A 113,589-nucleotide genomic window follows, 5' to 3' on the forward strand; every position below is an offset into this window, starting at 1 on the left:
CGACATGCCTGCCGCGTGGGCCTGTTGGACGAACGCGGTGGCGCTCTCAAGCGTCCCGTACTCGTAGTCGCTGGTACGCACGGAGAAGTTGGTTCCGCCCAGCCCGGCCGAGGACAGCAACTTGCGGGCCTGCTCGGCATCGTGGGCGCGGGGCGGCAACGATGTGTCGTACCAGGTCTGGTGGCGGCCGAGCGCGTCATCGGCGACCTCGCCGTAGCCGAGGGTGACGCTACGCACCATCGCGTCCCGGTCGATAGCGAGGCGCAACGCCTGTACGGCCTCGGGCTTGCTGAACGGCGCCATGCCGAGGTTCATGGTGAAGGACAGGTCGCTCCACAGTTCCTTGGGTGCGGTCAGGATCCGCAGGGCCGGGTTCTTCTCCTCGGCGCGGGCGGTGGCGAGGGTGAGCCCGCCCGCGTAGTCGAACTGGCCTGCCTTCACTCCGTTGAGGCGGGCACCGGCGTCGGAGACCGAGTACAACTCGATCTCGTCCAGGTAGGGACCGCCCTTCGCCGATCCCCAGTAGTCCTTGCGGGCGACGAGCAGGCTGCTGCTGCCACCGGTCCAGCTCTTGAGGACGAACGGGCCGGAGCCCGGGGCATGCGCGAAGTCCTTGGTGCCGTCGGGGAAGACGAACATCGACTGGGCGAGCACGAGGTCGAAGAAGCCGTCAGGTCCCTTGAGTTGCAGCTCCAGGGTGTGCGCGTCACGCACCGTCGACTTCGCCGGGTCGAGGCCGCCCAGCACCCCGCTCTGGGTGGTGGGGTTGGAGGCGAGCGCACGAAGGCTGAACAGCACGTCCTGGGCGGTGAGTTGACGGCCGTTGCTGAAGGTCACGCCGTCGCGCACCCGGACGGTCCAGCGGGTGGCATCCGCGTTGGGCTCGACGGACTCGGCGAGCCGCCACGTGGTGGAGCTGCCGTCGATCTCGCCGATGGTGTCCCAGATCAGCCTCGCCCTGACGTAGTCGATGGCGCTCCCGGTCGCCTGGAGCACGTTGGTCGACTCGCCGCTGGAACCGGCGAAGGCTGCACGGAGTCTGCCCCCGCGACTCGGCGGGACCGATGCCGATGCCGTATTGGCGCCGAGCGGCGAACGGGCCGTCGCGCCGCTGCACGCCGCCAGCAGACCACCGCCGATCACCACTCCGGCTGCCGTGCCGATGGTGCGCAGCATGGACCTGCGGGATATCTGATGTGCGCTCACAGTGTCCTCACTCGAAGCGGGCAGGTGGCAGGGGCCGACAGCGCTGACGCACCTCATGACTTCAGCCGGGTGCGCCGGACGCTGGCGCCGACATCCTAGAGTAAAACGATAACGCTTTTCAATAAGCAGAATGGCGGAGACTACGCCTTGCGCTTGGAGCGGCCATGACGTTTGCCCGTCCACGCGCGGAGGCCAGCGGAGGGTGAAGGAGGAAGGCGGCGGGGTCATCTCGCCGCTACTGGCGGCGAGCCGAGCACCCCGGTGAGGGGCCACCGCCAAGCCGAAGGGCGCGGGCAAGGCTGGCCAGCGAGCGAGCGCCGCCCGCGCGCCGGACACAACGATGAGCCACGACCGGTAGAGCCAATGCAGCCAAGGCAAATGCCTGGCCTCCGACGGCGGGCCGGTTCCGGACTTGCCCGAGTGCGCCGCGGGCTTTCCCTGACTGCGACAACGGCGACGGCCAGGGCGGCGATCGGTCGGCCCGCACGCAGCCCAACACGGCGTTGGCCAGGGGTCCGGCGAACAGGGCACCGGACAGGTACGGGTACAGCAGAGGCGAAGTCCGCGACGGCCAACGGGGCCGAGTTCGCATCCGGCACACCGCTGGGCGGTGGACAGCGCCGGTATGACAGCCAGGGAGACGGCGGCGCGTGCGATGCCGGGGATCTCAACCGCCCCGGATCAAGCGGTACTTGACATCACCCTGGGTCGCATCCGAGGCTGCTTCGGAAACGGTTTTCATAATCGATTAAGGTTTCAGGCACATGAAGATTGCCTTCGTGGGCAAGGGCGGCAGCGGCAAGACCACCCTGTCAGCGCTCTTCGCCCGCCATCTGGCGGCCTCCAGCAGCACCGTGGTCGCCATCGACGCCGACATCAACCAGCACCTGGGGGTGGCGCTGGGACTGAGCGAGGACGAGGCGGCGCGGCTGCCTGCCATGGGTGGCCGACTGGCCGAGACAAAGGAGTACCTGCGCGGGAGCAACCCACTGATCGGCTCGGCCGCCTCCATGGTCAAGACGACGCCGCCCGGACGGGGCTCCCGGCTGCTGCGGGTCGCCGGGGACGATCCGATCCACGGCGACTTGGCGCACGAGGTCGCCGGGGTGAAGCTGCTGGCAGCAGGTGCGTTCACGGAAGAGGACCTCGGGGTGGCCTGCTACCACTCCAAGGTCGGGGCGGTGGAGCTGTATCTGAACCACCTGGTCGACCTGGACGGCGAGTACGTCGTGGTCGACATGACCGCGGGTGCGGACTCGTTCGCCTCCGGGTTGTTCACCCGGTTCGACCTGACGTTCATTGTGGCCGAGCCCACCCGAAAGGGTGTCTCCGTCTACCGCCAGTACCGTGACTACGCCGCCGAGTACGGCATCGCGCTCGCCGTCGTAGGCAACAAGGTCACCGGCCCCGACGACGTTGCCTTCCTCCAGGACCACGTCGGCGACGACCTGCTGGCGTGCCTGGAGCACTCCCCGTACGTACGCGCCCAGGAACAGGGCCGCCACGGCACGCTGTCCGAGCTGGAATCGGCCAACCGAGCCGCGTTGGAGCGACTGCACGCGGCCGTCGACGCCCGACCGAAGGACTGGGCCACCTTCCAGGCGCACGCCGTCGCCTTCCACCGCAAGAACGCCGCGGCCTGGGCGAACAACGCCACCGGCGAGGACCTGGCCGCCCAGATCGACCCCGACTTCGTCCACGGCCCGGACGCCCTGCGGACTCAGACCGCAGCCCACTGAACCACCCACAACAAGCAACCGAACACGATAGGAATCGCATGTCGCTCGACGTATCCCCCGCACTGCTCGCCCAGGCGGAACGGGGTGAGGTCGACGAAGCCGCCTTCGTCGACACCGTCCGCACCTCCCTGCCGTACGCGTACCAGATGATCTCCGGCCTGGCAGGTGAACTGGGGCGCGGGTCTGCCCCGTTCGCGGACAACCCCACGCCGCCGCCCTCGGAAGCCGAACGCGGCCAGCTGCTGCGCGCCCTGGCCAGCGATGCCATCCGCGGCAGTCTGGAGCGGCACTTCGGGGTGCGGTTGGCCTTCCAGAACTGCCACCGCGTCGCCGTCTTCCGCCCAGGCGCTGAGCAGGAGGCGTACGAAGCGTTCACCTCCCCGCGCGCCCAGTTGCTCAACCAGTCGCCGCAGCTGCGCGACTGCTGAGACCTATGCATCAGCCTCCGTCGGCCCGGTGGGGTCGCCGGAGGCTGAACGGTCTCTGGAGCGTATAGCTATCGACCGGCGTAGGGAGCAGGGCCATCTCTCGGGCGTTCTTTATGGCTTGGGCGAGTCGGCGCTGCGGGGGCGAAAGCTGCACCTGGCGTATGCCGGATTCGAGAGAGCGGCGGCCATTGGCGTGATGAGACCGAAGAGACCGAAATGCGGGAGTAATCCCGTTGTGTTTTGCTGCGCTGGGGCGGGCGTTCCGGCCCGCCGCCGTCGGCATGCCCAGAACTCAAGGAGGAGTTCATGTCCGTGTATACCCAGCCGTTGGGGCAGCAGTCGTTCGGTCAGCCCGGGTACGGTCAGCCGCAGTTCGCACAGCAGGGGTACACCCAGCCCTTCGGGCAGCAGTTCGGGCAGCAGTTCGGACAGCCAGGGATCGGGCCCCAGATGGGGCAGCAGCCGGGCCAGATGCCGCTGCAGTTGATCACCGAGGTGGCGCTGCGCTGCGCCGCCTCAGCGGTGGCGACCGTGGTCGAGCAGATGCGTATGGACCCCCAGGCGCTGACGAGCATCCAGATGCAGGGTCAGCTGACCCCGCAGGCCTGGTCCAACGTGCTGGTCGAATCCGCGCGTCGGATCGCGCCGATCGTCCACACTGCCTGTGCCCAAGTCCAGCAGGTCCAGCAGCTTCAGCAGATTCCGCAAATGCAGGGCATCCAGCCGTTCCAGACCCCGCAGCCCTACCAGCAGCCGCAGTTCCAACAGGGCATCACGCAGCAGCCGACCCTGGCAGGCATTGGCCTGTGACCTGCTGACCGCAGCCACCGGGGCGCCACTCGCTCCCCCGGTATGGGGGCCGGTCGGGCCGAGTGCCGGCCAGCCGGCCCTCCGCCCGCGTCCGGCTACCGCGTACGGGTGGAGTCGCGGCGTGGGCAAGAACCGATCACTGATGAGCAGATTCCTGATGAGCTATTCGACCGGGTGAAGGCTGGTGGAGTGATGACTGAGACGGGCGGAGCGGAGCAGCAGGGGTTCGGGGCGAGGATGTCCGCCCCGGACTCGTATCGGGAGGAGACGCCGGGAGCGACAGTGGGGCGGTACCTGGTGGCCCCCCGCTCGCCGAGCCCGCTGGTGGGCGTGCCGCCGATCGATGCGAGCGCGCTGTTCACCCTGCTGGACGAAGATCCCAACGTTGAGGTGATCGATCACGTCCGGGCCAGCCGCAGCCGCGGGCTTGGCGCGATCGCCGAACCGCACCCGGCCTGCCCGCCGATCGCGATCGTGCAGATGCCCCGCGAACGCGCGGCGGCGTTGGCCGCGAACCCCCAGGTCGCGGTCGAGCCCGACCAGCCCCTGACGTTCAACGCCCCCAGTCCGGTCGCACCCGCGGTGGCCGCGGTCGATCCCCCGCTGGCGGTGCCGCTGGTCGAGCCCGCCCGGTTCACCGTACGGGTAACCGGCCGCAACGGGGACTCGGTCGCGGGTGCGCATGTGTGGGCGGTTGGGGCAGGCTGGCCCGTCCATGGCGTCACCGATCCGGAAGGGCGCGCCACGCTGGTGCTGCCCACGGGTACGCCCTCGGACATCTGCACCCTCCACGTGCGGCCGCCGAACGGGTACTGGCCCGCCCGGATCGACGATCCGGGCCCGCTGGAGGGTGGGCAGGAGACGCTGGTGGAGCTGAGACCGCTCAGCGAGACCTTCGAGGGGTTCCCGGAGCGGGCCATCCACGGCTGGGGTCATCAGGCCATGCGGCTACACCAGCTTCCGCCGACCTACCGCGGCCACGGCATCACCATCGCCCTGCTGGACTCCGGCGTCAGCGCTGCCCACCCCGACCTGAAGGACGCCGTCGGGACGGGGTACGACTTCGCCGCGGGCACCACGCACGGGTGGGACGCCGACGCCACCGGGCACGGCACGGCCTGTGCCGGGATCATCGCGGCCGCCGACAACCGGACCGGAATCACCGGGATCGCCGCCGAGGCGGCGCTACACGCCCTCAAAATCCACCCGGGCGGCCGGGTGAGCCACCTTCTCCAGGCCCTGGACTGGTGCATCACCCACGACGTCGACATCGCCCAGATCAACCTGATCTGCCCCCGGCCCTCCAACCTGGTGGCGTTGAAGATCCAGGACGTCCGGGCCGCGGGGATCGTCTGCATCGCCCCTGCCGGGGACGACGGCACCGTTGTGGCCTTCCCCGCGAGCCTGCCAGGCGTCCTCGCCGTCGGGGCTCTCGGCCACACCGGCACCTACCCTCCAGGCACCCCGTACTCCGCGTACACGGCCGGGCAGCCCTCCCCGGCGGATCTGTACGCCCCCTTGTTCAGCCCGCTGGGCCCCGGGATCGACCTGACCGCCCCGGGCGTCGCCGTGCTCACCACCGCCCCGGGCGGCACCTACACCCCGTACGACGGTACGGCCATCGCCGCCGCTCACATCACCGGGCTGGCCGCCCTGACCCTCGCGCATCACGACACGCTGCGCATCCAGCCGCAGCCCCGCAGCGTCGCCCGCGTCGACCACGTGCACGCGATGCTGCGCGGCAGCTGCCGACCCGTCCCCGGCACGGACCCCAAGCGCGTCGGCGCCGGACTGCCCGACGCTCCGGCCGCCCTGGGCCTGCAACCCACCGCCCCCATGCCGCAACCGGGTGCCCCCGTGGAGACGCTGCTGGCCACGCTGCAGGCGGAGATGGAACGGCGCGGGCTCGTCCAACGGTACGCAGGCCGCACCGGCTGATCTCCCGTCAGCCACGATGAGTCAGCACGCGGCCACCGCCCCGGTGCCGGTGAGTTGTGTGGACTCGTCCTTTGTAGAGCCATTAACACTCACGCCACAGCCCCTGAGCTGGTCCCTGACGATCCTTGGTACAAGTCGTCGTACAGCGGCGGCACAAGCAATAGCTGCATCGAGATCGCCGATCTAACCGCATCTTGCGGGCAGGTCGCGACTCCAAGGACAAGGGCGGCCCGGCCTGGCTCGTAAGCGCAGCCGGATGGGCTGCCATCGTGAAGCTGGTTCAGTCCGGAGAGGTCGGCTCCGACGTGGCTTGACCCTCCTCTGCGCGCCATGGCGATGGTGGCTCGCCCCAAGTGTGTTGGGTCGAGCCACCATCGCGTTGTGACGGTACACGCGGCCGTAGGCGAGGAGCAGAGCGAGCCCTTCAGGGCAAGAAAGGAGACGTGCTCGGCCGAAGGCGGGCGATGCCGATGTCCTGGACAACCGCCATGCCTTGACCGAGCACGCCGCCCCTCCCCGTGGCTCCAGGAACCCGGGTCGGTCACTTCACGGTGTTCGGCTTCAGGTTCATCCCGAGTGGTGCTCGACGAGCGCGAAGCGCCCGCTGTCGGTGCGTCCGTAGCCGACGGTCCAGAGCTGGCCGTCCTTGGCGGCGGCGATCCCGCCGAGGACGCTGTCGTTGGTGTCCCGGTAGGGCACGTCGGAGGCCTCCCAGCGGCCGCCCTGGAGCGACGCGACCAGCGGCTTCTGGAATTGCGTGGTCGTGTCGAGGTAGCTGCCGACCAGCCACGGCACGCCGTGGGAGACAGCGATACCGGTCACGTTGCTGAAGTCGGAGCCGATGTTGGTGAGCAGCGTTGCCGTCCAGTGCCCGTTCGCGTCGCGGTGGAGCGCGAGCGGGCGGGCCTGGTGCTGGGCGTCGTCGCTCTGCCCGGCCGCCCAGACCTGGCCGTCGGCGGTCACGGTGACGGCCTGGAGGAAGGCGGTGGTCGTGCTGGCTGCGGGGACGTTCACTGCGGTCCAGCGGTGGCCGTCGAAGTGCTCGACCAGCGGCGCGTCGTTCGTGGCGTCGTTGCGCTGGCCGACGGCCCAGATGTCGTGCGGGCTGCGGGCCGTGATACCGAACAGGTGGTTGCCGGTCGCTCCCGGGTTCGGGGTGGGGACGACGGACCAGCGGTGGCCGTCGAAGTGCTCGACCAGGGTGGTGAAAACGCCGTTCGCGCTCTCGCGGTCGCCGACTGCCCACACGTCGTTCGCGGAGGTCGCTGTCGCGGCGTAGAGGGTGTCGTGGATGGAGTTGATCTTCGGCAGCGCGACGGGGTGCCAGGTGTGTCCGTCCCATTCCTGCATCAGGCTGTGGGACTGGTAGTGGCTGTCGATCGCAACACCCACGGCCCAGGCGCGGCCCGGAACGGCCGCGACGCCGTAGAGGGCGTTGAAGTTGGTCCCCACGTGGCCGATCGGCGTCGAGGTCCACTTGGTGCCGTCGTAGTGCGCGGCCAGGGACAGCATCGCGTCCTGGTTGCTGTTCGCCGTGTCCGGCAGCATGGAGCCGACCGCCCACACGTCCTTCGGCGAGACGACCGCCACGGCGCCGTAGTCGTTGTCCGAGGTCCCGAGCTGGGGCTGGGTCTGGACGGTCCAGCCAGCTTGGCTGCCGGTGAACGTCGACGTCGTCAGCGGCTCGCTCGGCACCGGCGTCGGGGTCGCGTACTGCGGGACCGGCAGGGGACGGAAGGCTTGTGCGGCCGAGCCCTCGCCGCTCACCGCGTACATCGGCGACATCGGGTGGGTAGCCGTGTCGCAGGAGTGCTGCAGGCAGGCGACGCCGAAGTTGTCCTGGAGGGTACGCAGCATCGAGTAGTGGCTGTACGCGGTCGGGTCCTGGAGGTGGCGCGGGCCGTGGCTGGTGACGACCACGTTCACGGTGTGACCACCGCCCGCACCGCTGGTGTCGCTGTCGTCGCCCTCGTCGACTACGACGTTGATCGCGTTGTTGCCGTGCGCCCAGAACGAGGCGCCCGTGATCTGGGCGACGAGCTGGCCCAGCTGCGCGTCGCCCTGGGCGACCAGGCGCTGGTCCTGCGGGTCCTTGCCGCCGGTGGTGCCGGAGTCGACGCAGTACGGCGGGTCGCCGTGCATGTCGAGGCACTCGCTGGGGACCACGTATCCGAACTGCGGGACGTGGCCGCTGCGCAGATCCTGCGTCAGCTGGTCCATCGGCACCTGGCGGGCCCAGTCGGCCTTGTTCCAGGAGGTGGTGAAGTTGGCGATGCCGTTGTGCTTGGCGGCGTACAGCGGGTCCTTGTCGGGGGTGCCGTTGCAGTTCGCCGGGTAACAGATGCCCTGGTAGCCCGCGTGCGGGAGGTTCTGGAAGTAGGCCTTCCAGCCGACGTGGGCCTGGTCGAGCTGGGAGATCAGGCTCGGGGCGTTGACCTTGTTGACGTAGTAGGGGTTGTCGAAGCCCTTCACGTTGAAGGTGCTGCCGCCGAGCATCGCGATGTAGTTGGGCTCGCTCGGGTGCGTGATGGCGGTGTAGTTCGTCGCCGAGCCGTAGGTCTGAGCCAGGGCGTTGAGGTTGGGCGCGGCGGGGTTGCCTATCAGGTCGCCGTAGCCGTGGTTCTCCTCGACCACCGTGAAGACGTGGTCGTAGTGCGGAGCTCCGGGGGTATGCGGCGCGGCGGCCTGGCTCTGCGCAAGCGCCTGCGGCGCGAGCAGCAGCCCTGCCACCGCGACTCCCACGACACCCAAGGCGCGCAGTCTCTTCGCTGACATGAGGTTCCAATCAGGCTGACAAGTGCCTTGTCAATGGCACCGTCTCGGTCGTGTGGGAGAGGATCATGCCGGGATGAAAGCGGCGTTTTGCGCACTCCAAACAGGCCGGGTTGCCAACCCTTGGTGAACAAAAACGAGTCTGACGTGCCATCAGGACGTCCTGATGTCCCACGGGACAGCGGAGGAGGCCGTCTCCGTCGCCCGGTGCAAACCAGGCACCCGTCGGCCTTGATTCGGCCCGCGTACCCGGCGGCGACCGACTGGATCACAGTGAACTCCCGGTGGCCGAACACCGGCGTTCGAAGCCATGCTGGACGCCGAAGACAACCAGGCCATCGGCAGCGAAGGCATGACCCGCGACGAGTTGGTGGACGCCTGCCGCGAGATCTACCCACCCGAGAAGGAAGCCCTCGGCGTCCTTGCCATCCACCTCCAACTCTCGGCCCGCGCTGGGGTATCCGTTAAGGCCACCCCGACAGTAGAGGCAGGTGAAAGGGGCCTTCGGGGCCGTCCGGACCCTCCTTCGCATTCGTGGCACCGGGAGGTCCCGGCGGGAAGTCGTCGGGGCATCGATCGAGAATTTCGACAGCTAACTGTTCAGTTGGCTGGATAGATGTTAGGGTCGAGGTATGAGTGAGGAGCGGATGGATGTGGCGGGGTTGGCGGGGGAGCTTCGGGTCGCGCTTGGGCAACTGATGCGTCGGTTGCGTGAGCAGGCCGAGGGGAGCGACCTCACCAAGTCGCAGACGTCTGTGCTACTCCGGCTTGAGCGGGACGGAGCGGCTACGGCCACTGCCCTGGCGCGAGCCGAGGGGATGCGGCCGCAGTCGATGGCGAAGATCATCTATGCACTGGAGGAGGAGGGGCTTGTCAGCGGCTCCCCTGACCCAAAGGACGGACGCAAGACGCTGCTGAGCCTGACCGAGGCTGCCCGTGAACAGTTTCGCACCGGACGGCGGGCCAGGGAGGACTGGCTGGCCAAGGTCATCGAGGCCGGTCTGTCGGACGAGGAGATCAGGCATCTGGCCGCCACCACGGAGCTGTTGAGGCGGCTGGCTCAGTCTCCCTGACCACTCGGCGTCACCTTACTGTCTGCCTCCGCGACACCGGGGGCAGCGAGCCGCCGTGCTCGCATCTCGCTCGAAACCTTTCACCGCAAAGGAGATTTGGCATGCCCATCACCACCTTTGACGACAGGACCGCCCTCGTCGTGGTCGACCTCCAGCACGGCATCGTCGGAATCCCCCTCGCGCATCCAGTCGACGACATCGTGGAGCGTTCGGCGGCGCTGCTGAAGACGTTCCGAAGCCGCGGTCTGCCGGTCGTACTCGTCAATGTGGCCGGCGCCCCCATCGGCCGCACCGACGCCGGCCGGGTCGCCCTCAACTTCCCCGACGGCTGGACCGAGTTGATTCCGGCGCTGGAGCGGCAGCCTGACGACCTCGTAGTCACCAAGTACTCGCGCAGCGCCTTCACCCAGACCGGTCTAGCGGAGCGGCTGCGCGACCACCAAGTGACCCAGGTGGTCATCACCGGCATCGCCACCAGCAGCGGGGTCGAGTCGACAGCGAGGGACGCCCACGAACAGGGCTTCCACGTGACCCTGCCCATCGACGCCATGACCGACACCGACCTCGCCAGGCACGAGCACAGCATCCGGGAGATCTTCCCGCGTATCGCCGAAACAGGCACCACACAGAATGTCCTGGACGCCCTGAGCGACCGGTCATGAGGACGGCCACCGACACCACTCCAGCCGTCGCGCAAGACCGCAACCCGTTCGGCTTGCGGTTCGCCGGGCCCCTGCTGTTCGGTTCGACCCTCAACCCCATCAACAGCTCGATGATCGCGACCGGGCTGGTCGGGATCGGGCTCGACTTCCACAAGGGGCCAGGCACCACGGCGTCTCTGATCTCCGTGCTCTACCTGTGCAGCGCGGTGATGCAGCCCACGATGGGCAAGCTCGCCATGGTCTTCGGCGCACGCCGGGTCTTAGTCGCCGGGCTGGCCATCCTGCTGGTCGCGGGTGTCGTCGGAGCGGCCGCCCCGGCCTTCGGCTTCCTGTTGCTGTCGCGGGCGCTGATCGGGGTCGGCACCTCCGCTGCGTACCCGACCGCCATGGCCCTGGTCCGCAAGCGGGCGGACGAGGCGGGGACCGGCGTGCCGAGCAGGATGCTGGGCAACTTCTCCATCGCCTCCCAGGTCACCACCGTCATCGGCCTTCCGCTCGGCGGTCTGCTCGCCGGAACCTTCGGCTGGCGGGCGATCTTCTTCGTCAACGTGCCGCTGGCGGCCTTCACCCTCGTCCTCACGTTCGTCGGCGTCGCCAGGGACCGGCCGACGGCAGGCCGCCGCGCCTCGCTCTTCACCACGGTGGACGTGCCGGGCGTCGCGCTCTTCGCGGGTACGGCCGTCAGCCTGCTGGTGTTCCTGTCCCATCTGAGGTCGCCCAGCTGGTGGCTGCTGGCGGTGTCGGTCGCGCTCGGCGCCGCGCTGGTGGGGTGGGAGCGCCGCGCGCCGCAGCCGCTGGTGGACGTACGGATGCTCTCGCGCAACGGGCAACTGATGCGGACCTATCTACGTCAGGCGATCGCCTCCCTGGGCATCTACACCTCCCTTTACGGAACGAGCCAGTGGATGGAGCAGTCCGCCCACTACACCGCCTCCCAGGTCGGCCTGATCATGCTGCCGCTGTCGGCCGCCAGCATCGTCGTCGCCCGGGTCGTCTCCTCGCGCGGCCGCATACGGCTGCCGCTGGTCCTGACGGGAGTGACGATGCTGCTCACCGGCCTCGTCATGCTCGTCATCACACACACCTCGCCGGTGCTCCTGCTGATCGGCATGTCGCTGCTCTTCGGGCTGGCCAACGGGTTCAGCGGCTTCGCCAACCAGGCAGCCCTCTACACCCAGGCCCCCGCCTCCGACGTCGCCGTCGCGTCGGGCCTCTACCGCACGTTCGCCTACTTCGGCGCGATCTTCTCCTCCAGCCTCATCGGCATCGCCTTCGGTTCCGCGGCGACCGACGCGGGATTCCATGTGGTCGCGTTGGTGACCGTGGGGATCGGGCTCGCCGTCCTGCTGATGACTGTCCTCGACCACGCGATCCCCGCCCAGGCCAGCAAGTAGGTCGGACGTCGGAGGCCACCCCGTGCCCCGCGACGATCGTTCGGGACTCCGGCACGAGCACGCGCTCCCGGTTGCGGTGCAGCTCACTGAGGTCCTTGGCCAGCGGGTCATCCTCGGGACCCTCCTCACTCCACCACAGGTGAGTCACGACGACCAGTTTGCCGCCGTCGAGGTCGCCGCCGCCGACGGCCCGGGAGCTGGTCGTTGCGGCGTATGTCCGGTCGGATGAGCCGGTCCGGATCGGCGATCGGCGTGGGACACGCTCCCCAGGGGGAAACCTGGTCGAGGAGGCGGTGCGGGCGGTGGGTCTTCTAGTGATTCTCGAACTCGCTTGGTTCGTTGACGAGATGGCCTTGACTCCAGATCAGCGTACGGTCGAGGAGCTCACGGCTGCAGGTTGTGACCCAGCGTTCGATCACCGCGTTCGTCCGAGGGTTTCTGACGCCGGTGAGCACGGCCTCGATCCCGGCGTTGGCGAGGATCGCGTCGCAGGTCTCTGGCTACTTCCCGTCCTGACCGTGGATCAGGAACCGCGCCCGGCATCCGGCGTCTTCTGACCGCGGGCGCCGGTTTGGTGCAACCGTTGTGCCACAAATTTCGTGTTACATGTAACAGGACGGTGACGAGAGGCTCGACGCGTTGAGAGCACGCCACCCGAGTGCTTGACTGAGCTTCAGGTCGGGCAAGCCGCGATTACTCATTGGCTGCCGACTTGGCCACTGCGAGAAGGTGGGCACGCCAGGCCGGAATCCACGTAATGTGCGCCAATCCAGAGGCTCGCGCAATTCCAGCCCGCAGTTTCTGTTTACAAGGGAGAGAGATGCGTAACAAACTCACAAAGGTGGCAGTTGTTCTGGCGAGTGTCGCCTCGCTATCCGGGCTCGCTGCGACGGCGGCGCAGGCGGCGCCGGCAGACCGTGTTGTGGGGTACTACCCGACTGACACTGCATGCATCGCGGCGGGGCATGCACAGTTCGGGGACCAGTTCCACTGTGACAACATGACCCTCGATGGGTCGTGGGAGCTCACCGTCAATTCGTGAGTCTCCTGCGTCGGCCAGGTAGGTTGATCCGAGGAAGGGGAACTCGGCGAAACCGCCCACAGGGAGTGCTTTCGGTTTTGCTGCATTCCTCAAGTCCTCCCGCCGCAACCCGGCCTCAACGGCTGAATGCCACGCGGGAGGGTCGGACTTATCGAAGCCTTTGGTCGGCGTGGAAGCCGCTCACAGCTACTCATTCGCCGTGCCCCGAGAGGTTGACACGCAGTGTCTGTGCTGTGTCATCCGGGGCTGCGGCGGCGTGGGTGTCGCCCCACCGGACCGAGGTCCGGTGGGGCGCCGCAGTCTCGTATCGGCACTCGACCACCTGCAGACATCGACCATCACGAGCGCACGGGCTGACCGAAACGATCCGGTCAGGCCGCGGACGCGAAGCTGACCGCCAAGATACGCGCCGTCCACACCGCCTCGGACGGCACCTACGGCGACCCCAGAGTCACCGCCGAGCTCCGCGACGATGGCGAGCGCGTCAACCACAAGAAAGTCGCCCGACTGATGAAGGCGGCGGGCATCGCCGGCCTGCGGCTCCGCCGCAAGCACCGCACCACCATCGCGGACCCGACGGCCGCGAAGGCCCCGGACCTGATCGGACGCGACTTCACCGCCGAGGCGGTGAATACGAAGTACGTCGGCGACATCACCTATCTGCCCGTCGACGGCAGGAAGTTCTGCTACCTCGCCACAGTCATCGACCCGTGCTCACGCCGCCTGGCGGGCTGGGCGGTCGCCGACCAGATGCGCGCCGACCTGGTCATCGACGCCCCGCACGCGGCCGAGCGGACCCGCGGCAGCCTGGACGGGGCGATCATGCACACGGACCACGGCTCGCAATACACCTCCGGAGCGTTCGCCGACGCCTGCCGACAAGCCGGCATCCGGCAGTCCATGAGCGCGGTCGGCAGCAGCGCGGACAACGCCGCGGCCGAAAGCTTCAACGCCACCATGAAGCGCGAGCCGCTCCAGGGACGAAAAGGCTGGTCCAGCGAGTGGGAGGCACGACTCGACCTCTTCCGCCGGCTGCACCGCTACAACACCGTCCGCCGCCATTCCCGCCTCGGACAACGCAGCCCCACCGCCTACGAGACCGCACTCAACACACCATCAACTACACTCGCCCAAGCCGCATAACCCGTGTCCAACATCCGGGGCAAAGGCCCCGCAAGGGCTGGCCCCTCTCGCAGCCATGGAGGACGTCAGTACCTCGGAACGACCGCTTATCTTCTGGGACTTGAGCCGGGTGATGACTATCGAGGAGGCGCCAATGGCGCCGCCGTCAGTCACCGGCCCGGCCCGGCTGGTCCTCATTATGGGGGTCTGCGGCCCTCTGAGTGTGCATCCAGAGCGTGATCGAACACTGGCCCACCACTGGAAGTCCCCCGGCAGCGGTGCCACCGGAACCGCTGACGGCGCCAAGGGGCGCTACGCGTCGCTTCTGTCGTTCATGAGCGTGGCAGCATGGTCGGGTACGTACTTTTGCTGGTCACGCGGTGGCCGCTGATAGCCGGTTGCTGGTGGTCGGGCTGGCAGGCGCAGGGGCTCTGGCTCGACTTCCCGGTAGGGCACCGATGCCAGCAGATGGGCGATCATGTTGATCCGGGCACTGCGTTTGTCGTCGCTTTCCACGACGTACCAGGGTGCCTCGGGGATGTCCGTGTGCGCGAACATCTCGTCCTTGGCGCGGGAATACGCTTCCCACTGCGTGATGGATTCCAGGTCCACCGCGGAGAGCTTCCACCGGCGGACAGGATCCTCAAGCCTGTTACGCAGCCGCTGCTCCTGTACGGCGTCGCTGACGGAGAACCAGTACTTGCGCAGCAAGATGCCATCCTGTACCAGCATCCGTTCGAAGATTGGGCACTGGCACAGAAAGCGCTCGTACTCCTCAGCGGTACAGAAACCCATGACGTGCTCGACACCTGCGCGGTTGTACCAGCTACGGTCGAACAGCACGATCTCGCCCGCCGTCGGGAGCTGTTGGACGTAGCGCTGGAAGTACCACTGACCGTGTTCGCGCTCCGTCGGTGCGGGCAGCGCCACGATGCGAGTGACGCGCGGGTTCAGCCGCTCGGTGACCCGCTTGATCACACCGCCCTTTCCGGCCGCGTCACGCCCTTCGAAGACAACGACGAGCCGGACCCCGTTGACCCGTACCCATTCCTGCAACTTGACGAGCTCCGTCTGCAGGCGAGACAGCTCCCGCTCGTACACCGGCCGGGCCAGCCGCTCTCCTGGCTCACCGGCTGGCGTCCCGCTCCTTGTGAGGTGCTTCTTGCCAGGCACAGACGCGCCTCCTCAACGCCTTGATGGGTTCCACGCTACGGGCGGAAAGACGCGCAAGAAGCATGGCGCGCTCGTGCTCTCGCCGAGTAACGGGCGATGTCCACATCATCAACCCACACATCCGATTGCCGTCAAAGGCACAACCACCGTCGCAAACCAGAAGTTGTCATCGTGACCCCTCGGTGGAACAGCCACGGCGCCACCGCCCGGCTGCCCTGCGCAGCCGCGCACCATGTGGCTGTCTCCGACAACATCCCGCGCCTTTGGGCTACATAGCCGAAAAGATCGGCACCTGCCCGACTCATGGTCAGGTCGGAACCACCGCGACCGGGCAATCGGCGTGGTGCAGCACGCGTTGGACCACTTTGCCCAGTGGCATGGAGAACGGAGGACGGTGGCGTCGTGCGCCCACGACCACCAGGCGGGCCGTGTGGGAGGCGTTGATCAGTGCTTCCTCCGGCTCGGTCGGCCGGATCTCCTCCGTCACGTCCACATCGGGGAAGGCGTAGCGACCGCTGGCCAGCATGTCTGCCAGCTCGGCGCGTTCCTTGGCGACGTATTCCTCGGCGTCTGACAGTGGCACAGCGAGGTAGCCCGGAAGTACCTGCGGGTACATCCAAGCCCGGACCACGTGCAGTGGTGCGTGCCATCGGGCCGCCTCGGCAAAGGCGAACTCCACCGCATCGGGCGACTCGCCGGGGGCGGCCCCGAGTACGACCGCACCCGGTACGGCCACGTTGGCCTTGTCCTGCGTGCCGCGTACCACGACGACAGGTCCGGCCGAGTGCGCGGCCACTCGTTGACTCACCGAGCCGAGCAGCACCGCGGAGAACCGGTTCAGCCCCCGAGCGCCCACCACGGCCAGCGCGACCTGCCTGGTCATACGGATCAGTGCGGCCACCGGCTCGTCCCAGACCGCCTCCCAGGTCACCACCAGACCGTCGCGACCCTCCTGGGCACGACGTGCAGCCTGCTCCAAATCCTCCTCGGCCTCCAGCAGGTCCTTGTCGGGAACGCCCTGATGAGTGGTTTCCGGGAGATAGACGCCCAGGGCGTGCAGGATGTGCAGCTCCGTCTCACGCCGGGCAGCCTCGTCAGCAGCCCAGGCCAGCGCTCGTGACGCGGCCTGTGACCGGTCGAATCCCACCACGACGATGTCCGCGGACGGTGTGTTCATCGCTGCCTCGGTATCGCGGGGCGGGCCTAGGCTCCCCCCTCGTCGAGCTGGTACTCCAGCCGTGCCTCGACGCTGACGACGCCGTCCACCCCCCGGCACAGCCGCGCCACCAGCGGGATGAGGCTCCGGCGCTCGACGGCGCCGGTCAAGGTCACCTGTCCGTCGACGACGTTGACAGTGACGTCGGTCGGCGCCAGCCGCAAGGTCCCGACGAGGACGTCGTCCATGATCTCTTCCCGGATGGCTCGGTCACGGCGTAGGAAGACACGCAGCAGGTCACCTCGGCTGACCAGGCCGACCAGCTGCCCTGCCTCGTTGACCACCGGCAGCCGCTTGACCTTGTGCTGCTCCATCACCCGGGCTGCCTCCACCACCGTCCACCCGGGACGCGCGGTCACCGCGGGGCTGGTCATCAGCCACTCCGCCGAGGTGGCAGCAGTCTTCGCCAGGTCCGCATGCCACGCATCCGTCCCGGGCTCGGAGCGCTCGAACGCCTCCGACAGCAGCCCCGCCGGGTCGGGCTGCCCGGCCTGTTTGCGCAGCAGATCGGCCTCGGAGACCATGCCCACCGGGCGGTCGTTGTCGTCCACCACGGGCACGGCCGTGATGTCGTGCTCCGCGAGCAGTCCGGCGATCTCCTTGAACGTCGTGTCCCGCCGTACGGTGATGACCGAGGTCGTCATGAGATCGCTGACGTTTCGATGCCGCATGATCCCCGTCTCCTCTCATGGACGCCGGACAGGGGCCCGAGCGCTCACCGGGGCAGATGTCCTCACTCCAAGTGTCCGATCCATCGTCCCGCCTCGCATGGGGACGAAGGGCCTTGCCCGTGGGCCGCCTGACCCGGGCGGGTGGGTGGGTGGCGGCTGGGTGGGTGGCGGCTGATCCACGATGGACGTGACGACGGCTGCGCATGGCGGAGGAACCGCTGGGCCCAACAGCGGAAGGAGGTGGTTGGCTGTGTCCAAGAGGCTGCCCCCGACGAGTCCAACACGAGAACCGTTGGCAGACCGAGGTGACATCGGACGGCGGGTCGAACAACGGCGCGCGGAGCTCGGCCTCACCCGGGAGGAGCTGGACACCCGAGCGCGGGTGGCACCCGGATACACCCAGTACGTGGAGGAACACTCGGTGACTCCGGACGTCAGCGGACTGCTCACTTTGGCCGCGGCCTTGAACACCAGCATGGGCGTGCTGCTGGGCAGTCATGCCGACCTGCCGCCCGGCCTGGGCAAGGCGGCCTACCATCCCGATCTGGTGGAGATGGACCAGCAGGAGTGCCGCGACCGGCTCTCCACGCACGGTGTGGGCAGGGTGGCGTTGAACACCGCCGACGGGCTGGTCATCATGCCGGTCAGCTACACGATGGCCGACGACACGGTCGCCTTCCGCACCACGTACGACCACAGCCTGGCGACCGCTGACGGCACCGACGTGGCGTTCGAGGTGGACCGGATTGACGAAGCACTCAGCCAGGGCTGGAGCGTGCTCGTCGTCGGGCGGATCTACCGGGTCGCGGACCGGGACACCGCGCAGCAACTGACGGAGCGGGCGCACACCGCTCCCTGGCCGGGAGGCGAAGACGAACTGTGGATGCGCATAGTCCCGGGGCGCCGAACTGGCCGTCGGATACAAGTGCGTTGACTCTCCGGGCGCCCGCACGGCTTCTCATCCGCGCTCGCCGCTGCCGTACGGTGCGAACAGGTCCAAAAGCCGGGTGCGGGCCGCCACCAGGCGGTGGCCGATGACAGCCGCCACGGCCATCGCGACCGCCTGCCCCAGCTCCGAGTCCCCCGCGCACAGGGCACGCACCGCCTCCGCATCGAACTCATCGGCGTGTACCTCGGTGAGCGCTCTCGCGCCCAAATGCCACACGTACGGCGCGAACAACCAGGACCAGCCCAGTAGGTCCTCCGACTCCAACAGCTCCACATCGGCTGCCCGACGCCCGGGCACGTGCAGGTCGAGCGCGACCCTGCCGGAGCGCAACACCCAGAAACGGTCGGCCTTGCCGCCCTCGTGGAAGATGCGATGGCCAGAGGCGAAGGTCACCTCATGGCTCAACTCCATCAGGGTCTTCTGCTTGGCAGCCGGGATCCCGCGAAGGAACGCGGGGCCCAGGCTGGGGCTTCGGCCGGTCATACAGCTGCGCCTCCTTACGGCCGCTACTCGTGCGGAACGACGGCGACCGGACAGGGCGCGTGATGCAGCACCGCGTGGTTCACCAGACCGAGTTGCAGACCGAAGGCACCCGAGCGTCGCCTGGCGCCCACCACGAGCAGTTCTGCGGATCGGGCTGCGTCCAGCAGCGACTTGCGGGCGTGTCCCTCAACGACTTCTCGACGTACCCGGACCTCGGGGTACTTGGCCGTGGCATCGCGCAGCGCGTCATCCAGCCACTCTTCGGCCTCTCGTTGCGCGGACTGTCTGGCATCGTCCAACTGCCCCGTATCGGCTGTCGCCGGGCTTCGCCACGCATGGACGACGGCTAATCCGGCGCCTCGCAGCGCCGCCTCCGTGAAGGCGAAGTCCACGGTCGCCGCCGCGGTGCCCGGATCGCCAACACCGAGCGCGACCCAGCGATCGCCGTTGTCAGGCTTGGCTTCGTCACCCCGTACGACGATCACTGGGCACTGGGCGCCAGCGGCGACGGACAGGCCGACAGAGCCCAGCAGCAGTGCCGCGAGTTCACCGCGGCCGCGGCTGCCCACGACGATTCCGAGGGCGTTACGGCCCTCGTCGAGCAGTCCCTCCGCCGGATCCTCGGCGAGGATTTCGGTGGATACGGCCACGTCGGAGTGGCGCCGCTCGCAGCGTTCGCTGGCGGACGCCACGATGTGCTCGGCAAACACCGCTCCCGAAGGGCGGGCAGTACGCACAGACGGCACGACCTGTTCGTAGTGCGCCAACAGGGACGCGTACACGATGCGAAGCGGTGCCCGGCGGAGGGCGGCTTCGTCGGCCGCCCAGTCCACCGCGCGGAGTGCGGCGTCCGAACCATCGGTGCCCACGACCAGGGGAAGGGACATTCCTCTTCACCACCTCTCGGTGAACCACGGTGGGACTCTCTCCGCAGGCTGTCAGCTGGCAAGCCGGGTGGCATGGGCGCAACGGCCTTTGACCGGGGAGGTTCGGCCCAATGGTCCAAGCCGGGCCTCCAGACACACGCCTCGCCGGTGCTCGCGAACCTCCAAGGGCGGACGGACAGTGAGGTCCATGCAGATGCAGCCGGGGCCAGATCCACAGACGCCGCACCAGGAGACACCGCAGGAACGGGCCGATCGCAACCTGGTGGAACTTCTTCAGGAACTCCGCGTTGTCCAGACAGGCGTACAGATCGTCTTCGCCTTCCTGCTGGGCCTGGCCTTCACCAGCCGCTTTCCGCAGCTCAACGACTTCCAGGTCGGCACCTACGTCGTCACGCTGCTGCTTACCGTCGTCGCCTCTGCCGTCCTCGCCACCCCGGTGGCCCTGCACCGCGCACTGTTCCACCGAGGTGCGAAGCCTCGCATCGTGGCCCTTTCCGCTCGGCTCACAGAAGTCGGCCTAGTCGCCCTGGCGCTGGCGCTCAACGGCGCCGTCCTCCTCTTGATGGACGTCGTCCTCGGCCTGGCCGATGCCATCGCCATCACCTGCATCACCACTGCGCTGTTCGCCGGTCTGTGGTTCTTCCTGCCTTGGACGATGCGCCGTCAGCGATAGGGAACCTTGGGCAGCGCGGGACCGGACAGCCCGTGGCAGCAGTGAGGGTGCGGGCACATATGCGTGGATGCAGGGGGAGGCGGTGGGCCCGGAGCCACCGGTGGAGATCCGTACCACTGTGGAGCACGGCAACCCGGCAAACGTACTGCTCCGTGCCGCCGAGGGCGCGTCGCTCCTGGTCGTGGGGAACCGCGGCCACGGTGGGCTCACCGAGGCGCTCCTGGGCTCCGTCGGCCAACACCGCACCCAGCACGCGCCCTGCTCTGTCGTCATCGTCCGCGATCAGGTTCGCTGAAACGTACACACCGCCGCCCAACTCATATGTCATCGGTTCCCCCGGCTGACCGAACTACTCGCGGCAGCGGACCTTGCCTTGGAGCAGGCTGAACGCGAGGACTTCGTCCGTCGCCGATGGGCCGCCGAAGCTCGGCGGACCGCACGCTGGCAGCGCGATGAGCGCAGGAGGCAGCCATGACCACCAGCACCTGGGCAGGAGACGTCGTGGTCGGCGTCGACGGCTCCGAGGACTCCGACCGCGCCCTGGACTGGGCCGCGGCCGAGGCCCACCACCGTGGCAGCGCGCTGCACATCGTGCACGGGGTCGGCACCGCCCCGGATCCGGACAAGGGGACCGGCTTGACCAACGGAGACCTGGTGACCGTGCAATCGGCGCGCTCGATGCTGGACGAGGCGGGAGAACGGGCTACGCACGAGCATCCAGGCCTGAAGGTGACCACCACCCTCGCCTACGAGGAGGGGCCACAGGCGGTCCTGGCGACCGCCGCCGGAGCCGCGCTCATCGTGCTCGGCACCCGGGGACGAGGCGGCTTCGCCGCCCTGCTGTTGGGATCCGTCACACTTCGCGTCGCGGCGCACACCACCTGCCCGCTGGTCGTCGTACGCGGTGAGCGGGCCCAGCCCACAATTGGGACGGTTATGGTCGGGGTGCAGGACGAGAAGGACGCACAGACCGTGCGGTTCGCCCTCATCACCGCCGCGCGTTGGCACGCCTCGGTGCGTGCACTGCACGCGTGGCAACCACTCGGTGAAGTCGGGCTGATGGCCACGCAGGTCGACACGGTGCACGAGCTGCGGGCCGCACACACCGCACTGCTGTCCCGCACCGTCGAGGCCGCGCATCTGACCGCTCCGGAAGCACCGCTGTCCCAGGAGGTCGTGGTGAGCAGGGCCGCCACCGCCCTCGTGGAGGCGTCGTCCGAGGCCGACCTGCTGGTGGTGGCCGCCCACCGGCCGCACGGGCCGCTGGGGCTGCGCCTCGGGCCGGTCGTCCACGCCGTCCTGCACCATTCGCACTGTCCCGTCGCCATGGTGCCGGACCGATGAGGCCAGGCACCCTGAGTGCCTATGTGCCTTGGAGGACTGGTCCGTTCGACCCTGCCGCGAGCTGGTCGAAGGGCCTAGCGTGCGTGGTGGACGCCCCTGGGAGGTAACGATGGTCGGGTCGACCGTGCACGATGTGATGACGAAGGATGTCGCGGCCGTTCGCCTGCACACCCCGTACAAGGAGATCGTGCGGATCCTTCAGGAGCGCCGCATCAGCGCACTTCCGGTCCTGGATGACGACGGCAAACTGGCGGGCGTGGTCTCCGAGGCCGACCTGCTGGACAAGACATCGGGCGAGGAAGGTCACACCGGACCGCTGAGCGGACTGCGTCGGCGATCCCACCACGGGCCGAAGGCGACCGGTCTCACCGCTGGTGCCGTCATGACTGCTCCAGCGATCATCGTGAACGCCACGGCGAGCGTGGCCGCGGCGGCGCGGATCATGGCTCGTCGCGGGGTGAAACGCCTGCCCGTGGTGGACGACCAAGGGCGACTGGTGGGCATCGTCAGCCGCCGCGACCTGTTGCGGCTCTATCTCCGGTCGGACGAAGAGATCCGCGAGGAGATCCAGCGGGATGTGTTCATGCGGGTGTTGTGGGCGGATCCTGAGAACATCGACATCGAGGTGCACGACGGAGTCGTCACCTTGACCGGCATGCTGGAGCAGCGCAGCGCGATTCCGGTGGCAGAACGGCTGAGCCATTCCGTGGGCGGTGTGGTCGAGGTCGTCAACCGTCTCACTTACCGCTTTGACGACACCGAGGGCAGGCCGACGTTCCGATCCGTCGAATGACGCGAGACACGCCCGTGCTCAGGACGGTTCGAACCGCTTGTGTCGCGTGGACGCCAGATCGCATTCGACATCCACCACGCCTTCGACCGCACGCGTCAGGCGGACCGCGATGGGCACGAGCGAGGCGTCCGGCACCTGGCCGCGAAGGACGGCGACGCCCTGGTCAACGGTGACGTCGACCGGGGGCGAGCCGCTGGGGAAGAGCAGCCCGATGATGTCGCGACGGATCTCCTCCTCGATGTCCTGGTCACCGCGCATGAAGACCTTCAGCAGGTCACCACGGCTGACCACGCCCGCCAGATGCCCCTCGGCGTCGATCACCGGCAGGCGTTTGACGTGTGCGTGCGCCATGGCCCGTGCCGCCTGGGCGAGCGTGGCGTCTGCGTGGACGGTCACCGCGGGGGTGCTCATCAACTGCTCAGCCGTGGTCGCGCCCGCCTTCGCGAGATCGCTCAGGCGCTGGAGTTGCTCGATGCGGGCCGGGTCGCTGTCGCGGAACTCCTCCTTGGGCAGCAGATCGGCCTCCGAGACGACGCCGATCACGCGCCCCTCGCCTTCGAGGACGGGCAGTGCGCTGACCTTCCACTGCTGCATGGTCTGGACGATCTCCTTGAAGGATGCGTCGCGCCCCACTGCGACGACGGTGTGTGTCATCACGTCACTGACGATGTGCGGGCTGTGCGGCATGGCGGCCTCTTCTCCGCAGGACGGTGCGTCTTCCTACTACCAGCGTCCGCCCACGCCGCCCGAACCGGGATGGGCCGGAGGTCCTCGGATGCTTCTTGGTGGTCGCGGCGGCACTGACGGCCGTACGAAGGAAGGACAGGGCCACTCGGGCCATCTCGCGGAAGTCGGCCCCCGCCCGCCGACCATGGTCCACACATACTGGCCGAACGGGACAATCAGGAGGTCGTTGATGGCTGACGGCGGCGCCGCGGTGATCGACAAGGCGGGGCTGGACGCGCTGATCACCGCCCTGGCCGGGCGCGGTCGCACGGTCATCGGACCGACCGTACGCGACGGGGCGATCGTCCTGGCCGAGCTGTCCGGTGGCGATGAACTCCCCTACGGCTGGGGCGTGGAGCTGGAAGCGGGTCACTACCGGTTGCGGGAACGGGCGGACAGCGCCGCGTTCGCGCACAGCGCGGGCCCGCAGTCCTGGAAGACGTTCCTGCACCCACCCCGGGAACGGCAGTGGACCGCCGATCGCGCCGCCGACGGCGAGTTGGCGTTCAGCGAGGACCGGACACCGCCGCCCGCGTACGCCTTCCTCGGGGTGCGCCCGTGCGATCTACGGGCCATCGCGGTGCAGGACCGGGTGTTGACCGCCGGGCCACACGCCGACTCCCGGTATCGGGGGCGCCGCAGGCGGGCCTTCCTGGTCGCCGTGGAGTGCACGGAACCGGGCGCCACCTGCTTCTGCGTGTCCATGGGCACCGGCCCCGCCGTGGGCCCCGGCTACGACCTGGCGCTGACCGAGGTGCTCGACGACGAAGGACACCGCTTCCTGATCCGGGCCGGTACCGAAGAAGGCAAGTCCGTACTGGCCGAGCTGCCCCAGCGCCCCGCCGACCCCGCCACCCGGACCGCGGCCCGTGAGCGGGTCGCGGAGGCGGCCGACCACATGGGCCGTACGATGCCGCCGGTCGACCTGCGAACGCTGATGCGCGACACACTGGACGCCGAGCGCTGGAACGACGTCACCGCACGCTGCCTCACCTGCGGCAACTGCACGATGGTGTGCCCCACCTGCTTCTGCACCAGCACCGAGGACATCACCGACCTCACCGGCGACCACGCCGAGCGGTGGCGCCGCTGGGAGTCCTGCTACGACCTTGACTTCACCCACCTGGCGGGCGCCGGCTCGGTCCGTAGCTCGCCGCGCAGCCGCTACCGGCAGTGGCTCACCCACAAGATCGGCACCTGGCACGACCAGTTCGGCAGCTCCGGATGCGTCGGCTGCGGCCGGTGCATCGTGTGGTGTCCGACCGGCATCGACATCACCGAGGAAGCGCATGCGCTCAACGCGGAGCGGGCGGCAGGGCAGGCCCGATGACGGACGGCTTCCTCGGATCCCTGTCGCCTACCCTCCGTGGTTGGTTGCTCGGCTTCGCGCACGAAACCTCTTTCCCCAGTGACATCCGCATCTTCGACGAAGGCGGCGAGGCCGACCGCTTCTGGATCGTCCGCACCGGGCTGATCGCCCTCGACGTGCACGTCCCGGCCCGAGGCCCGGTCGTCGTCGAGACGGTCGGCGACGGCGAACTGCTCGGCTGGTCCTGGCTGTTCGAGCCGTACCAATGGCACCTGGGCGCGTTGACCCGCACCGCCGTGCAGGCGTACGAGTTCGACGCTCCGCAGGTGCGCGCAGCGATGGACGAGGACCCGGCGGCCGGGCTGGCGTTGTTCCGTGCCATCGGCGACCAGGTGATCGGACGGCGGCTGAAGTCTGCCCGCACCCGGCTGCTCGACCTGTACGGGCCACGAGCCTACGAGAGCGGTCCGGTCCGATGACGGTTATCGCTCCGCGGGTCTGCGTGGCGACGGTGCCCGTTCCGTACCAGGTGGTGGAGTGCTCGGCGGAGTCGGCGGACACCGCCACGATTGCCGTGGAACCGGTGGCCGCGCCGCTTCCGGCCTTCGCGCCGGGCCAGTTCGCGATGGTGTACGCCTTCGGCGTCGGCGATGTCCCGCTGTCGGTGTGCGGAATCGACGGGCACCGCCTCACCCATACCGTCCGCTCCGTCGGCGCGACCTCCGGGGCGCTGCGGTCGTTGCGGCCGGGTACCAGGGTGGGGGTGCGCGGCCCGTTCGGTACCGCGTGGGACCTGTCCTCCGCGTCCGGGCGGGACCTGGTGGTGGTGGCCGGTGGCATCGGGCTGGCGCCGCTGCGTCCCCTGGTGCACGGCGCGCTCGCCGCACCGGAGCGCTACGGGAGGGTGAACGTCCTGATTGGAGCACGCACGCCCGGCGACCTGCTCTACACCGAGGAGTTGCCGCGCTGGCGGGCCGACACGCGGACCTTGGTGACCGTCGACCGGCCCGATGCCACCTGGACCGGGGATGTGGGTGTGGTGACCGCCCTGCTCGACCGGGCCGCCTTCGATCCGTCCAGCTCGGTGGCGTTCGTCTGCGGGCCCGAGGTGATGATCCGGGCCACCGCCCGCGAGTTGGTCCACCGCGGCGTGGATCCGGACCGTATCCGGGTCTCCCTGGAGCGCACGATGCACTGTGGAACCGGCCACTGTGGGCACTGCCAGCTCGGCCCGCTGCTGCTGTGCCGGGACGGTCCCGTCGTCACCTGGACGCACGCCCAACCACTGCTTTCGGTAAGGGAGTTGTGACATGCCGACGGAAGGCGGTCGGCGACCGAAGCTCGCCGTGTGGAAGTTCGCCTCCTGCGACGGCTGCCAACTCACCCTGCTCGACTGCGAGGACGAACTACTGGGCATCGCCGAGGAGGTGGAGATCTCCTACTTCCTTGAGGCATCCAGCGCCACCGATCCAGGCCCCTATGACCTGTCGCTGGTCGATGGGTCGATCACCACCCGGCAGGACGCCGAGCGGATCCAGCACATCCGCTCGGTCTCCCGGCGGCTGGTGACCATCGGCGCCTGCGCCACCGCCGGAGGCATCCAGGCGCTGCGCAACTACGCCGACGTGGCCGAGTTCCGTGCCGCCGTCTACGCCAAGCCCGAGTACATCGCCACGCTCGCCACGTCCACGCCGATCAGCGCGCACGTCCCCGTGGACCTGGAGCTGCGCGGCTGCCCCATCGACCGGGGCCGGCTGGTGGAGGTCATCACCGCCTTCCTCGCCGGGCGCAAGCCGGATGTTCCGGACCACAGCGTGTGCTTCGAGTGCAAACTGCGCGGCACCCCCTGTGTGATCGTGGCGCACGGCACGCCCTGCCTCGGCCCTGTCACACACGCCGGATGCGGCGCGCTCTGCCCCGCCTACGGACGGGGCTGCTACGGCTGCTTCGGCCCGTCCAACTCCATCAACTTCTCCGCGTTCATCCCTCTGTTGCGGCGCGATGGCATGGACACCCTTGATGTGGTGAGGGTGTTGCGCACCTTCAACACCGCCGCGCCGGAGTTCGACGCTGCCTCCCGAGAGGAAGCGCGACGGTGAACGGCGGCAAGTCGAGGGAGTTGAAGCTCGGGGCCCTGGGCCGGGTGGAGGGAGAGGGCGCACTGCACCTGTGCGTGCACAATGGTGAGGTCACCGAGGCCCGGCTGAAGATCTACGAACCGCCGCGCTTCTTCGAGGCCTTCCTTCGCGGGCGCGCCCACACCGAGCCCCCGGACATCACCTCCCGGGTGTGCGGGATCTGCCCGGTGGCCTACCAGCTGAGCGCCTGCCGCGCCGTGGAGGACGCCTGCGGGACCGTGATCGACGGCCGGTTGGCGGCGCTGCGGCGGCTGCTGTACTGCGGCGAGTGGATCGAGAGCCAGACCCTGCACATCCACCTGCTGCACGCGCCCGACTTCTTCGGTTGCGACAGTGTCATCGAGCTGGCCAGGATCCAGCGCGCCGAGGTGGAACGCGGCCTGCGGCTCAAGCAGTCTGGAAACGCCATCGTGGAGTTGCTGGGCGGCCGGTCGATCCATCCCATCAACATTCGCGTCGGCGGCTTCCACCGTGTCCCCACCAGGGCTGAACTCCGGTCGCTCGCCGAGCGGTTGCGCCGGGAGCGGGACGCCGCGGTGGACATGGTGCGCTGGGTGTCGGGTTTCGACTTCCCTGACGCGGGGTGCGATCACGAACTGCTCGCCCTGGCCGAACCCGGCAGCTACGCCATCGAGTCCGGCACCCCGACCGCCATGGACGCTCCGAGCACTGCCGGGCTGCCGGCCGACGCCGACCGCGCACTGCCGACCAGGGCCTTCGACGTCCACACCTTCGGCGACCACGTCGTCGAGCGCCAGGTGCCGTACTCCACCGCACTCCACTCCGTACTGGACGGACGCCGCCACCTGACCGGCTCACTGGCCCGTTACGCCATCAGCGGCCGGTGGCTCTCCCCCATCGCCCTGGAAGCCGCCAGGGACGCCGGACTCGGTGACCCACGGCAGGGCACGGTGTGCCGCAACCCGTTCCGCAGCATCATCGTCCGAGCAGTCGAGGTGCTGTACGCCATCGACGAGGCGCTGCGCATCATCGACACCTACGAACCCCCGGCGCACCCGGCGGTGAAGGTTCCGCCGCGCGCCGGTACCGGCCACGGGGCGACGGAAGCGCCACGCGGTCTGCTCTACCACCGCTACACCCTCGACGCGAAGGGCACCGTCACCGGCGCCAACCTGGTTCCGCCGACCGCCCAGAACCAGGGCGCGATCGAGGAGGACCTGCGCCGCACGGTGCGGGAACGGCTGCGCGACGGTGAGCCCACCGACGCCGAACTGACCGCCCTGTGCGAACGAGTCATCCGCAACCACGACCCGTGCATCTCCTGTTCGGCCCACTTCCTCGATCTGAGGGTGCACCGGCCACATTCGGCGGCACGTGAGGGCAACCCGCCCACGGGAGCCTGATGAGGAGTCAGCACGAGACGTGGGTGCGGCCCCCTGGAGTGAACCCCGAAGAGGCGGCGGACCTGCTCCTGCGGGACCTGCGCAGTTCGTCCGCCGGGCTGTCGAGCGCCGAGGCCCGGCGACGCCTGTCGCAGTACGGGCCGAACGAGTTGCGGCGACGTGGCGGGGTGCGTTGGCCGAGCGAGTTGGCGCGGCAGTTCACCCACCCCCTGGCGCTGTTGCTGTGGCTCGCCGCCGCGTTGCTCATCATCGTCGGTTCTCTGGTCGTCGCGGCAGCGGTCGTGCTGATCATCGTGTTGAACGCGGCCTTCGCGTTTATCCAGGAAGTCCACGCGGAGCGTGCGGTGGAGGCGCTCGCCGAGTACATCCCGCAACGCGCCAAAGCCCTGCGCGACGGTTCGCCACGGGAGATCGACGCGGCCGAACTGGTGCCAGGTGACATCGCGGTCATCGAGGAGGGCGACCGCATCGCGGCGGACATCCGCCTGCTCGCCGGTGCCATTGAAGCCGATATGTCGGCGTTGACTTTCGCCACGGGGATGAGCACCGAGCTCGGACGGATCGCGGCACTGTCGGAGCGGGTCAAGCAGGAGCCGAGTCCGCTGGAACGCCAGGTCCGCCGGGTGGCCTGGCTGATCGCCGCAGTCTCGGTGGCGCTGGCGCTGGCGTTCATCCCGGTGGCCACCTTCGGTGTGCATCTGTCTCTGATCAACTCGCTGGTGTTCGCAGCCGGTCTGCTCGCCGGAATGGTGCCCGAGGGCCTGCTGCCGGTGATCACCTTGGCGCTGGCGGTGTCCGTGCGGGCGCTCGCCTCCCGGGGCGCACTGGTGAAGCGGCTGAGTGCCGTGGAGACGCTCGGGTCAACCGACGTCATCTGTACGGACAAGACGGGCACGCTCACCGAGAACCGGATGCGGCCGATCGCAGTGTGGACGGCATCCGGACTCCACGACCTGGACGGCGGCCCGGACACCACCGCGCTCGGTGAACTCCTGCCCACCATGGCCCGCATCGCGTCGGCCTGCAACAACGCGAGGCTGGAACCCGGCGCGGAGCCGAGTGGCGATCCGACCGAAGTGGCCGTCCTCCTCGCGGCCCGTGCTCTGGGAGCCGAAACGGACGCGGCCCACCGAGAGGCCAAGCGCCGTTGGCAGTTCCATTTCGACCCCGAACTGAAGCTGATGTCCACCATTGACCAGGACGGCGACCGACTCGTGGTCCACACCAAAGGAGCGCCGGAGGCACTGCTTCCGCACTGCACGACGCTCCTTGACCCCCAGGGCGGCCAGGTGCCGCTGGACACCGCCCACCACGACCTGATCACCACTCAGGTGAACGCTTTCGCCACCAACGGCCTACGAGTCCTCGCCCTGGCCGAGCGCCCACTGCCCGCTGGAATCAGGCCGCCGCACCGGCGTGGCGACGCCGAGCACGAACTGTGCTTCGTCGGACTGATCGCCATGCTCGACCCACCGCGCCCCCAGGTCGCCGAGGCCGTGGCGCGCTGCCGCACGGCGGGTATCCGCATCATCGTCATCACCGGCGACCACCCGCTCACCGCCGCCGCGATCGCCCGCCGGGTCGGCATCACCGGTGACAGCCCCACCGTCATCAGCGGCGAACAACTCGACCGGCTGAGCGAGCCGGAACTGGCCCAACTACTGTCCAGCGCGCCGGACATCATCTTCGCCCGCGCGTCCCCCGAGGCGAAACTGCGCATCGCCGACGCACTGCGTAGCCAAGGACACGTGGTGGCGATGACCGGCGACGGAGTCAACGACGCCCCGGCGCTACGCCGCGCGGACATCGGCGTCGCGATGGGACGTACCGGCACCGACGTGGCCCGGGAAGCGTCCACCATGGTGCTCACCGACGACAACTTCGCCTCGATCGTCGCGGCAGTGCGGGCCGGGCGGCGCATCTACGACAATGTTCGTAAGTTCATCATCTACATCTTCGCCCACGCGACACCCGAGGTCACCCCCTTCCTGGTCTTCGCGCTCGGCGGCGGACGTGTCCCCCTGCCGTTGACGATCCTTCAGCTGCTCGCCTTCGACGTGGGCAGCGAAACCGCCCCCGCGCTCGCCCTGAGCCGTGACCCCGCCGAGCCCGGCCTCATGCACCGCCCGCCACGGCCCCGCTCCGAAGGGGTGATCCGCGGCCCGATGCTGGTGCGCGCCTGGCTCTTCCTGGGGGTCTTGGTCAGCGCGCTGCAGATGGCAGGGTACTTCTACGTGCTGACCTCGGCCGGCTGGCACCCGGGAGCCCCGGTCGGCGAAGGCGCACCCCTGCACCACGCCTATCGGCAGGCGACGACAATGACCTTCCTGGGCATGATCGCCGGTCAGATCGGTACGGCGTTCGCAGTGCGCACCCAGCGCGCCTCGCTCCGCTCGGTCGGCGTGTTGTCCAACCGCTACCTGCTGTGGGGCATCGCGGCCGAGCTGCTGTTGGCAGCCGTGTTCGTCTACAGCCCGCCGTTCCAGGCCCTGCTGGGCACCGCCGCCCTCCCGGTGGGCGACCTGCTCCTGCTGCTGCCCTACCCTTTCGTCGTCTGGGGCGCCGACGAGTTGCGCCGCTACGTGATCCGTCGGCGGAGCACGACGCCCGCCCGCGACTGAGGAGTGCGTCATGTCGGAGCGGTCGGTCCCGGCGGGCTCGCCCGAGCTCGGGCGGCGGCTGGGCGTGTTCGACGCCGTGGTGATCGGCCTGGGGTCGATGATCGGTGCCGGAATCTTCGCCGCGCTCGCGCCCGCGGCCGGTGCGGCCGGTTCCGGGCTGTTGCTCGGCCTGTTGGTGGCCGCGGTGGTGGCGTACTGCAACGCGACCTCCTCGGCTCGGCTCGCCGCCCGCTACCCGGCGTCCGGTGGCACGTACGTGTACGGACGCGAACGTCTGGGCGATCTGTGGGGGTATCTCGCCGGGTGGGGCTTCGTCGTCGGGAAGACGGCGTCCTGCGCGGCGATGGCCCTGACGGTGGGCGGATACATGTGGCCTGCCCAGGCGCACGCGGTGGCGGTGGCCGCGGTGGTGGCGCTGGCCGCGGTGAACTACGCCGGGGTGCAGAAGGCGGCGTGGCTGACCCGGGCGATCGTCGCTGTCGTCGTGTTGGTGCTGGCGGCCGTGGTCGTCGGCTGCCTCTCCTCGGGCGCGGCGGACACAGCGCGGCTCGACGTCAGGGCGGATGCCACCTTCGGCGGGGTGCTACAGGCGGCGGGCCTGCTGTTCTTCGCGTTCGCGGGTTACGCGCGGATCGCGACGCTCGGTGAGGAGGTGCGGGACCCGCGGCGCACCATCCCCCGTGCGATTCCCACCGCGTTGGGCATCACCCTGGTCGTCTACGCGGCCGTCTCGGTCGCGGCCCTGGCCGTACTGGGGCCGACGGGACTGGCCGGCGCGGCGGCACCGTTGGCCGACGCGGTGCGTGCCGCCGGTCTGCCGGGGCTGGCTCCCGTGGTGCGGGTGGGTGCGGCGGTCGCCGCGCTGGGTTCGCTGCTGGCGCTCATCCTGGGTGTCTCGCGCACCACCCTGGCGATGGCGCGCGACCGTCACCTCCCGCACGCGCTGGCCGCCGTGCATCCGCGCTTCCACGTGCCGCACCGCGCCGAGTTGGCCGTCGGCGGCGTGGTCGCGGTCATCGCTGCCTTCGCAGACATCCGGGGGGTCATCGGGTTCTCATCGTTCGGTGTGCTCGTCTACTACGCCATCGCCAACGCCGCCGCGTGGACCCTCGCGCCTGGCGAAGGCCGCCCGCCGCGGATCGTGCCGCTCGTCGGACTGGTGGGTTGCACCGCGCTGGCGTTCGCGCTGCCTGTCGTCTCGGTGCTTTCCGGCGCCGCGGTCCTGGCGGCTGGAGCGCTCCTGTACGCGGTGCGTCGGGCCATGCGACGCGGCTGAGGCTCAGCGCAGCCTACGCAGATACGGGTCCTGCATGTGGCGGGGCAGCAACCGGATGCGGGCGTCGAGCGTCAGGACGCCGTCGGGGCGGGCAACCACGGGGTTGAGGTCGGCCTCGGCGAGTTCGGGCAGGTCGCACGCCATCCGCGACAACCGCACCAAGAGCTGCTCCAGACCCTCCAGGTCCACCGGCTCGCCACCCCGGTGACCGAACAGCAGTGGTGCGCAGCGTGGGGCACGGATCAGCGCGTGGACGTCACGATCCGTCAGCGGCGCGAGTCGCGCGGCGTGGTCGGCGAGCACATCGGTAGCGGTACCGCCGAGACCGAACAGCACCAGCGGGCCGAACACCGAGTCCTGCACGATCCCCGCCACCAGTTCCACGCCCCGTGGTGCCATCGGCTGCACCACCACGCCGGTCATCAAGTCCCCGAAGCGCGCCGCGAGTTCGCTGTAAGCCCGGCGTACCGCAGCCTCGCCGCCCAGGTCTAGGGCGATCGCGCCATGATCGCTCTTGTGCTGCAGGCCGGGCCAATGGGCCTTGAGCGCCACAAGTCCGTTGGGACCGGCCAGGAGCGCGGCAGCCCTGGCCGTCTCCCCCTCGCTCTCCGCCCAACTCCAAGGCGACTGCCGAATGCAGTAGTACGAAAGGAGCTCAGCGCACTGGCGCGGATGCAGCCAGCCACCGTCCGGGCGCTCCGCGAGGTAGCCGTCCACCAGCGACGTCGCGCCATCGGAATCGATGCCGGACAGTTCCGGAACCGTGCCCGGTGGCTCGGCGAGCCACTCGGCACGGGTCACCGCATGCGCCAACGCGCAGGCCGCGGATGTGGCATCGGCGTAGGCGGGCACGGACCCATCGTCCTCGGCACGCAGCAGGCGTACGGTTTCCGCCTGGTCGAGCAGGACCGCCGCCACCGGCCGGGAGCGGCGCCCGGTGAGCGCCAAGCGGGGGTCATCACCCGTCACTCTGACCAGCGCCGTGGGAACCAGCACCACCAGCACCGCGTCAACGCCATCGTGGGTGGTAAGCCGGTCCACACAGGACCGCAGTGCGGCGGCCCCCACAACCGCCGTGGCGTCGACCGGGTTCCCGGCACAGGCTCCGTCGGGCAGATCGGCCAGGAGGCCGGCGGCCAACCTGGCGGGGAGTTCGGGGACCTTCAGCCCCGCCTCGACACAGGCGTCGGCGGCGAGCACCCCCGCACCGGCCGCGTTGGCCACCACGGCCACCGACCCGCCGGTGGGCAGCGGTTGGGAGTGCAACAGAGCCGCCGCGTCGAGGAGTTCGGCGATGGTGCGGGTGGCGGTGATACCTGCCTGCGAGAACAGGGCACCCCGCGTCATGGTGGGCGTGGCCGCCGCGGCCGTGTGCGCGGCGGCTGCACGGCGGCCAGCGGCGGAGCGCCCCGCGTCGACCGTAAGCACCGGCATGCGCCGGGCCACCCGCCGGGCCGTACGGGAGAAGGCCCGCGGATTGCCGAAGGACTCCAGGTGCAGCAGGGCCAGTTCGCTGCGGCCGTCGCCCTCCCACCAACACAGCAGGTCGTTGCTGGAGACGTCCAGCTTGTCGCCGAGCGAGACGAAGGACGAGACTCCGATACCGAGCCGCGACAGCCCGTCGAGCAGCGCCATGCCGACCCCGCCCGACTGCACCCCGACCCCGGCACCGCCCGGCAGCGGTCGGTGGGCGGCGAACGTCGCGTCCAACGCCACCGCCGCTTCGGTGTTGGCCAGGCCCAGGCAGTTCGGACCCACCAACCGCATGCCATGGCGGCGGCAGACATCCAGCAGCGTCGACGCTCCCTCGGCATCGAACCCCGAGGCCAACACCACCAGCGCGCGGACGCCCCTAAGACCGCACTGCTCGGCCACCTCCGGCACGGCCCCCACTGGCACCGCGATCACCGCCAGGTCCGGTGGATACGGTAGGTCGCTCACCGACGGGTAGACGGGCGTGTGCGCGATGGCATGTGCGTGCGGATTCACCGCGCATACGCGCCCGTTGAAGTGTCCGTCGCGGATGTTACGCAGCACCGCCCGGCCGACCGAAGTGGGTTTGGTGCCCGCACCGACGACAACCACGGAGCCTGGTCGCAGCAGCGGCAGCAGGCTCGCACGGTCCGCGCTCGCAGCACGAACGTCAACCGCGGAAAGATACGTCTCGTCCTCGTCCAACCGTATGCTGCACCGTACTTCGGGCCCCTCGAAGTGACGGGAAACGCGCAGACCCAGGTCCGCGAAGACCTTCAGCACCGCCGCGTTTTGGGCGAGCGCGTCAGCGATGAACGTCGTGATCCCGGCCTCGCGGGCAGCGTGCACCAAGTGCTCCAGCAGCAGTGTGCCCACACCTCGGTGGTGCCAGGCGTCCGCGACCGCCACGGAGATCTCGGCGCTCGTCGATCCGGCGCGCGCATCGTCCACCTCGTACTCCGCGATGCCCACCACCACGTCATCGACGACGGCAAGCAGCCCCTGGTAACCGGGTTTGTCGCAGTGAGCGACGCGCTCGGCTGCCCGCTCCGCTGAGCGGCGGCTCACGCCGAAGAACCGAAACCGCAGGTTCTCTTCGGACATTCCCTCGTACAGCGACCGCACACCGTCACGATCGTCGGTGCGTGCCGACCGGATCCGCACGGTCGTGCCATCGGCCAGCAGCGCGTGTACCCCCTCGACGCCCAACGCCGTATTCACCATCCTGACCTCTTTTCCTGGCCTGGCTCTTACACGATCCAGCAGCAGCCAGCAGCAGCCAGAAGAGTCGCTGGTCCGAACGGGGGCGGACGCGGGCCACCCAGCTCAGCCCTGCGGAATGTGAGGTGGTCGCGGAGTGGCCGGTTGGTCGCCCCCCGCACCCGCTCGGCCTGCGTCAGGTGTCCGCCTTTCCGGGCTGGGAGATCTCGATGTGCCGTGGCTTTGCGGCCTGCGCCTTGGGGATGGTCACCGTCAGCAACCCGTCGGCCAGGGTCGCCTCGACCCCCTCGGCCTTCACGTCGGTGGGCAGGAGCACCCGGTACTCGAAGCGACCGGTACGGCGAGTGCCCCGCCGCAGTACGCCTTCACGCTCGCGCTCCTTGTACTCACCAGTAATGCGCAGCTCCCGCTCGTTGATCTCGACGTCGATGTCCTCCCGCTTGATGCCGGGCAGCTCCGCCTCGATCACATAGGCGGTGTCGGTCTCGTGCATGTCGGCCAACGGAGCCCAGACCCCGGCAGCAGGCGCGGCCGACTCCAACAGGTGCGTCATACGCTCAAACAGGTCGTCGAACTCGGCGGCTATCGGTTCACTCAAGCCCATGGACGGGAACGCCCTCTCCATCAGGCCTCCGTGCCGGTGCCGTACAGGCATGGTCATCGCGGTTCACCTCCGCGAAACTATGGCATTAGGGCGATTCCCATGCTGCTCGCCTCACCCCCGCCGGGCCACTCGTGCGCCGCCCGCCGCGAGGCGCGGGTTCCCGTCGCGGGGCCACCGCCACGCCGCCCTAGACGAGGTCCAACCATCGCGCGTGACCAGGCGCGATGCTGACTTCCCGATGCGGGAGGACGACGCGGATCGGTTGCTCCTCAGAGGATGGCACGCTGATGCGCAGTCGTCCGGGCCGCATGTGCAGGGCCACGCCCCAGTGCCCTCGGTATCGGATGGAGAAGCTGAACTCCGACAGTTCGGGAACCGGCGCAGGGTCCAGCCACAGCGCCTCCTCACGGGTTTCCAGACCGGTCAGACCACGCTGTACGAGATCCAGCGTCCCTGCCATGGCTCCCAGGTGGATGCCTTCGGCCGTGGTCCCGCCCTGTAGATCGGTCACGTCTTCGGCGAGCGCGTCCTGGAGGTACTTCCACGCCCCGGCGCGCCGGGTCCGGGTGAGCACCCAGCCGTGCACGAGCTCGCTCAGGGTGGAGCCGTGGCTGGTGCGGCGAAGGTAGTAGTCGACGGTTCTGTGCCAGGTGTCCTCGTCCAAGTCGTAGCCCAGCAGGCGGAACAGATGCGAGAGCTCGCTGGGCGCGAACAAGTACCCAAGCATCAGGACGTCGGCCTGCTTCGAGGCCTTGTACCGGTTGGTCGTGTCGCCCTCGCTCTCCAGGATCCGGTCCAGGCGCTGGATGTCCCCGTAGCGGTCGCGGTACTTCTGCCAGTCCAGTTCCGCGAGGTCCGCGTAACCTTCGAACTGGCTGACCACGCCCTGGTGGAAGGGCACGCGCAGTTTCCGGGACACCTCCTCCCAGCGGTCCAGCTCCTCCGTGCCCAGAGCGATGCGCTCGAAGAGTTCCTGGCGGCGGGGCACCGGCAGGATGCGGGCCAGGTCCAGGGCGCGGTGGAGCACCCAGGCGGCGGTGACGTTGGTGTACGCGTTGTCGTCGAGCCCCGGCTCGGCGGCGTCCGGGTAGGCATCGTGGTACTCGTCGGGCCCGACCACTCCGCGGATCCGATACCGCCCGCTCACGGCGTCAAGCTCGGCGGCGCTGGCCCAGAAGCGGGCGATCTGGAGCAGCATCTCGGCGCCCTTGGTGTGCAGGAACTCGGTGTCACCGCTGGCCTGGCAGTACTGCCACACGTTGTAGGCCACGGCCGAACCGACATGGTGCTGGAGCCGGGAGTGATCGGGCAGCCAGCGGCCGGAACGCGGGTTGAGGTGCAGCGTCTGCGCCTCCTCCCTGCCATCGCTGCCGCACTGCCAGGGAAACATCGCACCACGCCGCCCCGCCTCGCGGGCCGCACGACAAGCCCGGGGCAGCCTTCGGTGGCGGTAGGTGAGGAGGCCTCGGGAGACTTCGGGGAAGTGCAGGTTCAGGAAGGGCAGTACGAACAACTCGTCCCAGAAGACGTGGCCGCGGTACGCCTCGCCGTGCAGTCCCCGGGCGGGTACACCGACGTCGAGTTCGGCGGTGTGCGGCGAGAGCGTCTGGAGCACATGGAACAGGTGCAGGCGCAGGATCCGCCCGGCCTCCCCCGGTACCCGCAGTCCGGCCCGCTGCCATAGGTGCTCCCACGCCGCGTGATGTGCCGCGAGCAGCTCCGGGAACGCCGGAGCGGTGCCGACGCGGTCCAGCGCGGCGTGCAGCGGATCGCTGATCGCCGCGTCCCGTGAGGTGTGCAGGGCGACGGTCTTCTCGACGTACACGGCCTTCCCGCGCTTGACCGGCACGGTCAGGGACTGGGCCACGTTCCGGGACCGCAGCTCGGCTCGTGGTCGGGCGACAGGACGCATTGAGTTCGTGCCCGTCCTGGCACGGATTCGTGCGGCCATGGCGATCGCGATGTCCGAAGCGGACGTACAGCAGTGCAGCCACACCACGTCGGGATCGACTGCGCCGGTCCGCCAATCGGTCAGATGGCGGCCTTCGAAATCGCGGTAGCGGGCGACGCCCGCGTTGGTGACGTCGCCATCGATCGCGGACTCGACATCGAGTTCGCCCGACCAGTTCTGCGCGGTGAAGCGGGTGCGCACGGCGGCCAGATGGGGATCTGCCATGTGGACCAGACGGTGCTGGTCGACGGCCAGGCGGCGGCCCTGGTCGTCCTCGAACAGCATGCGCCGGGTGAGCACACCCCGGCGCAGGTCGAGGCTCTGCCGGTACTCCCGCAGGCAACCGTCGTCGACGTGGAACCACCCGCCGTCTCCGGCATCCATGGGGTGGATCCGGAACCGTAGGGGCAGCCAGTTGGGGAGGTTCACCAGGTCCTCGTTCTCGACCTGGCGTCCGGCGACGGTCGAGGCCACCCTGTTGTAGCAACCCGCGGCATACGTCCCGGGGTAGTGCGCCGGTCCCGCCAGGCTCTCGCTGGCGGCGCCACGGGTGGCGAAGTAGCCGTTGCCCAGGGTGCACAGCGCTTCCCGCAGCCGTTCCTGGGCCGGGTCGTACCCCTCGTACTCCCAGGCCCAGTCAGTCATGCTCGGCCTTCCGACTCGGCGCGTCAGGCGCACCCGCCGATGCCATCAGCGCACCTGGATCAGGCGTCCGGTGATGTGTTCCGGTTCGATGCGGATCCACACCTCGCGATCGCCGCCCGCCCATGGCTTGCTGTGTGCTTCGGCAACCAGTCGCCCGATGGTCTCAGGGTTGGTGACCTGCTGGGCCATTCCGACGACCAGCACGCTCCAACCCTGGCTCATCGCCTCGTCGATGTGGTCCACCTCGAACGCGACTTTGGTTCCGGATGCCGTCGCGGGCGCGGCATCCGGCGCGGTTCTGAACACCACCGCGTCATCGATGACGGAGTAGTTCACGGGGATGATGGCCGGCCCCGCCTCGGTCGTCACCGAGACCCGCCCCACTCCATGGGTGGAGAGCCGGGCACGGCATTGCGCCTCGTCCAACGCCACCAGCTCGGGATGGTATGCGGCCTCGCCGAGCCCCGGCGGCAGGTCCGCGTTGCCGCCGCACAGGTCGGTCACCGTGGTTTCCAACGCCCCGGCGACCCGCAGCAACAGCCCGACATCGGGCAGCGCGGGATGCTCCTCGACGTACCTGATGTACCCCGCCGCCGCACCGGCCCGAGCGGCCACCTCGTCCCGCGTCAACCCGAGCTCCTGCCGGCGCGCGGCCACCCGGCGTCCGAAGTCACTGCGCTCCGGCCTGCCGGTTCGGGGTTCCTTGCCGGATGCTCGCTGCTCTGACATGGCGGTTCACTTTCTCCGCTCGGGTCTCCACACACCGAGTGGACCGTGAACGTCAAGCGGTGCCTCTGTCGGGACCACCTGTGACTGTGCTGTTGACGTTGCCTGACCTCAGCATGGAATCGGCTGCCTGGTTCCGCCACTGCAAGCGCGGCGGGGGCGCTTGGCGGCGGCAGTCCGTACGGTCGCGCTACCTCGCGCGCCGCGTGAGCATGGAAGCGGCGGTTACATGCCACGGATCGCACCCAGGCAGGAGGCGGCGATGACCACGGCCAAGGACATCATGCACACCGGTGCTCAGTGGATATACCGCGAGGAAACGCTCGACCGGGCAGCCCAGTTGATGCGGGAACTCAACGTAGGCGCCCTACCGGTCAGCGATCAGAACGAGCGGCTGTGCGGCATCATCACCGACCGCGACATCGTGGTGAAGTGCGTAGCCATGGGCCATGACCCGGCCAGCACCAGGTGCGCCGAGCTGTGCGAGGGAACCCCACGCTGGATCGACGCGAATGCTGACGTCAGCGAGGTGCTGCACGAGATGGAGAGCCACCAGGTCAAGCGGCTCCCGGTGATCGAGAACAAGAAACTGGTCGGCATGATCAGCGAGGTGGACGTGGCCCAGAACCTCCCCGACGAGCAGGTCGCGGAGTTCGTCGAACACGTCTACGCCAGGTAGCGCCGCTGGCCACTTCGGTTGCCCCGGCATTGGCGAAAGCAACAGGTAAGGACGCCCGGGGTGTCCGCACTCAGCGGAGGGCAACGCATGCCGAAGGTCGCCACGCGGGCGACGGCACGCTCGATGGTCCCCACCTCCCCGACGCCGTGATGTCCTCCTCGGCTTCCAGCAGATCATGGATGCCTCACCGGACGACTTCGTGATCGTCCGGGAGGGACACCCGGATCGGCCACTTTTTCGGGACGCTCCGCATCCGCGAGCCTCGCGGATAGGTCGAGTTCCCCCCGGGCGGGTGCGGTCGGCTCAATGCGCGTGCTCCGCGCCAGGCCGGGACACCGGAGCCGCGGGCCCGCGTTCTGCCACCTGTCAGGCAGTCGTTCAGCGCTGGCGGGATGCCGCTGGCTCTGATCCCCTGGAAGGTGAGCAGCAGTGGCGTCAGCAATGCGCACCGGTGCGGACGCCAACGGGCGGACATTCGGAGGAACGAGCGTGCACGGCGAAGGAATGCCGCCAGAGGACTCGGCCAGCGCCTCGTCCCGTGGCGACACCATGGCAACCCGCGCCTCCGTGCGACGCCAGCAGCTTGGGATGACGCAGGAAGAGCTGGCTGGCCGGGCCGGCATGTCCGTCGCCTACCTGCGTCAGCTGGAGAAGGCCAGCGGCGACTTCGACACTGCCGCCCTCATGCGGTTGGCCGCTGCCCTGGAGATGCCCTACGAGGAGCTGATGGCAGGCCGCCGCGACGCACCGCCTGGTCAGCGAACCGCGGCGGTCCATCCCGTGCTCATGCGGCTATCCGAACACGAGTGCTGGGAGCGACTCGGCACGCACGGCATCGGCCGCCTGGGACTCTCGTCCGGTACCGGTCCTATGGTGCTCCCGGTCAATTTCCTGGTCGACGCCCGCACCATCGTCTACCGCACCGACCCGGAGGGAGCGGCGGCGGTGGCCGCCGGAGACCAACTCGCTTTCGAGACCGACCACATTGACGAGCAGTTGAGGAACGGCTGGAGCGTCCTGATAACCGGCACAGCGGACCACATCATCGACCCCGACATCGTGCACGCCCTAGCCGACCGGCCTGGGGCCCGGCCCTGGGCAGGGGGCCGACGCGACCTGTGGATCCGCATCGTGCCCAGCGAGGTGAGCGGTCGGCTCATTCGGTCGGTGTGACCCGAAGGCTGGGCCGCGCACCCTCCGCATCCGGGCTGACCGGTGAGGTCGGCACGCCGCGAAGAGGGGACGGCCGTGCCCCGGTTCATATGCGGCGCCCCGCCTCTTGCACACTGAGCAGGCCGTGACGGTCACCAAACCCGCCTATGGGCGCATCGCGGCCCCGTCCACGCCCGACCGACTCTCGCGGCTCTCCCCCACACGCGCAGAAGACCGGCTGACCTGCGCGGACCTACCTATCGGCACCCACAACGTCGGCTAGAGGGCTTGTATCGCCCCATTCGGAGTGGTGCTCGGCCCCCTATGGCACGCGAATGGCACGCGCCCTCATACTGGTCTAGACAACAAACCAGGCCCAGGTCACTGACCTGGGCCTCCGCCGTGGAGCGGGTGACGGGAATCGAACCCACGCTCTGAGCTTGGGAATCGCAGGGCAAGGAAGCGCTCGACGCCCTCGCATTCGAGATCGAGCTGGTGTCCGCGTAAGCCGGGTAGCCCGGCCATCGTTCCCCCGTGGGAGCGGGGCGACCCACCGCCGCCCGCTCTCCGCACATCTTCCAAGGCGCAGGCAGCGGGCGGACTCATCTCGCCGCCGTCGTCTTGGCCGACACCGGACGTCGGTGCCTCACTGGTCGGGGTTGCTGCTCTTGTTGACCACCACGGTCATTTTCTGGTCCGGATGCTGCTTGGAAGCGAAGACGTAGGTGCCGGCATCAGGGAACAGGAGGGTTTGCTGTTCGCCTGGGTGGTACAACTGGTCGCCCATGCCCATGCCGAGGGAGGGCTTGCTGACGACCTCCAGGGATTGGCCGGAGTTGTTGGCGACGAGGATGCTCTGGCCTTGCGGGACGGCGACGTTCTGCAGCGAGAAGGCGCCGGTGGATGCCACGTTGACGGTGGCGACGGGTTTCTCACCACAGGTGTAGCTCGGCTTGGAGGAGACGTTCAAAAGGGAGCTCCTGTGTGTCGGGACGCACATAGGCGTCTGGGGCGGTGTCAGGCGGGCTCACTGCGACCGCCCTTGAGCAGGCAGGCGAGGCGTGTGTCGTAGCGGGCAGCGCGCACGGCCAGGCCGAGGCTTGCTGGACCGGCACCTCACCCTGTTCGGCGGGCACGCCTACCGCGCCCCGGTGACCGCAGGGCGACGGGCTGTGCAATCCGACCCGGGCCCGCCGCCGACCGGCCACAAGCCAGCGGCAGACCCAAGGTGTCTCCACCACGTATGGCAGCCGTTGTTGGTTCACCACCCCTGTCAGCCCGACACCGGGGCAGCCGTTCGGTACCGAAGGCCCGGCGCGCCGAACGCCCGCCAGGTGCCTGCCGTTCGCGATTCGCCGACCGGTCCTGCTACGGCACACGGCCGTTGCAGTCACCCGGTCGCACACTGAGCGCCGTAGTTGGCCATAGGTGACACTTGATCGCGATGGTTGCCACCAGTGGTCGCGGTGGTCCCGCGCCGTTGAACTACCGGTAGCAGGCCGCGCGCAGGGCGTCCAGGTTCTCGGCGTCGTCGGTTCCGGCCACGGCCGTGTAGACGACGATACGGAGATCCGAGCCGGGGACCATGAGGACGTCGAGGTCGAGGGTCAGGTCGCCGACCACGGGATGTTCGATGGTCTTGCGGTCGCCGGCGTGGAGGCCCGCGGAGCCGTTGGACCACAGGCGGGCGAAGCGGGGGCTGGTGTGCAGCAGCCGGTCGACGAGCAAGGTGAGGCGGGCATCGTCGGGGTAGGCCGCGGCCGTGACCCGCAGGTCGGCGACGAGGGACTCCTCCTCGGCCTCGTCGCCCGCCCAGGACCGTACCGGCCAGGCGGCGATGGAATCGACCCGGTGACCGCCGCTGGAGCGGAACATCCCGGCGACGAGATTGCCCCGGTCCCAGTCGTACGTCCGGGGGTCGCCGATGGCGGCGGTCCACATCCGGTTCCAGCTGACCAGCGTCCAGTCGGCGGCGTAGACCCCGACCGGCGCGTCGCCGAGTTGCTGGACGAGCCGGTGGACCCCCGGCGGTACGTGCATTGGTATGGCGCCGCCGGAGGGCGGCGCCAGGTTGGCACAGCGGAACAGGTGGTCGCGCTCGGAGGTGTCCAGGCGCAGGGCCCTGGCCAGGGCGGTGACGACCTGGGCGGAGGGGTTGCGGGCGCGGCCCTGTTCGAGCCGCACCACGTAGTCGACCGACACACCGGCCAGGCGGGCCAGTTCCTCGCGGCGCAGACCGGGGATGCGCCGGTCGGCGGCGGATTCCAGCCCACCCGCCAAGGGCGAAAGGCGCTCCCGCCAGCCTCGCAGGGCGATGCCGAAGTTGTTCGTCGGTGCCATGCGGTCATCATCGTTCGGATGCCCTGCCCGCAGAAGATCTCCTTTCCCACATCTGGGTAAAACCGCTAGGGGCGCGGGCGCTCGTGCAGGTGCAGCGCCGAGGGGTGCAACCGGTCGTGGTGGTAGGTGTCGGTCCCGGCCTTCTGGCCGTAGAAGTGGGTCATGGGCGCGTCGGTGATCAGCGAGTCCTGGTTGGTGATCTCCAGGCGGATGCGGTCGCCCTCGCGGGCCAGGAACGACAGGGGCAGCAGTTCGATGTGGAGTTCGTAGACCTTCCCGGGCTCCAGCGGCTCCTCGGCGTTGTGCAGGTGGAACGGGCGCATGTCGCTGGTGAGCTCCGGGTCCTCGGCGCGGTGGGAGGCGCGCAGCCAGCCCTGGCTGACCTTGATCGGCAGTCCGGCGCCGGGGTCGCCGGAGACGAGGGAGAGCTTGACCATGACGTCCATGTCGGTCTGGTCCGAGGACGCGTGCAGCGCCAGCGTCGCGTGGCCGGTGAACTCGCGGTCCTCGGTCATGGGCGCGGTGGTGAAGGTGTTGACCCGCGCGACGTGGTCGGGGACGCCGTGCTTGTCGAAGACCGTGACGCCGGCCATCCAGCCGGGGTCCGGGTAGGACCAGGAGGTGGACTGCTCGTCCGCGACCGGCTTGGTCTCGGTGAGCGTGCCGTCGTTGAGGGAGGTGACCGCGCCGCTGTGCTCCCCGGCGAGGTAGAAGGTGCTGGTCCGTACGTCCGGGGGCGGCCAGGAGGTCGCCGAGTGGTAGGCACCCTCGCCGTTGACGTAGAAGCGGACGTCGGGCTTGTCCATCACGCCGTTGTCGGTGCCCTTGAGGTGGTGGTCGTACCAGGGCAGCAACTCGGTGCGGTGGAAGTCCTCGTCGAAGTAGTACATCTGCGCGGCGGCGAAGCTGCCGGGGTGCGCGACCAGCAGCTTCTTGGGGCCCCGCACGCGCTCGAAGCCGTAGAAGTTGCCACGCAGGTGCAGCGCCGCCTTCCCCCACACGCCGATGGAGAAGACAGGGATGTCGATCTCCGGCAGCTCCCAGAAGGGCGAGCGACGGCGCTGCCACTCGTCGTCCAGGGGGTGGGAGAGGATGTCATAGACGAAGTCCTGCTTGTCGCCGACATGGAAGTCGATGCCGTCGATCTCGTGCTGGATCAGCACCGAGCCGAAGAGCCAGGTGCTCAGGAAGCCCTGGATCGGGATGCCGCCGTGGTACATCCAGTCGCGGTACATGTCGGTGGCGCCGTCGTACGCGACGATCGTCCTGAGGTGCGGCGGGCGGGTGCGGGCGGCGTTCCACTGGCTCCAGCAGTAGTGCGACATGCCGATCATGCCGATCGCGCCGGTGGACCACGGCTCGGCCGCAACGTGCTCGATCATGTCGTGGATGGCCTCGCCCTCGCCGCGCGAGACCGGGTCCCAGGTGCCCTCGGAGCGGCCGGTGCCGGGGACGTCCATCGCGACGTAGGCGTAGCCGTTGTCGAGGTAGAGCTGGATGGGCCCGTACTCGATGAACGGGAACACCGGGTGCGGGGGCAGGTGGCGGAGCGCCTTCTGGTACGGGGAGGCGCCGAGGACGACGGGGAACGGCCCGTCGCTGCCGGCGGGGAGGTAGACGTCGGCGCGGACGAGATCTCCGGCGCGGGTACGGACCTCGGTCTCGAAGGGCGCGACATTCACATCGACCATAGCGGTTCCTTTCCGGTCCCTTCCGGAGCGCGCGGGGCGGTCCTGGTCACGACGCGAGCGAGGCGTCCGACGCGGCCTCGGCGGCGGCCCAGTGCGCCCGGGTGAAGGCAGCGGCGGACTGCAGCGCCTCGTCGGCCTCGTCGAGCATCACGGCGAACGACTGGAATACGTGCGGGACTTGGGGCCAGACCTGGAGCTCGACATGGACGTCGTCGGCGGCGGCGCGGGAGGCTAGCCGTACGGCGTCGTCCAGCAGGATCTCGTGCGAGCCCACCTGGACGAGCAGCGGCGGCAGGCCCGTCAGGTCGGCGAAGACCGGGCTGGCCAGCGGCTCGGTGCCGGGCGTCGCCCCGAGGTAGTCGCGGGCCCGGGTACGCAGGGCCTCCGGGGTCAGCGCGGGGTCGACGGCTGCCTTGCTCGTCGCGCTGGCGCCGGAAACCGTGAGGTCGGCCCAGGGCGAGAACACCGCGGCCGACGAGGGCTGGGACATGCCCGCGTCCCGGATGGCGACCAGCGTCGCGACGGTCAGACCACCGCCCGCGGACTCGCCGACGAAGGCGATCCGGGCGCTGGGGACGCCCTGGTCGAGCAGCGCGCTGTACGCGGCCACGGCGTCGTCGACCGCCGCGGGGAACGGGTACTCGGGGGCCAGCCGGTAGTCGACGCAGACGGCACGGGCGCCGGAGCGCCGGGACACGTCGGCGGCCAGGCTCGCCGCGTCGGCCGCGGAGCCGATGGCGTACGCGCCACCGTGGAAGTACAGCAGCACGCGGGACAGATCGCTGCCCGGCGTGTCGACGGTGACGACGGGGACGCCGCCGAGCTGCCCGGAGGCGGTCGTGACATCGGGGAGCAGCGGCATCGAAGTCATCATCTCGTGGAAGACGGCGCGCGCTTCGGCCACGTCGCCTCCGACATCGAGCGGGGCTTGCCGGAGCATCTCGTCGAGGTCGCGGCGTTGCTGCTCGGACACGGTGTGCCTTTCGTACGGGGTGGATGCGCAGGTGGAGCCGTGGGGGTGCGGGTGTGCGGGTGTTCAGCGCGGCGGGCCGAGGATGATCTGGCCGTACATGTCGGCAGCCTCGGCCATCCGGTCCTTGGAGATCTCGAACCCCTCGGGCCGGGCGGTCGACAGGTCGCGCCCGGCGTGCCGGAACATGCCCTCGATGCCGCCGGGGGTGCAGATCATCAACAGGTCCGCGGTGTCGGAGGTGATCCGGTAGCCGTGCGGGACGTTTTTGGGCAGGTAGACGATGCCACCCTCCGACAGCTCCATCTCCTTGTCGTCCGACCAGAGCAGCGCGGTGCCCTTGATCAGCATGAAGATCTCGTCCTCGCGGGTGTGCATGTGGTAAGGCGGCGCCTCGCCCTTGGCGACGCTGAACCGTCCGACGGTCAGCTGCTCGTCGGTGGCCGCGCTGTCCAGGAGCACGGCGAACTGCCCGCCGTCCAGCCATTCGAGCTTCTGCTGCTGATCGGGCTGTGCGAGGTAGGTCATGCTCACGACGATGTCCGTTCTGTACGGTCGGCGGGTGCCGTGCCCTCACCCGTGGGGATGAGCGCGACGACGGGGATCACCCGTTGCGTCTTGCGCTGGTAACCGGCGAAGCCGGGATAGCGGCGGGCCTGCTCCGCGAAGGCGGTGTCGCGCTCGGCGCCGCGCAGCTCCACGGCCCGTACGGCGACGACGTTGTCGCCCACCTCGATGCTGACCTCGGGGCGCGCGAGCAGGTTGTAGTACCAGTCCGGATTGCGGTCGGAGCCCGCCTTCGAGGCGAAGACCAGATAGCGGTCCTGGTCGGCCAGGTACATCATCGGATTGACGCGTGCTGCGCCCGAGCGCGCGCCGACGGTGTGCAGCAGCAGCACCGGGGCCCCGGCGAAACCCCCGCCCAGCTGCCCGTGGTTCGCGCGGAACTCCTCGATATTGCGTGCGTTGAAATCGGCGGTCTCAACCATTACTTCTCCAGCGCGAGACGGGGGGTGGGTAGCCTGCCGGCCGGGCGGTGTGCCGTGCCCATGCCGGACTCCGAACCCGGGCGGCCATGATCGGCGACCGTCGGCGGATCGCCTCCCATGAGCAATCGTCCTCTTCCGGAGCCGCCCGCCGCCAGACGCGAGGATAGGACCAGCAGTACCACCGGCAACTCCCGTGATCCCGGGCGGGCTTCGCTCTGGCACTCCAGCAGCGTTTTGCTGTCCGGCCTGGTCCCGTTAGAGGCGTCGCCTGTAGTGGCCGTGGCGGGCGACGGACGGGCATCCACGCCGCCACTGAGCTCGTTCTCCATCCCGTTCGGCGGGGGCACCGTGAGCTGGCCGCGGCAGGCGTCCGCCCGCAGGACGTGGACACGGTGATCTGCCCCCATGTCCACGGCGACCACGTCGGCTGGAACACCCGCCTGACGGACGACGGAGAGTGGCGACCGACCTTCCCCAACGCCCAGTACGTCATCTCGCGCGCCGACTTCGACTACTGGAACCCGGCCAACGGACACCGAACCCGCTCCGGCTCCCAGATGGCAGGCGTCTTCGAGGACAGCGTCGCTCCCGTGCACCAAGCCGGACAGACCGTGCTGTGGGAGGGCGACCACTTCGACATCGACGCCCAGCTCCGTATCGAGCCCGCCCCCGGCCATACCCCAGGCTCCTCCGTCGTATGGCTGCGATCGGGCACGGACCGGGCGGTGTTCGCCGGGGATCTGCTGCGCAGCCCACTGCAGATCGTGAAGCCGGACGACTGCCCCGGCTTCGACGAGGACGAGCCCCGCGCACGAAACAGCCGGCGCCGGGTGCTGGGGGAGGCCGCAGACCGGAGCGCCCTACTGTTCCCCGCCCATTTCCCCGGGCCGGGCGCAGCCGAAGTGCGGCGCGTCGGCGACCGGTTCGCGGTGAAGAAGTGGGCGGCATGGCGCTGAGGTGTGATGCTCGGAATGGCCGACTACGGCGCTCAGCCAGAATGTCAGAGGACACGCGTGCTCAGAACGGATTGGGGTTCAGCGCGGCTGCCTGAAGATGCGGCAGATGTCCGTGTCGATGCAGGATGCCGGGTCGGTGTCGGCGGCGCGCTGGGCGAGGTCGCGCAGCGCGATGCGGGTCTTGCGGAGTTCGGCCATGCGTTGGTTGATCTCTTCGAGGTGCTGGTCGATCAGGTCGCTGACGTGGCTGCAGGGGGACTCGCCACTGTCGCGGAGGGCAAGGATGCTGCGGATCTCGGCGAGGGTGAGGCCGGCGTGCTGGGCGTCGCGGATGAACGCGAGGCGGCTGGCAGCTTCGGTCGGGTAGTCGCGGTATCCGCCCGAGGTCCTCGGTGGTGCGGGCATCAGGCCGACCTGCTCGTAGTAGCGGATGGTCTTGGTGGTCAGTCCGCTTTCCCCGGCGAGGTCCCCGATGCGCATGTCTCCAAGGCTAGCTCTTGACCTTCCAGTGAAGTGGAAGGTCTAGCGTCGGTGCCAGAAGCGATGAGCTTGGAGGACAACGCTATGCGGATCACGGTGCTGACGGTTCCGGACTGCCCGAACGGCCCGGTCGTGGAGGAACGGATCGCCGCCGCACTGGCCGGCCGGGCGGCCGAAGTGGAGCTCGTCGAGGTGCGCGAGGAAGCCGACGCCGCCCGCTGGGGCATGACCGGATCCCCGACAGTTCTGCTCGACGGCATCGACCCGTTCGCGGCGGAGGGGGCGGTGCCGAGCGTGTCGTGCCGCATCTATTGGGGCGCCGACGGCAAGGCGGACGGGGCGCCCAGCGTGGACGCACTGCGCAAGGCCCTGACCAGCGCGGGCCTCGCAGACTCAGCCAGTGAGGACTGCTCCCAGACAGATCCACTCGACCCGATCGGACGGGGCAGCCGGGGACGGCTCGCTCCGGCCGAGCGGGGACTGCGGGCGGTGCAGCAGGCGATGCTGCGGCACTTCGCGAGTACCGGCCGGGCTCCGGATGCGGCCGTGCTGGAACCGGCCGCGGCCACTGCCGGACGCACTGCGCCCGACGTGCTGGCGGAGCTGGCCCGGGAAGACTTCCTGACCCTGGACGAGGATGGGCAGGTACGGGCAGCGTATCCGTTCTCCGCCGTGCCGACCCCGCACCGGGTGACGATCGCGGGCAGGACGGAGGTGTGGTCGATGTGTGCGGTCGACGCGCTCGGCATCCCCGCAATGCTCGACACCGACGTGGTGATCACCTCGTCCGACCCGGTGACCGGCGAGAAGATCACCGTCACCTCGACGGGCGGGACAACGGTGTGGGAACCATCCTCGGCGGTGGTGTTCCTCGGCCGCCTCTCCTGCTCCGGCCCGGCCTCCGCGGTGTGCTGCGACGCCCTGAACTTCTTCACCAACCGTGCCTCCGCCCAGTCCTGGCTCACGAAGCATCCGGAGATGACCGGACAGATCACAGACAAGGACCGGGCCGAGGAGATCGGGCGCCAGACCTTCGGCCCGCTGCTGACCGGCAACCAGCCCTGCTGCTGACCGTGTCCCCGCGCAGGTCGCTTACAAATAGGTGGCCAACTGTGATGCTCAGACTGGCCGACCGGGCCCGTTCCGCACCATGGCCACCAGCATCCGAGACCGCGCAGCCCCAATGCGGAGTCGTTTGCGCAATGTCTCGGCCGAGACAGGCCGTTGATACGTCCTCCAAGCTTCCGTCCAAGGCCGCTGATCACCGCACTTCCCTTCCGGTTCAGTGAACTGGCCACTCACGCGGCCGGGGCTTGAGAAGCCCCTCAGCGCAGGGGTTACGCGAGTGATTTTTGGGTGGCAGCAGCGTCGAATCTTTGGGGCTGGCCTTCATGTTCGCCGAGCCAGCCTTCCCACGTGGCCTTCGGTGCGGGCGAAGATATTGATCTCCCGATGATGTGTGCGGGATGGTATGGCCCTAGAGGAGTTGTTCTTGGCGGAAATCGATTGGTGGACATTGTTACCGATCGCCCGCTTGGGTGAATCCTGTAGACTCCCGAGCGATTGTCATGTTCTCCTGTTGGGAGTGCAGTGAAATTTCGGTTCGACGCGCTCGCCCTCTATTTTCTACTAGGCGACGATCCCTTAGAAAGGTAACCGGGTGGTCAGGGAAGTAGAAAGCCCGTACGCTTGGATGAGTCCGCGCGATGGAGACTTGATCAAGACGATCCTGCTCAACGCAGCCGAACGCTCAGCGCAGCAGCTGCGCGTTCTGGAATGGGGTTCTGGTCAAAGTACGTTGTCTTATACCCAAATTCTGGCCGCGCACGAACTGTCCTTTCGGTGGCTCGCCCTCGAATACGATCGCGAGTTCTTCGACACCTTTGTGGCGCCCGCACTGCTCTATCAGGCTGACGCTGTCCTGCGATATGTGGAGGACGGCAGGAGCCTGCACGGACCAGCCAGAGACGGACGCGCTCATATCGAAGCGGTGTGCTGGAACCGCACCGCACTGCGCCCATCAGAGCGATCGACGGACCGTGAGGCAGATCTCGATCACTACGTGAACTATCCCGCCGCAACCGGCCACGGTTTCGACGTGATCATCGTGGACGGGCGCAAGCGACGCCGCTGCCTACTAGCGGCTGCAGACCTCATGGAAGCTGACACCGTTGTACTGCTGCACGATGCCCGGCACCCGTACTATCACTGTGCGCTGGACCGATACCCGGCCTCTCGATTCATCGGCGACGACCTGTGGGTTGGAGCACGCAGCACGGCTCGACTCAATGATGTGCTTGCCGAGAGAGCGGCGATGACTACCTCTCTCGGGTATCGGTGGCATTTGCGCAGGGTGATGGCCGAGCGGGAGATGTACGCGACCACCGAGTTGGCGCCGCTGTTGGCCGAGCGGGGCGTCATGTTGTCCCGTGAGCAGGTCCATCGGCTGTTCACCGGCGTCCCGGAACGGCTCAACCCCAACCTCTTGGTGGCGCTGTGCGACATCTTGGATTGCCAGGTCGGCGACCTGATCGAGCCGGCGCGGCAGGCGCATTCGCGCTCACCGGGGTACGCCGTGGACCCCGCCGACCCAACTGCGTCCCGGCCAGGCCCAGATGTTGCCGGTTCCCGCTAACCTCGCGCTTTCACGTGGACTGGCGTCCGAGCCGTGATCGAAAACGAGAAAGGGCTTGCCTCCTGGGCCGGGGTCACCCCCACGGTCCGCGAGCGCAGGATCTGCCGGTGTACGGCCACCCCGTCCTCAGGTGCGCACTCGCCGACCCGGTGCGCGTCCTCGGCCAGATTCTTCAGGTCAGCAACGCGTCGATGGCCTGCTGCGCCATCGCCTTGGCGCCCTGGGGCCCGTCGGGCGCTCTCGGTGGCCGCGACCAGTTCCCGCAACACGTGGGCGCCGTACAACGCATGGTCGGCACCGGTGTAGGTGTCGTAGGGGGCCCAGGCGTCGTGCACCGCGGCCCCGGCGAATCACGGCAGGATCCCCATCGCGTCCATGGCCGGGGTCCCGCGCCGCGAGTGCACCGTCAGCAGGCTGAACCGGCCGGTCTGCGCCGCATGCACCCACTGCAGCGTGCCCTCGACCCTGATAGATCCGGTCTCGTCGAACCCGGCGACCGACGCGGCAGCGATCCGCGCGCGCACCTGCTCGGTGAACTCGCCCAGGTTCCGCGCCGCCCGGGTGGCCGGGGAGGCGACCGTGCCTGGAGTCATCGGCGCGCCGAAGACCTCGCCCATGATCCGGCGACGCCGGCCCTGGCCAGGAACTGCCCGTGCCACAGGGGCACCGTTGACGTGGATCGCAAAAAAGGCTTCGCTGCTTATACCAGTTGCCCACGTTAACTGGTCTCGCTACGACATTGGTTCGGCCGACGGCAGAGGGAGAGGACGTGTCGCTGGAGTTCGCAGCCCTCCACGAAAATTTTGTTGTGGAAGTTACCGGGCGGACCGGTTCATTGCTGGCCGGTCGCGACGGATACGCCATCAAGCAGACACTCACCACCTACTCAGTCGTCGTGATCAGAGGTCTGGAGCTGGTCCCGGCAGAGCAGGTGGCGCTGACCCGGTTGCTTGGGAAACCCGAGGTTGTGACGGATATGCGCAACCACCACCCCGAAAGCCGGGACATCTTGGTGGTCAGCAATTCGGGCGCCACCCCCGTGGTCGGCAACCGATGTTGGCACTCGGATCGATCCTTCCTGACCGAACCGACGCGCTACACGATGTTGCGAGCGGACGTTGTTCCGCCGCAAGGCGGGGACACCTTGTTCGCCGACATGGTGGAGGCTTATGCGCAGTCCCCGACTTCCTGGAAGGAAGCGCTCTCTGGCGCAGTTGGCGTGCACTCCTACGACAAGATTGCCCACCTGCGCGCCGAGATCCATCGCAAGCCCATCGAGGAGGGTTATGAGAAGGTGTATCCCCCGGTACGCCATCCCGTGGTACGCGCCCATCCAGAAACCGGTACTCCTGCGCTATATCTGAGTGACTTGTGCCTTACCCGCATCGAATCCGGGCACGGCACCACCATCCAAATTCCGCTGGACAAGCTCCACGCGCACGCCACCGAGGACAGGTTCGTCTACCGTCATCGCTGGCATGTAGGGGACGTCGTGATTTGGGACAACGCCAGGGTGATGCATAAGGCGGACCTGCGGCTATGGAAGCTGCCGCGCGTCCTGCACCGCACCACCACAGCAAGCCCCCCGCCTCGCCCGGCCGCCACGTACGTGCCAGACGGAACCCGTTGATCACCTTTCCGCACGCACGGATACGCCGTGGCGAGCCCGGTCTACCACTGCCGAGGAGAGCCGGCCGGACGCCTCGCCCTGAGGCATGACAGCGGTGTCAGCGTGCATGCTCAAGAGCAACGCCGCGTCGCTTTCGTGATCTGTACATGTGCACACTCACCAACAACTAGGTCGGCCGCACGCAGACCGGCGTTTGATCGAGAGAGGATGTCAAATGACGGTCCTGCCAGATGCCCCGGTCTTTGTGGCAGAGCTTTCGGCTGATGATGACAGACGATACGATCCCAAGGCGCTGCTGACGTTGTTGCGGACGTTCGCGGTAGTTGTTTTGCGGGGGATGGAGCTGACTCCGGTTCAGCAGGTCGAATTAACGCGCGGCCTTGGTGAACCACAGTTGGACCCAGATACACACAACAGGCACCCCGACAATCCCGAACTCTTTGTCGTAGATAACACCGGTGACACACCGGTGGTCGGAAATAATATCTGGCACACCGATGGCTCGTTTTTACGCCAGCCCATAAGGTACACAATGCTAAGGGCGGTTACGCTGCCGCCGTCAGGCGGCGACACCTTATACGCCGACTTGCGGGCCGCATACGAGAATATGCCCCCACAGTGGCGAGATGTGCTCGCTGGCGCTATTGGCTTGCACGCCTACGACCGAATTGCGGCCACCCGAGCCGACGCTCATAACAACCCCGCAGCGCTAGCAGGTAGTTCAACATACACACCGGTCCGTCACCCGATCATCAGAGCGCATCCCGATACCGGAGCCCCAGTTCTCTTCGTAAACGACCTCTGCCTTGCTCGAATTGAGTCTGGCGACGGAGTCCCGATTGAACTGACTGTGGCGGACCTGATCGCTCACGCCACCCAACACCAGTTCGTGTACCGCCATCAGTGGGCGGCCGGTGACGTGGTGGTCTGGGACAATGCCAGAGCTCTACATCGGTCAGATTTCACTGCTGCGCTGACCCGGGTAATGCATCGTACGACCACTGCAGGCGACATTCCGCAGTCCTTTACCTCTATCGGTGAGCCCGCTTGACGGCCGAGGCAGCCCACGCGCATCCCGACCGAAGCTGTTTCCACCCATTTAGCAAGTTGCCGCTCCAGCCACCGAAAGCTTGAGGCTTAAGCCCTTCCTCCGGTAAGCGGGCAGTCGTTCACACGGAATATAAGGCAGGTGCCAAGTGATTGTTCTGGGAAGCAAGCCCGGCCAGCATGACGCGTGTTTCGCTCTGATACGGGACGGAGAGCCCCTCTTTGTCTATGAGGTAGAGCGCTTCAATCGGGTCAAACGCGCGACATCCACAGATCTCTCGGTATTATTCGAAGGGCTCGCGGAATACTCGATATCACCTACCGATATAGACCTTGTAACAAACTGCATGCACCCCGGTGAACTAGAGAAACGCAAGTCACAAATGTCGGAATACGTCACTCCCGACAAAGTCGGCAATATACATCGCTTTCTCGACTGGCATCTTCCATCATGGTACTTGCTTCTGCGCAAGGGAGGCTTTCCGGAGAACCGGATCGTAAACATTCGCCACCATCTGTGTCATGTGTCTGGCGTCTATTATTCGGGACCAAGCAATGACGCGGCAATCCTCAGTGTCGACGGTAGCGGTGAGGCAGAGACCGCTATGCTCGCGCACGGTCGAAATGGCCGCATCTCCATCCTCAGGACCACTCCACACCCGCACTCGCTCGGGCACCTCTATCAAGGTGTCACGATCTGGCTTGGGTGGGGATACGGCGAGGAAGGGAAAACGATGGCACTTGCAGCCTACGGTGACCCTCAACGTTTTAGGCGACAATTGGACACGTTCATTCATATTGACGACGAGGGCCAGTTTCGCTACCTCCCGGCCCTTCGCCGTGGAACGCTTCGGTACGCGTCGACGGAAATAGGGCGCATCGTCCTGCCGCAACTGGCCGGGCCCCGCAGGCAGGATGGAGAGGAAATATCTCAGACGCACCGAGACGTTGCGGCGGCCGTCCAAGCGATATGCGAAGAGATCATGCTGAAGCAGGCAAGATTTCTGAAACGGGAAACCAGCGCAAAGACTCTCCTTCTCGCGGGCGGCGTAGGTCTCAACTCGGTTACAAACGGTATCCTTTCGGCTGAAAGTGGATTCGACGATGTTGTCGCTTATCCACAGGCAAGCGATGCGGGGACCGCGCTCGGCGGGGCACTCTACGCATATCACAATATTGGCGCACCCGATCAGCCCCGCCGGTGGCACATGACGCATGCGTACTGGGGGAAGAGCGTCGATCTGGGAAACCTGGACGCAGCAAGCAAGAGCTACCAGGTGCGCGGCAGGCCATCGGGTGACATTACCGCGGATGCGGCTGAAACGCTGGCCGCTGGCCGGGTCATCGGGTGGGTTCAAGGCAGGTCTGAAATTGGACCGAGAGCGCTAGGAAATCGATCGATTCTGGCAAACCCAATCGCACCCGGCATCAAAGATAAGGTCAACGGCGTCAAGCACCGAGAACGGTGGCGACCCTTCGCGCCGTCGGTCCTTCGAGAGGACGTGAACACCTACTTCGAGATCGACGGCGATCTACCGTACATGACCACAGTTGCCCGCATCAGGGATGAGTGGCGCGAGCCTCTTAGCTCGATCGGTCACGTCGATGGCACGGCGCGTGTTCAAACAGTAACAGAGGAGAGCAATCCCCTCTTCTATCGATTAATACAGGAGTTTAAGATTCGGACTGGACTCGGAGTACTGTTGAACACATCGCTAAATGGTCGGGGCGAACCGCTCGTCCAGACATGCGAGCAGGCACTTCGACTTTACGTGAATTCTGACCTTGATGCGATCGTCATCGGAGATCGGCTGTTCACCGACAAGACGAACGCAGTCGTGGGGCAGACTCTCGTTCCATATGTGTGGAACGTTCGAAAGTTGCCACGGACTCGACTCTTGGTTGTGCCGGGCGAGCTACCGGTAGGTAAGTGTGAGCTATTACTACATATTGTGCAGGGCAATCCGCAAGCGCGCGTTGCTTTATCTGACAACTCGGCAGTAGCGGAAGCTGTTTCGGCCACCAGTCAGGAATGGATCGTACCGGTCCCAGCGCTTGAGCCTGGCGATATTGCGGCCGCGTACGATGCGGTGGCTTTCTACGTGCCGTTTCCTGGCGACAAGTGCGTCTTCGAGGAGGAAATATATTATTCGCCGCTTGCTGTGCTATCGCGACGAATCATGGAGGAAGCCGGCATCCCTGTGTACTGGATTGACTCGAGCGGCGATGTCAATTTTATGCGGGATTCCCTATACGTACACCACGATGAAACTCCGGCACTGGCGATACCATCCGCGTACCAACGGTTCTGGATGCCCGAGGCATGAGGCTGGTCGTCATAGTGCGGTTGCCGAGGCTCGTCCTCGTCCTTCGTCGAGCAACCTTGAGCGTACTTGCCCGCACAGAGGGGGCACCGCGTACCTCGGACTACCGGTCAACACCTGGCGATGTGGGCGTCCTGCGGCACCGGCTCGGCAGACCACAAAGGTCGGCCGGCACGCCCGGTACCGGCAGGTCAATGTCGAGCGCTGGCTCGACCTTGCCCAGGCCGGCTCGGTGCTGCTGGTCAAGACGGTCCGCAAGTCCGGCCTGGACGCCGCGATATCGGCGGCACTCACGCCGTGGCGCAAGCCGCGGGCCGTGCACGATCCGGGCAAGATACTGGATGTGGCCTTGGCCGTCGCGCTGGGCGGGGACTGTCTGGCCGATGTCGGCATGCTGCGGGCCGAGCCGTCCGTGTTCGGCCCGGTGGCCTCCGATCCGACGGTTTCCCGTCTTGTCGACGCTCTCGCCACGTCCGGCCCGAAGGCTCTCACTGCGTTGCGGGCCGCACGTTCCGAAGTACGCACGCGGGTCTGGGAAACTGGCCGGGGCCCACGCTCCGGCCGCCGACGGGCAGGTGATCGTGGACGTCGACGGCGTGCTGGTGCTCGCGCACTCCGAGAAGCAGGACGCCACACCAACCTGGAAGACCTTCGGCCACCATCCCCTTGTCGCGTTCGTCGACCACGGCCTGGCCGGGTCCGGGGGCCGGTGGCTGCCCTGCTGCGGCCCGGAAACGCGGTCTCCAACACCGCCGCCGACCACATCGAAACCGCTCAACCCGCCCTGGCTCAACTGCCCAAGTGCGTGCGGCGGGGACGCCAGACACTGATCCGCACCGACTCCGTCGGCGGCACCCACGCCTTCCTCGGCTGGCTCTGCATGCGCGGCCGATGGCTGTCGTACTCCGTCGGAATGACCATCACTGATGCCGTCCACCAGGCCGCCGCCGCGCAGCTCGTGCACACCGGCCGCCGCAGCTGGCTCCGCCAGCCCTCCCGATGGCCCTGGACCGCCGTCATCACCCGCGCGGTCAACAGGCTGCACGCCTTGCCGATGCCCGGCTGGCCAGCCACTTCGACCGTCCCAACAACCTGCACCACCGCACCGGTGAAGTGGAACCCGGCGCTCACCCGACGCGAGAGCCCGGGCCCTCAGCCTGCCTCGGCCCCGAAGAGACCGCACCACACGAACACAGAGCCTCCGCCGGCAAACCGACAGAGACTCATGAACGATCGAGGCTAAATGACCGAGAAATCGTCTCGGAGAATTTCGAGCAAGTGTGGTGAGATCAGGATAACGCGGCACACCCCACACGCACGCTTAGAGGAACGGACGCGCACTTGACCATCCATGAAATGACGAATTCTGTTCCCGAACCGATTCAAGATCCGGTTCTACCGATTGTGGACCCGCACCATCACCTGTGGCCGGATAGCCCGACGAGCGTCTCGATCGCGAGGCCGGGACAACAGGGCGTCCCCGGAGAGCGGTACGCCGACGCCACACCTTACTCTGTGCAGGATCTGCGTGCCGATACTCGGTCCGGGCACAACGTCGTTGCCACCATTTTCGTGGAGTGCTCCAGTGCTTACTACACCGAGGGGCCGCAACATCTACGGCCCGTGGGAGAGACGGACTGGGTTGCGAGCCAGTCCGTCTCCGATGGATTGCTCAGCGGTATCGTCGGTTACGCAAACCTGATGTGGGAACCGTCTGAACTTGCCGAAGCCCTGGATGCGCATATCGAAGCAGGGAACGGGACATTCAAAGGGGTCCGTCACACGGTGGCCTGGGATGCGAATCCGGGTGTGTTTGCTAGTACCCGCAGGCCACCCTCGGGGCTTCTTCTCGAGAGTGCCTTCGGGAGAGGGGCATCCGAACTGGCGCGCCGCGGGCTCGTTTATGAGACCTGGACGTACTTTCACCAACTCCCGGAGCTGTGCGACTTCGCACGATCGCAACCGAACCTCGTGGTGGTTCTGAACCATCTCGGCGGCCCCGCAGCGACCGGGCCGTACTCCCAGCGGAGGAACGAAGTGCTCGAAGAATGGCGCGCCTGCATTACGGCGCTGGCGCGCGTTCCCAATGTGGTGATGAAGCTCGGCGCGATCGGCATGCCCGCGTTCACCCCCGTCGAATTCATCGAATCAGCCCCGATGACATCCGCCAGGATCGCCGAATACTGGGGCCTGGAAATTCGCTACTGCATCGACACTCTAGGCCCCGAACGATGCATGTTCGAAAGCAACTTCCCGGTGGACAGAAGACTGTGCGACTACGTCACCCTATGGAACTCATTCAAATTGATCGCTGCACCCTACTCGAGCGCCGAGCGCGAATCCCTCTTCGCCGGTACTGCTCGTCGAACCTACGGTATTGGACGATGAACAGCGGCGACGCGGCCGTACCCGGCTGTGTCGGGAACCCCGGCCATGTGGTCATTACAGTCGGATGTGACCGACAGTCCGTGCCCACGGCGATCACGGGCACAGGCCACGGCTCGGGCGCGAGGCGACTCCTCCACGATGTTGTCCGCCTGCCGGCGCACCCCACGATCAGTCGTCGCCCTGACCATGGCGAACAGGGACACCGGGAACTGCGCACCGCGGGTCATCACGCCCGGGTAGACGAGGACGCCCGGGTATCGCCGGGGGAAGGCCACCCGGCTGCGTTCCCGGGTGATGGTGAGAGTTCCGGCACGCCGGTGGCGAGTCGCCGTGATGGGGCTGTGGAGGTCCTCCGGGGTTATCGGGTTCTGAAGCGGCGGAAGAGGTTTCGGGCCACGTACACGCCCGGGCCGCCGAAGCCGACGATGTCGACGCGTCCGTCACCGGTGACGTCGGCGAGGAAGCGGGGGTGGCGGTCGACCCGCCAGCCGCCTGCGTCCTCGTTGTACCCGAACCCGCGGCACACCAGCTGGGCCTGCTCGAACTGGCCGTCGCCGCGGCTGTGCGACACCCAGACCCCCTCGTCGCCGAAGCCGACGATGTCCGGGTTGCCGTCGCCGGTGACGTCGGCGAGGAACCGAAGGTGCTTCCCACTCGTCCACCCCTGGGCGAGCCCGAAGTCGTTCAGGACGAGTTTCGAGGGCTCGAACGTGCCGTCGCCGCGCCCGCGTGAGACGACGACGCCCTGCGAGCCGAACCCGACGATGTCCACTGCTCCGTCACTGGTGGTCCTGACCAGGACCCGGGGGTGCTCCTCGACCGAGCTCCACCCCTGGTCGGCCCCGAAGTCGTCGAGGACGTACAGCGGGTCGGCGAACGTGCCGTCCTCGTCCTGGAGTGACACCCAGACGCCGTCGTCGTGGCAGCCGACGATGTCGAGCCTGCCGTCACCGGTGGTGTCGCCGAGGAAGCGGGGATGCTTGTCGGCAAGCCAGCCACCCGCCTCCTCGTCGTGGCCGAACGCCCGGAGAACGGGTTCGTCGGCGAGCGGTGAGAACTTTCCCTCCTCGTCCTGGAGTGACACCCAGACGCCGTCGTCGTGGCAGCCGACGATGTCGAGCCTGCCGTCGCCGGTGGTGTCGGCGAGGAAGCGGGGATGCTTGTCGGCAAGCCACCCGCCTGCCTGCTTGCCGTGTCCGAACGCCTTGAGGACAAGCTTGCCGCCCGCGGGCACGAACGTCCCGTCCTCGTCTTGGCGGGACACCCGGACACCGGCAGTGGAAAGCACGACGACGTCGGGCTTGTCGTCGCCCGTCGTGTCCACGAGGGTCCAGAGGTCCGCGGGGCTCGGGGAGGGCGGGGGTTGGTGCAGGACGCGTTCATCGTCGTCGAATGTCCCGTCGCCTCTGCTGGGCGACGTCACAGCCCCCTTCGTGGGTTTGAGCCCTACGATGTCCGCGCGCCCTGCTCCCGTGGTGTCGGCGAGGAACCGCGCACCGCGCCCGGCCCACCAGCCCGGTTGTCCGCTGGGAGAGCGGTTGGCCCCGTCGCTCTCCCACCCGCCGGCGTCCTGGTCGCTCCCGAACTGCTGGAGGACCAGCAGCATGTCGCTGAAGGAGGGCGTCGCACCGGGTGCCGGCCGCAGCGCGGTCGAGAGGGCCAGCCGCCAGGACCGGCGGCTGTTCCAGTGGCTCAGTGGTGCCCAGCGCAGCACGGGGTCGCTGGTGCGCTCGGGCTCGGCCGTAACGAACCGCCACTGCTGGCTCTCCGCGCTGTCGTCGTACTCGCGCAGGACGACCCGGGTGCCGTCCTCGCCGGGGTCGCCGAGGTCGAGAACGGCGCCATCGGTCGCGCCCTCGATGAAGTAGAGGCCCGCCTCGCCCTCGATGGGGACGACGTGCCACTGCTGGCCCGTCTTGCCTGCGGCGGCGTCCCACTGGCGGACGCCGCGGTCCGCGGCGGCGGGATTGTCGAGCACCTTGCCGCTGACCGCGTTGCGGATCACATATGCCTGGCCGTCTTGCGCGGCCTGCACGGGGGTGAGCTGCCACTGCTCCGGGCTCGGGCCGCCATCGGGGAAGTCGCGGACGACGAGCGTCCCGTCCGCGTTCGGCGCGGCCTTGACGCAGAGGGTCTTCCCCGTGGCGGCGCTGACGATCTCCAGCTTCAGTTCTTTCGTGGGCACGGGCATCGTGGTGCCTCTTCCAGGCGGCGGTGCGGGCGTTGGCTCGGGACGGGTGTGGCGCGGCGGTGGCCGCGGATCACGTGAAGACGTGGTGGTACGGGACGTTCCACTCGCTGGGCAGCCGCGGGTAGAACGTGTTGATGACCGTGCCGGTGAAGTCTCCGCCCCAGTTGTAGGTGAGGCGCACCTCGCTGTCGGCCGTCACCGCGTGGTCCTTGAACCCGAGGATGGCGTCGGGGTGGGTGATCGGCACGAACGTGATCCCGCCCCACGGCGTCACCGTGACGACCCAGAGCTGGGTGTCCTCGGGTGCGCCGTTCTTCCCGCGCCACTTGTCGCCGACCTTGTCGGGGAGGCCGACCTGGACGGTGTCGGCCGTGCTCTTGGGGGCCTCCTGGTGGACGGTGATGCGCCTGCGCTGCGGCTTGGGCGCGCCGTCGTCGCCGCGTCCGGCGTCGGCGTCGCCCGCGCCCGCGGGTTTGGGCGACACCTGGCCCGCGGCGCTCTCGATGAAGTACAGCGGTCGCTGCCCGAAGAAGCCGGCGGGGGTGATGTACCAGAGGTGGCCCTGCGCCTCCTTGGTGGCCGGGGCGAGCGCGGTGGCCAGTTTGACCCCCTTGTCGTGGCTCTCCTCCTTCAGCTCGGCCGGCTGCAGGTAGCCGCCGTTGAAGGCGTGAACGAGCATGACCGGCCGATTCTCGACCAGCGCTGCCACGATTGCGTTGTCATAGCTGTTCACCGCCACCGGGCCGCCGACCACCAAATTCGCCATCGTCGTGCGTTCTTGGGTGTACATCGCGGATACCTCACCTGTTCTGAATGTGGAGCACAACGCGTCGGACGCTCAATGCAGTGGTCTATCACGCAGCATTACCGAAAGCCCACACCCTCGATCGAAACGGCCTCGAAAACGCATGGAGTGGCCGAAACGAATACCCTTGCTCACGGCAACATCCAAGGCCACAGCGCTCACAGGCAGGACTATCGGAAAGTTATCGACGGATTGATCGACAGTGTCTCAAGGTAGCACCATGTCCCGGGAGTTCGGGGCAGTCGCCGAACCTTTATCACTCGATTGAGCGTGATGTACGAAGGCACCTTCCCGGGCAATGCGGCCCGTGATAACTTCGCTTGTCGGAACGTGTGCACATTTATTTTTCCACTTCACCGAGCACGGTTCGACCGCAATCAGTTGAGGACGGGGAATGCCTTCCAACGCGTACAACCTGGAACGGGCCAAGCGCCAGCCGCTGACGAAGAAGAACCTGCAGGAACTCAACATCGACGACGAGCAGACCTGGCGGTCCATCCTGGACCATCCCAACCTGGTCTACGTCGACGACTACGGTGTGCGGCACAAGCCCGTCGGGTTCTCCGTGAACAAGTCGAGCTTCGGCACTTTCCCCGGCTCCGCCTTCCAGCTGGGCTGGCTCGCCTACATGAACCTCGGGGAGCCGCTGATCGAGGAGCGGTGCAACATCAGCCAGCCCCCGCCCGACACGTTCTCCTCGCGTACCTACGTCAACCGCAGCCAGGCGTCCCCGATGAACTTCACCGACTCGGTCGATTTCACCGTGTCGAACGGGGTCACGTGGTCGCTCAGTGGGGAGGCGAAGCTCACCTTCGGCGGCAGCGTCAGCGCGCAGCTGCAGCTGCAGCTGCAGAACCAGCTCCGGATGGACCTCCAGGCGCAGCTTCAGACGCAGCTCCGGAACGACATGGCGAACAAGAACGCGAACACGGTGACCAACAAGAACAGCAAGGACAACATCGGGGTGGACAACGCCAACGCCACCGAGACGGCCACGACAAACTCGATGGGGAATTCCGCGGCGAACTCGGTGACAAACTCGGTGGCGTTCACGACCACAGGCAGTGCCACCGGCAGCGCGACACTCAACGCCTCGTTGTTGCTGGGCATCTCGGCCTCCGTCGGCGGCTCCCTGACCACCAGCTGGGCCTCGAAATCGCAGATCTCCGGCCAGGTCCCGCCAAGCTCCCGCGTGCAGACCATCGTCACGCAGCGTCGTACCCGCAAGCAGTACTGCTACGAGATCCCGGTGACCTTCTCCGGGTTGATCGCGGTGAAGTACGACGTGCCGGTGGCGGTCCTTGCTCCCCCGCAGTCCGGGGACTACCCCGGCCTCGACCAGTTGGTCGCCCGTGACATCGGCGACATCGACCTGGCGGGCGGCGGCTTCCGCATGAAGGGACTGGCCGAGGTCGTCTCCGACCTCGAGGTCCACCACACGATGTTCGACGGCGAGAGCCTGACCGACAGCCAACGAGCGCTGCACAAGCAGCCGTGACCGAGCGGACGACGACAAGGGGTGACGACCATGGTGTTCGACAACATCTTCAACTTTGCACGCGAGGGCGCGGGGCGCTTCTCGGTGACCACCGACAGCGACAAGCCCAAGCCGGGTGCGGACGTCGACTTCGAGGACGCCGAAGACGACACATACGACGACACGAGCACGAGCCTGTTCAACAGCGCGATCCACGGGGCTTCCTCCCGGGCGAAGGTCGTGCAGGAGCAGTCGCCCGAAGCGCGGGCCGTCCTGGGCTTCCTCGGCTCCTTCATCCAGACCACCCGGACGTCGGCCCGTGCGCAGGCCGATGCCCCGAATCTCAGCTCGGTGTCCACGGCAGCGGCCGCCGGCATGAAGGAGTCGAGTGCGACGGTGACGGAGCACAGCGGCCTTCAGAAGAATGAGGACCTGGAGGACAAGCCGAAGAAGAGCGATTACACCAAGGCCCCCAAGACCCCCGAAGCACCCAAGGCACCCGAGGCGCCCAAGGCGCCCAAGGCGGCCGCCGAGAAACCGTCCCGTGTCGAGTAGGGCCCGGGTTCCGTGGGGTCAGGGGCGAGGTCGCCCCTGACCCCACGTGCGTTATACGGGGAGCAGCTGCCACTGCCGGTCCCGGTGGTCGCCCTGCGACCCGTGCTGCTTGATCACCGTGCGGGCGTTGGTGTCGACTTGCAGGAGCAGACCGCTGTTGCGGTTCGCGATCTCATACACCCGCGGGGTGCCGTTCACCGAGCCCACCGGGATCAGCCTCCACTGCTGGTGGCGCGCGTCGCCGCCCTCGTAGGCGCACTGCGCGACCACCGCCCCGGCCGCCTCCTGCGCTCCGACGACCTCCAGGACCTTGCCGCTGCGCACGTTCTCGATCGTGTACAGGACGTCCCCGTTGTCCTGGCCCGACACGACCAGCCGCCACCGCTGGTGGTCCCTGGAGGCGGCGAGCAACTGGTGGATCTCGGCCCCGTCCTTGGTGGACTCACGCAGGACCCCCATCCGCAGCCTGCTCCGGACGTTGGCCCAGGAGACCACCGTGCCCGACTCGGGCAGCCCGGCCATCTCCGCCGACGCGACCTTCCGAATCCGGTTGTTGACGTAGTCAGCGATGTAGAGGGCGTCGACGCAGTCCACAGCGAGCCCGAGCGGGTAGTTCAACTGGGCCGAAGCGGCCGGGCCGTCGTCACCGCCGAAGCCCTCGGCGCCTGTGCCTGCGACCGTGCTGATCTTCCGGTCAGTCGTGATCTTCCGGACCCGGTGGTTGTTGTGGTCGGAGACGTAGAGGGTGCCGGCGCTGTCCACCACCACACCCAGTGGGAAGTCCAGCTGGGCCGAGACCGCCGGGCCGTCGTCACCGCCGAAGCCCTCGGCGCCCGTGCCCGCGACCGTGCTGATCTTCCCATCCGTAACCTTCCTGACCCGATGGTTCTCGGCATCGGCGATGTAGAGGGTTCCGGCGCTGTCCACCGCCACTGCGTTCGGGTATTTCAGCTGGGCTGAAATCGCTGGACCACCGTCTCCCTTGGGTCCCGCGGACACGGTCCCCGCGACCGTGCTGATCTTCCCATCGGCCGTGACTTTCCTGACCCGATGGTTCTCGGTATCGGCGATGTAGAGGGTGCCGGTGCTGTCCACCGCAATCCCGTACGGGTAATTCAACTCGGCAGCGGTGGCGAGGCCGTCGTCACCGCTGAACCCCTCGGTGCCCGTGCCCGCGACCGTGCTGATCTTCCCATCCGTAACCTTCCTGACCCGATGGTTCTCGGCATCGGCGATGTAGAGCGTTCCGGTGCTGTCCACCGCCACCTCACGTGGGCCGTTCAACTGGGCCGAGACGGCAGGGCCATTGTCCCCGCTGAATCCCGACGCCCCGGTCCCCGCGACCGTGCTGATCTTCCCGTCAGTCGTGATCTTCCGGACCACGTGGTTGTTGTAGTCGGAGAAGTAGACAGTGCCGGTGCTGTCCACCGCAATCCCGTACGGACGGTTCAACTCAGCCGAAACGGCAGGCCCGTTGTCCCCTTTGAACCCCGCGCCCCCGGTCCCGGCGACCGTCCTGATCGGAGGGGCGGAGTGCTCACCATCTGTGGCTTCCGCGTGGGCAGTGCTCATCTTCATCCCTTCACCGTTCACCGACCGCCCACTACGGACGGTTGTCGGTTGATTCCAGAAAGTCATAAGAGCATGGGGGTTGGCAAGTCCACTTCCGAGTGGTCCTCGTGGAGCACGGTGACGAGACACCGAACCGGATTGGCAGTCGTCCCACGCCAACGCCCGGACGTGAAACTGCTCGGCTTGGCGGCGTCTCGGATCAGACCGACGCACTCTGGGAGTTGGTGCCGGCCAACGGCCGATCCGGCAATGCCACGCCCGGTTTGCTCGCGAGAACGCGCAACGCCGCGCCCTAGCCGCTCTCCTGGATGACTGGGACGCGGCGGGCGGAGGGCAGTCCTAACGTTGCGCCGGGCGGCGGATCGCGCGGACGCCGGTGGGCTGAGCCGTAGTGATCACTGGTCGATCGTGTACTGCAGAGTCATGGGGGTGCCGTTACGCGTGATGCCTACGGGCACGGTGATCCCGGCTCGCTTGCTTGCGAGGGCGGCATTGAGGGATGCCGACGACGTGACAGGCTGCCCGTCGACGGAGGTGATGATGTCGTTGACCATGAATCCTGCGGCGGCGGCATGCAAGTCGGGGTCGACGAACCGAACTCGGGCACCTCCTCCCCCAGGGACGTTGTTGGCATACCCGCCAAAGGCACCCGGGGTGCCCTGGGTGATGTTGACGGTCCAGTCCACGGTCACACCTTCGAAGGTGAGGCTTCCGGTGAACTGGCCGCCTGCCAGGGGTGCATCATTGTTCGCGGCAATATGGACCGTCCACGGCCAGATCCAGTGGGTGCGGACCTGGAAGTCGATGGTGGCGGACGAGCCGTCGGCGGCGATGGTCACCGGACAGACGTGGCCCCTGCAGCGGGGGTCCACCTGGGTGATGCGGGTGTACTGCGGGGCCTGGATTGTGACCCGCCCTGGGTGATGCTGCTGCTGGTCCGGTGGGAAATCGACGGTCTTGGCCGACCCGGGGGCATCGAGGTCGGGGATAGTCGACGGGGGAGTCGGCGCCTGGAACGCCATGGTCCCGCCGGACGTGACCGCAGCGGTGGCCGCGGGGGCCATTCCTCCTACCAGCAGGCTCGATCCGAGCGCGAGCACCGCGCATGCCCTCATAGTCCTACGCATGGATCCTCCCCAGCTCGCGACTACCGAACATAGTCATCTGACCGCTTAAGGTAATTGGGCGCGGAAGTCGTGATCAACGGAGCGCGCACTAGTCATACGAGCCCCGGGGGGTGCCCCTATGGGTTTCGTCAAGCTGATGGGGCGGGCTGTGAGTTATGGAAGGTGCCGTCGCGGAGTATCGCGACGAGCACGTCGGCTCGTCGTCTCGCGAGGCAGAGGAGGGCTTGGGTGTGGTGCTTTCCCTGGCTGCTCTTCTTGTCGTAGTACGTCCGGGAGACCGGGTTAGCCAGAGCCGCGAACGCGGACAGGAAGAAGGCCCGTTTGAGCTTGAAAGCACCCATAGACGGTGTCCGAAAAACCCGCGGCCCTCAGCCCGCGAAGGCCCGTTCGGCTCGGTCTGGGTCCAGCCCGCGGCAGGAGACTCGGGCACGGCACTCGGCGGCGCCCTGTACGCCGCGCAGGCCGCGGGCGACCCCGTCAAGCACATGACCACCGCGGCCCTGGGCCGGGGCTGGAGCGACGAAGAGACGGAAGTCTGGCTCCAGGCCAACCGGGTGTCCTACTCACGTCCGCCGGACGTGGCCACGGTCGCGGCCCGCGCACTGGCCGACAACAAGGTGATCGGCTGGTTCCAGGGCCGCAGCGAGTTCGGCCCACGCGCCTTGGGCCACCGCAGCATCCTGGCCAACCCTTGCTACCGCCAGAACCTGGAGCGGCTCAACGACATCAAGGGGCGCGAGCAGTTCCGCCCCGTCGCCCCCATGGTCCTCCTGGAACGCGCCGCCGAGATTTTCGACGGGCCGCTTCCCAGCCCCTACATGCTCTTCACCCACCAGGTCCGGCCCGACTGGGCCGAGCGCATCCCGGCCGCTCTGCACGTTGACGGCAGCGCCCGATCCAAACCGTCGACGCGACCGACGAACCGGTCGTCGCCCGCATGCTGAAGGAGTTCGAGCGGGAGACGGGCGTCCCGGTTGTCATCAACACCAGCTTCAACGTGGCCGAGATGCCCATCGCGGATCATCCGCGCGATGCCGTCGCGTGCTTCGCCACCACGCCGATGGACCTGCTCGTCCTCGGACCGTTCATTCTGCTCCGGCGCGATCTGTCGGGGGACTGACGATGGACACGGCGCCGTTCAGCGCCGAGGCGTTCCGCCGTGCGCTGGACGACGCCTGCCATATCGCGGGCGTGAGCGCGGAAGGCGCCGATCTGGTCCACGTCACCGTGAACGCGGTCTTCCGCCTCACCTCCGTCCCTCTCGTCGTCCGCATCGCGGGCCCCCAACTGGGCATCGAGGACGCCGTCCGCATCGTCGGCCTGGCACGCTGGCTGGAGAACGAGGACCTGCCCACCGTCCGGCTCGCCGTGCTTCGCGTCGACCAGCCCGTCATCACGGCCAGCGGAATGCCGGCCACATTCTGGCGCTACCTGCCACAACGCCCGGAACTGCAGCCGACCCCGACCCCCCGGAACTGGCCGACCCACTCCGCCGCATCCACGCACTCGGCCCACCGCCCCGTCCGCTGCCCAGATGGGACCCACTCCGTGTCACCCGCTCCCGGCTCCAGCGGGCACCGCACGACACCCCTCCGGCAGCCCTCGCATTCCTTCGCGACCTCGCCGACCGCCTGGCAGACGAACTGCCCCGCCTTCCCTTCGCCCTGCCCCGTACGGTCATCCACGGTGACGCCCACATCGGCAACATGCTGCGCGCGCCCGGCGGCCACGCCGTCCTGTGCGACCTGGACTTCATGTCCCTCGGGCCACCCGAGTGGGACCAGGCCGCTGACCAGGCTAGGGACGTGTGTGGACCCGGACCATCCCCGCGGGCGCGGGAAGCAGACGATGTTGGAGAACCGCTGCGGCAGTTAGTAATCATCTTGTACGCCATTCCGACTATCGTTGCGGTATGGAGAGTATGTCGCGTGACATCTTTGCGCCCGACAGTGTCAATCCGCTGTGTCAGCTCTCCCTGGAGCAGTTGCGACGTCGTACGAGCATGAAGTGGCGGACGCATCCGGAGGACGTACTACCGCTGTGGGTAGCCGAGATGGATGTCCCGCTGGCCGAGCCGGTCGCGCGGGCGATCACCGACGCGGTGGCACTCGGCGACACGGGCTACCCAGCCGGGACGGCGTACGCCGAGGCGCTGGCGGAGTTTGCCCGCAAGCGGTGGGGCTGGGGCGGGCTGGCCGTGGAACGCACAGCGATCGTGCCCGACGTGATGTTGGGCATCGTCGAAATGCTCAAGCTCGTCTCCGGACCGGGCGATCCCGTCGTCGTCAACTGCCCTGTGTATCCACCCTTCTACCAGTTCGTCCGGAACCTTGGACGGCCCATCATCGAGGCACCGCTGGACACAGAGGGGCGGATCGACTTCGCCGCGCTGGAGGACGCGTTCGGGCATGGTGTCCAGCGCGCAGGCCGACCGGTGTATCTCTTGTGCAGCCCGCACAACCCGACCGGAACCGTACACACCGCTGCTGAGCTCACGCACGTCGCGCAGTTCGCGCGGACACACGGCGTGCGGGTCGTGGTGGATGAGATCCACGCCCCGATCATGGCGGCGGCCGCATCATTCGTGCCGTATCTGAGCGTTCCCGGCGCGGAGAACGGACTGTCCCTGATGTCGGCGTCCAAGGCGTGGAACCTGGCCGGGCTCAAGGCCGCCCTCGCCATCGTCGGGCCCGACGCGGCCGACGACCTCGCCCGCATGCCCGAAGAGGTCAGCCACGGCCCCAGCCACGTCGGCATCATTGCCCACACCGCCGCCCTGCGCGACGGAGGCGACTGGCTCGACGCAGTGCTGTCCGGACTCGACGACAACCGCCGCCTACTGGCCGGCCTGCTCGCCGAGCACCTGCCCGCCGTCGGGTATGAACCCGCGCAGGCGACCTACCTGGCGTGGCTGGACTGCCGCGGGCTGGGCCTCGGGGACGACCCCGCCGACGTCTTCCTTCAACGCGGCCGTGTCGCCCTGAGCTCCGGGGTGGACTTCGGAACCGGCGGTGCGGGCTTCGCCCGTATGAACCTGGCCACCTCGCCGGAGCTGATCACCGAGGCAGTCCGGCGGATGGCCGCAGCCATCGCCTGACCGCCCGGCGCGCACGGTGAATCAGGGCCATGAGGGCTGCCGACGCACCGAGTCATGCACGCTTCTGAGCTCGGCAGGGCCTCCTGAGCTCACCGTGGCCGTGGTGGCGCAGAGCGTCAGAAGAGTCCGCACCGGCCGTCGGTCCGGACTCGGGTGTGCAAGACGCGGGTGAGCGAGATGCTGCCCATAACGGACAACTGTCGGGATTGGAAAGGGTTTTGACGGTTGATCGGGGCAGCAAGACCGATCCATCACGGACTGGAACTTCCTTCGAAGGGCGCGCAGCCGCACCAGGGGCGGCCGAGCTGCTGGTGGGCCGCGACGAGCCGTGCGCGGTAGTCGGTCCAGGCGAAGCTGCGCCGTCCGCCTTGTTTGTGGTCGCGGTGGACGATCGGGCGGTAGATCAGGCGCGAGCGTTCGCCGGGCTTGTAGCAGGCCAGGGCCGCGATGGAGATGCGGTGCTGGGAACGCCCACGGACCTTGACGATCGGCTTGGCCCCGCGGCGGGACCAGGTGTGCGCGGTCGGCGGCGTCATCGAGAAGCCGGCCTCGTCTTCGAAGACGAGGTAAGCGTCGAGCGCCGCCGTGGCGCTTCCGCGGACGGCCAGGTCTCCTTCACCCAGCCCCCGGTGGCGCGAGCCGCGTTGATCTGCCCTGCGACGTCCGCGGCGAGAGTACCCGGGGCGTCGCCGACCGCCTCGTCGACCAGCAGCGGGAAGACGGTCACGTCCACGGTGGCGCCGGTCGCGGTGCGGCACCGCACCGCCGGGCACGGAGCCATGGCGCGCACCGGGGCCGACCGGGCCACGAAAGCCCGCAGCGTGGCGTCGTCCAGGTCGGCCAGCGACGCATCGAAGCGCCGCAGCGCGTCCGGCGCGCCCAGCTCGGCGACGAACGCGACCCGGGCGGTGGGGGGTTCGGCGTCGGTACCGGTGGGCGTCGTGGACCGGAAGTCCCGTACCTCGACGCGCGGCGCCGGGGTGTCCCCACCGGTCAGCGGGTGGAGAAGCTGCAGCGCGTCCTGGTGGCGCAGCACCGCGCAGACGTCGCGCAGACCCGCTGCCAACCGGTCGATTGCGGCGTCGCCGATCGCATACGACGGCTGGATCCGCAGTGTGTGCGGCGCGCTGCCGGTCGGCATCAGCCGCAGGCCGTCCTTGCGCAGCAGGAAGCCCGAGACGGCGAAACCGAAGAACCCGCCGCGCGCGTAGTTGCGGATCACCGCCGAGCTCGCCGCCGACTGGTCGGTGAACTCGAACCCGAGCAGCAGACCGCGCCCGCGCACGCCGCGTACGACGTCACCGAACTCGGCGTGGACCTCTTCCAGGGCGCTTCGCGGCCGCGCCCCGCGCTCGGTGGCCAGCCGGTAGGCCATTCCGCCGTCGTGTTCCAGCATCTCCAGCACCTTCTCGGTGACCGAGCAGGAGAAGCTGCCCTTGGCATACGTCGAGCTGTGCAGCAGTTCGAAGTCCTTGACGTACGACGACTGCCGCACCAGCAACATCGACGTCTTCGCCATCGACGTCTTCGCCAGGCCGCCGCCGACGCTCTTCGCCAGGGTGTAGTAGTCGCCGGTCAGGCCGATGTGGGCGCTTGCGAAGAAGGACCCGGTGCGCCTGGCGCCAGTCTGGATCTCGTCGACGACGAGTGGGCAGTCCAACGCGCGGCACACGTCGGTGATCCGTTTGGCCTGCTCGGCGGTGAGCACGTTGATGCCGCCCTCGCCCTGGATCGGCTCGACGACGAAACCGGCAACGAACGGCACGGCCCGCCACCGCACTTCCACGACGCCGCTCTCGGCGACGACGTCGAGCACGTTCGGCTGCTCCGCCTCGACGTACTTCAGTGCCTCCTCGGGCCGGTCCGCGGGGACGAAGCGGGCACGCGCCCCGAGTGCCTGGAACGGCAGCCGGAACGTCGGATTGTGGGTGAGTTGCAGGCTACCGACCAACTTGCCGTGGAACCCGCCCTCCAGTGCGAAGAACTCCGGTGCCCGGCTCAGTGCCTCCGTGTTGCGCCGCTGCACCTCCTCCAGCACCATGTCGACATCCGCGCCCGGCCCGGCGAGTTCGGTCGCGGCGATCGACAACTCGGCCGTGCCGCTTGACACTTGCTCGCGCGCTTCCGATTCTGGGCGGCGACGAGACCCGCCGGGGCCGCCCGCGCTGGGAACAGGACCCGGGAGCCGGCAAGTGGGTGGCGCCACGGTGAGTTGACTTCACCGAGACCGATTAGTACACGTAAGGCCACCCGTTGTTCCACCCCAGGTAATTGATCCCCAGCTCGGGAGTGCCGTTGGCCCGGCCGTCGTAGTAGTGGTAGATCAGCAGGTCGTGGTTGTCCGCGTCGTCGTGAACAACGGACTGCCCACCTGGGCCGATCACCCAGTTGTCGTGCGTGCCGAGCAGCAGACTGCCGCCGTCTCCGACCAAATTGCGTCCGGCTTGGTCGATGTAGGGGCCGTCGGGTGAGGTCGAGCGGCCGACATGGATGCTGTAGGTGCTGTTGACGCCCTTGCAGCAGTAGTCGAAGGACACGAACAGGTAGTAGTAGCCGTCCTTGTAGTAGACGAAGGGCGCCTCGACCGGGTCGGGCCAGACGTGCAGCCGCTGCGCCAGATGGCGGATCCGGGTGTCCGTGATCGACGGTCTTCCGGTCTGGGGGTCGAGTGCGATCATGTAGATGCCGAGCCTGAACGACCCGAACGTCAGCCACCATTTGCCGTTCTTGTCCACCAGCAGGTTGGGGTCGATGGCGTTGAAGTCAAAACCCGGGTAGGGGGAGGTGAGGATGGGCGCTCCGGTGTCCACCCAGGTGCCGGGCTGTCCGGTGTCACTCGTGGCGAGCCCGATCCCTGAGTTGTTGGAACCGAAACTGGACACCGAGTAGTACATCCAGTACTTGCCGTTGTGGAACGAGACATCCGGTGCCCACACGTCGTTGGAGGAGCTGAACCGGCTCCACCAGGCCGGAACGTGGTCGAAGGCGGGTCCCAGCCGCCTGAAGTTGATCCGGTCGTCGGATACCCGGAGTTCGACCTGATTGTGCGTGGAGGCGACCAGGTACTGCCTCCCGACCTTCACCATGGAGGGGTCGTGCACGGACGTGTCCCCGCTGACCGCTCCCGGCAACGGCCAGGCCTGCACGGCAGCTGCAGCCGGTCTCGTCTGCACGGCAGTCGGCAAGGACATGACCAGTGCCGCGACGGCGACCAGCGCGCGTACACGATGACCGCTTCCCCCACCGGCCCGCTTCCCAAGGCCACCAAACAAGGTGATCACCTTCCTCTGCCCTCGTGTCGGGCTCGCCCAAGGATGACCACTGGGTTCGTTGAGAACCGCATGGCCAATTCCTCCGTTACCGGACCCTGTTGCTCTCCCGGTAGGACACCGCATGCCGTCAACCGCCGACAGGGCTCGGGTAAGGAATTCACCGGATCGGCGCGCGCATCGGTCGCACGTGCCATTCCGCTTGCTCCCTCTGGCCGAGGCCCCCCGGGGCTCCTCCCGGTATGCGCCCAGGGCGATGCGCTGAGCGGTCTCGGTGAAGTCAACTCACGGCAATCCACGCGGTCAGCAGGAAGCCTGTCTCGGAACTCGTGGACGGCGCTGCCATGGGCGGAGTTGTTCACCGGGATTTGCCACGTCAGTTCCCAGCAGCGCCTGGCGACATCCAGGCGGCTGGGGAGATCCGCAAGGATGGGCTGACCCCTTGCGGCCCGACCGATCGTTCGGTTAGCTTGCGGGGGCAACTGGCCCCGAACGGTGAGTCAGCAGATGACGCAGGCAGACACGGAGCGCACCGAGGAGGGCGACGACCTCCGCACCCGGGTCGCCGACGTGCTCCGAAGTCTGGCGCTCGACGAGCAGTTGAAGGCGCAGATACCGACCGACCCGGTGCTCGGCCCGCTTGTCCGGCGCGCAGCCCGCCGGTACGTGGCGGGCGAGACGGCGTCCGAGGCGTTGACGCGTATCGCCGAGATCAATCGGCGTGGGCATCGCGCCACCGTGGACTACATGGGCGCGGGAGTACGTCGTGTACGGCACCGAGTGATGGCTGTACGTCTGCAACCGGATCGCTGAGGAACCCGAGCGGCTCTTCCGCGCCGTTGCCGATGCCGCAGGCGACTAATGGCTGCTTGGTAACGCTGTGATCAGGTCTGGCTGAGTGCGAGGTTGTGCATGTGAGCGACGCTGCTGGTGGCCCAGAACACGCTGTCGCCCTTCAGGCGGCAGTCGCGCAGGATCCTCCAGTTCTTCATCCGGGCGAAGTCGCGGTCGACGCGGGCGCATACCCGGCGATGTGCGGTGTTGTGAGCCTCCTTCCAGCCCGGCAGCCGTTCTCCGGCAGGGCGGCGGTGCGGGATGAGCGTGTTGGTGCCCTGGCAGCCGCCGTCGGCGAGCGCGGTCGCGGCACCGCAGGTGTCATCGATGCCGGACTCAGTGAAGGCGATGCAGTCGTTGCGGCTGCCGGGCAGCGGGCGGCCGACTGCTGGCACCAGCCGGGTCTCGCCCTTGATCAGCACCTGCAGGTTCGACGAGTATCGGTAGTTCTTGCTGGAAGCGGCCAGCGACCGGTCCGGAGTGGGCACCAGGGTGCCGTCGACGATGAGTACCTGGCTGCGGCCCGGTTTACGGCGGGCCGGGGCCAAGGTCAGCAGCGGACCGTGCCGGCTGACGATCCAGCCAACCACCGCCGGAGAGATACCGAACAGCACGGCCAGCTGCCATATGGTCAGGTTCGTGCGGCAGCACACCGCCACCAGCAGCACGCAATCCTCCAAGGTCAGCGCCCAGGGCCGGCCAGTCGATCCGGTGCGACCGCGGGTCCGCCGACCCGGCGGACAGCTCGCCGGTCCCCTCGAGCCGGGCCGCGATGGCGTGCATGTACTGCACGTGCGCCGAGATCTCCTCCGGCGTCCACTGGTCCATGGGCACGTCGTTGACCGAAGCCGGAGCGCCGCGGTAGTGCTTGAGCAGCAAGTACTTGGCCATCGTGTTTCTCCTCGATGCTGTGCGACCCATTTTGGTCGCGTTCACCGCGGGGACGGAGCCGGGCACGGATTCTCGACATCGCCGTCCAAGATTTCTGGGCCCTCGTGGATGAGCCTGGGTGCGCCGTCTCGCGGTGTCCGGGTCCACGGCGTGGTGCGAGGGCGAGACGGAACCAGGCCTTCCAAGATCAGCAGCCACCAAGCAACTGAATCAAGAGAAGGCCTCGCGTGCGTCACTGTGCGTGTGGTCCTGGCGCGTCGCGGTGTGCTCGGACCAATGAGTTGTTCGGCGTGGAGGACATGCACGTCCTCGACGTCACCCGCGATCACCGACCCCGGCCCGCCCAACGGTGTTCTACGTGGTGAGGCGGACGAGGCGTTTGTAGCAACAGAGTGTCGTTGCGAGGCCGAGAAGGGCCAGGTAGTTACAGGGGGCGCCTTCGTAGCGTGGTGACGAGCTGCGGTGGGGCCGCTCGGCGTGCTGAGCGCGGGTGCGGCCCCGTGCCTCGGCGGTGTACCGGTCCATGGGGCGGCGGTCAGTGCTTCATCTCCCCCTCGTTTCCGTGCCGTGCGACCCCTTCGACCAGCCTTCCGGGTCGACTTCGCCAGCCGGGGTTAGGACCGCAGGGCGCGCAGTGAGCCGGGCGTGCGGCCACCCAGAGCCACTGCGGTGCGCACCAGATGCGCTTGGTCGGCGAACCCGGTTCGTGCGGCGATGTCGGCGGCCGGATGAAACGGGATCTGCAGCACGGCCTCACGAAGCCGATGCCAACGGCGCAGCATGGTCAGCGAACCTCCGAGCTGCTGAACGGACAGCTGGCGCAGCCGTCGTGCTGATATGCCGACCACGCCCGCCAACTCGTTGATGTCGGCATCGGAGTCCAGGAGGTCCAGCACTTGTCGCAGTCGCGGGTCGACCGGCGGCGCGTCCCCGAGGACTTCGCGCAACGCCCCACGCAGTCTGAGTGGATCCAGCTCTCCACGTGCTGCCGTCTGGAGCCGGCGAACCTGGGCGTGCTCCATGGCGTGGACGCACGCCTGCATGGCGGTATCGATCCGGTGCGGGTCGACCCAGAGCGAGGTGAAACCGGCAGGGCAGTGGACCATGCGCCGGATCCGTGGCGCGATCACGATCCCGAACGCGGTGGTCACCCTTCCGCGGTGGTCGGTGACCAACAACGGACCGTCCCAGGAGAGCACCAGCTGCCACGCCGGGTTGTGGTGCGCAGCAGTCGTGTGGCCCGAATCCTGTGTGTAGCGGGCGAACTCGGAGCAGACCGCGGCGGACGACGTATTGCCGTTGCGTTCAAGACGCCAGGACCGGAGTCGATCGACCATGCCATCATGTTGCCATTTGCCACTGTGATGCTCGGTGTTCTGCTCGGCGGTACGGGCTTGCTGCACTGGGTTAGGCCTGCCGCCTTCCGTTCTCTCGTACCGGACTGGATGCCGCTACCCCGCGCCATCATCGCCGCGTCGGGTGCTCTGGAGATCGCTCTGACCGCAGGCTTGTTCCTGCCGTCGGTACGCGCAGCGGCGGCGATGGGAGCCGGCGCCCTCTTCCTCGCCTATCTGGTCCCTCATGCCGACGCGTTCCGGCGCGTGTCCCGTGCCACAACCTGGTCCGACCGGCCCATCGGTATCGCCGTTCGGCTCGCCGTCAATCTCGGCTACGCCGGGTGGGCGTTTGCCGTGGGACGTGAGTTCCTTCGTTGACCTCCACGGCAACGTGCTCCGCCACCAGCTAACCGTCCTGGAGCGGCAGTTGCATGGGAGGCGGGTGCGTCTCCCGCCCGAGGAACGGGTATTCCTCACCACGCTGCTCAAGTCATTGCCATGCGAGGTGCTTCGACGCCTGCGGCTCCTGGTGCGGCCAGGCACGACCATCTCACTCACCATGTCATCTGCATGGGCTCCTCGGCGGCGACCCGCGCCATCTCCTGTACGCCCTGCGCGAGTTCGAGAACTTCTACAACGAGCAACGAACTGACAAACCCTTCCAGCGCGAGCAGGTCGACATCGCACCCGCGCAGGTGCGTCCATCAGGCGTGCCCTCGTTCGGCGCGCCTTCACCGAAGGAGCTGGACATGAACGACACCACCTACACCCCTGCCGCCACCTCGTGGCGCGGCCGGACGGCAAGGTCGCCACCGAGGACGGCCGCGTGACGGCGTCGCTGTCCATGCCCAAGGCACTGGGCGGCGACAACGGCCCTGGCACCAACCCGGAGCAGTTGTTCGCCGCCGGCTATGCGGCTTGCTTCAGCGGGTCAGCGGGTCAGCGGGTCAGCGGGTCAGCGGGTCAGCGGGTCAGCGGGTCAGCGGGTCAGCGGGTCAGCGGGTCAGCGGGTCAGCGCGATGATCACGAAGACGACGCAGAAAGCTATGATCCCGCCGGAGCAACCCAGGGTCCGCCCCACGCCCAGAGTGGTCCTGGCGTTGCCCGGGGGGTGGGCCGTCGCTTTCTCAGGGTGCTCGGCGGTGTAGTGCACGGTGGCGAAGGTGCCTTTGCCCCGCGTGGCTGGTCCGCCCCTCTCGTCGAAGCGCACGGTCCGGCCCTCACGTGTCGTGAACTCGTAGACGTGGTACAGCTGCGGGGTCTCCCCGCTGAACTTCGTGTACGTACGCAGGCAGCGCGCCTCCGCCGTCAGCCCGCTGTTCCAGGCCCGCTCGACCTCTCTGGAGCGGTGGACCGTCTTGACCGACATGGACAGCGCCTTGGCAATGATCGCCGCGGGTACCAAGAGCAGCGCAATGTCCATCATCACTGTTCCCCGGCGTCCGACGCGCGCACCCCGCCCTGCCCGTTGCTACGGCGGTGTGCGCAGACGTTACCGGACCGGCAAGCAGCACGTGATCCGGCGGACGAGGAAGGACTTCCCGATCAGGAAGTCAAGCAGCCGCCGTGACTGGTCAGGGCCACGAAGTCAGCCGAGCAGGGGGAAGGGCAAATCGGCAATCCCGAGACGGCGGCTGTATGGGCCCCGTTGCTCGCTGAGCTCGACCGCGCCGGTTCGCCACGTGCCGGACTGGTCTGCCTCTCGCCGCCTGGATTCGGCGCGCCCCTGCCGGCCGGGTTCGGCGCGACGGTCGGCGAATATCGTGACTGGCTGATCGATGCGCTGGAGGACCTCGGGGAACCCGTCGACCTGGTCGGCCACGACTGGGGCGGCGCACACGTTCTGAATGTCGCCGTCAGTCGGCCGGAGCTGCTGCGTAGTTGGGCGAGCGACGTCATCGGGATATTCGACCCGGGCTACGTCTGGCATGAGTCGGCCCAGCGTTGGCAGACCCCCGGAGCCGGAAAAGCCGACGTCGCCGAGCGGTTCGGCGGGGCCGTCGAGACGCGCGTCAGGTCGCTCGTCGAGCTCGGCATGAGCAGGCCGGTGGCCGAGCGGATCGCCGCGGCACAAGGCGAGACGATGGGCCAGGCCGTGCTCGCGCTCTACCGCTCCGCCGCGCAGCCGGTGATGGCCGAGCTCGGCCGGTACCTGGAGCATGCGTCGCAGCGGCCTGGCTTGGCGCTCCTTGCCACCGAGGACCACGTGGTCGGCACCGACCGGCAACGCCGGCGCGCGGCCCGTCGCGCAGGCGCCCGCGTCGAGACCCTGAACGGGCTCGGCCACTGGTGGATGACCCAGGACCCCGCGCGTGGCGCCCACGCTCTGACCACGTTCTGGGCGCAGTGCTGACGGGCCGGAGGCAGCAGGCTTCGGCCGCTGGGGCGTCAAGGCCCTGGCCTCGAACGCTGCGGCATCCGCGCCTGCGAGAAGGCCGGTCCCAGCCGCGGCTGCCCTTGGCGACGGTCTCGGATGCCTTGACGCTCAGGGAGTCGCCACTGGGCGTCGTCCAACCTGGATTTGCAGGCCACGGGCTGGCGTGGGCCGAGGCCAGGGTGCTCGTGCCGTCCGGGTGCTGCACCGAGGAGGTGGACCGGTCAGAGTGATTGCGGTGGATAAGGCCCTTGAGCGACCGGGCACCTGGAGGTTCCCTGCTACCACCTTCCTCTGCACCGGCCACCTGTCATATTCGGCGCGCCACACGTTGCCATGTCGTCTCCCTCTCCGGCATAGCGGGTTCGGTCGAAGCCGGTGGGCCGGCCGCCGCGGCTTCCACGGCGTTGCCGATCGGCCCGCTGATCCCGGCGCTCGGGAAGATCCCGTTGATGACCTTGCGGTGGCACGTCCATCGCCCGCCCCGTCCGGTCTTCTTCGGCAAGTACGGCCCAAGCCGGGCCCACTCCCGATCCGGCAGACAACCTCGCCCCACGCCAGCCGGAACGCCGTCAGCACGGCTCGGACACGCGATCCGTCGGACACGCCCACCAACCGCAACGACCCGGTCGGACCGCCCGACACGGCACCAGCCAGTCAGTCAGTCACTCCTTTGTGTCAGCTCCTCTTAGCCGACCCGCACCACGTACTTGCCGCGCACCCCACCGGCCTCCAGGGCCCGATGCGCCGCCCCAATGTCCTCCAACGAGAAGACGGTGTCCACCTTCGGGCTCAGCACCCTGTCCGTCACATGCCGGGCGAGGTCGTCGAAGAGCGTGCGCTTCGGGTTGCCGCTGAAGAAGCGCACACGGCCGCGCCCGTGCACGGTGCTCGCCGCGATGGAACCGACTGAGACCAGGGGGCGCGACAGGTCGAAGGTGATCGTCACCATCCGGCCGCCGGGTTTCAGCAGGCGCCGGTAGGTGGGCAGTTCGCTGCCCACGGTGTCGAGCACCACGTCGAACCGGCCCAGTTCGTGCGGTGCGACCGCCCGGTGGTCGACGGCGTGTCGCGCTCCCAGCCCGCGCACGAAGTCGAGGTTCGCGGCGCGTGCGAGACCGGTGACCTCGGCGCCACGCGCCCGTCCGAGCTGTACGGCCACGTTGCCGACCCCGCCCGCCGCGCCCCGTACGAGCAGCCGTTCGCCGGGGCGCAGCGCGGCTATGTCGCGCAGCGCCGTAACGGCGGTGGTGCCCACCGGCAGTGCGGCGGCCTCCACCAGGTCGAGGCCGTCTGGGACGCGGCCTAGCCGGTCGGGCCGCAACGTCACGTACTCGGCGGCGCTGCCGAACCCCGAGGCGCGGCCCAGCACGCCCCATACCCGGTCGCCGAGCGCGATCCCGGTTGTGCCGGTGCCGAGGGCGGCGACCTCGCCGGTGAAGTCGAGGCCGACGCGCTGCGGGAACTTCCGGCCGGTCACGAATCGGACCCGGCCGGACCGGGCCGCGAGCTCGCCGCCATTCACGCTGAGCGCGCACACACGCACCAGCACCTCCCCTGCCGCCGGTTCGGGGCGCGGCACCCGGCCCACGTACAACACCTCCGGACCGCCGAAGCGGTCGAACAGTGCGGCTTTCATCGTCCGGTCCATCGTCTTCACCTCTGCCAGGGCTGTGCGGGTGTTTCGGCGCCGAGCGTAGGCTGCTAACCGGACACCACCGTCCAGTTATGCCGGAGGTGAGAGACAGTGACGGCGAAATCCTCTCGGATCACGGGCTCTGGCAGGCGACAGACCGTGGCACGAACGGTCGACCCCGGCTCGAAAGCGGAGGAGTGCGGGCTGCGCGCCGACGCGCGGCGCAACCGTCGGCAGATCCTCGCAGCCGCCCGCGAGGTGTTCGCCGAGCACGGCATCGACGCACCGATGGCCACCGTGGCCCGACGGGCCGGGGTCGGCGTGGCGACGCTCTATCGGCGCTTCCCTACCAGAGACGACCTGGTGCGGGCCGCCTTCGCACACCAGATGGAGACCTGCGCCCGGGCTCTCACGGAGGCCGTGGACAACCCCGATCCGTGGCTCGGCTTCCAGCGTCTCGTCGAGACGGTGTGCGCACTGCAGAGCGAGGAACGGGGGTTTCCGGCGGCGTTCGTCACGGCGTTCCCCGACGCCGCGAACGACCATGCGCCTGTACGCGCCCGGGCCGAGCAGGAGTTCGCGACGCTCGTCCGCAGGGCGCAGGCGGCGGGCGCGCTACGCCCCGACTTCCACCCCTCCGACCTCGCCGTGGTCCTGTTGGCCAACGGCGGTCTGCTCGCCGCGCGGCCCGGTGATCGCGCGGCGTCCCGGCGCCTGGTGGCCTACCTCCTCGAAGCGTTCCGCGCCCGGCCCACCCGGGGAGTGCTGCCCCCGCCGAGCGCGGCGCGCCTGGACTCCCTGCCACTCGCCAGCGACACCGCCCGTCCAACCTGATCCACCGGACAGCCCCTGGCTAGCGAGGCAACGCGGCTCGCATCCCTTCGACCGGGCAGGCGCGAACTGGCTCGAACCGGAGCACGCGGGCGGACATCAGCTTGGGAAGCGACGGCGCTTGAACGAGGAAACGCCATCTGACCTGTACCTGTGCGTTCCTGGGCGAATCCGTCCAGGCGTGTGGCGCACCGCAGCCGTGCCGGCAAGACGCAGATCCCGAATGTCAGACCTCGGCCCTATGGTCTCCGCATGGCTGAAGAGACCTTCGACAAAAGGAATCGCTTCCGTGAAGAGGCGGTCAACCGAGGCGTGCCGCTGGCCGAGGTGGAACGGTGGATACGTGCCGTCCGCCCGGCCGCGATCCTGGGGCAAGGCGGGGAGGGGCCGGTCGTGGCGCAGTTGGGCGGCTACCCGATGCTGCCGGTCGGCCCCCCGGACCCCCGGTTCCCCTTCGTCGCGTCAGTCGACTGCGCGACTCTGCCCCGGGAAGCGACGGATCTCCCCCTGCCGTCCGATGGGCATCTGCTGTTCTTCGGCGAGGCCGACGTGGGCTTTGACGGCGTGCTGCCCGAGTTGGTGATGTACGTGGCCGCTGGGACGCCTGTCACGGAGCGAAGGGTCGAGAAGGAGTGGTACACGGTCCTCCCCCACAGTCAACTCCGCGCGGCCTGGTGCGAGTTGTCGGCGCCTACCAGCGGCGAGCTGGAGACCGAGTACCCCCACGCCGACGAACTGGACGGCACATGGACCAACGCGTACGGCTACCGCCTCGGCTCGCTGCAAATCGGCGGATACCCCAAGATCGCTAACTGGGATCCCGTCGGGGTGGCCAGGGAAGCAGCAACCGAGGAGGCCGGCACTGATGAGGAGGCGCTCGATGATGACTGGGTGCTCCTGGCCACCTGGAGCTGCGATGACGACGTGAAAGAACTGGACCATGGCCTGATCCACTGGGTGATCCGGCGGGAGGATCTGGCCGCACTACGCTTTGACCGGGTGTACGTCTACGTGCACATGATCTAATACGTGCTCGCGCGCGGTCGGCTGCCGGCCGCGCAGATCCGCGACCTCGCAGCGCTGCGCGAAGGGGCCGAAGTGCGCTTACCGGACCGGCCACATGCCAATCACCCTGGTCCGCGGCCAAGCCGACTGCACCTGGGACGAGCGGCTGAACGAACTCGGGCCGGCTGGAAGTTCTGCGTCCCGATCACACGGAGAAGTCCGAGCTTCTCCCGTGCATCGGTGCTCTCGGTCGGGAAGAACGCCAGGGCGGGCAACGAGGCCATGGGACAGATGATCGCCGATCATCCCGGCCGCTTCGGCGCGTTCGCGCTGCTGCCGCTGCCGGATGTCGACGCGGCCCTGGCAGAGATCGACTACGCGCTTGACGTCCTGCGCCTGGACGGCGGCGGGATGTTCAGCAACCACGAAGGCGACTGCCTCGGCGACCCGGCCTTCGAGCGAGTCTTCGCGAAACCCGCGGAGCGCGACGCGCTCGTCCACGTGCGCCCGACCGCGCCGTCGGGCAAGGACCAGCCGACCTTCGGACTGCCGATCGCGCTCTACGAGTACCCCTTCGACACCACCCGCATGATCGCGAGCCTGGTGTGGGGCGGCACCCTGGCTCGCTACCCCGGGCTACGGCTGATCACCTCGCACGCCGGCGGAACCGTTCCCTGCCTTGCCGAACGCCTCGCCGTGGCCGGCGCCAACTTCAACCCGAAGCTGGAGGTACGCGACGCGCTGCGGAATCCGTACTACGACGTCGCGTTGTCGGCCAACCCGCACACCTTGGCCGCGCTCTCCTCGTTCGCCCCGACAGAGCCACATCCTCTTCGGGACGGACTACCCGTTCATGCCCGAGGAGAAGACGCCGCAGCCGTTCTCCAGCTCCGCACCCTGGCCGCCGACAGTGACCTCGACGCCTACCTGCGCTTCCATGCCGCGCGTGAGCACCAGCGCCTCCGTCTCACTCCCAACCAGCAGCAATACGGCCTCAGCGGCTCATCACGATCTTCCCTCGACCGAACCGCACCCCATCCAGGAAGGCGATGTGTCATATGCGAAAAACTCACCTTGTAGGTACCTGGCCAGGCCTGTCCGCGCCGGATGCCATGACCACAGCTCTCCGGCGTGTTGGCGCGCACCTTCTTCGTATGACTGACGGCGAGACTGGAGACCGAGCGGTCTGGGGCTCGCGCACCATCGAATGGCTCCGCGCGAACCCCGATGTCGAACTGATACACGACGGCGTCTACGCCGACTACGGGACGGGCCCGCTGTTCCGCGTGCGTGAAGACCGAACGTTGGACCCGAGGAATCTGCACCTCAACTACTTCCACACGTTCGTCGAGAGCTTCCCGGCTTTCAAATACCTCCGTGATCAGGCCGGCCATTCCGACATCAGATTCCAGGTCGGTCTGCCTGCCCCGCTCGACCTCACCATGCTGGCTTTCGGCATGGACGTCGCTATGTCCGACCGGGTGATCCCGCAGGCATGGGCCCAGGCGACCATCGACCAGGTCAACCGCATTGTCGGCGAAGCGGAAGAGCCGGTGGTGTTCCAGCTCGAAACGCCCGCCAGCCTGCTGGCGGTGATCGGGGCACCCGACGAGGCCAAGGAGGCGGTGGCCAGGCAGCTGGCACACGACCTGCATGAGATCATGGCAGGCGCTCGTGAGGGCACTCATTTCGGCGTCCATCTCTGCCTCGGCGATCTCCAACACAAGGCCCTCGCCGAGATGCCCGACGCGCTGCCGCTTGTGCTGCTGGCCAACGCCATGGCTACCGGCTTCCCGGAAGGACGGGTCCTCGACTACATCCACGTACCGTTCGCGGCGGCGAACAAGCCGGGATCCTTCGAGGAAGACTGGTACCGGCCGCTCGAAGCGCTCACGTTGCCTCCGGAGGTGCGTTTCGTGGCGGGTTTCATCCACGAGAGCATCACCATCGAGGACCATCGCGGCCTGCTGCACATGATCGAACGGCTCGCCAGGCGCGAGGTGGACGTGGCGGCCGCCTGCGGCCTGGGCCGACGCCCCGACCCCGCGCAGGCGTGGGACGCGATGGACAAAGCCATCGCGCTGATCAACGGTGACTGATCAGCAGCGACCGAATTCAGTGGCCGACGGACCAGCGACTACTGCCATTCGCAGCTTGGTCTCGTCCGCGCTCCCGGGCGCGGCAATCGTGATCACAATCTTGAGTTCGGAGTTACCGTCGGTCAGCACATCGCAGTCCGCTGCGACCAGTCCCACCGAGGGGTGCTCAACCGTTTTGTGGTCCTCACGATGAGTGGCCACCGTACCGATCGCCCGCAGTTCGGCCCCGGCCGTATTCTCCCAGCTCAGCAACTTCCCTTCAGAGGATCCGCACCCGTGAACAACAGCCATGACCGTAGGACTTCGAGTCGACTCTGAATCAAGGCGGGGAACCGGGCCATGACAGAGGACCACGGGCGATCGCATGGTCAGCATCGGTGAGGTGAGCAAGCGCACGGGAATCTCGACGCACACGCTTCGCTTCCATGAGAAGGAGGGGCTGTTCTTCGACCCCATCCGGATCTGTTACGAGCCCGTGGGAAGTGGGAGCGGAGCATTGGGCGGCGAGGGGCTGACCTTGGTAGCGGGTGGCGGATACGTCATGTGGTCGTCGCTCGTCCAGCCTGTGCACTTTCATCACGCGAGGGCTGTGAGCGGACGGCGCCTGGCCGAATCGCGGAGTTGGGAGCCGCATTGGTTTTGTCGGCTCCCAACTCCGGACCGCTCCCCGAGCAGCCCTTTGCTCGTCCCGCGCTGACGGCCGCTCCGCCGATGCGCGGTGAGCCGGGCCTCAGCGGAAGGCGTCGACGTTGCGTTCACACCAGTCGCGGAAGGTCCCGGGGGCTGCTCCGGTGATGTTCTCGACGTCGTCGGTGACGAATCCGGCGCGGCCGGCGCGGAACAACTCGTTCAGGCTCTCCATGGCGTGCGCCTGCTCGGGCGGAGTTCCTCGCCGAATGGCAGCCTGGGCGAACTCGTGCGGAGTGACGTCCTCGAAGTCGATCGAACGCCCGGTCACCTCGGCGATGATCTCGACCTGCTCGCGCGCGGTCAGGGCCTGCGGACCAGTGAGGAAGTACCCCTTCCCCACGTGACCGTCTTCGGTGAGGGTGGCCACGGCGACGCGTGCGATGTCTTCCGGGTCGATGACCCCCTGCCGGCCGTCCCCGGTCGTGTCGACGACCTTGCCCGCTCGGATGGAGTCGAGCCACCACAAGGCGTTGGACGCGAAGCCGTTGGGCCGCAGGTAGGTCACACCAAGGCCGGACTCGCGCATGATCTGCTCGCGAGCCGCCAGAGCAGCCTGGATGGGGCCCTGCGGGAACAGGCGCGCGCCGACGGAGGATTGCAGGACGATCCTCGGCGACCCCGCGGCTCGTGCGGCGTCGATCATCTTCTTGGTCTGCTCGGTCCCGCCGCCGACCTGCATCAGGAAGACGGCCTCGACGCCCTGAACCGCCTTCGCCACGCTTTCGGGGTCGTCGAGATTGCCGACGGCGAGCTCGATCCCGGCCGGGAGGCCGGCCGCTCGGGAGGGGTCACGCACAAGGGCCCGGACGCTGTGGCCATGTTCGTGCAGCTGCCGAGCAACGGGGCCGCCGACGTTGCCAGTTGCTCCAGTGACGAGGTACATCTTCAGTTCCTTTCGGGTTGGTGGTGAAGACGTTGGTGGTGACGTCGGTGAAGACGTTGGTGGTGATTACCAGGGCACGTCGCCGTCGCGATCGGCGAAGGTGCCGGTAGGGCCGCCGGGTGCGCTGAGGGCGTAGGCGATGGCGTCGGTGCCGTCCTGGACCGAATGGCCCTGTCCGCCGCTGAGGTCGGTCGCGGTCATGCCGGGGTCCGCGACGTTGATGCGGATGTGGGGCAGCAGTCGCGCGAATCGCGCGGTCATCATGTTGATCGCGGCCTTCGACGCGCCGTACAGCGGAGTGCCCGCCACCGCTTCGATGCGGTCCAGGTCGTGGAAACGCCGGAACGACCCCAGCCCACTGCTGACGTTCACGATCCGCGGGTCGTCGCTCTTCTCCAGCAGCGGCAGGAAGGCATGGATGAGGCGGATGTAGCCGACGACGTTCGTCAGCAGCACCTCGGTCATGTCGTCCGCCGTGTAGTCCTGCGGGTCACGCAGCGGGCCGGTGATGCCGGCGTTGTTGACCAGCACGTCGAGGTGCCCGTCGGTCCGCTCGATGGAGTCAGCGGCGAGACGGACCGACTCGTCGCAGGTCACGTCCAGTTCGAGGAAATGCGCGCCGACACCGTCGGCGGCGGCCTGTCCACGCTCACTATTGCGGGCGGCGAGGTACACGCGGTATCCGGCCTCGACCAGACGCCGGACCGTCTCCAGACCGATGCCCTTATTGGCGCCGGTGACCAACGCGACGGGTGCGGATGCGCTCACGGATTCTGTGCTCATCTTCGGCTCCTTCCTGGTCCTTCCTGTCGGTCGCATATCGATCCTGGCGCTCGGTCGATCGGGCAGCGTGGCCCAGTCCGGGCCCCCCACGCCGGCGCGGGGGCGTGCCCAAAGCTGCCGGTGGTGCCGTCGCCATAGCTGAGCCATGCACCCAACGGGCGCACCTGGTCTACGCCGGGGAGCTGGTAGTCGCAGACGCCGCCGGGGAAGATGGCGTGCAGTTCGGCCTGCTGGGCCGTGGTGAACGTGACGGTGTAGTCCGCGAAGTCCATCGGCCGCTGCCGGCACTTGAGCACGTCGGAGGTCAACGGTTCACCGGCGACCTGGCGTGGTGAGGCGGCGACCGGATAGGACGCGGCGCACGGGCCGGTGACGGGGTCGGTCAGCGGGCATGTGATGCGGTCGCCGGCGGACAGGTAGCAGCCGCTGACCAGGCCGGCCGGCTTGTCGTCGGCGATCTTCTGGGTCAGGGTGCGGCCGCGGTCCGGACGGTCATCCTCCGACCCTCCGGACCCCTTTCGCGTGCGCTTCTGACCCAGGCTTGACCTGGATCTTCGGGTTCGCCATCACGGCAGGCGGCGGTGAGGGCAGCCTGGCCATCGCTCTGCTCGGCGGGTGCTGGTTCCCGCTGGCGATGACGGTGGCGTCCGTCCTCGTCGCCCTGGCGCATCTGCGCCGTCACCGCGCCGACATCCTGAACCCGTCACGAAATGCCCACGTCAGGACGTTAAACTCCCAGCTCGAAGAATTCCGTTATCCAACCGAAGGAGCGCAGACATGGCCGAGACCGGAGCCAACGTCTACTTCGACGTGACCGTGAACGACGAGCCGTTGGGCCGGATCGTGTTCAAGCTGTACGACGACGTCGTGCCGAAGACCGCGCGGAACTTCCGCGAGCTGGCCACGGGCGAGAACGGCTACGGCTACGCGGGCTCGACGTTTCACCGCGTCATCCCTGCCTTCATGCTCCAGGGCGGTGACTTCACCAACCACAACGGCACCGGCGGCAAGAGCATCTACGGCGAGAAGTTCGAGGACGAGAACTTCCAGCTGAAGCACGACCGTCCGGGCCTGCTCAGCATGGCCAACGCAGGCCGCAACACCAACGGCTCGCAGTTCTTCATCACGACCATCGTCACCGACTGGCTGGACGGCAAGCACGTCGTCTTCGGCGAGGTCGTCGAGGGCATGGACGTCGTCAAGCAGATCGAGGCCCTGGGCTCCCGCACCGGCGCCCCCAGCGCCAAGATCGCCATCAAGGAGTCGGGCACGCTGTAAGGATCCAGCCAAGTCACCTCACGAAGCTAAGCTCGTTCTTTGCCTTCCGGCCTCGGACCGTGTTTCGAACTTGCTCGGCCCACCTGGGAGTTCGCCGGACGCTATGGCGGCCTTCGCTTGATCATGTGCTCCGACCAAGGAACGCACGTGATCGAGACGAAGGCCGTGATAGCGAGTCTGCTGCCTGACGACGTGGGGAAGAAAGCGATAGCGGAAGCGTCACGCTTCCGGGGTGGATTGGGGCGTGTCTGACCGCTCGGCGCGATGAACTGTTCGAGTCGGCGGACTCGGTGCTGTGTGCGGACGGCCCTGTGAAGTCACCGGTGGATCTGACCTTGGTGCCCGAACACCGGCGTGGACACGGCGCGTTGTACGGCGGCCTCAACCACGGCCGGATCGACGTTGGTCGACTGCGGACCCTGCTGGCTGGCCTGCCGCTGCCCCACTTCGACGGCAGGCGCCTGGTCCGGCCGCGATAATATGACCGAGATGGCCCAGGTCGAGGCTCATCAGCAAGCGGATTGGTCCTCGCAGAACAGCCCTGCCACCCGGAGCCGTCAAGCCCCGCCACTTCCCGGGAGCCAGTCTCTCCTCTTGCGGTAGGAGCTTGACAGCCGCACCACGGTGGTTAGCGCTTCAGCCGCCACTGACCCACCGGCACCCGGCGCAGGTAACCGGCCCGGACGCTGTCCCGGCGGACCAGGCCCGGTTCAGGACCGTGGAGTGCGCGGGGTTCGGGGGTTCAGACCGCTCGCGGCAGGGGTTGTTCGTTCTGGCGGTAGAGGATCAGGTGCTCGTGGTAGAGGACGCCGTCCCGCACGTCGCCGGTCGCGGTGAAGCCGGTGTCGTCGAGGTAGTCGATGTGGGTACCGGTGACGGTGTAGCTGCCGGTGTACGCGCTCCTACGCTTGCCGCGCGCTTCGTCGTACCGGCCGTCGGGCAGCAGCTCCTGGCGGATGAACCCATCGGCGGTCACCCACATGCCGACGTAGGGATGCGGGCTGTTGTTACTGGTCATGGCACCATCCTGGCCCTCGCGTCAGGTCGGAGCCAGGCCGTGCTGTGTCCGGGTGCGACACACCCACCCATCGTGCCCGCGCCTCAGCGTCCGTCGCACGGCGGGGCGAGGCGGGGCGGCCGATCAAAGGCGCCGACCGCACCCAGACCTCTCCATTCCGCCGGTCGGCTCCGTGCGGACGGCAGCCACTGGACGTGACGGTCGTGGGCTGGGATGGCTGCGACCGCATCGGCCCGGTGCACGAGGGAGACTCCCTGGACAGCACGGTGACAGTGGAGTCGACCCATCCACTACCCGGATCGGGAAGCATCCTCTGGCTCGGGGTAGGGGTGAACGCGCGGTCCGGTGACTCCGACGAGCCGCGCCCGGTGCTCCGTTGGAGGTGCGCGGTCGTCATGGCCTGACCACCGCCCCCCACGAATCATCGAAGTGGAGACCGATCAGCATGCTGGATCCGCAGCCCCTGAGCGCCGCGCGTACCTTCTTGTTCGTTCCCGCCGACCGGCCCGAGTGCTTCGCCAAGGCCGCCCGCAGCGGCGCGGACGCGGTCGTCCTCGACCTGGAGGACACCGTGGCACCGGAGGCGAAAGGCGTCGCTCGCGCGAACGTCAGTGCATGGTTGCACGAGGGGCACGATGCTGTCGTCCGAGTCAATGCGGTGGGCAGCCCCTGGTATGAGGACGACCTGAACGCGCTCGTCGGTGCCCCACAAGCCGTCATGCTCCCGAAGGCACAAGAGGCCTGCGAGGTCAGTGGCACGCTGGACCGCCTGGCGGCAGCATCGCTCGTCATCCCACTGGTCGAAACCGCGGCCGGTGTCATCGCGGCTCGCACCCTGTGCGCGGTGCCCGGCGTCGTTCGCCTCGCGTTCGGGCATCTTGACCTCGCCGCCGAACTGGGCGTCGATCCAACGTCGCGGCAGGCGCTCCTGCATGCCCGGAGCGCGCTCGTCCTCGCTGCCGCGGCGGCAAGCCGCGCCGCACCCGTGGACGGAGTCACGACCGACGTCCGTGATCCCGCTGCGGTCGCAGATGATGCCCGCCACTGCCTCGAATTGGGATTCACCGGCAAGTTGTGCATCCACCCCGGCCAAGTCGCCATCGTGCACCAGGTCATGGCTCCCTCGGAAGCCGAACTGGCCTGGGCACACCAGATCATGGCCGTCGCGAGTACGGGTGGTGTGACTTCGCATGCTGGTCAGATGATCGATCGCCCAGTGATGCTGCGAGCCCAAGCCCTGATCGACCGCGCCGGGCGGCCCTGAGCTCTGCTCGCCTTCGCGTGCCACTTCCGCGATGCCCCGCTTCCGCTCTTCGGAGCTCACCCCACCCACACCACTTTCCGCCGACTGGTCGAAGCCCCCGGTATCGGCGGCGATCAGCACGAAAACACGTGGGCGTTGCCTGCGCACTGTGCGGCAGCCCGGCTGAGCGGCGCCCGGCCATCGGATGGATCAGAGGCGGGACGGCCGGTCCGTCCGGGCAGGCTCGGAGTGCTCGGCTATTCCGGCCGTGTCTACGGACTCTTCGGCGAGCGAGCGGAGCAAGGCGAAGGCCTCCGCCGTGGGAGTCGCCGGTTCCGCCTGGTAGACGACCAGCTGCTGGTCAGGGGCGCTGTTCACCGTGAAGGCACTGAACTGGATCTCCAGAACACCCACTTGGGGATGTCTGAGGGTCTTTCCCTCCTGCTTCTTGCCCTTGACCTCATGGCACGCCCACAGAGCCGAGAACTCCTCGCTCCCCGATGAGAGCTCCTCGACGACCTCAGTGACCCTCGTCGATTCGGGATCGAATCCGTACGCCGCACGGAGCTCAGCGACGCACGAGTGTGCGGCGCGTTCCCAGTCCTGATAGAACTCCCGGCCGGCCGGGTCGAGGAAGACCATACGAGCCAGATTGTCGGCGCGCTCGAATCCGCTGTGGAGCGCTGTGGCCACTCGGTTGCATGCCAGGATGTCCAAGGCAGGGCCGAGCACGAAGGCCGGTGTGTCGGGCCAGCTTTCCATGAGCCGCAACAACTGCGGACTGACGTGGGTCCGGCCCGGCGACGTACGACGGACCGCAGCAGGGGCAGCCAGCCTCCGCAGATGGCCGGCAGCCTCGTCTTCCAGTTTCAGGGCTCTGGCCACGGCGTCGATGACCTGCGGGGACGGATTGGTTTCACGTCCCTGTTCGAGGCGGATGTAGTAGTCGTTGCTCACCCCAGCCAGCAGCGCCACTTCTTCCCGTCGCAGTCCCGCGACGCGGCGATGTCCGACGTCCGGCAGCCCCACATCCTGCGGCTTCAGAGCCTGTCGCCGTGCTCTGAGGAACTCGCCGAGGGGAGTGCCACTCATTTCTTCAGGCTAGACGATCCTGCGTCACAGCCACGAAAGCCGGCGATCCGGATCCGTTTCGATGATGGCGGATCCGTACTCACGGCCTGCCCCGGACGGCAGTTGGCGACCGCTCCTGCGGGCCGTGCCCTCCGGGACGTCGACGGGGCTATTGGTCCAGCTGGCCAGGAGGCGCAAGGCCGTTTCGGACGCCGAACCGGGTTCTGTCGTGTAGATGCACAGGATCTGGTCTTCCTCGGAGGGGAGCGCCATCGCCTGGTAGCTGACGGTGACCTTCCCGACCACGGGGTGGTGGTAGGACTTGGCTCCGTCGGTGTGTTCATACACGTTCCGCTCGGCCCAGTGGCGGCGGAAGCAGTCGCTGTGGACGGAGAGTTCCCCGACGAGTTCGTTGAGCAGCGGGTCGTCGGGGTGGCGGCCCGCATCCATGCGCAGCATTGCCGCGGTGTCGGAGGCCACGGTCCCCCAGTCCGCGTAGAGGTCGCGTGCGTGATCGTCCAGGAAGACGAACCGCGCCAGATTACGTTCCCGCGCCGGCAACGCGTCGAAGTCGGCGATGAGGGCCTCGGCGAGGCGGTTGGCGGCCAGGACGTCGGTGCGGCGTCCGAGCACGAAGGCAGGGCAGAACGCACGGTCCACGGCGTCCAGGAGCTGGTATGTCGCGCGGCGGACGCGCTGCGGCCGGGGCGGGTGGCTGCGCGGCGGAGGGGGGTCGGGTGTGGCCAGGTCGAACAGGTGGGCACGTTCGGTGTCGTCCAGGCGCAGGGCTCGTGCGAGCGCGTCGAGCACGGGGGGCGAGGCGGTGCGGGCGCGACCCTGCTCCAGACGCGTGTAGTAGTCGGAGCTGACACCGGCCAGGTGAGCCAGTTCCTCGCGGCGCAGCCCCGGGACACGGCGCCGCGTCGTGTCCGGCATACCGGCCTGCGCGGGGGTCAGACGCGCGCGGCGCGAGCGGAGGAATTCACCCATTTCTAGGTTTTTGTTCATGCGCCCAGTGTGTGCCGCCACCGCGGACGTGGGGACCGCTGAGGGTGGCCGTGCGACACCCAGGATGTGCAGGGCGACGATAAGCCGTCCACGCGGCTGTTTGTGGTGATTCGGTGGTTGTCAGACGGCTGAAACAGCTCCATTCCATCCCCAGCCGGCAAAGAGCAAGAGAGGCCTCTGGCAATGGCTATCCTGACCGTCGATACACTCCCTGCCGATCCAGCGGGAGCAGCCAGAACCGACGACCCCGTGCCAGCCACCACCCGGGTGTGGGACCCTGCCGGGGCCACGGGAACGCCCACTGCGCGCCCTCCCTACGCTCTCGGGGTTCTGGGGAGCGCCCGTGTCTGTACCGCGGAGGACGCCACGGTAACCGCGGCACCCCAGGCAACGGAACGAGTGCGGCCTGTAGTGCGGGCCCACCCGGAATCCGACCTCGACGCCGGTGGGACCGCGCACCCTCCCCGGACCGCTGACGACGGCGACCAGCAGTGGCTGGTGGGATTCCGCTTCCGTACGCCGACGGGCTGGCTGGTGCGGCACTACTACCTCATCACCCAAGCCGAGGACGAGACCCACGCCATCCGGCTGGCAGGACAGCGTGCCCGCAGCGCGCCCGAGCGCAAGGCCCACGACTACGCCGCACTCGACGAGCGCTGGGCGGAGATCCGCCGGATCCGGCGTGATGCCCTCGGCTACTGGCACCTTTCTGCGCTCTAGCTTGATCTTTATCCACGGGCTTCGAGTGGCCGGGGACGCACCTGACGCGGATCTCTGAGCTGGTGATCCGGCACCTGGCCGCCGAGCAGGCACGCTATTCCTGACGACCGAGGGCCTGACCTCGGGTGAGATCGTCGCGCGCCTCACGCAGGTGTACGGGATGAGCGCCGTCGGCCCGGTTCGTCTTTCGGTGGCTTCCCCGAGCGCGGTGGGTGGTCTCATCCTGAGGCCGAGCCCGGCGTGTGTCCTCAGCCGCAGCGCGCCAGGCTCCCAGCGCCGCGATCGTGCCCGCTGCAAGGATGCCAGCCACTACCCGCAAGATCATGGCAAAGCCCGTCGGGGCGAGGGTGCCAGCCAGCACCGGCCCCAGGCTGGCACCGATGAACATTCCGCAGGCGTACAGCGCCAGCGCGGCGCCGCGTGTCTCTCCGGCGGCGGCGCCGACGGCCTCCACCACCGCCGGGGCGGCCGCCGCAACGCCCGAGACGAACACCAGCAGCACCGCGGCGAGCGCCAACGTCTGGCCCCCCAACACGGATGCGGCCGCGACGGCCGGCACGGTCAGCGCCATCGCGGAGGCCACCCTCGGCAGCGCGGACCATCGGCGCAGCAACGGGGTCAGCAGCGGTACCGCAACCAGGGCGGGCAGTGCCGCCGTGCGCAGCGCGAGCACCGCTCCGGGCGATCCGGCCACGCTGGGCGGACCGGCCAGGGCGACTGCGGTGTACAGAGCAACGAAGCTGCCCATCAGTGCCACCGTCACCGCGTACAGTGCCAACAGCCGGGGCCGGGACAGCAGGCGCGGCATCGCGGTGAACGCGGCACGGAAGTCGGCCGTGGCGTCGCCGCCCCCGCCGTGCAGCACGGCTCGGGCCACTGGAACGGCGCCCGCCATTGCGGCGGCGCCCAGCAGGAACACTGGTCGCCAGCCCAAAGCCGATTCCACCGCCTGCGCGGCGATCTGCATCAGCACGGCCGACGCCAGCATCCCGCTGGTCAGGCAGGTGAGTGCGACCGGGCGGTGGGCCGGGGCCAACCGCCCAGCGGTGTACGACAGTGCGGCGGGCGTGAAGGCGGAGGCGGACAGGCCCTGGACGGCTCGCAGCGTCATCGCCCAGTCCAGGCCGGGTGCGGCGGCAACTGCGGCGGTGGCGACCGCGCACGCGGCCAGACCACCAGTGATCATGGCGCGTTGACCGAAGCGGTCGGCCAGTGGGCCGGTGAACAGGAAGCCGGTGGCGTAGGCCAGACCGAAAGCAGTGGCGGTCCAGGTGACTTGACCGCCGCTGACGCCGAAGTCAGCGGACATCGGGTCGATCAGTGCGAGTACAACGTACATCTGGCCGACGACCAGGATGCCGAGGGCGGTAAGCAGGGTGACGGTACGTCGAGCCGGCACCCACGGCGCGGCAGCTGGGCTGGAGGTGGCGAGGGGCATGGCGGAAGGCTCCGGTGGGACGGCGGCCGGATGCCCGCGTGGGGGCGCCCGGCGCGGCGGGGTGGTCAGGGGCGGGTGAAGCGGTAGCCCGCGTGGTGCAGCACCTCGCCGTCGAACTCGCCGAACGCCCAGAAGCCGAGATCGTCGAGATAGTCGATGCGGGTGCCGTCGATCCAGGAGCGGCCCTGGTATGCACTGGGCCGGGCGGACACCTCGGCGACCTCCATCCTTCTGACTCGCGCCATGGCTAACCAGGCCGGTCTGCTCCTGGGTGCGCGGCACCCAGCGCACCGGTCGGGGCCGGTCACGAGTCACCCACCCATGCGCGTCGCCGCCTGTATGCCTCCGCCACGGCGATCGAGGCGATCACACCAGGCGCGCAGAACGCTGTACGTGCGGATACTGCATCCGCGCTGTTCAGAGGCCTGACGCACGGCCAGGGGTGCGTGGCTGACGTCTACGCCTCTTGTGCGGGAGCCTCTTGGAGCTCGTCGGCCAACTGCGAGCCGCGAGAACGGGAGAATCGCTCCCGCCCTCACACAACAACCCTTACGGGACGCCGTTTAAAGCGTGTTGCAGAAGGCCCTGAACAGGCTTCCTGATGTCGTTGTCAAGCCGTAGCGGTCGATGGCGGTGTGGCCGTGTGGCGGTGTAGCACCGTCGGTCACGGATCAGGGCCCACAGGACGTTGACGCATCGGCGGGCGAGGGCGAGCACGGCCTGGACGTGCTTCTTCCTTTCGGCGCGTTCAGGCTGCCGCCGATAAAGGCGAGGAACTCGACGCCGAGGATCGGGCCGATACCGGGGACGCTTTCGACGGTGTCCGCGAGTTCGTGCTCGCGAAATCGGCCCTCGATGGGCTTGTCGGTCTCGGCAATCTACTCGTTGAGGGACATCGCCTCCTCGGCCAGGGTGTGGACCAGCTCGCGATGGTCTTCTCCCCGGGGACGGCGGTGTGCATGCGGGCGACGGCCTGGGCGGCGTGGTGGAGGCCGTCGCCGCGCTGGCGGCATCCCGGTGAACGTCTCCACCCACACTCGTCGATCAGCCCCCAATACCCCACCCATACAAGGGAAATGCCCTGATCACGGCCTTCTGCAACACGCTTTGGCACGTCTTGCGGACATAGTTCTTGTCGTCCGGGGTTGATACGTCCCTGTCCCGGCGGACGATGCTCAATCGGCTGCCGAAAGTGGAACATGCCTTACGCATGCCCGGGTCGGTGTACTCGATCACCACGACGTGGTCATCGAAAGCGGACGCGTACCTGCCGCACTCGTCGTGCTCGGCGCACTCTTCGGCGACGGCGAAGTCCAGGTTGGTCCGGGACCGGCTGTCTGCGAGCTCTACGGTGTTCTTCTGGCCGATGGCCAAGCCCCGGGCGTGCGCGTGCCCAGCCAGCGACGTGATGAAGGCTTTGGCGTCGTCCGCGGTGAGCAAATTGTTGGAACGGGTGTAACTGTCGTAGTTATCAGGCTCGATGGCGTTGAAACCCTTGTCTGAGCATTCGTCGATCCAATTGTTGACCTTGACTGCCACGCGCTCGCGTTTGGCGGCGGTGCTGATGTCCAGCAGCGCCTCGTTCCAGTCCGGGTCCATGACGACCCGACCGTCCGCGTCACGCAGCAGCAGATCGGCGGGCCACTCGCGTTGCGCGTCCGGCTGGGCCTGGAAGGCGTTCACATAGCAGATGTTGTACAGGCTGGCCGCCGGGGATGCCGTGTGATCGCGGGTGACGACTACGACGCCGGGCGGCGGGGGGTAAGCACCGCCGATTTGGTAGTCGAAGCCAGCGTGGACAGGGGGCAGGCGCACCGCAGCGGCACTTGGCCGCGGCGAGTCGCAGGCGGCCAGCACAGTGACGGTTACCGCGACGACGGCGAGCACGGCCCCTGCCCAGGAGCGTCGGACATCGACGGCATGATCAGCGCTGATGGTGCACTCCAATCACATCGTAGGTGCGTCCCCGCCACGGACTACCGGTGTGCGGCATGTCGTCGGTGATGGCGAAGGTCCGATAGCTGTGGCCGTGCAGAAGTCAAACGGTTACCCGGACCGGTAGGTCACGCAGATTCCCGCCTCCTTCGGCGCCGTGGTACCGCCTCCAACACGCGGGTCGAACGGCCGGATGGAAGCGGGCGGTTGGATCCGGGAGCGGGGCCTCGTTGAGGACGAGTGCGGCGCGGGCGATGTCGCCGATCCGGCTGGGGCTGAGCGTGGTGCGCTGCAGTGTGCGCCATCGCTGCTTGAGTTCGGCGGCGGTGCGTTCTCCGAGGGCTCTCACGTGTCGCAGCAGGGTGCTGAACATGAGGGTGTCGACGTGAAGTGCCTGTTCGGACTTGCCCTTTGGGCGGCGGACGGGGATGCGGATGCCGATGCCCGCGCCGATGGAGCCCTTGTCGGCCAGGGTCGGGAGGCCATCGGCCGCCGCCTTGTACAGAGCGGGCAGGGCGTGGATGCGGGCGGCGGTTGATGTCAGGGGTGGAGCCGGGTTCGACGTCGGAGACCCGCAGCGGGGTGCCGTCGGGCGCGGACGGGAACTGGATGTTGCCGCCGAATGCTTTGTGCTTCTGGCTGAACCACAGGTCGTTGCCGTTTTCGCGGACGCCCGTGAGGCGGTCGGACTCGATCAGCGTGCCGTCCAGGATGACGTGCGACATGCCCTCGCGGTGACATCGGGCCGGGACTTCGTGCAGGTCGGGAGCCTGGTCGGTGAGGACGTCGATGCCTTCGTGCAGGTAGCGGTAGCCGGTGTCCTGGGGCACTCCGGCGTCGCGGGCCAGCTACGGACATGATCTTGTGGTGAGACCTGTTCTACCAGGGGCTTTACGTCTGCTCGAAGCCAGGTACCGCTCGTCCGATCCGCTCGGGAACGAGCGGATCGCCCCAGTCCGCGAAGGTCATCTCGCTGGGAAAACCTCACTGGCTCAAGCACCGTCGCGACGCTATCGCCGCAGATTAGGGCGTGTCGCCAACTACGGAGCTCAGACTCGTCATAGCCGCCGGTGGAACCGGGTAGATCGACCGCGTCGCAGAGAGAACTCAGTGGTGCGGCGCGGCGACAACGGCTGTGGGGCCTTCCGTCGCACGAACGGCTCGGTCATGCGAAACGCTCTGCCGGCACCGCACCGCGGTCATGGACGGTGCCACGCGGCCGCCGGGTAAACCTGCTGGATCGCGGGTTGCCCCGGAAGGCTGAAGCACCCTAGCGCGAATACGGAGGGTGATGCCACTGTCTCATTCTGTATGCATGGGCGAGTGTCACATGACAGGGGGTGGGCCATGGCGAGGAGCGCCGCGACGTTGCGGTGGACGGGTCGCCTAGTAGGGAAGTTACTCGAACGTAAGGTCGAATTGCGGGGCGTGGAGATGGCCCTGGCGGAATTGTGTGGGCCGCCGCAGGAGAGTCTCGGGGCTCGGGAGGGCGGTTTACTCCTCTTCGCCGGGTCGGCCGGGGTGGGTAAGACGGCCGTGTTGGGTGAGGCGCGGCGCCGGGCTGCGGCTCACGGGTGCATGGTGCTATGGGCGCGGGGCTGTCAGCAGCGGGCGTGCACGCCGTTCCATGTCGTGCGGGAGTTGTTTCAGCCGTTCTTCGCCGCCGTGGGGGAAGCGGAGGCGCGGACCATGCTGGGCTGCTGGTTCGACATCCTCGGCTCGGCACTGGGTTTGACGCTTCCGGAAGCCGGCCCGCCGCCGGACCCGCAGGGGGTGCAGGACGGTCTGGACTGGGTGGTCACCCACCTGTCGGCACGGCGGGCTCCGGTGGTGTTGGTGGTGGACGATGCGCACTGGGCGGACGGCGAGTCGCTGGACTGGCTAGCCGGGTTCGTAGCGCGCGTCGACGAGTTGCCGATGCTGGTGATCCTTGCCTACCGCCCCGATGAGCGACCCGCGGTCAGCTCGAGGCTTCGGGAGTTGGCCGCGCGGCATGGTTCACGCCCGTACGATCTCGCGCCGCTCACCGAGGAGGCGGCGGGCCTGCTGCTGAGCGAGTGGTTGGGCGTTGAGGTGGATGAGGCGTTTCGCCGGGAATGCTGGGCACTGACCGCAGGCAATCCGTTCGAGACCATCGAGCTCGCCGCCGCTTTCCGCGAGCGGAGCTTGACGCCCGATGCGGAGCAGATCTGCCATCTACGCAGCCTGGCTGCCCGCATCAAGGGCACCGGTTTCGTCGAAAGCATCCGCCGACTCGGCCCAGCGGCCGTCCGGTTCACGTGGGCCGCCGCCGTGCTCGGCACCGGCACCTCCCCCCAACTCGTGGCAGATGTGGCCGCACTGGCCCCGCTCGAGGCCCGGGATGCCGCCGAACAGCTGTGCCGTGCGCGAGTTCTGACCACCGCCACGGATGGCCTGGCACAGGGGTCCGCGGAAGACAGCCTGGAGTTCCGGCATCCGCTGATCGCCACCGCGGTGTATCAAGCGATCCCCGCAGCCATGCGTGTGGCCCTGCACGGACGGGCGGCCCAGCTCGCCCTCGACGCCGGGCACGGCGCCACGGCCGCCGCGCGCCACCTGTTGGAAACGCACCCCGACGGCGACCCGGCCACCGTTCAGTGCCTGCGGGACGCGGCCCGTGAGGCGCTGCTCAGCGGCGCACCGGACGCTGCCCGGCGCTTCCTCGCCCGTGCCCTGCGGGAACCGCCGCCGCCCGAGATACAGGCCGCGATTCTGTTCGAATTTGGCCGCTGCGACCTGCCCACCGACCCCGCGGCCGCCGTCAGACGTCTCACGGCGGCCCTGGCAGCACCCCAGTGCGACCCTGCGCTGCGCGAGGCCGTGGTATACCGACTGGCTCAGGCACTCGCCCACAACGACCGGCTGCCCGACGCCGTCGATCTGGTCGCCGCCGAGGCCCGCCGCACCAACAGCCCGGCCACCCGGCTGCGGATGCGGGCCGAGCACCTGCTGTGGGATCGGTTCCGCGTGGACGCGGAGGACGTGCACGGCCGCTCGCGACGGCTGGCCAGGCTCGCCGAACGGTTGGACGGGCGCCATCGAGCCGAGCAGCACATCCTGGGCCTGCGGGCCGCCGACGCCGTCATGCGCGCCGAACCCGTCGACGTGGCCCTGACCTATGCGGACAAGGCCCTCGCGCCGGGCATCGCATGGGCAGACGAGGACTGGGGCTTCGAGGTACCCGTCATCGTCGCGCTCGTGTACATGATGTGCGACCAACCCGCCCGCGCCGAGGAACTCTTCACCCAAGCCATCACCGAATTCGAACGGCACGGCTGGCGCGGATCCCCCCTGTCCCTCGCCCACACCCTGCTCGGCTACGTCTACTACCGCACGGGGCGGCTCGACCAGGCCGAGGACTGCGTTCGCGCCGGGCAGAACCTCGCCGACCGCGTCAGCGGACAGGTACCGGCCCAACGCTACGCGGCCGGCTGCCTGTTGCAGGTCCTGCTAGCCCGCGGACGCATCGACGAAGCCCAGGCCGTCGCCGCACAGCTCACCAAAGCCCAACCACGCTCAGCGACCGGGGTCCTCCCGGACATGCAAGCCGCACTTGGCCAACTCCTCCTCGCAAGCGGGCAGACCACACAGGCCGAAACCCTCCTGAGCCAGATCGGACGGACCCTGGAGGACCTCGGCATGCACAACCCCGCCTGGTGCCGCTGGCAACTCGACCTCGCCCTCGCCCGAGCCGCTCACCCCGACCGTGCCCGAACCACCGCGCAGACCGCACTCGCCCGCGCCCGCGCCTTCGGCACCCCCAGCGCCATCGGCCGCGCCCTACACGTCACCGCCCAACTGTCCGACGACGATCAAGCCCAGCCCCTGCTAGCCGCAGCCATCGACCACCTGGAGCGCTCCCCTGCCCGCTACGAACTGGCCTGCGCCCTGATCGACCACGGCGGACTACTGCTGCGGGCCGGGCGCCTGCCCGAGGCAGCCCAGCAAATGACCTCCGGTATCGAAACCGCCACCGGCTGCGGTGCAGACCACCTCGCCGAACACGCCCGCACCACACTCACCAACGGCCTCACACACGCGGGCCACTACCCGCATGTAACCACCGCACCCGTCTCACCTCCTGCGTCGCGACCGTCTCCGGGAAGCCGACGCGGACGGAGCCAAGAGTAGGAGTGACATGAATTGGATGGCGGCCTGAACATGGGAGACATCTGATGACCACGATGACTGCCCGTCTGATCGAGGTTGCTGACAGTGTGTCGGTTGACCAGGCAGGCGCGGCCTTCGACGGTGGCAGCATGGGGACCGTCTCGCCTAACGGGCTCAGCCGCGAGTTGCTGGACCACCTGGCCGCGCCGGCCGCGGACCGGGTCCGTGTCGCAACGTGCGCGGGCCCTTCGACGTCACACGGCCGCCGTCGCCACGGATGTCCTGGCCGATCAGTCCTTTCCGGCAGTGGCGATCCGGCCGGCGTAGCGCTGCGTCCAGGTGGTGTCGGTGTTGACGGTGACGACCACGTCGTAGTAGCCCTCCTGGGTCGGCCACATGACGACCCTCGTCTTGCCGTGGTCCACCGTGACCTTCTGGGTACGGCCAAGGTAGTCACTAGCGGTGAGCGTGTAGTGCACCGGCTTGGTGCCGTCGTTGTGCAACGTGAGCTTCACCTGAGCCTCGTGCTTGGTGCCCTCGCCCTTCAGCAGGTCGACATCCACGCGCGGCAGGCCACCGTCCCTCTTTCCAGCGGGCGCGACCTGGCCGGCGAAGGAGCGCACAAAGCCGTCGTTGGAGTAGATCGAGAACGCGTACTTGCCGTCGGTGGCCTTGGCGTCCCAGGTGTACTCGCGCGGCTTGCGCGCGGTGACGGTGAACGGCGTGCTGGAGAACGCCTGGTACTTGTCGGGGAAGACCTGGAAGCTCAAGGCCTTGTCCTTCGGGCCGCCGGTCAGGGTCATCCTGGCGGTGACCGTCCCCGACGCGCGGTCCTCCGAGATCGTCGCGTGCGGATGGAAGCTCAGCGGGCGCGCTTTCATGTGGTCGGCGGCGATGGACACCGACTGCTCGGCGAGCGGGTCCGGGAAGGTGGCCGGCCCCGGTTGCGGGTAGGCGAAGTCGAGCGCGCTGGTCAGGTCGCCCGCGATCGAGCGCCGCCAGTCGCTGATGTTGGGGCAGCGGAACGGCTTGCCGAGGTGGGCCGCCCAGGTCTCGAGGAACTTGATCGTCGAGGTGTGGTCGAAGACCTCCGAGGCGACGTACCCGCCGCGGGTCCACGGCGAGACCAGCAGCATCGGCACCCGCGGACCGAAGCCGAGCGGGTAGTCGCCGACGTACTCGCCCGCCGTGCCCGGCTCAGGCCACGGCGGCAGCACGTGGTCGAACTTCCCATCGTTCTCGTCGTAGTTGAGGATGAAGAGGGTGTGGTTCCAGATATCGGGGTTGCTCTGCAGGATGTCGAGCACCTTCTTGACGTAGCGCTCGCCGTGCAGGGTGTCCGCGCTCGGGTGCTCGGACCAGCCGTACGGCGCCACGATCCAGGAGACTGCCGGCAGCGGGTGTTCCGCGCCCGGCTGGCAGGCGTCATGGAGGTTTTTGAGGACCGCGTCGAGGTTCTCATCGGAGTCGTTGTTCGGCGAGGTCATGCCGGAGTAGTACGTGGCGTTGCCGCGCCAGATCAGCCCGGTGCCGGGCCGCAGCTTCGGGTCGTCGGCGCTCAGCCCCTCCGGGTCGAACCCCTTGAAGTACTTCAGCTCGTTGTCGCCGTAGTCGCCGACCCAGGTGCTGATGTAACCCTGTCGCCCGTTGCCGCTGTTGTCGGAGTAGAGCCGCCAGTCGATGCCGACCTGCTGGAGTTGCTCGGCCACCGTGATCCAGGGACGGGAGTAGTTGGACTCATCGATGTTGCCCGTCTCGCTGTTGGCGGTACCGCTCCACAGGTACTTTCGATTGGGGTCGGTCGGCCCGAACTCAGAGCAGAAGTTCTGGTCGGCGATGGTGTACTGGGCGGCGACCGAGTGATAGAAGCCCATGTAGGCGTCGCTGTGGTGGTTCATGCAGCTGGCGCCGTTGTGCTGCACCCACAGATCCCACTTACGATGGTCGACGTTGCCCCAGGCTCCGTGGTCGTTGCCCCAGGTGCCGTCGTCGACCTGTGGGGTGACGATTTTGCCGCTGCCGTCCTTCTGCTGGAAGACGGTAGTGCCGTCCTGGAACCGCAGCGCCTGCTTGTCGTTGAAGCCGCGTACGCCGGGGAACGTGCCGAAGTAGTGGTCGAGGGACCGGTTCTCCTGCATCAGGATCACGACATGCTTCAGGTCGGACATGTTGCCCTTGAAGCCCTTCGGCAAGACGTGCCTTGGCTTCGGAGCGGCGTACGCGCCGCCCGCCCCGGCGGTCCCGCCGAGCACCAGCGTCCCGGCGGCGACCCCCGCTCCCTGGAGGAACCGACGGCGGGTGGTGCCGGTCGTCGTCTCGGGTCCGTCGCCGAGCTCGGACTCGGGCGTCGAGGTGATCGGATCGGGGGCCATGGAAACTCCTCACATGGGCGTGGATAGTCGGGGCTGGGTGCTGCGGCTCGCTCATCGAAGCGAGTGGACACCAACTCCGTGTGAACTCCGGCCGAGCGATTATCAGCAGGACATCGACTGCGAGGTTTTCAACTTCTGTGTGTATGTGGTGGGGTGCGCCCTTCACGACAGCCGTAAGTCGTGATCTTCATTGCGTTGTTGGGCAGAGTCAGCCGCCGGGATGAGGACAGCCACCGGATGGCGATGATGTGTGACGACTTATCAGGACGCGGCGGCTGCGGCGCTGACATAACGCATGGACAAGTTGGTTCGGCCGACACCCAGCGGCCAGGAACGTGCTGGTCAGTGCCCTGCGGCGGCGCAACAGGGCTGCCAGGAGTCGGTGGAAGTGGTCCAGGCTGCTGGTTTGCGGGTGAAGGTAGCTGCGCGGGCGGTGGAAGCACCGCTGGAAAGCCGCCTCGGCCAGGGCGTCCCAGTACGGTTGCGAGACCGCCACCAACCGTTCGAGGGCAGACCGTGACATGCCGCTCAGGGGCCGGATCCGTGAGCATCGTGGTCAGGGCCGGCGGTGTCGATCGAGGTGATCGCTCCAATGGGATGTCGTACCAGCCGTTCTCGGCGATCGGTTGGTAGTTGGTCACGCCGGGGGCGGCCTGGTCCTCGATGGGTCAGCCGCAGCGGCCGATGGATTCCGCCGGGCGCTTGCGACCGCTCAGGACGTCCTGGTGGGTCAGTTCCTCGTGACCGAGCAGATGTCTGCGCTCCCGGATGCCTATCTGCGGTCCGGTTTCCACCAGATGGGCGTCCTGCCAGCCGTCCAGGTGCTCGCGGAACGCGTGCAGGTGCTCCCATGCCTTACGGCGGGCACTGATCTCATCCCTGGTCAGCGCCTCGGCGTCGAGCGCGTCCGTCCGCTGATCGACGGTGAGGAGGAAGACCGGCTCGGTCACCGGCAGGCGCACGGTGATGCCGTGATCACGGGCGAACCGGATACCGGTCTTCTCGGTGTGGGCTTCGAGCGCGGCCCGGATGCCCCTAGCGGACAGGTCGGCGTCGGAGGTGATGTTCGCCAGTCGACACACCAGCGTGCCGGTCTGGCGTTGGCCGTCGGGGACGACGAGCAGGCCCGCACCGACGGCGGCGAGCAGTGCGCCGTCGCCGCTCGCGTCGACGAACGCGTCGGCGGTGATGCGCTCGTTGCCGCCGCGGCTGTTGTTCACGATGTCGCTCACCAGCCCCTGCTGGTCGCGGGTCGCATCGACCACGGTGCTGTGCAGGCGCACGTTTACGCCTGCCTGCGTGTCGATCTCGTCGTAGACGAGCTTGGTGGTGTCCAGATCGAGCAGCACGAAGTGGTTGCCGGTCCAACCGACGTTCAGTCCCGCGTCGTGATCGACGCTGACGGTCTTCTCAGCCAGCGATCGGGTCGCGTCCCCGTTCGCAGAGGTTGCGGCCAGCTCCTGGTAGACGCCGCGTCGCCTGAGCCGCAACAGGATCTCGGCTCCGACCCCGGCGACGACTTGCTCGCGGTGCTGGTCGAAGAAGCCGCAGAAGGTGAGCACGGAGCTGGTGGTCGCCGCGCCGCCGAGGGACGGGTGTGGCGCGGGACGACGACCGGCCATGCCAGTAGGGGGCCGTCGACGGCTGCGCGCTCCGCACGGAGCCCGGCCACAACGGCAAGGGATGCGGGCACGACCCTGACTGGATCGGCCGCCGAATTGCCCAGTACCCGGTCGGTGTTCGCCATCCGTCACTCGACTTACTCCGCTGTGAGCGTTCGCAGTACGCCCTCCAAGACATGCGGGAAGTATTGGAACGCCTCCTCCCGCAGCGACACGAAGCAGCGCGTGCCTTCCAGCCGGTGCCGGGTCAGCCCCGCCTCGCGGAGCGTCTTCATGTGGTGGCTCAGGGTGGACGACCCCACCTCTACCTCGAAGTCCTCGCGCGGATGCTCCTTGCGATCCGCGACCACCGCCACGATCCGCAGTCGCACTGGATCCCCCAGGGCCGAGAGGACTCGGGCGAGTGGGATTGCCCCAAGGTCGGGGTGGTCGGGTTGACGAGGCATGCGACTAGCGTACCCTTTCATCGATGTTCGACGAATATCGATGAAAGGGCCTCAAGAATGGAGAGGACGATGGACTTTCTGGTGCGCGTCGACGCGTCCCGCGCCTACGACCTACCGGCTGACGATCGCAAGGACGTCATCGAACAGGAGCGTGTCCGGGGCCGAGAACTCATGGCCGAGGGCGTACTGCGGCACTTCTGGCGCCTGCCCGGCAAACGCGCCAACATCGGCGTCTGGACCGTTGCGGACGCAGATGCCCTGGAGGAGGTGCTGGACAGCCTGCCGATCCGGCCCTATGCCGACATCGACGTCACCCCACTGGCCACCCACCCCATGGTGGCGGCCGCCAAGGCCGCGCACCCCTGACACCCCCGGCCGGCCGATCCCCGAGGGCCGGTTTCATCGGCGTCGTGTCTGAGGGCGCTGTGGCAGGAACCGGCCGGGGCTGTAGGAGGCCGCCGGTGCCGCGATCACCTTTGCCGTAGCGCCGAGATGGGTTCCGTCGACCGTCCGGGCAGTCCTCCGTCACCTTCGATGAGAAGGTTGAGGACACTGCGGTCGGACGAGACGCCCAAAACGCCTCTTTCCTCGTCGGCGAAGGCGACGTGGCTCGGTCACGAACCGCCGGGCCCCGCACCAGCCACATCCGGCAACATGACCGCACGTCAGACCGCCACTGCACTCGAAGACATGGGTCTAACCAGCGCGGATACCAAAGTGCTGCCGGATTACCAACCGTGGCCGTCGCATCCGGCGAGTCCGCCCCGTTACGGCGCACCGCCCCGAGGGGCTGCGTCGCCCCGGGGTGCGTTCAGCAGGTCTTGAAGACGTAGTCGGCGGACCCCGGAGCGGTCACGTCGCGGTCGCGCAGGACGACTGAGAGCTTGTCCCCCCAGGTCGAGCAGCTCTTGTGGAAGTCGGCATCGTCGTACTCGATGACGAAGACGCGGTTGGTGTAGGCGTCGGCGAACTTTCCGCACTCGTTGTAGCGGCCGCACTCCTCGGCCACGGCGAAGTCGAAGCCGATGGTGCCGTGCTGCCCGAGCAGGTCGGCGGTGTTCTTCTGACCTATCGCCAGCCCGTCGGCGTGTGCGCGCTGGACGAGCAGCTGGGCGAAGGCGGCGTTCTCACCGGCGGTGAGGCGGCCGTCGGAGCGGGTGTAGGAGTCGAGGTTGTCCGGCTCGACGGCCTGGTAGCCCTTGGCGGCACAGTCGTCGATCCAGCCTCCGACGATCGCGGCGAGCTGGGTCCGTTTGGCGGCGGTCGAGACGTCGAGCAGGGCTTCGTTCCAGTCCTGGTCCATGACGGGGTTGCCGCCGTCGTTGCGCAGCAGGAGTCCGGGGTGGCCGCTCTGCCACCAGGCCGTGGCGTCGGGCTGGGCCTGGAAGGCGTTGATGTAACAGACGTTGTACAAGCCCGCGACGGCCCCGGCGGCGCGGTCACGGGAGACCGCACCGACCCCGGAGGCCGGCCGGTAGGGGCTGCCGATCTGGTAGTCGAAGGTGGTGTGGGCGGTGGGCGGTACCACCTGCTTTCCCGGCGTGCCAGAGCCAGCCGCACCGGCGGGTGCCGTGGGCGAACCTGCTCCGGGCTTGGATGCCGGGGCGGAGGGCGTGCCGACGGGCGTGGGGCCCGCGGCGTGGCTGCTGCCAAGTCCGGGGGCACGGGTGACGGCGGAGAGGCCCGGCGAGGAGTGGCGGGACGCCCTGGCACTCGGCTTCGGTGACTCCATGGCGGCGGAGGCGTCGGTCAGCGCGAACCCGGCGCCCACCGCGCAGACGACCCCGGCTGTCAGGCCGACCACGAGGGCCTTGCGGCGGAGGAAGGGTGAGGCATGTCCGGGCATGTGAACTCCTGGGTGCGTCTGCGGAGCGGGGCTTCGCGTCATCCTGGTCAGCCAGTCGTGAGGAATTCGTGAGCCGACCGCCTCCTGTGACGGGGCTCACCTCGCCCGATGTGGCCTGGGGCGGCGCTCGGAGCGCTGGGGCCTGGCTAGCCGCAGCACGAACACCGTTCCGCCGTCAGGCAGTCGGCGGGCCTGGACACTCCCGCGGTGGGCGTCGGCGACCCACTGCACCAGCGACAGCCCGATCCCGGTGCCACCGCTCGGCGAGTGGAAGCGGGCGAACAGTGCCGGGAGGTCGGCCGGGTCGATGCCCGGCCCCCGGTCAGCCACCGAGATCTCCGCGCCGCGCACCATGACCGTGATGTCGGCCCAGCCCGCCCCGGGCCCGGTCGGGGTGGCACCGTGGCGGGCCGCATTGTCGAGCAGGTTGCGCACCGCCAGCCGGACCAGACTCGGATCCACGCAGGCCGCCGACTCCTGGGCGTCGAGCCGGATCCGGTGGTCGCCTGGCGGGAAGTCCTCGCACACCGCCTCGACAAGCTGGTCCAGCCGCACAGGCTCCCGGCGGACGGCGTCCACACCGGCCTGCAGGCGCCCGCGGACCAACAGGTTCTCGATGACGTCCGACATCCGGTCGGAGGCCCGTCGGATGCGCGGCAGATGCACGGCCAGTGCGGATGGCGTGGCCTCCGCGACATCCACCGCGCCACGCATCACGGCGACGGGTGTGCGTAGTTCGTGAGCTGCGTCGGCCAGCAGCCGTTCCTGCTGCTCCAGGCTGAGCAGTGCCGGACGCATGCTGCGCCCGGACAGCAGGTACCCGGTGGCACCGCCGAGTGCGGTGAGCGTCGCGCAGCCGGCCAGGAGGGTGAGGACGAGGCGGTGGTGCTCGGCAGCGCCGTGCGCCGGGTCCCCGATCACGACGACCGCGCCCGCCACCTGCTGAGTGCCATCCACGTAGAACGGGGCTGCCAGGAAGTAGACCAGGTGTCCGGTGTCGTCCGCCCCGGCCGAGATGACGGTGTCGTCGGCGGTCGCCGCGGTGCTGGCGGGCTGCGCCAGGCGCGCGAGCGAGACCGGGAAGCGGCCCTGCCTGCTCGCGAAGACCTGCCTGAACGCGGCTGGGTCGCGACCCTGCTTGAGCAGGACGCTCACCTGGGGGTTGCCCGCGGTCGCCTCGTCATCGTAGAGCCCATCGAGCTGGACGCGGTCGTGGTCGTAGTAGATGAGCGAGGTGACCACGTTGGCCCTGCGGCGCATCTCGTCGTATTCGCTGGACCGCCAGGACCGGGAGTCGGTGCGGATGACCAGCCCTGACAGCGCCGCCAGCCCGATGACGGTGATCACTGTGTAAGCCGCGGTCATCCGCCATCGCAGGCGGGCGATGCCACGGTGGGCGGGAGAGCGTCCCCCCGGTCCTGGACGGCGCTGCCTCACCGGCCTGCCATGGGCGACGCGCTCAACCGGAAGCCCTCCCCCCAGACCGTGTGGACCAGTTGGGGACCGCCGAGCTTGCGCCGCAGACCGGCCACGACGGCCTCGACGACGTTCGACGAGGGGTCAGCCGACTCGTCCCATCCATGGCGGAACAGCTCGCCCTTGGTGACAACCTGCTCTGAGCTGATCAACAGCCGGTGCAGCACGGCCAGTTCCTTGCGGGTAAGTGACAGCAGGACACCGGCACGGCGTACCTCCCGTCGCGCCAGGTCGAGTTCGAGGTCCGCGCAGCGCAGGAAGACCGGCAGCCGTTCCTGGGCCCGCCGGGCCAGGCTCCGTACCCGCATCACCAACTCCGCCATCGCGAACGGCTTCACCAGGTAGTCGTCGGCGCCATGCTCGAATCCTGTGATGCGCTCGTCGACGGTGTGGAGCGCGGTGAGGAACAGCACCGGGACCGACCAGCCTGCCCGGCGCCGCTGCTGCAACTCGTGCCGCGTGTCGCCGTGCGGGACCAGCCGGTCAAGGACGACGCAGTCGTACGCGTTGACGTGCAACAGCTCGTCGGCGGCCGGCCAGTCGTCGGCCGTGTCGACGAAGAAGCCCGCCGCACGCAGGCCGGAGGCGACGATCGCGCTCAGGTCCGGTTCGTCCTCTACCAGGAGCACTCGCATGGAACACCTCATGGTCGTCCTCGCCCGGCCGGTCGACTGATGACGGGCGGGCTGGCGTGGCGGATGTCCATTGTAGGCAGTGCGCCGATCACGGCCCGGACGCCCTCCCCATCATGCGTGGTACCACTTCGGACGAATGCGGCAACTTCCCCACCACATGACGGCCCGTCCGCCAGATGCCCCCGGATGGGCCCCTGACCAGCGACAACAGCGAACTTTCGAGGCCTTCCTGCCCGGTGGCGGAGCATCACTAAAACTCCGGGTACGACGCAGCGCAAAGGCGGCTGCCCCGGCCCACACGGCACGGCACGGCACCGTCCGGCCTTTCCGCGCGACACCAGCACGAGGCGGTACGTAGCAACAGCACGAAGTGTGTTCGCCGGCGCGACGGTCGCCGAACACCGACCGCCACGCCCCTGACCCATCACCTATGTCATGATCACGGTCAGCCGAGCCCTCCCCCGACAGGACCCTCCCCATGCGAACCATCAGCGTCATCACCGCCGTACACAACGGCGGTCATCACTACATCGGTGACGCCTACGAATCCCTGCGCGAACAAAAGCTCCCGGACGATTGGCAATGGCAATGGTGCGTACAGGAGGACGGCACCACAGGCATCCCCGCCAACAGCCTGCCCGATGACCCCAGGATCATGTTCGGGACAGGACTGCGAGCTCGCATAGCGGTGACGCGCACGCACGCCCTCACGCGCGCGACAGGAGACCTGATCCGCACGCTGGACGCGGACGATGTACTGCTGCCGGGAGCCCTGGAGCGCGACATCGAGACACTTGAGCGCGTTCCGTGGTGCGTATCCGCCTGCGTCGACCTCCATGAGGACGGGAGCACCGCACCGGGCCCCTACGATCCCGCGGGCGGCCCCGTGGAGCCCGGGCGTTTCTACCGCGAGGTGATGGAGGACCGTCTGTCCGTTCAGGCGACCACGTTCGCCGCTCACCGCCGCCTGGTCCTCGCGCTCGGCGGATGGCAGGCACTGTCCGGAGCCGAGACCGTAGCACTACTCCTCGCCGCGGAGGCCGTGGCACCCGGAGAGTTCGTAGCGGAGCCGAGCATCCTCTATCGCAAGCATCCCCACCAGACAACCGCATCGGACCACTACTGGGAGCCGGCCGAAGCGGCCACGCGAATAGCTGCGATCATGCAACGCACCAGCATCCTACGGGAGTTGGGCTGGAAATGGCGGTAACCGCACCACCACCAAGTCGCGGCAGACGGTGAGGTCCTCAGGGGCGCCGCCGAGGGACAATCCCCCACTGTCATTGAGGTGTTGGGGATAAGGTTCTGCCTCGACTACAGCTGATCTTGACCGTAAGGACAAGGGGCATGAGTCAGGGCAGCACGCGAAGCGGCACGAGAAACACAGGTGTCGCCCGGGGCGCCGCGGGCGCGGTCGTCGCCGTGTCGCTGCTGGTGGGGGCCACCGGGTGCGGGAGCCCTGAGCCGCGACGGTCGGGCGGCGCCGCAACGGAGCGTTCGGCATGGAGCCGCACAGCGGGAAGGTGCTGTGGTCGCTGCCGGACTCGTCAGGGCGGATCGCGCCCCAGGTGAACGGCGCCTGGCACGGTGTCGTCTACGGCCAGACGGACAACGGCCCAGTGATCCTGGACGCCCGTACCGGCAGGACAAAGAGACCTCGCCCGGCGCGGCGCCATACTGGACCGACGGCCGCTACGCGGTCACCGACGCCCAGATCGTCCCCACCGAGGGCTAAGCCCATCCGGCGGCTACCCCCTCCGCCGCACTCGCTCCGCGTCACTGGTCCCGGGGCAGGCCGTGCACGCCTCGGCCGGCCAGAGCGTGCAGCACCGGCAGCAGCCGAACCGGGCGCGGGTCGGCTGGCGGCGGGCCGGAAAACGAGGCTGGTGGGCCGGAAAGTGATGTGCGGATCAGGTATCCGGTTGACAGGCTGAGACCATGGACAACTCGTACAACCCCGTCCCCGCGCCCGGCTCCTCCCCCGCGCCCCGGGCGACGGACTGGATCACCATGCCCCTCACCGCGGACCTCCTACGCGGCGCGCTCGACCTGGAGCGCACCGAGCACGGGCTGCTGCCGCACCGGCTGCCCGCCTGGGCCCGCGCGCAATGCGCCGACGGGCAGTTGGCCATGGCGGAGGCCCAACCCTCCGGAGTACGGCTGGTGTTCCGTACCCGGGCCACCGCGATCGAGTTGGACACGCTCCGTACCAAGATGGCCTACCAAGGCGCTCCGCCCCGCCCGGACGGCGTGTACGACCTACTCGTCGACGGCGATCTGGTCGGCCGGGCCAGTGTGCACGGCGGCAACGTCACGTTGGTGGACATGGCCACCGGGTCCGCGGAAACCCGGCCCGGCCCCGTCGGCTCCGTCCGGTTCGCCGGTCTGCCCGAAAGGGCCAAGGACGTCGAGATCTGGCTGCCGTACAACGAGATCACCCAGCTCGTCGCCCTGCGCACCGACGCCCCCGTCGAGGCCGCACCGCAGCACGGCCGCAAGGTGTGGCTACACCACGGCAGTTCGATCAGCCAGGGCTCCGACGCCGCAAGCCCCACCACAACATGGCCGGCACTGGCCGCCCGCCTCGGCGGTGTCGAACTGATCAACCTCGGACTCGGCGGCAGCGCCCTCCTCGACCCGTTCACCGCCCGCGCCCTGCGCGACACCCCCGCGGACCTGATCAGCGTCAAAATCGGCATCAACGTAGTCAACGCCGACCTGATGCGCCTACGGGCCTTCACTCCAGCCGTGCACGGCTTCCTCGACACCATCCGCGAAGGACACCCCACCACGCCGCTGCTGGTCGTCTCCCCCCTCCACTGCCCCATCCACGAAGACACCCCCGGCCCCACCACCCCGGACTTCAGCAACCTCAGCGCCGGGAAACTGCAGTTCCGAGCCGCGGGCGACCCCGCCGAACGCGCCGCCGGAAAGCTGACACTGGCCGTCATCCGTCAAGAGATCTCCCGCATCGTCAACCAACGGACGGCGGACGACCCCAACCTGCACTACCTCGACGGCCGCGGCCTGTACGGCGAGGCAGACTTCACCGAACTACCGCTACCCGACCAACTCCACCCGGACGCCGCCACCCACCACCGCATCGGCGAACGCTTCGCCAAACTGGCCTTCGGCACCAGCGGACCGCTCGCCCCACGAGCCTGAAACACCCCGGCCAACTGCGGCTTGCGAACATGACCGCAGCCACAGGAGCAGTACAGCGGTGGTGACGGTACCGAGTTCGCTGGGCATGGGCACAGCCGGGGGCGTGAGACGCCAAGGCCCGATGCCTGAAGGGTTAACGTCGTTGTGGCTCTTCGCCGGACGCTTCAAGAATGTCGTCATAGCGACCGGCGAAGACGGCCCTTCGCATCTCATGCAGGCGTTCCACGGCAGCCAGGGCGCTGTGCACGTTCGTGAAGCTGTCCTTGACGGCCGCCATGCGCGCGGCGTCCTCCAGCACCCGCCAGGCGTTCTTCCTGCGATGAGCGAGCGAATGGCGTACGTCGCTGCGCAAGTACGTTGCCGCCGCCGTGAGCGCGGCGGCAACCAAAGCGAGAAGAGCAGCCGGGATCCGCGCTTGAGAGGACGACAGGCCCGTCGCCCCTGACACGGACGCAAGAACCACCGCCGGCAACCCGAGGACTACGTCAGCTGCCGACCAAAAGCGGGACCTGCGGGCCGCACGTTGACTCTTCGCAGCAGACTCGCGCGCCAGACGTTCGAACTCCCCCCGGATGTACTCCAAACGAGCCGCATCGTTCGCCGTCTGTGCAGGTTCCGCATCTGCTCGTTCTCCCGCCGCCACGCTCCGATGGTTGCAGACGGGCGGTAGCGACGGCAGCGGAACGGCTTCGTCCGTGACGCTCGCCAGTCCATCCGCTGACTGACGCTCCATCAACGGACATGAAAGGTGTCGTGGTCCAACGCCATCGACTGCGCCGTCGCCGCAATCCTCAGCAGTTCCTGACGGATGAAGCCGTCCGCGGTCACCCACATCCCGAGTACGGGTGCGAGTCGCGGGGCGTGTCGTTGCTGGTCATGGCTCTACCGTCGGCCCGGCGGGCGATGGCAACCAGGCCGCCGTCTCCCCAGGTGAGGGCTTCCTGGGCGCCACGCACCCAGCATCGCGAGCGGCTGGGCCTTTCGCGCGGTGCGGCAGCGGTGCGCAGTGCAGGGGAGGGCCGCGAGTGGTGGCTGGTGAGGGCCGCCCCACGGCCCCGATTACGAACAGCGGTACCGACCGTGGGTGCCGCGCACCTGGGGATAGGGCGGCCTGGTTCCGATTCCGCCGCGCGACGAACCTGGTGGTCAAGCAGCCGCTGTAGCTGCCGAACATCTGCTGAGGAGCATCCAATGAGCATCACCGACACCGACACCGTGAGCTGGAACCCCGAGGCCTTCGACGAGATCCTCTCGAACGACGGGGGGCGTCCCGTCCTGTTCACCAACGCCCGGATCCTGACGATGGACCCGCTGATCGGGACGATGACCGGCGCCGACATTCTGTTCATCGGCGCCCTGATCGTGGCTGTCGGCCCTGCCATCGTCACCGCTGCGGAGGACGACAACGCCATCGTCGTCGACTGCACCGGCATGACCATCGTCCCCGCCGTCGTGGACACCGTTGCGCTGGCGGGCGGCCGTGGCCGCCGCTCGGAGTACGTCGCGACGCTGACCCCGGGCAACAGCACCGACTTTCTGGTGGTGCCCGACGAACTCGCCGCCGACGTGCCTGCCGCGGTGGCCACGCTCATGTCCCGGCCGGAGCAGGTCCGCTCACTGGTCGCGGGCGGCCGGCCTGTCCTGTGGGCCGGCACCGACGCCCCCGGCAGGGCCACCGCCCCCGAGGCGGGCATCCCGGCCGCACCGGACCTGACCGGCAGTCCGCGGGTCGGCGTCTGGATCGACCAGATGGACTTCCTGCACCAGGAGCTCACCGCCGACGGTCGCTACGACGAGACCCGGGGCGGCCGACCGCACGCCTACCAGGGCCGCTACTGGATCGACGGCGACCGCATCGACTACCTGGACGACCTCGGCTTCTGGGCCTACGGAGAGTTCCGAGGCGACGAACTGCACCACGCGGGCTACGTCATGAAGCTGGGCCGGCCCTCGCTCGGGTCGGCGCAGCGACAGTCCTGATCCTGGGTGCGCGACTCCTGGGGAAACGGCGACCTGGCCCGCCAGATCCCCCTGCGAACTGATCCCGCAGCCGCTCTGGGTACGGGCCGTACTCGCCGATCGGCAGGTACGGCTCGATCAACGTCCAGTGGTCATCGGTGAGTTGCCTGCGCGTCACGGTCTCGTTCGTACCGGATCCGCCCTCCCGACGGATCCGGATCGGCAAGATTGATCACGACATCGCACAGCCCGCAGCAGGGTGTCCGGGTGGTTCAGCAGGGTGGTCGGGGTGCGGTGCTCGCAGAGTCCGGGATGGACGTGCCGCCCGGCGACCGCCACCTGACTGATCCCGATGCCTGGCGTGCCCGGCGCAAGAGCGTCGCCCAGCAGCGTGCCGAGGCCCTCAGCGCAGGGAGGCGCGCCCAGGCAACCGCCGCACCGGCCGACGCCGAGGTCCGGGCGCGCTTCGCCTCCCTGCCGGACAAACCACGCCCCAGTCGCGTACTGGTGAAGAGTCAGTATTCCAACCCTGCGCTGTTCATCTCCGACGCACGCGCCCGACTTCGAGCATGGCCTGGTCGGCGGGGACTACCGCGCCCGATCGCTCACCTTCGACCGCGGTGATCTTCTGCTGCTCTACACGGACCGCGTGACCGAGGCACGGGACGCGGCCAACCGGTTCTACCCGCTCGCCCAACGCCTGGCCACGCTGCCGCACGGGGAGCCGGACGCCTTGCTGGACCAGCTACTCGTGGACGTACGGGCCTACGTCGGCACAGGGCTGACGGACGACGCGGCCCTGCTCGCCGTCCGCCGGGAACGGTAACCCCGTCAAAAGGTCTGGCCCGGGGGCAGCCGCAGAAGCGGGCGGACAGAGCGCGGAGCCTTTAGCGCCAGTCTGCGGCAAACCAGAGGACCAGCTTCAGACGGACCGATTCTCCGCGCTGACCATCCAGGCATGTTTCTCGAAGCAGTCGATGATTGTGTGTAGAAGGTCGGCCGTCGAGGGGTCCTCGCTGTCGACCTGGTCGTGGAAGGTGCGCACAGTATCGACGGTGGC

The 113,589-nt window shown here is 68.2% G+C and carries 100 protein-coding genes and 11 pseudogenes (2 of these 111 only partly in view); 55 read left to right on the forward strand and 56 right to left on the reverse strand.

Features of this window, described 5'->3' with window-relative positions:
* Positions 1–1,206, reverse strand: partial view of an ABC transporter substrate-binding protein gene (locus P2L57_RS17625; protein WP_275815490.1) — the 5' portion only. 384 nt of this gene lie to the left of the window's left edge; 1,206 of the gene's 1,590 nt are visible here — the first part of the coding sequence; the start codon lies at positions 1,204–1,206; its stop codon lies off the left edge, out of view.
* A gap of 764 nt (positions 1,207–1,970) precedes the next feature.
* Between P2L57_RS17625 and P2L57_RS17630 the strand changes: the two genes are divergently transcribed.
* Together P2L57_RS17630 and P2L57_RS17635 are read left to right on the forward strand one after the other, a co-directional pair.
* The gene (locus P2L57_RS17630) at positions 1,971–2,945 is read left to right on the forward strand and encodes an ATP-binding protein (protein ID WP_275815492.1); all 975 of its coding nucleotides are present in this window, start codon (positions 1,971–1,973) and stop codon (positions 2,943–2,945) included.
* A gap of 38 nt (positions 2,946–2,983) precedes the next feature.
* Complete coding sequence (locus tag P2L57_RS17635; protein ID WP_275815494.1) at positions 2,984–3,373, forward strand: SCO5389 family protein; 390 nt, start codon at positions 2,984–2,986, stop codon at positions 3,371–3,373.
* 10 nt (positions 3,374–3,383) lie between these two features.
* On the opposite strand, the gene P2L57_RS40760 is transcribed toward P2L57_RS17635, so the two are convergent.
* A complete protein-coding gene (locus P2L57_RS40760; RefSeq protein WP_372515737.1) occupies positions 3,384–3,656 on the reverse strand; it encodes a hypothetical protein in 273 nt (90 codons plus the stop codon).
* 23 nt (positions 3,657–3,679) lie between these two features.
* Between P2L57_RS40760 and P2L57_RS17640 the strand changes: the two genes are divergently transcribed.
* A complete protein-coding gene (locus P2L57_RS17640) occupies positions 3,680–4,183 on the forward strand; it encodes a hypothetical protein (protein ID WP_275815496.1) in 504 nt (167 codons plus the stop codon).
* Between the two features lie 192 nt (positions 4,184–4,375).
* Positions 4,376–6,121 (forward strand): S8 family serine peptidase, encoded by a 1,746-nt coding sequence (locus P2L57_RS17645; RefSeq protein ID WP_275815498.1) that lies wholly within the window; start codon positions 4,376–4,378, stop codon positions 6,119–6,121.
* Between the two features lie 567 nt (positions 6,122–6,688).
* Here the strand turns inward: P2L57_RS17645 and P2L57_RS17655 are convergent.
* On the reverse strand, positions 6,689–8,896 hold the full coding sequence (locus tag P2L57_RS17655; protein ID WP_275815500.1) for an alkaline phosphatase family protein: 2,208 nt from the start codon (positions 8,894–8,896) through the stop codon (positions 6,689–6,691).
* Between the two features lie 629 nt (positions 8,897–9,525).
* On the opposite strand from P2L57_RS17655, the gene P2L57_RS17660 reads away from it, so the two are divergent.
* The 4 genes and pseudogenes from P2L57_RS17660 to P2L57_RS17675 form a co-directional block, all read left to right on the forward strand.
* Positions 9,526–9,966: a MarR family winged helix-turn-helix transcriptional regulator gene (locus P2L57_RS17660; RefSeq protein WP_275815502.1), complete on the forward strand. Its 441-nt coding sequence runs from the start codon at positions 9,526–9,528 to the stop codon at positions 9,964–9,966.
* A 101-nt stretch (positions 9,967–10,067) separates the two neighbouring features.
* A complete protein-coding gene (locus P2L57_RS17665) occupies positions 10,068–10,628 on the forward strand; it encodes a cysteine hydrolase family protein (protein ID WP_275815504.1) in 561 nt (186 codons plus the stop codon).
* On the forward strand, positions 10,625–12,022 hold the full coding sequence (locus P2L57_RS17670) for an MFS transporter (protein ID WP_275815506.1): 1,398 nt from the start codon (positions 10,625–10,627) through the stop codon (positions 12,020–12,022). The genes P2L57_RS17665 and P2L57_RS17670 overlap by 4 nt, the downstream gene beginning before the upstream one ends.
* A 1,399-nt stretch (positions 12,023–13,421) precedes the next feature.
* Positions 13,422–14,207: pseudogene (locus tag P2L57_RS17675) on the forward strand (IS3 family transposase); the annotation flags it as partial.
* A gap of 291 nt (positions 14,208–14,498) precedes the next feature.
* Here the strand turns inward: P2L57_RS17675 and ppk2 are convergent.
* The 3 genes from ppk2 to P2L57_RS17690 all read right to left on the reverse strand — a co-directional run bounded on the left by ppk2 (position 14,499) and on the right by P2L57_RS17690 (position 17,246).
* On the reverse strand, positions 14,499–15,299 hold the full coding sequence (ppk2, locus tag P2L57_RS17680) for a polyphosphate kinase 2 (RefSeq protein WP_303656415.1): 801 nt from the start codon (positions 15,297–15,299) through the stop codon (positions 14,499–14,501).
* A 367-nt stretch (positions 15,300–15,666) separates the two neighbouring features.
* Positions 15,667–16,536 (reverse strand): universal stress protein, encoded by an 870-nt coding sequence (locus tag P2L57_RS17685; RefSeq protein WP_275815510.1) that lies wholly within the window; start codon positions 16,534–16,536, stop codon positions 15,667–15,669.
* 26 nt (positions 16,537–16,562) lie between these two features.
* Positions 16,563–17,246 (reverse strand): CBS domain-containing protein, encoded by a 684-nt coding sequence (locus tag P2L57_RS17690; RefSeq protein ID WP_275815512.1) that lies wholly within the window; start codon positions 17,244–17,246, stop codon positions 16,563–16,565.
* Positions 17,247–17,538: 292 nt separating this feature from the next.
* On the opposite strand from P2L57_RS17690, the gene P2L57_RS17695 reads away from it, so the two are divergent.
* Positions 17,539–18,180: a helix-turn-helix domain-containing protein gene (locus tag P2L57_RS17695; RefSeq protein ID WP_275815514.1), complete on the forward strand. Its 642-nt coding sequence runs from the start codon at positions 17,539–17,541 to the stop codon at positions 18,178–18,180.
* A gap of 24 nt (positions 18,181–18,204) precedes the next feature.
* On the opposite strand, the gene P2L57_RS17700 is transcribed toward P2L57_RS17695, so the two are convergent.
* Both P2L57_RS17700 and P2L57_RS17705 read right to left on the reverse strand, forming a co-directional pair.
* Positions 18,205–18,678, reverse strand: coding sequence for a cyclic nucleotide-binding domain-containing protein (locus tag P2L57_RS17700; protein WP_275815516.1), 474 nt, complete (start codon positions 18,676–18,678; stop codon positions 18,205–18,207).
* Positions 18,679–18,701: 23 nt separating this feature from the next.
* Positions 18,702–19,565 (reverse strand): universal stress protein, encoded by an 864-nt coding sequence (locus P2L57_RS17705; RefSeq protein WP_275815518.1) that lies wholly within the window; start codon positions 19,563–19,565, stop codon positions 18,702–18,704.
* 187 nt (positions 19,566–19,752) lie between these two features.
* On the opposite strand from P2L57_RS17705, the gene P2L57_RS17710 reads away from it, so the two are divergent.
* The 4 genes from P2L57_RS17710 (at position 19,753) to P2L57_RS17725 (ending at position 22,375) form a co-directional block, all read left to right on the forward strand.
* Entirely contained in the window at positions 19,753–20,238 is a 486-nt protein-coding gene (locus tag P2L57_RS17710; RefSeq protein ID WP_275815520.1) for a DUF6328 family protein, read from the forward strand.
* A 67-nt stretch (positions 20,239–20,305) separates the two neighbouring features.
* The gene (locus P2L57_RS17715; protein WP_303656399.1) at positions 20,306–20,533 is read left to right on the forward strand and encodes a universal stress protein; all 228 of its coding nucleotides are present in this window, start codon (positions 20,306–20,308) and stop codon (positions 20,531–20,533) included.
* A gap of 176 nt (positions 20,534–20,709) precedes the next feature.
* Positions 20,710–21,582, forward strand: coding sequence for a universal stress protein (locus P2L57_RS17720; protein ID WP_275815524.1), 873 nt, complete (start codon positions 20,710–20,712; stop codon positions 21,580–21,582).
* A 109-nt stretch (positions 21,583–21,691) separates the two neighbouring features.
* The gene (locus P2L57_RS17725) at positions 21,692–22,375 is read left to right on the forward strand and encodes a CBS domain-containing protein (RefSeq protein WP_275815526.1); all 684 of its coding nucleotides are present in this window, start codon (positions 21,692–21,694) and stop codon (positions 22,373–22,375) included.
* 18 nt (positions 22,376–22,393) lie between these two features.
* Here P2L57_RS17725 and P2L57_RS17730 read toward each other — a convergent pair whose 3' ends face one another.
* On the reverse strand, positions 22,394–23,062 hold the full coding sequence (locus P2L57_RS17730) for a CBS domain-containing protein (protein WP_275815528.1): 669 nt from the start codon (positions 23,060–23,062) through the stop codon (positions 22,394–22,396).
* A gap of 229 nt (positions 23,063–23,291) precedes the next feature.
* Between P2L57_RS17730 and P2L57_RS17735 the strand changes: the two genes are divergently transcribed.
* Genes P2L57_RS17735 through P2L57_RS17765 form a run of 7 tightly spaced genes read left to right on the forward strand, consistent with a single transcriptional unit; the run spans position 23,292 to position 31,809 of the window.
* Complete coding sequence (locus P2L57_RS17735; RefSeq protein WP_275815530.1) at positions 23,292–24,431, forward strand: 4Fe-4S dicluster domain-containing protein; 1,140 nt, start codon at positions 23,292–23,294, stop codon at positions 24,429–24,431.
* Positions 24,428–24,889, forward strand: a complete 462-nt coding sequence (locus P2L57_RS17740) for a cyclic nucleotide-binding domain-containing protein (protein ID WP_275815532.1) — start codon at positions 24,428–24,430, stop codon at positions 24,887–24,889. Before P2L57_RS17735 ends, P2L57_RS17740 begins: the two co-directional genes overlap by 4 nt.
* A gap of 23 nt (positions 24,890–24,912) precedes the next feature.
* Entirely contained in the window at positions 24,913–25,719 is an 807-nt protein-coding gene (locus tag P2L57_RS17745) for an FAD/NAD(P)-binding protein (RefSeq protein ID WP_275815763.1), read from the forward strand.
* A 1-nt stretch (position 25,720) separates the two neighbouring features.
* Positions 25,721–26,509, forward strand: coding sequence for an NADH-quinone oxidoreductase subunit B family protein (locus P2L57_RS17750; protein ID WP_275815534.1), 789 nt, complete (start codon positions 25,721–25,723; stop codon positions 26,507–26,509).
* Positions 26,506–27,912, forward strand: coding sequence for a Ni/Fe hydrogenase subunit alpha (locus P2L57_RS17755; protein ID WP_275815536.1), 1,407 nt, complete (start codon positions 26,506–26,508; stop codon positions 27,910–27,912). Before P2L57_RS17750 ends, P2L57_RS17755 begins: the two co-directional genes overlap by 4 nt.
* Positions 27,912–30,533: a cation-translocating P-type ATPase gene (locus tag P2L57_RS17760; protein WP_275815538.1), complete on the forward strand. Its 2,622-nt coding sequence runs from the start codon at positions 27,912–27,914 to the stop codon at positions 30,531–30,533. The genes P2L57_RS17755 and P2L57_RS17760 overlap by 1 nt, the downstream gene beginning before the upstream one ends.
* 10 nt (positions 30,534–30,543) lie before the next feature.
* The gene (locus P2L57_RS17765; protein ID WP_275815540.1) at positions 30,544–31,809 is read left to right on the forward strand and encodes an APC family permease; all 1,266 of its coding nucleotides are present in this window, start codon (positions 30,544–30,546) and stop codon (positions 31,807–31,809) included.
* 3 nt (positions 31,810–31,812) lie between these two features.
* Here P2L57_RS17765 and P2L57_RS17770 read toward each other — a convergent pair whose 3' ends face one another.
* The 4 genes from P2L57_RS17770 to P2L57_RS17785 form a co-directional block, all read right to left on the reverse strand.
* Positions 31,813–34,506 carry a bifunctional acetate--CoA ligase family protein/GNAT family N-acetyltransferase gene (locus P2L57_RS17770; protein WP_275815542.1) on the reverse strand — a complete coding sequence of 898 codons (2,694 nt, stop codon included), beginning with the start codon at positions 34,504–34,506 and terminating at the stop codon, positions 31,813–31,815.
* Positions 34,507–34,678: 172 nt separating this feature from the next.
* Positions 34,679–35,164 (reverse strand): Hsp20/alpha crystallin family protein, encoded by a 486-nt coding sequence (locus tag P2L57_RS17775; RefSeq protein WP_275815545.1) that lies wholly within the window; start codon positions 35,162–35,164, stop codon positions 34,679–34,681.
* Between the two features lie 130 nt (positions 35,165–35,294).
* Positions 35,295–37,703, reverse strand: coding sequence for a glycoside hydrolase family 65 protein (locus P2L57_RS17780; protein ID WP_275815547.1), 2,409 nt, complete (start codon positions 37,701–37,703; stop codon positions 35,295–35,297).
* A gap of 45 nt (positions 37,704–37,748) precedes the next feature.
* Entirely contained in the window at positions 37,749–38,432 is a 684-nt protein-coding gene (locus P2L57_RS17785) for a helix-turn-helix domain-containing protein (RefSeq protein WP_275815549.1), read from the reverse strand.
* A gap of 259 nt (positions 38,433–38,691) precedes the next feature.
* Here P2L57_RS17785 and P2L57_RS17790 point away from each other — a divergent pair, with 259 nt between their 5' ends.
* Complete coding sequence (locus P2L57_RS17790) at positions 38,692–39,108, forward strand: CBS domain-containing protein (protein WP_275815551.1); 417 nt, start codon at positions 38,692–38,694, stop codon at positions 39,106–39,108.
* A 429-nt stretch (positions 39,109–39,537) separates the two neighbouring features.
* Positions 39,538–40,281, forward strand: a complete 744-nt coding sequence (locus P2L57_RS17795) for a pyridoxamine 5'-phosphate oxidase family protein (RefSeq protein WP_275815553.1) — start codon at positions 39,538–39,540, stop codon at positions 40,279–40,281.
* A 625-nt stretch (positions 40,282–40,906) separates the two neighbouring features.
* On the opposite strand, the gene P2L57_RS17800 is transcribed toward P2L57_RS17795, so the two are convergent.
* The 6 genes from P2L57_RS17800 to P2L57_RS17825 all read right to left on the reverse strand — a co-directional run bounded on the left by P2L57_RS17800 (position 40,907) and on the right by P2L57_RS17825 (position 46,250).
* On the reverse strand, positions 40,907–41,230 hold the full coding sequence (locus tag P2L57_RS17800; protein ID WP_275815555.1) for a cupredoxin domain-containing protein: 324 nt from the start codon (positions 41,228–41,230) through the stop codon (positions 40,907–40,909).
* A 515-nt stretch (positions 41,231–41,745) separates the two neighbouring features.
* Positions 41,746–42,600 (reverse strand): helix-turn-helix transcriptional regulator, encoded by an 855-nt coding sequence (locus tag P2L57_RS17805; RefSeq protein WP_275815557.1) that lies wholly within the window; start codon positions 42,598–42,600, stop codon positions 41,746–41,748.
* A 65-nt stretch (positions 42,601–42,665) separates the two neighbouring features.
* A complete protein-coding gene (locus tag P2L57_RS17810; RefSeq protein WP_275815559.1) occupies positions 42,666–44,291 on the reverse strand; it encodes a CocE/NonD family hydrolase in 1,626 nt (541 codons plus the stop codon).
* Between the two features lie 46 nt (positions 44,292–44,337).
* Entirely contained in the window at positions 44,338–45,264 is a 927-nt protein-coding gene (locus tag P2L57_RS17815) for an alpha/beta hydrolase (RefSeq protein WP_275815561.1), read from the reverse strand.
* Between the two features lie 63 nt (positions 45,265–45,327).
* Positions 45,328–45,789: a cupin domain-containing protein gene (locus tag P2L57_RS17820; protein WP_275815563.1), complete on the reverse strand. Its 462-nt coding sequence runs from the start codon at positions 45,787–45,789 to the stop codon at positions 45,328–45,330.
* A 2-nt stretch (positions 45,790–45,791) separates the two neighbouring features.
* Complete coding sequence (locus tag P2L57_RS17825) at positions 45,792–46,250, reverse strand: nitroreductase family deazaflavin-dependent oxidoreductase (RefSeq protein ID WP_275815588.1); 459 nt, start codon at positions 46,248–46,250, stop codon at positions 45,792–45,794.
* A 299-nt stretch (positions 46,251–46,549) separates the two neighbouring features.
* On the opposite strand from P2L57_RS17825, the gene P2L57_RS17830 reads away from it, so the two are divergent.
* The gene (locus P2L57_RS17830) at positions 46,550–47,206 is read left to right on the forward strand and encodes an MBL fold metallo-hydrolase (RefSeq protein ID WP_275815765.1); all 657 of its coding nucleotides are present in this window, start codon (positions 46,550–46,552) and stop codon (positions 47,204–47,206) included.
* Between the two features lie 78 nt (positions 47,207–47,284).
* Here P2L57_RS17830 and P2L57_RS17835 read toward each other — a convergent pair whose 3' ends face one another.
* Positions 47,285–47,686, reverse strand: a complete 402-nt coding sequence (locus P2L57_RS17835) for a heavy metal-responsive transcriptional regulator (RefSeq protein WP_275815590.1) — start codon at positions 47,684–47,686, stop codon at positions 47,285–47,287.
* Between the two features lie 69 nt (positions 47,687–47,755).
* Between P2L57_RS17835 and P2L57_RS17840 the strand changes: the two genes are divergently transcribed.
* The gene (locus P2L57_RS17840; RefSeq protein WP_275815592.1) at positions 47,756–48,757 is read left to right on the forward strand and encodes an alkylmercury lyase family protein; all 1,002 of its coding nucleotides are present in this window, start codon (positions 47,756–47,758) and stop codon (positions 48,755–48,757) included.
* Positions 48,758–49,400: 643 nt separating this feature from the next.
* Positions 49,401–50,321 (forward strand): helix-turn-helix domain-containing protein, encoded by a 921-nt coding sequence (locus P2L57_RS40230; protein ID WP_308292483.1) that lies wholly within the window; start codon positions 49,401–49,403, stop codon positions 50,319–50,321.
* Between the two features lie 350 nt (positions 50,322–50,671).
* Here P2L57_RS40230 and P2L57_RS40765 read toward each other — a convergent pair whose 3' ends face one another.
* Positions 50,672–50,980 (reverse strand): IS66 family transposase, encoded by a 309-nt coding sequence (locus P2L57_RS40765; RefSeq protein WP_372515739.1) that lies wholly within the window; start codon positions 50,978–50,980, stop codon positions 50,672–50,674.
* A 110-nt stretch (positions 50,981–51,090) separates the two neighbouring features.
* On the opposite strand from P2L57_RS40765, the gene P2L57_RS17855 reads away from it, so the two are divergent.
* The 5 genes and pseudogenes from P2L57_RS17855 to P2L57_RS17875 all read left to right on the forward strand — a co-directional run bounded on the left by P2L57_RS17855 (position 51,091) and on the right by P2L57_RS17875 (position 57,710).
* Entirely contained in the window at positions 51,091–51,951 is an 861-nt protein-coding gene (locus P2L57_RS17855) for a TauD/TfdA dioxygenase family protein (RefSeq protein ID WP_275815594.1), read from the forward strand.
* Positions 51,952–52,165: 214 nt separating this feature from the next.
* A complete protein-coding gene (locus P2L57_RS17860; RefSeq protein ID WP_275815596.1) occupies positions 52,166–53,002 on the forward strand; it encodes a TauD/TfdA dioxygenase family protein in 837 nt (278 codons plus the stop codon).
* 145 nt (positions 53,003–53,147) lie between these two features.
* Positions 53,148–55,325: a carbamoyltransferase family protein gene (locus P2L57_RS17865; RefSeq protein ID WP_275815598.1), complete on the forward strand. Its 2,178-nt coding sequence runs from the start codon at positions 53,148–53,150 to the stop codon at positions 55,323–55,325.
* A 214-nt stretch (positions 55,326–55,539) separates the two neighbouring features.
* Positions 55,540–56,262: pseudogene (locus P2L57_RS17870) on the forward strand (transposase); the annotation flags it as partial.
* 401 nt (positions 56,263–56,663) lie between these two features.
* Positions 56,664–57,710 carry an amidohydrolase family protein gene (locus P2L57_RS17875; protein WP_275815600.1) on the forward strand — a complete coding sequence of 349 codons (1,047 nt, stop codon included), beginning with the start codon at positions 56,664–56,666 and terminating at the stop codon, positions 57,708–57,710.
* Between the two features lie 358 nt (positions 57,711–58,068).
* On the opposite strand, the gene P2L57_RS17880 is transcribed toward P2L57_RS17875, so the two are convergent.
* Positions 58,069–59,901, reverse strand: coding sequence for an FG-GAP-like repeat-containing protein (locus P2L57_RS17880; protein WP_275815602.1), 1,833 nt, complete (start codon positions 59,899–59,901; stop codon positions 58,069–58,071).
* 70 nt (positions 59,902–59,971) lie between these two features.
* Positions 59,972–60,691, reverse strand: a complete 720-nt coding sequence (locus tag P2L57_RS17885; RefSeq protein ID WP_275815604.1) for a hypothetical protein — start codon at positions 60,689–60,691, stop codon at positions 59,972–59,974.
* A gap of 409 nt (positions 60,692–61,100) precedes the next feature.
* Between P2L57_RS17885 and P2L57_RS17890 the strand changes: the two genes are divergently transcribed.
* Positions 61,101–62,204, forward strand: a complete 1,104-nt coding sequence (locus P2L57_RS17890; protein ID WP_275815606.1) for a hypothetical protein — start codon at positions 61,101–61,103, stop codon at positions 62,202–62,204.
* Between the two features lie 30 nt (positions 62,205–62,234).
* Positions 62,235–62,738 (forward strand): hypothetical protein, encoded by a 504-nt coding sequence (locus P2L57_RS17895; protein WP_275815608.1) that lies wholly within the window; start codon positions 62,235–62,237, stop codon positions 62,736–62,738.
* 51 nt (positions 62,739–62,789) lie between these two features.
* Here the strand turns inward: P2L57_RS17895 and P2L57_RS17900 are convergent, their stop codons facing one another.
* The 3 genes and pseudogenes from P2L57_RS17900 to P2L57_RS17910 all read right to left on the reverse strand — a co-directional run.
* Positions 62,790–64,310, reverse strand: coding sequence for an NHL domain-containing protein (locus tag P2L57_RS17900; RefSeq protein WP_275815610.1), 1,521 nt, complete (start codon positions 64,308–64,310; stop codon positions 62,790–62,792).
* 395 nt (positions 64,311–64,705) lie between these two features.
* Positions 64,706–65,332 carry a PDZ domain-containing protein gene (locus tag P2L57_RS17905; RefSeq protein WP_275815612.1) on the reverse strand — a complete coding sequence of 209 codons (627 nt, stop codon included), beginning with the start codon at positions 65,330–65,332 and terminating at the stop codon, positions 64,706–64,708.
* A 233-nt stretch (positions 65,333–65,565) separates the two neighbouring features.
* Positions 65,566–65,769: pseudogene (locus P2L57_RS17910) on the reverse strand (IS110 family transposase); the annotation flags it as partial.
* Between the two features lie 15 nt (positions 65,770–65,784).
* Here P2L57_RS17910 and P2L57_RS17915 point away from each other — a divergent pair.
* The 3 genes and pseudogenes from P2L57_RS17915 to P2L57_RS17925 form a co-directional block, all read left to right on the forward strand.
* Positions 65,785–66,557 (forward strand): annotated as a pseudogene (locus tag P2L57_RS17915) (carbamoyltransferase C-terminal domain-containing protein); the annotation flags it as partial.
* On the forward strand, positions 66,469–67,443 hold the full coding sequence (locus tag P2L57_RS17920) for a phosphotransferase family protein (RefSeq protein WP_372515741.1): 975 nt from the start codon (positions 66,469–66,471) through the stop codon (positions 67,441–67,443). The pseudogene P2L57_RS17915 and the gene P2L57_RS17920, both read left to right, overlap by 89 nt.
* On the forward strand, positions 67,350–68,534 hold the full coding sequence (locus tag P2L57_RS17925) for a MalY/PatB family protein (protein WP_372515742.1): 1,185 nt from the start codon (positions 67,350–67,352) through the stop codon (positions 68,532–68,534). The genes P2L57_RS17920 and P2L57_RS17925 overlap by 94 nt, the downstream gene beginning before the upstream one ends.
* A 290-nt stretch (positions 68,535–68,824) precedes the next feature.
* On the opposite strand, the pseudogene P2L57_RS17930 reads toward P2L57_RS17925, so the two are convergent.
* The 3 genes and pseudogenes from P2L57_RS17930 to P2L57_RS17940 all read right to left on the reverse strand — a co-directional run.
* Positions 68,825–69,168: pseudogene (locus tag P2L57_RS17930) on the reverse strand (IS630 family transposase); the annotation flags it as partial.
* Between the two features lie 426 nt (positions 69,169–69,594).
* Positions 69,595–70,575 (reverse strand): annotated as a pseudogene (locus P2L57_RS41115) (aminotransferase class III-fold pyridoxal phosphate-dependent enzyme); the annotation flags it as partial.
* A gap of 190 nt (positions 70,576–70,765) precedes the next feature.
* Entirely contained in the window at positions 70,766–71,635 is an 870-nt protein-coding gene (locus P2L57_RS17940; protein ID WP_275815618.1) for an arabinan endo-1,5-alpha-L-arabinosidase, read from the reverse strand.
* A 675-nt stretch (positions 71,636–72,310) separates the two neighbouring features.
* Between P2L57_RS17940 and P2L57_RS17945 the strand changes: the two genes are divergently transcribed.
* Positions 72,311–72,616 (forward strand): hypothetical protein, encoded by a 306-nt coding sequence (locus tag P2L57_RS17945; RefSeq protein WP_275815620.1) that lies wholly within the window; start codon positions 72,311–72,313, stop codon positions 72,614–72,616.
* Positions 72,617–72,687: 71 nt separating this feature from the next.
* Here P2L57_RS17945 and P2L57_RS17950 read toward each other — a convergent pair whose 3' ends face one another.
* From P2L57_RS17950 to P2L57_RS17960, 4 genes and pseudogenes are all read right to left on the reverse strand, one after another.
* On the reverse strand, positions 72,688–73,305 hold the full coding sequence (locus P2L57_RS17950; RefSeq protein ID WP_372515743.1) for a transposase: 618 nt from the start codon (positions 73,303–73,305) through the stop codon (positions 72,688–72,690).
* A gap of 58 nt (positions 73,306–73,363) precedes the next feature.
* Positions 73,364–73,528, reverse strand: a pseudogene (locus P2L57_RS41120) (YciI family protein); the annotation flags it as partial.
* A 354-nt stretch (positions 73,529–73,882) separates the two neighbouring features.
* Positions 73,883–73,993 (reverse strand): annotated as a pseudogene (locus P2L57_RS17955) (IS5/IS1182 family transposase); the annotation flags it as partial.
* A 149-nt stretch (positions 73,994–74,142) separates the two neighbouring features.
* Entirely contained in the window at positions 74,143–74,865 is a 723-nt protein-coding gene (locus P2L57_RS17960; protein WP_275815622.1) for an AraC family transcriptional regulator, read from the reverse strand.
* 6 nt (positions 74,866–74,871) lie between these two features.
* Here P2L57_RS17960 and P2L57_RS17965 point away from each other — a divergent pair, with 6 nt between their 5' ends.
* The gene (locus P2L57_RS17965; protein ID WP_275815624.1) at positions 74,872–75,243 is read left to right on the forward strand and encodes a DoxX-related protein; all 372 of its coding nucleotides are present in this window, start codon (positions 74,872–74,874) and stop codon (positions 75,241–75,243) included.
* A 625-nt stretch (positions 75,244–75,868) separates the two neighbouring features.
* Here P2L57_RS17965 and P2L57_RS17970 read toward each other — a convergent pair.
* Positions 75,869–76,291 carry a hypothetical protein gene (locus P2L57_RS17970; protein WP_275815626.1) on the reverse strand — a complete coding sequence of 141 codons (423 nt, stop codon included), beginning with the start codon at positions 76,289–76,291 and terminating at the stop codon, positions 75,869–75,871.
* Positions 76,292–76,477: 186 nt separating this feature from the next.
* Here P2L57_RS17970 and P2L57_RS17975 point away from each other — a divergent pair, with 186 nt between their 5' ends.
* Positions 76,478–77,218, forward strand: coding sequence for an alpha/beta fold hydrolase (locus P2L57_RS17975; RefSeq protein ID WP_275815769.1), 741 nt, complete (start codon positions 76,478–76,480; stop codon positions 77,216–77,218).
* Positions 77,219–77,677: 459 nt separating this feature from the next.
* On the opposite strand, the pseudogene P2L57_RS17980 reads toward P2L57_RS17975, so the two are convergent.
* Both P2L57_RS17980 and P2L57_RS17985 read right to left on the reverse strand, forming a co-directional pair.
* Positions 77,678–77,795: pseudogene (locus tag P2L57_RS17980) on the reverse strand (transposase); the annotation flags it as partial.
* A gap of 132 nt (positions 77,796–77,927) precedes the next feature.
* Complete coding sequence (locus tag P2L57_RS17985; protein WP_275815640.1) at positions 77,928–78,890, reverse strand: NAD(P)-dependent alcohol dehydrogenase; 963 nt, start codon at positions 78,888–78,890, stop codon at positions 77,928–77,930.
* A 144-nt stretch (positions 78,891–79,034) separates the two neighbouring features.
* On the opposite strand from P2L57_RS17985, the gene P2L57_RS17990 reads away from it, so the two are divergent.
* From P2L57_RS17990 to P2L57_RS18005, 4 genes are all read left to right on the forward strand, one after another.
* Positions 79,035–79,709 carry a TetR/AcrR family transcriptional regulator gene (locus P2L57_RS17990; protein WP_275815642.1) on the forward strand — a complete coding sequence of 225 codons (675 nt, stop codon included), beginning with the start codon at positions 79,035–79,037 and terminating at the stop codon, positions 79,707–79,709.
* Positions 79,710–79,958: 249 nt separating this feature from the next.
* A complete protein-coding gene (locus tag P2L57_RS17995; protein ID WP_275815644.1) occupies positions 79,959–80,732 on the forward strand; it encodes a DUF1963 domain-containing protein in 774 nt (257 codons plus the stop codon).
* A gap of 219 nt (positions 80,733–80,951) precedes the next feature.
* On the forward strand, positions 80,952–81,791 hold the full coding sequence (locus P2L57_RS18000; RefSeq protein WP_275815646.1) for an amidohydrolase family protein: 840 nt from the start codon (positions 80,952–80,954) through the stop codon (positions 81,789–81,791).
* Positions 81,792–81,823: 32 nt separating this feature from the next.
* Positions 81,824–82,810, forward strand: coding sequence for a hypothetical protein (locus P2L57_RS18005; RefSeq protein ID WP_275815648.1), 987 nt, complete (start codon positions 81,824–81,826; stop codon positions 82,808–82,810).
* On the opposite strand, the gene P2L57_RS18010 is transcribed toward P2L57_RS18005, so the two are convergent.
* Positions 82,811–83,101: an MmyB family transcriptional regulator gene (locus P2L57_RS18010; protein WP_275815650.1), complete on the reverse strand. Its 291-nt coding sequence runs from the start codon at positions 83,099–83,101 to the stop codon at positions 82,811–82,813.
* Positions 83,102–83,174: 73 nt separating this feature from the next.
* On the opposite strand from P2L57_RS18010, the gene P2L57_RS18015 reads away from it, so the two are divergent.
* Positions 83,175–83,507 carry a MerR family DNA-binding transcriptional regulator gene (locus P2L57_RS18015; RefSeq protein WP_275815652.1) on the forward strand — a complete coding sequence of 111 codons (333 nt, stop codon included), beginning with the start codon at positions 83,175–83,177 and terminating at the stop codon, positions 83,505–83,507.
* A gap of 33 nt (positions 83,508–83,540) precedes the next feature.
* Here the strand turns inward: P2L57_RS18015 and P2L57_RS18020 are convergent, their stop codons facing one another.
* The 3 genes from P2L57_RS18020 to P2L57_RS40770 all read right to left on the reverse strand — a co-directional run bounded on the left by P2L57_RS18020 (position 83,541) and on the right by P2L57_RS40770 (position 85,705).
* Entirely contained in the window at positions 83,541–84,383 is an 843-nt protein-coding gene (locus P2L57_RS18020) for an NAD(P)H-binding protein (RefSeq protein WP_275815654.1), read from the reverse strand.
* A 66-nt stretch (positions 84,384–84,449) separates the two neighbouring features.
* Positions 84,450–85,166 carry an SDR family NAD(P)-dependent oxidoreductase gene (locus P2L57_RS18025; RefSeq protein WP_275815656.1) on the reverse strand — a complete coding sequence of 239 codons (717 nt, stop codon included), beginning with the start codon at positions 85,164–85,166 and terminating at the stop codon, positions 84,450–84,452.
* Complete coding sequence (locus P2L57_RS40770) at positions 85,163–85,705, reverse strand: DUF6351 family protein (RefSeq protein ID WP_372515749.1); 543 nt, start codon at positions 85,703–85,705, stop codon at positions 85,163–85,165. The genes P2L57_RS18025 and P2L57_RS40770 overlap by 4 nt, the downstream gene beginning before the upstream one ends.
* Before the next feature lie 2 nt (positions 85,706–85,707).
* Here P2L57_RS40770 and P2L57_RS18030 point away from each other — a divergent pair, with 2 nt between their 5' ends.
* The 3 genes and pseudogenes from P2L57_RS18030 to P2L57_RS18040 form a co-directional block, all read left to right on the forward strand.
* The gene (locus P2L57_RS18030; RefSeq protein ID WP_275815658.1) at positions 85,708–85,980 is read left to right on the forward strand and encodes a hypothetical protein; all 273 of its coding nucleotides are present in this window, start codon (positions 85,708–85,710) and stop codon (positions 85,978–85,980) included.
* Positions 85,944–86,444, forward strand: coding sequence for a peptidylprolyl isomerase (locus P2L57_RS18035; RefSeq protein ID WP_275815660.1), 501 nt, complete (start codon positions 85,944–85,946; stop codon positions 86,442–86,444). Before P2L57_RS18030 ends, P2L57_RS18035 begins: the two co-directional genes overlap by 37 nt.
* 123 nt (positions 86,445–86,567) lie before the next feature.
* Positions 86,568–86,911, forward strand: a pseudogene (locus tag P2L57_RS18040) (transposase); the annotation flags it as partial.
* A gap of 275 nt (positions 86,912–87,186) precedes the next feature.
* On the opposite strand, the gene P2L57_RS18045 reads toward P2L57_RS18040, so the two are convergent.
* The gene (locus tag P2L57_RS18045; protein ID WP_275815662.1) at positions 87,187–87,462 is read right to left on the reverse strand and encodes an Atu4866 domain-containing protein; all 276 of its coding nucleotides are present in this window, start codon (positions 87,460–87,462) and stop codon (positions 87,187–87,189) included.
* Between the two features lie 445 nt (positions 87,463–87,907).
* Here P2L57_RS18045 and P2L57_RS18050 point away from each other — a divergent pair, with 445 nt between their 5' ends.
* Positions 87,908–88,726, forward strand: a complete 819-nt coding sequence (locus P2L57_RS18050) for an HpcH/HpaI aldolase/citrate lyase family protein (RefSeq protein ID WP_275815664.1) — start codon at positions 87,908–87,910, stop codon at positions 88,724–88,726.
* A gap of 189 nt (positions 88,727–88,915) precedes the next feature.
* On the opposite strand, the gene P2L57_RS18055 is transcribed toward P2L57_RS18050, so the two are convergent.
* On the reverse strand, positions 88,916–89,797 hold the full coding sequence (locus tag P2L57_RS18055) for a helix-turn-helix transcriptional regulator (protein WP_275815666.1): 882 nt from the start codon (positions 89,795–89,797) through the stop codon (positions 88,916–88,918).
* 24 nt (positions 89,798–89,821) lie between these two features.
* On the reverse strand, positions 89,822–90,784 hold the full coding sequence (locus P2L57_RS18060; RefSeq protein WP_275815668.1) for a helix-turn-helix transcriptional regulator: 963 nt from the start codon (positions 90,782–90,784) through the stop codon (positions 89,822–89,824).
* Between the two features lie 399 nt (positions 90,785–91,183).
* Here P2L57_RS18060 and P2L57_RS18065 point away from each other — a divergent pair, with 399 nt between their 5' ends.
* On the forward strand, positions 91,184–91,504 hold the full coding sequence (locus P2L57_RS18065; RefSeq protein WP_275815670.1) for a hypothetical protein: 321 nt from the start codon (positions 91,184–91,186) through the stop codon (positions 91,502–91,504).
* A gap of 94 nt (positions 91,505–91,598) precedes the next feature.
* Here P2L57_RS18065 and P2L57_RS18070 read toward each other — a convergent pair whose 3' ends face one another.
* The 5 genes and pseudogenes from P2L57_RS18070 to P2L57_RS40775 form a co-directional block, all read right to left on the reverse strand.
* Positions 91,599–92,942: an MFS transporter gene (locus tag P2L57_RS18070; RefSeq protein ID WP_275815672.1), complete on the reverse strand. Its 1,344-nt coding sequence runs from the start codon at positions 92,940–92,942 to the stop codon at positions 91,599–91,601.
* A 65-nt stretch (positions 92,943–93,007) separates the two neighbouring features.
* Positions 93,008–93,187 carry an Atu4866 domain-containing protein gene (locus tag P2L57_RS18075; RefSeq protein ID WP_275815674.1) on the reverse strand — a complete coding sequence of 60 codons (180 nt, stop codon included), beginning with the start codon at positions 93,185–93,187 and terminating at the stop codon, positions 93,008–93,010.
* A gap of 391 nt (positions 93,188–93,578) precedes the next feature.
* Positions 93,579–93,924, reverse strand: a pseudogene (locus tag P2L57_RS18080) (transposase); the annotation flags it as partial.
* Between the two features lie 62 nt (positions 93,925–93,986).
* The gene (locus tag P2L57_RS18085) at positions 93,987–94,829 is read right to left on the reverse strand and encodes an endo alpha-1,4 polygalactosaminidase (protein WP_372515744.1); all 843 of its coding nucleotides are present in this window, start codon (positions 94,827–94,829) and stop codon (positions 93,987–93,989) included.
* A gap of 151 nt (positions 94,830–94,980) precedes the next feature.
* Positions 94,981–95,421 (reverse strand): transposase family protein, encoded by a 441-nt coding sequence (locus P2L57_RS40775; protein ID WP_372515750.1) that lies wholly within the window; start codon positions 95,419–95,421, stop codon positions 94,981–94,983.
* Positions 95,422–95,593: 172 nt separating this feature from the next.
* Between P2L57_RS40775 and P2L57_RS18095 the strand changes: the two genes are divergently transcribed.
* A complete protein-coding gene (locus P2L57_RS18095; RefSeq protein WP_275815679.1) occupies positions 95,594–95,737 on the forward strand; it encodes a hypothetical protein in 144 nt (47 codons plus the stop codon).
* A 574-nt stretch (positions 95,738–96,311) separates the two neighbouring features.
* Complete coding sequence (locus tag P2L57_RS18100) at positions 96,312–99,029, forward strand: ATP-binding protein (RefSeq protein WP_275815773.1); 2,718 nt, start codon at positions 96,312–96,314, stop codon at positions 99,027–99,029.
* 269 nt (positions 99,030–99,298) lie between these two features.
* Here the strand turns inward: P2L57_RS18100 and P2L57_RS18105 are convergent, their stop codons facing one another.
* From P2L57_RS18105 to P2L57_RS18120, 3 genes are all read right to left on the reverse strand, one after another.
* Positions 99,299–101,380, reverse strand: a complete 2,082-nt coding sequence (locus P2L57_RS18105; RefSeq protein ID WP_275815680.1) for an alkaline phosphatase family protein — start codon at positions 101,378–101,380, stop codon at positions 99,299–99,301.
* 668 nt (positions 101,381–102,048) lie between these two features.
* Positions 102,049–103,002, reverse strand: a complete 954-nt coding sequence (locus P2L57_RS18115; protein ID WP_275815682.1) for an FAD-dependent oxidoreductase — start codon at positions 103,000–103,002, stop codon at positions 102,049–102,051.
* A 137-nt stretch (positions 103,003–103,139) separates the two neighbouring features.
* The gene (locus P2L57_RS18120; protein WP_275815685.1) at positions 103,140–103,448 is read right to left on the reverse strand and encodes an ArsR/SmtB family transcription factor; all 309 of its coding nucleotides are present in this window, start codon (positions 103,446–103,448) and stop codon (positions 103,140–103,142) included.
* 69 nt (positions 103,449–103,517) lie between these two features.
* On the opposite strand from P2L57_RS18120, the gene P2L57_RS18125 reads away from it, so the two are divergent.
* On the forward strand, positions 103,518–103,814 hold the full coding sequence (locus P2L57_RS18125) for a muconolactone Delta-isomerase (RefSeq protein WP_275815687.1): 297 nt from the start codon (positions 103,518–103,520) through the stop codon (positions 103,812–103,814).
* A 445-nt stretch (positions 103,815–104,259) separates the two neighbouring features.
* On the opposite strand, the gene P2L57_RS18130 is transcribed toward P2L57_RS18125, so the two are convergent.
* The 3 genes from P2L57_RS18130 to P2L57_RS18140 all read right to left on the reverse strand — a co-directional run bounded on the left by P2L57_RS18130 (position 104,260) and on the right by P2L57_RS18140 (position 107,405).
* The gene (locus tag P2L57_RS18130) at positions 104,260–105,294 is read right to left on the reverse strand and encodes an endo alpha-1,4 polygalactosaminidase (protein ID WP_275815688.1); all 1,035 of its coding nucleotides are present in this window, start codon (positions 105,292–105,294) and stop codon (positions 104,260–104,262) included.
* 96 nt (positions 105,295–105,390) lie between these two features.
* Positions 105,391–106,659 carry a sensor histidine kinase gene (locus tag P2L57_RS18135; RefSeq protein WP_275815691.1) on the reverse strand — a complete coding sequence of 423 codons (1,269 nt, stop codon included), beginning with the start codon at positions 106,657–106,659 and terminating at the stop codon, positions 105,391–105,393.
* Between the two features lie 68 nt (positions 106,660–106,727).
* The gene (locus tag P2L57_RS18140) at positions 106,728–107,405 is read right to left on the reverse strand and encodes a response regulator transcription factor (RefSeq protein ID WP_275815693.1); all 678 of its coding nucleotides are present in this window, start codon (positions 107,403–107,405) and stop codon (positions 106,728–106,730) included.
* Positions 107,406–107,883: 478 nt separating this feature from the next.
* Between P2L57_RS18140 and P2L57_RS18145 the strand changes: the two genes are divergently transcribed.
* A complete protein-coding gene (locus P2L57_RS18145) occupies positions 107,884–108,615 on the forward strand; it encodes a glycosyltransferase family 2 protein (protein WP_275815695.1) in 732 nt (243 codons plus the stop codon).
* Positions 108,616–109,343: 728 nt separating this feature from the next.
* Positions 109,344–110,570, forward strand: a complete 1,227-nt coding sequence (locus tag P2L57_RS18155) for a GDSL-type esterase/lipase family protein (protein ID WP_372515746.1) — start codon at positions 109,344–109,346, stop codon at positions 110,568–110,570.
* A 133-nt stretch (positions 110,571–110,703) separates the two neighbouring features.
* Here the strand turns inward: P2L57_RS18155 and P2L57_RS18160 are convergent, their stop codons facing one another.
* Entirely contained in the window at positions 110,704–110,958 is a 255-nt protein-coding gene (locus P2L57_RS18160; protein WP_275815697.1) for a hypothetical protein, read from the reverse strand.
* 803 nt (positions 110,959–111,761) lie between these two features.
* Here P2L57_RS18160 and P2L57_RS18165 point away from each other — a divergent pair.
* On the forward strand, positions 111,762–112,550 hold the full coding sequence (locus tag P2L57_RS18165; protein WP_275815699.1) for an Atu4866 domain-containing protein: 789 nt from the start codon (positions 111,762–111,764) through the stop codon (positions 112,548–112,550).
* A 553-nt stretch (positions 112,551–113,103) separates the two neighbouring features.
* Positions 113,104–113,355, forward strand: coding sequence for a SpoIIE family protein phosphatase (locus tag P2L57_RS18170; RefSeq protein WP_275815777.1), 252 nt, complete (start codon positions 113,104–113,106; stop codon positions 113,353–113,355).
* A gap of 96 nt (positions 113,356–113,451) precedes the next feature.
* On the opposite strand, the gene P2L57_RS18175 is transcribed toward P2L57_RS18170, so the two are convergent.
* Positions 113,452–113,589 carry the final stretch of a Dps family protein gene (locus P2L57_RS18175; protein WP_275815701.1) on the reverse strand. 369 nt of this gene lie beyond the right edge of the window, so only the last 138 of its 507 coding nucleotides appear in the window; the start codon falls outside the window, past its right edge; it ends in the stop codon at positions 113,452–113,454.

Source organism: Streptantibioticus ferralitis (assembly GCF_029223525.1).
In the GTDB taxonomy this organism is placed as follows: domain Bacteria; phylum Actinomycetota; class Actinomycetes; order Streptomycetales; family Streptomycetaceae; genus Streptantibioticus_A; species Streptantibioticus_A ferralitis.

Excerpts from the sequence above, each read along its gene's own strand:
- P2L57_RS17925 (WP_372515742.1), top strand. The coding sequence starts at position 67,350 with ATGGAGAGTATGTCGCGTGACATCTTTGCGCCCGACAGTGTCAATCCG.
- P2L57_RS17700 (WP_275815516.1), bottom strand. The coding sequence starts at position 18,678 with ATGACCGGCCGAAGCCCCAGCCTGGGCCCCGCGTTCCTTCGCGGGATC.
- P2L57_RS17965 (WP_275815624.1), top strand. The coding sequence starts at position 74,872 with ATGTTGCCATTTGCCACTGTGATGCTCGGTGTTCTGCTCGGCGGTACG.
- P2L57_RS40760 (WP_372515737.1), bottom strand. The coding sequence starts at position 3,656 with ATGCCGACGGCGGCGGGCCGGAACGCCCGCCCCAGCGCAGCAAAACAC.
- P2L57_RS17645 (WP_275815498.1), top strand. The coding sequence starts at position 4,376 with ATGACTGAGACGGGCGGAGCGGAGCAGCAGGGGTTCGGGGCGAGGATG.
- P2L57_RS18045 (WP_275815662.1), bottom strand. The coding sequence starts at position 87,462 with ATGACCAGTAACAACAGCCCGCATCCCTACGTCGGCATGTGGGTGACC.
- P2L57_RS17995 (WP_275815644.1), top strand. The coding sequence starts at position 79,959 with ATGGCTGAAGAGACCTTCGACAAAAGGAATCGCTTCCGTGAAGAGGCG.
- P2L57_RS18070 (WP_275815672.1), bottom strand. The coding sequence starts at position 92,942 with ATGCCCCTCGCCACCTCCAGCCCAGCTGCCGCGCCGTGGGTGCCGGCT.
- P2L57_RS18050 (WP_275815664.1), top strand. The coding sequence starts at position 87,908 with ATGCTGGATCCGCAGCCCCTGAGCGCCGCGCGTACCTTCTTGTTCGTT.
- P2L57_RS17895 (WP_275815608.1), top strand. The coding sequence starts at position 62,235 with ATGGTGTTCGACAACATCTTCAACTTTGCACGCGAGGGCGCGGGGCGC.
- P2L57_RS17775 (WP_275815545.1), bottom strand. The coding sequence starts at position 35,164 with ATGACCATGCCTGTACGGCACCGGCACGGAGGCCTGATGGAGAGGGCG.
- P2L57_RS17750 (WP_275815534.1), top strand. The coding sequence starts at position 25,721 with ATGCCGACGGAAGGCGGTCGGCGACCGAAGCTCGCCGTGTGGAAGTTC.
- P2L57_RS17880 (WP_275815602.1), bottom strand. The coding sequence starts at position 59,901 with ATGCCCGTGCCCACGAAAGAACTGAAGCTGGAGATCGTCAGCGCCGCC.
- P2L57_RS18020 (WP_275815654.1), bottom strand. The coding sequence starts at position 84,383 with ATGTACCTCGTCACTGGAGCAACTGGCAACGTCGGCGGCCCCGTTGCT.
- P2L57_RS18140 (WP_275815693.1), bottom strand. The coding sequence starts at position 107,405 with ATGCGAGTGCTCCTGGTAGAGGACGAACCGGACCTGAGCGCGATCGTC.
- P2L57_RS18035 (WP_275815660.1), top strand. The coding sequence starts at position 85,944 with ATGGCCGAGACCGGAGCCAACGTCTACTTCGACGTGACCGTGAACGAC.
- P2L57_RS17690 (WP_275815512.1), bottom strand. The coding sequence starts at position 17,246 with ATGCGGCATCGAAACGTCAGCGATCTCATGACGACCTCGGTCATCACC.
- P2L57_RS18130 (WP_275815688.1), bottom strand. The coding sequence starts at position 105,294 with ATGCCCGGACATGCCTCACCCTTCCTCCGCCGCAAGGCCCTCGTGGTC.
- P2L57_RS18010 (WP_275815650.1), bottom strand. The coding sequence starts at position 83,101 with ATGGCTGTTGTTCACGGGTGCGGATCCTCTGAAGGGAAGTTGCTGAGC.
- P2L57_RS17805 (WP_275815557.1), bottom strand. The coding sequence starts at position 42,600 with ATGGCACCGACGAACAACTTCGGCATCGCCCTGCGAGGCTGGCGGGAG.
- P2L57_RS17900 (WP_275815610.1), bottom strand. The coding sequence starts at position 64,310 with ATGAGCACTGCCCACGCGGAAGCCACAGATGGTGAGCACTCCGCCCCT.
- P2L57_RS18105 (WP_275815680.1), bottom strand. The coding sequence starts at position 101,380 with ATGGCCCCCGATCCGATCACCTCGACGCCCGAGTCCGAGCTCGGCGAC.
- P2L57_RS17760 (WP_275815538.1), top strand. The coding sequence starts at position 27,912 with ATGAGGAGTCAGCACGAGACGTGGGTGCGGCCCCCTGGAGTGAACCCC.
- P2L57_RS17640 (WP_275815496.1), top strand. The coding sequence starts at position 3,680 with ATGTCCGTGTATACCCAGCCGTTGGGGCAGCAGTCGTTCGGTCAGCCC.
- P2L57_RS17890 (WP_275815606.1), top strand. The coding sequence starts at position 61,101 with ATGCCTTCCAACGCGTACAACCTGGAACGGGCCAAGCGCCAGCCGCTG.
- P2L57_RS17710 (WP_275815520.1), top strand. The coding sequence starts at position 19,753 with ATGCAGATGCAGCCGGGGCCAGATCCACAGACGCCGCACCAGGAGACA.
- P2L57_RS17960 (WP_275815622.1), bottom strand. The coding sequence starts at position 74,865 with ATGGTCGATCGACTCCGGTCCTGGCGTCTTGAACGCAACGGCAATACG.
- P2L57_RS18135 (WP_275815691.1), bottom strand. The coding sequence starts at position 106,659 with ATGACCGCGGCTTACACAGTGATCACCGTCATCGGGCTGGCGGCGCTG.
- P2L57_RS17905 (WP_275815612.1), bottom strand. The coding sequence starts at position 65,332 with ATGGCGTTCCAGGCGCCGACTCCCCCGTCGACTATCCCCGACCTCGAT.
- P2L57_RS18155 (WP_372515746.1), top strand. The coding sequence starts at position 109,344 with ATGGACAACTCGTACAACCCCGTCCCCGCGCCCGGCTCCTCCCCCGCG.
- P2L57_RS17660 (WP_275815502.1), top strand. The coding sequence starts at position 9,526 with ATGAGTGAGGAGCGGATGGATGTGGCGGGGTTGGCGGGGGAGCTTCGG.
- P2L57_RS18060 (WP_275815668.1), bottom strand. The coding sequence starts at position 90,784 with ATGAACAAAAACCTAGAAATGGGTGAATTCCTCCGCTCGCGCCGCGCG.
- P2L57_RS18120 (WP_275815685.1), bottom strand. The coding sequence starts at position 103,448 with ATGCCTCGTCAACCCGACCACCCCGACCTTGGGGCAATCCCACTCGCC.
- P2L57_RS18125 (WP_275815687.1), top strand. The coding sequence starts at position 103,518 with ATGGACTTTCTGGTGCGCGTCGACGCGTCCCGCGCCTACGACCTACCG.
- P2L57_RS17885 (WP_275815604.1), bottom strand. The coding sequence starts at position 60,691 with ATGTACACCCAAGAACGCACGACGATGGCGAATTTGGTGGTCGGCGGC.
- P2L57_RS18165 (WP_275815699.1), top strand. The coding sequence starts at position 111,762 with ATGAGCATCACCGACACCGACACCGTGAGCTGGAACCCCGAGGCCTTC.
- P2L57_RS17785 (WP_275815549.1), bottom strand. The coding sequence starts at position 38,432 with ATGTCAGAGCAGCGAGCATCCGGCAAGGAACCCCGAACCGGCAGGCCG.
- P2L57_RS18025 (WP_275815656.1), bottom strand. The coding sequence starts at position 85,166 with ATGAGCACAGAATCCGTGAGCGCATCCGCACCCGTCGCGTTGGTCACC.
- P2L57_RS17720 (WP_275815524.1), top strand. The coding sequence starts at position 20,710 with ATGACCACCAGCACCTGGGCAGGAGACGTCGTGGTCGGCGTCGACGGC.
- P2L57_RS17670 (WP_275815506.1), top strand. The coding sequence starts at position 10,625 with ATGAGGACGGCCACCGACACCACTCCAGCCGTCGCGCAAGACCGCAAC.
- P2L57_RS17765 (WP_275815540.1), top strand. The coding sequence starts at position 30,544 with ATGTCGGAGCGGTCGGTCCCGGCGGGCTCGCCCGAGCTCGGGCGGCGG.
- P2L57_RS17715 (WP_303656399.1), top strand. The coding sequence starts at position 20,306 with ATGCAGGGGGAGGCGGTGGGCCCGGAGCCACCGGTGGAGATCCGTACC.
- P2L57_RS17860 (WP_275815596.1), top strand. The coding sequence starts at position 52,166 with ATGACGGTCCTGCCAGATGCCCCGGTCTTTGTGGCAGAGCTTTCGGCT.
- P2L57_RS17780 (WP_275815547.1), bottom strand. The coding sequence starts at position 37,703 with ATGACTGACTGGGCCTGGGAGTACGAGGGGTACGACCCGGCCCAGGAA.
- P2L57_RS18075 (WP_275815674.1), bottom strand. The coding sequence starts at position 93,187 with ATGGCGCGAGTCAGAAGGATGGAGGTCGCCGAGGTGTCCGCCCGGCCC.
- P2L57_RS18145 (WP_275815695.1), top strand. The coding sequence starts at position 107,884 with ATGCGAACCATCAGCGTCATCACCGCCGTACACAACGGCGGTCATCAC.
- P2L57_RS17665 (WP_275815504.1), top strand. The coding sequence starts at position 10,068 with ATGCCCATCACCACCTTTGACGACAGGACCGCCCTCGTCGTGGTCGAC.
- P2L57_RS17705 (WP_275815518.1), bottom strand. The coding sequence starts at position 19,565 with ATGTCCCTTCCCCTGGTCGTGGGCACCGATGGTTCGGACGCCGCACTC.
- P2L57_RS17825 (WP_275815588.1), bottom strand. The coding sequence starts at position 46,250 with ATGGTTGAGACCGCCGATTTCAACGCACGCAATATCGAGGAGTTCCGC.
- P2L57_RS17770 (WP_275815542.1), bottom strand. The coding sequence starts at position 34,506 with ATGGTGAATACGGCGTTGGGCGTCGAGGGGGTACACGCGCTGCTGGCC.
- P2L57_RS17835 (WP_275815590.1), bottom strand. The coding sequence starts at position 47,686 with ATGCGCATCGGGGACCTCGCCGGGGAAAGCGGACTGACCACCAAGACC.
- P2L57_RS17985 (WP_275815640.1), bottom strand. The coding sequence starts at position 78,890 with ATGGACCGGACGATGAAAGCCGCACTGTTCGACCGCTTCGGCGGTCCG.
- P2L57_RS17635 (WP_275815494.1), top strand. The coding sequence starts at position 2,984 with ATGTCGCTCGACGTATCCCCCGCACTGCTCGCCCAGGCGGAACGGGGT.
- P2L57_RS17630 (WP_275815492.1), top strand. The coding sequence starts at position 1,971 with ATGAAGATTGCCTTCGTGGGCAAGGGCGGCAGCGGCAAGACCACCCTG.
- P2L57_RS18015 (WP_275815652.1), top strand. The coding sequence starts at position 83,175 with ATGGTCAGCATCGGTGAGGTGAGCAAGCGCACGGGAATCTCGACGCAC.
- P2L57_RS17735 (WP_275815530.1), top strand. The coding sequence starts at position 23,292 with ATGGCTGACGGCGGCGCCGCGGTGATCGACAAGGCGGGGCTGGACGCG.
- P2L57_RS17790 (WP_275815551.1), top strand. The coding sequence starts at position 38,692 with ATGACCACGGCCAAGGACATCATGCACACCGGTGCTCAGTGGATATAC.
- P2L57_RS17970 (WP_275815626.1), bottom strand. The coding sequence starts at position 76,291 with ATGATGGACATTGCGCTGCTCTTGGTACCCGCGGCGATCATTGCCAAG.
- P2L57_RS17725 (WP_275815526.1), top strand. The coding sequence starts at position 21,692 with ATGGTCGGGTCGACCGTGCACGATGTGATGACGAAGGATGTCGCGGCC.
- P2L57_RS18005 (WP_275815648.1), top strand. The coding sequence starts at position 81,824 with ATGACCACAGCTCTCCGGCGTGTTGGCGCGCACCTTCTTCGTATGACT.
- P2L57_RS18100 (WP_275815773.1), top strand. The coding sequence starts at position 96,312 with ATGGCCCTGGCGGAATTGTGTGGGCCGCCGCAGGAGAGTCTCGGGGCT.
- P2L57_RS17945 (WP_275815620.1), top strand. The coding sequence starts at position 72,311 with ATGACGCAGGCAGACACGGAGCGCACCGAGGAGGGCGACGACCTCCGC.
- P2L57_RS17740 (WP_275815532.1), top strand. The coding sequence starts at position 24,428 with ATGACGGACGGCTTCCTCGGATCCCTGTCGCCTACCCTCCGTGGTTGG.
- P2L57_RS17810 (WP_275815559.1), bottom strand. The coding sequence starts at position 44,291 with ATGGTCGATGTGAATGTCGCGCCCTTCGAGACCGAGGTCCGTACCCGC.
- P2L57_RS17655 (WP_275815500.1), bottom strand. The coding sequence starts at position 8,896 with ATGTCAGCGAAGAGACTGCGCGCCTTGGGTGTCGTGGGAGTCGCGGTG.
- P2L57_RS17820 (WP_275815563.1), bottom strand. The coding sequence starts at position 45,789 with ATGACCTACCTCGCACAGCCCGATCAGCAGCAGAAGCTCGAATGGCTG.
- P2L57_RS17920 (WP_372515741.1), top strand. The coding sequence starts at position 66,469 with ATGCCGTCGCGTGCTTCGCCACCACGCCGATGGACCTGCTCGTCCTCG.
- P2L57_RS17685 (WP_275815510.1), bottom strand. The coding sequence starts at position 16,536 with ATGAACACACCGTCCGCGGACATCGTCGTGGTGGGATTCGACCGGTCA.
- P2L57_RS17730 (WP_275815528.1), bottom strand. The coding sequence starts at position 23,062 with ATGCCGCACAGCCCGCACATCGTCAGTGACGTGATGACACACACCGTC.
- P2L57_RS18115 (WP_275815682.1), bottom strand. The coding sequence starts at position 103,002 with ATGGCCGGTCGTCGTCCCGCGCCACACCCGTCCCTCGGCGGCGCGGCG.
- P2L57_RS18055 (WP_275815666.1), bottom strand. The coding sequence starts at position 89,797 with ATGAGTGGCACTCCCCTCGGCGAGTTCCTCAGAGCACGGCGACAGGCT.